Annotated in this window: 98 protein-coding genes, 2 tRNA genes, 1 other RNA gene and 4 pseudogenes (1 of these 105 only partly in view); 41 read left to right on the forward strand and 64 right to left on the reverse strand. The window is 61.6% G+C overall.

Annotation, left to right across the window (positions count from 1 at the left end):
- Nucleotides 1-52: 52 nt before the first annotated feature.
- The 15 genes from pnp to rlmE form a co-directional block, all read right to left on the reverse strand.
- Complete coding sequence (gene pnp, locus F474_RS16785) at nt 53-2161, reverse strand: polyribonucleotide nucleotidyltransferase (protein ID WP_097085728.1); 2109 nt, start codon at nt 2159-2161, stop codon at nt 53-55.
- A 238-nt stretch (nt 2162-2399) separates the two neighbouring features.
- Entirely contained in the window at nt 2400-2669 is a 270-nt protein-coding gene (gene rpsO / locus F474_RS16790; protein WP_097085727.1) for a 30S ribosomal protein S15, read from the reverse strand.
- A 111-nt stretch (nt 2670-2780) separates the two neighbouring features.
- Nucleotides 2781-3698: a tRNA pseudouridine(55) synthase TruB gene (gene truB, locus F474_RS16795; RefSeq protein WP_097085726.1), complete on the reverse strand. Its 918-nt coding sequence runs from the start codon at nt 3696-3698 to the stop codon at nt 2781-2783.
- Nucleotides 3699-3700: 2 nt separating this feature from the next.
- Nucleotides 3701-4087, reverse strand: coding sequence for a 30S ribosome-binding factor RbfA (gene rbfA, locus F474_RS16800; protein WP_097085725.1), 387 nt, complete (start codon nt 4085-4087; stop codon nt 3701-3703).
- 110 nt (nt 4088-4197) lie between these two features.
- Nucleotides 4198-6738: a translation initiation factor IF-2 gene (gene infB, locus F474_RS16805; RefSeq protein WP_097085724.1), complete on the reverse strand. Its 2541-nt coding sequence runs from the start codon at nt 6736-6738 to the stop codon at nt 4198-4200.
- Nucleotides 6739-6764: 26 nt separating this feature from the next.
- Entirely contained in the window at nt 6765-8246 is a 1482-nt protein-coding gene (nusA, locus tag F474_RS16810) for a transcription termination factor NusA (RefSeq protein ID WP_097085723.1), read from the reverse strand.
- 65 nt (nt 8247-8311) lie between these two features.
- Complete coding sequence (rimP, locus tag F474_RS16815; RefSeq protein ID WP_165830332.1) at nt 8312-8770, reverse strand: ribosome maturation factor RimP; 459 nt, start codon at nt 8768-8770, stop codon at nt 8312-8314.
- Nucleotides 8771-8900: 130 nt separating this feature from the next.
- A tRNA-Met gene (locus F474_RS16820) sits at nt 8901-8977 on the reverse strand.
- Between the two features lie 99 nt (nt 8978-9076).
- Nucleotides 9077-9162, reverse strand: a tRNA-Leu gene (locus F474_RS16825).
- Between the two features lie 22 nt (nt 9163-9184).
- On the reverse strand, nt 9185-9571 hold the full coding sequence (secG, locus tag F474_RS16830; protein WP_097085721.1) for a preprotein translocase subunit SecG: 387 nt from the start codon (nt 9569-9571) through the stop codon (nt 9185-9187).
- 4 nt (nt 9572-9575) lie between these two features.
- A complete protein-coding gene (tpiA, locus tag F474_RS16835) occupies nt 9576-10331 on the reverse strand; it encodes a triose-phosphate isomerase (protein ID WP_097085720.1) in 756 nt (251 codons plus the stop codon).
- Nucleotides 10332-10397: 66 nt separating this feature from the next.
- Nucleotides 10398-11735, reverse strand: coding sequence for a phosphoglucosamine mutase (gene glmM / locus F474_RS16840; protein WP_097085719.1), 1338 nt, complete (start codon nt 11733-11735; stop codon nt 10398-10400).
- Nucleotides 11736-11737: 2 nt separating this feature from the next.
- Nucleotides 11738-12604, reverse strand: a complete 867-nt coding sequence (folP, locus tag F474_RS16845) for a dihydropteroate synthase (protein ID WP_097085718.1) — start codon at nt 12602-12604, stop codon at nt 11738-11740.
- Nucleotides 12605-12612: 8 nt separating this feature from the next.
- Nucleotides 12613-14517 (reverse strand): ATP-dependent zinc metalloprotease FtsH, encoded by a 1905-nt coding sequence (gene ftsH, locus F474_RS16850; protein ID WP_097085717.1) that lies wholly within the window; start codon nt 14515-14517, stop codon nt 12613-12615.
- Between the two features lie 222 nt (nt 14518-14739).
- On the reverse strand, nt 14740-15360 hold the full coding sequence (gene rlmE / locus F474_RS16855; RefSeq protein ID WP_097085716.1) for a 23S rRNA (uridine(2552)-2'-O)-methyltransferase RlmE: 621 nt from the start codon (nt 15358-15360) through the stop codon (nt 14740-14742).
- A gap of 105 nt (nt 15361-15465) precedes the next feature.
- Here rlmE and F474_RS16860 point away from each other — a divergent pair, with 105 nt between their 5' ends.
- A complete protein-coding gene (locus F474_RS16860; protein ID WP_097085715.1) occupies nt 15466-15774 on the forward strand; it encodes a YhbY family RNA-binding protein in 309 nt (102 codons plus the stop codon).
- Nucleotides 15775-15787: 13 nt separating this feature from the next.
- Here the strand turns inward: F474_RS16860 and F474_RS16865 are convergent, their stop codons facing one another.
- From F474_RS16865 to grpE, 8 genes are all read right to left on the reverse strand, one after another.
- The gene (locus F474_RS16865) at nt 15788-16207 is read right to left on the reverse strand and encodes a hypothetical protein (protein ID WP_097085714.1); all 420 of its coding nucleotides are present in this window, start codon (nt 16205-16207) and stop codon (nt 15788-15790) included.
- Nucleotides 16185-16658, reverse strand: a complete 474-nt coding sequence (gene greA / locus F474_RS16870) for a transcription elongation factor GreA (RefSeq protein WP_097085713.1) — start codon at nt 16656-16658, stop codon at nt 16185-16187. Before greA ends, F474_RS16865 begins: the two co-directional genes overlap by 23 nt.
- Nucleotides 16655-19876 (reverse strand): carbamoyl-phosphate synthase large subunit, encoded by a 3222-nt coding sequence (carB, locus tag F474_RS16875; protein WP_097085712.1) that lies wholly within the window; start codon nt 19874-19876, stop codon nt 16655-16657. Before carB ends, greA begins: the two co-directional genes overlap by 4 nt.
- A 117-nt stretch (nt 19877-19993) precedes the next feature.
- Nucleotides 19994-21130 carry a glutamine-hydrolyzing carbamoyl-phosphate synthase small subunit gene (gene carA, locus F474_RS16880; RefSeq protein ID WP_097085711.1) on the reverse strand — a complete coding sequence of 379 codons (1137 nt, stop codon included), beginning with the start codon at nt 21128-21130 and terminating at the stop codon, nt 19994-19996.
- 184 nt (nt 21131-21314) lie between these two features.
- Nucleotides 21315-22118 (reverse strand): 4-hydroxy-tetrahydrodipicolinate reductase, encoded by an 804-nt coding sequence (gene dapB / locus F474_RS16885; protein ID WP_097085710.1) that lies wholly within the window; start codon nt 22116-22118, stop codon nt 21315-21317.
- Nucleotides 22119-22139: 21 nt separating this feature from the next.
- Complete coding sequence (gene dnaJ / locus F474_RS16890) at nt 22140-23273, reverse strand: molecular chaperone DnaJ (protein WP_097085709.1); 1134 nt, start codon at nt 23271-23273, stop codon at nt 22140-22142.
- Between the two features lie 234 nt (nt 23274-23507).
- Nucleotides 23508-25430, reverse strand: coding sequence for a molecular chaperone DnaK (dnaK, locus tag F474_RS16895; RefSeq protein WP_097085708.1), 1923 nt, complete (start codon nt 25428-25430; stop codon nt 23508-23510).
- 104 nt (nt 25431-25534) lie between these two features.
- Nucleotides 25535-26119 (reverse strand): nucleotide exchange factor GrpE, encoded by a 585-nt coding sequence (gene grpE / locus F474_RS16900; protein WP_256577779.1) that lies wholly within the window; start codon nt 26117-26119, stop codon nt 25535-25537.
- Nucleotides 26120-26332: 213 nt separating this feature from the next.
- Here grpE and recN point away from each other — a divergent pair, with 213 nt between their 5' ends.
- Nucleotides 26333-28003, forward strand: coding sequence for a DNA repair protein RecN (recN, locus tag F474_RS16905; RefSeq protein ID WP_097085706.1), 1671 nt, complete (start codon nt 26333-26335; stop codon nt 28001-28003).
- Nucleotides 28004-28067: 64 nt separating this feature from the next.
- On the opposite strand, the gene fur is transcribed toward recN, so the two are convergent.
- Nucleotides 28068-28475: a ferric iron uptake transcriptional regulator gene (gene fur / locus F474_RS16910; protein WP_097086152.1), complete on the reverse strand. Its 408-nt coding sequence runs from the start codon at nt 28473-28475 to the stop codon at nt 28068-28070.
- Nucleotides 28476-28573: 98 nt separating this feature from the next.
- On the opposite strand from fur, the gene F474_RS16915 reads away from it, so the two are divergent.
- Nucleotides 28574-29095: an outer membrane protein assembly factor BamE gene (locus F474_RS16915; protein ID WP_097085705.1), complete on the forward strand. Its 522-nt coding sequence runs from the start codon at nt 28574-28576 to the stop codon at nt 29093-29095.
- 58 nt (nt 29096-29153) lie between these two features.
- Here the strand turns inward: F474_RS16915 and F474_RS16920 are convergent, their stop codons facing one another.
- Together F474_RS16920 and F474_RS16925 are read right to left on the reverse strand one after the other, a co-directional pair.
- Nucleotides 29154-29468, reverse strand: coding sequence for an RnfH family protein (locus tag F474_RS16920; protein ID WP_097085704.1), 315 nt, complete (start codon nt 29466-29468; stop codon nt 29154-29156).
- Nucleotides 29461-29895, reverse strand: a complete 435-nt coding sequence (locus tag F474_RS16925) for a type II toxin-antitoxin system RatA family toxin (RefSeq protein ID WP_097085703.1) — start codon at nt 29893-29895, stop codon at nt 29461-29463. The genes F474_RS16920 and F474_RS16925 overlap by 8 nt, the downstream gene beginning before the upstream one ends.
- A gap of 153 nt (nt 29896-30048) precedes the next feature.
- Here F474_RS16925 and smpB point away from each other — a divergent pair, with 153 nt between their 5' ends.
- On the forward strand, nt 30049-30531 hold the full coding sequence (gene smpB, locus F474_RS16930) for an SsrA-binding protein SmpB (protein ID WP_097085702.1): 483 nt from the start codon (nt 30049-30051) through the stop codon (nt 30529-30531).
- 39 nt (nt 30532-30570) lie between these two features.
- On the opposite strand, the gene F474_RS16935 is transcribed toward smpB, so the two are convergent.
- Entirely contained in the window at nt 30571-31338 is a 768-nt protein-coding gene (locus F474_RS16935) for an FCD domain-containing protein (RefSeq protein ID WP_097085701.1), read from the reverse strand.
- Between the two features lie 228 nt (nt 31339-31566).
- Between F474_RS16935 and F474_RS16940 the strand changes: the two genes are divergently transcribed.
- The 21 genes from F474_RS16940 to F474_RS17040 all read left to right on the forward strand — a co-directional run bounded on the left by F474_RS16940 (nt 31567) and on the right by F474_RS17040 (nt 57362).
- A complete protein-coding gene (locus tag F474_RS16940) occupies nt 31567-33198 on the forward strand; it encodes a lactate permease LctP family transporter (RefSeq protein WP_097085700.1) in 1632 nt (543 codons plus the stop codon).
- Between the two features lie 79 nt (nt 33199-33277).
- Nucleotides 33278-34102 (forward strand): (Fe-S)-binding protein, encoded by an 825-nt coding sequence (locus tag F474_RS16945; RefSeq protein ID WP_097085699.1) that lies wholly within the window; start codon nt 33278-33280, stop codon nt 34100-34102.
- Nucleotides 34099-35556: a LutB/LldF family L-lactate oxidation iron-sulfur protein gene (locus F474_RS16950; protein ID WP_097085698.1), complete on the forward strand. Its 1458-nt coding sequence runs from the start codon at nt 34099-34101 to the stop codon at nt 35554-35556. The genes F474_RS16945 and F474_RS16950 overlap by 4 nt, the downstream gene beginning before the upstream one ends.
- Entirely contained in the window at nt 35553-36224 is a 672-nt protein-coding gene (locus tag F474_RS16955) for a lactate utilization protein (protein WP_097085697.1), read from the forward strand. Before F474_RS16950 ends, F474_RS16955 begins: the two co-directional genes overlap by 4 nt.
- Complete coding sequence (locus F474_RS16960) at nt 36221-39031, forward strand: FAD-binding and (Fe-S)-binding domain-containing protein (protein WP_097085696.1); 2811 nt, start codon at nt 36221-36223, stop codon at nt 39029-39031. Before F474_RS16955 ends, F474_RS16960 begins: the two co-directional genes overlap by 4 nt.
- A gap of 242 nt (nt 39032-39273) precedes the next feature.
- Entirely contained in the window at nt 39274-39561 is a 288-nt protein-coding gene (locus tag F474_RS16965; protein ID WP_097085695.1) for a hypothetical protein, read from the forward strand.
- Between the two features lie 91 nt (nt 39562-39652).
- Nucleotides 39653-40051: a transfer-messenger RNA gene (gene ssrA, locus F474_RS16970) on the forward strand.
- A gap of 185 nt (nt 40052-40236) precedes the next feature.
- Nucleotides 40237-41493, forward strand: coding sequence for an integrase domain-containing protein (locus F474_RS16975; RefSeq protein ID WP_097085694.1), 1257 nt, complete (start codon nt 40237-40239; stop codon nt 41491-41493).
- A 966-nt stretch (nt 41494-42459) separates the two neighbouring features.
- The gene (locus tag F474_RS16980; protein ID WP_097085693.1) at nt 42460-43857 is read left to right on the forward strand and encodes a YfjI family protein; all 1398 of its coding nucleotides are present in this window, start codon (nt 42460-42462) and stop codon (nt 43855-43857) included.
- Nucleotides 43841-44200 (forward strand): hypothetical protein, encoded by a 360-nt coding sequence (locus F474_RS16985; RefSeq protein ID WP_097085692.1) that lies wholly within the window; start codon nt 43841-43843, stop codon nt 44198-44200. The genes F474_RS16980 and F474_RS16985 overlap by 17 nt, the downstream gene beginning before the upstream one ends.
- Complete coding sequence (locus F474_RS16990; RefSeq protein ID WP_097085691.1) at nt 44178-45158, forward strand: integrase domain-containing protein; 981 nt, start codon at nt 44178-44180, stop codon at nt 45156-45158. Before F474_RS16985 ends, F474_RS16990 begins: the two co-directional genes overlap by 23 nt.
- On the forward strand, nt 45155-45436 hold the full coding sequence (locus F474_RS23005; protein ID WP_097085690.1) for a hypothetical protein: 282 nt from the start codon (nt 45155-45157) through the stop codon (nt 45434-45436). Before F474_RS16990 ends, F474_RS23005 begins: the two co-directional genes overlap by 4 nt.
- 433 nt (nt 45437-45869) lie before the next feature.
- A complete protein-coding gene (locus F474_RS17000; protein ID WP_097085689.1) occupies nt 45870-48401 on the forward strand; it encodes a sensor histidine kinase in 2532 nt (843 codons plus the stop codon).
- Complete coding sequence (locus tag F474_RS17005; RefSeq protein ID WP_097085688.1) at nt 48398-49030, forward strand: response regulator; 633 nt, start codon at nt 48398-48400, stop codon at nt 49028-49030. The genes F474_RS17000 and F474_RS17005 overlap by 4 nt, the downstream gene beginning before the upstream one ends.
- Nucleotides 49030-49614 carry an HNH endonuclease gene (locus F474_RS17010; protein WP_097085687.1) on the forward strand — a complete coding sequence of 195 codons (585 nt, stop codon included), beginning with the start codon at nt 49030-49032 and terminating at the stop codon, nt 49612-49614. The genes F474_RS17005 and F474_RS17010 overlap by 1 nt, the downstream gene beginning before the upstream one ends.
- Nucleotides 49607-51049: a class I SAM-dependent DNA methyltransferase gene (locus F474_RS17015; RefSeq protein ID WP_097085686.1), complete on the forward strand. Its 1443-nt coding sequence runs from the start codon at nt 49607-49609 to the stop codon at nt 51047-51049. Before F474_RS17010 ends, F474_RS17015 begins: the two co-directional genes overlap by 8 nt.
- Before the next feature lie 822 nt (nt 51050-51871).
- The gene (locus F474_RS17020; RefSeq protein WP_125483384.1) at nt 51872-52144 is read left to right on the forward strand and encodes a hypothetical protein; all 273 of its coding nucleotides are present in this window, start codon (nt 51872-51874) and stop codon (nt 52142-52144) included.
- Between the two features lie 284 nt (nt 52145-52428).
- A complete protein-coding gene (locus F474_RS17025) occupies nt 52429-52953 on the forward strand; it encodes a fimbrial protein (protein ID WP_165830333.1) in 525 nt (174 codons plus the stop codon).
- Nucleotides 52954-53013: 60 nt separating this feature from the next.
- Nucleotides 53014-53733, forward strand: a complete 720-nt coding sequence (locus tag F474_RS17030; protein WP_097085683.1) for a molecular chaperone — start codon at nt 53014-53016, stop codon at nt 53731-53733.
- Between the two features lie 73 nt (nt 53734-53806).
- On the forward strand, nt 53807-56347 hold the full coding sequence (locus tag F474_RS17035; RefSeq protein WP_097085682.1) for a fimbria/pilus outer membrane usher protein: 2541 nt from the start codon (nt 53807-53809) through the stop codon (nt 56345-56347).
- Between the two features lie 31 nt (nt 56348-56378).
- Complete coding sequence (locus tag F474_RS17040; protein ID WP_165830334.1) at nt 56379-57362, forward strand: fimbrial protein; 984 nt, start codon at nt 56379-56381, stop codon at nt 57360-57362.
- An 87-nt stretch (nt 57363-57449) separates the two neighbouring features.
- Here F474_RS17040 and F474_RS17045 read toward each other — a convergent pair whose 3' ends face one another.
- The 4 genes from F474_RS17045 to F474_RS17060 form a co-directional block, all read right to left on the reverse strand.
- Nucleotides 57450-58697 carry an HDOD domain-containing protein gene (locus F474_RS17045; RefSeq protein ID WP_097085680.1) on the reverse strand — a complete coding sequence of 416 codons (1248 nt, stop codon included), beginning with the start codon at nt 58695-58697 and terminating at the stop codon, nt 57450-57452.
- A gap of 139 nt (nt 58698-58836) precedes the next feature.
- Complete coding sequence (locus tag F474_RS17050; RefSeq protein ID WP_165830335.1) at nt 58837-59484, reverse strand: CPBP family intramembrane glutamic endopeptidase; 648 nt, start codon at nt 59482-59484, stop codon at nt 58837-58839.
- Nucleotides 59485-59848: 364 nt separating this feature from the next.
- Nucleotides 59849-61084 carry a DUF4303 domain-containing protein gene (locus F474_RS17055; protein WP_165830336.1) on the reverse strand — a complete coding sequence of 412 codons (1236 nt, stop codon included), beginning with the start codon at nt 61082-61084 and terminating at the stop codon, nt 59849-59851.
- Between the two features lie 25 nt (nt 61085-61109).
- Nucleotides 61110-61463 (reverse strand): hypothetical protein, encoded by a 354-nt coding sequence (locus F474_RS17060; protein WP_097085677.1) that lies wholly within the window; start codon nt 61461-61463, stop codon nt 61110-61112.
- A gap of 1298 nt (nt 61464-62761) precedes the next feature.
- On the opposite strand from F474_RS17060, the pseudogene F474_RS23325 reads away from it, so the two are divergent.
- Both F474_RS23325 and F474_RS23330 read left to right on the forward strand, forming a co-directional pair.
- Nucleotides 62762-63380 (forward strand): annotated as a pseudogene (locus tag F474_RS23325) (methyl-accepting chemotaxis protein); the annotation flags it as partial.
- Nucleotides 63381-63518: 138 nt separating this feature from the next.
- Nucleotides 63519-63710: a hypothetical protein gene (locus F474_RS23330; RefSeq protein WP_371919431.1), complete on the forward strand. Its 192-nt coding sequence runs from the start codon at nt 63519-63521 to the stop codon at nt 63708-63710.
- A 93-nt stretch (nt 63711-63803) separates the two neighbouring features.
- On the opposite strand, the gene F474_RS17070 is transcribed toward F474_RS23330, so the two are convergent.
- The 18 genes from F474_RS17070 to F474_RS17160 form a co-directional block, all read right to left on the reverse strand.
- The gene (locus F474_RS17070) at nt 63804-64070 is read right to left on the reverse strand and encodes a hypothetical protein (RefSeq protein ID WP_097085676.1); all 267 of its coding nucleotides are present in this window, start codon (nt 64068-64070) and stop codon (nt 63804-63806) included.
- Complete coding sequence (locus F474_RS17075) at nt 64067-64444, reverse strand: hypothetical protein (protein ID WP_097086149.1); 378 nt, start codon at nt 64442-64444, stop codon at nt 64067-64069. The genes F474_RS17070 and F474_RS17075 overlap by 4 nt, the downstream gene beginning before the upstream one ends.
- Before the next feature lie 20 nt (nt 64445-64464).
- A complete protein-coding gene (locus F474_RS17080) occupies nt 64465-64905 on the reverse strand; it encodes a lysozyme (RefSeq protein WP_097085675.1) in 441 nt (146 codons plus the stop codon).
- 98 nt (nt 64906-65003) lie between these two features.
- A complete protein-coding gene (locus tag F474_RS17085; protein WP_165830337.1) occupies nt 65004-65525 on the reverse strand; it encodes a DUF4376 domain-containing protein in 522 nt (173 codons plus the stop codon).
- Nucleotides 65526-65527: 2 nt separating this feature from the next.
- Complete coding sequence (locus F474_RS23335; protein ID WP_097085673.1) at nt 65528-66307, reverse strand: hypothetical protein; 780 nt, start codon at nt 66305-66307, stop codon at nt 65528-65530.
- 13 nt (nt 66308-66320) lie between these two features.
- Entirely contained in the window at nt 66321-66917 is a 597-nt protein-coding gene (locus tag F474_RS17095; RefSeq protein ID WP_097085672.1) for a YmfQ family protein, read from the reverse strand.
- On the reverse strand, nt 66908-67945 hold the full coding sequence (locus F474_RS17100; protein ID WP_097085671.1) for a baseplate J/gp47 family protein: 1038 nt from the start codon (nt 67943-67945) through the stop codon (nt 66908-66910). The genes F474_RS17095 and F474_RS17100 overlap by 10 nt, the downstream gene beginning before the upstream one ends.
- On the reverse strand, nt 67935-68336 hold the full coding sequence (locus tag F474_RS17105; protein WP_097085670.1) for a phage GP46 family protein: 402 nt from the start codon (nt 68334-68336) through the stop codon (nt 67935-67937). The genes F474_RS17100 and F474_RS17105 overlap by 11 nt, the downstream gene beginning before the upstream one ends.
- Entirely contained in the window at nt 68333-68848 is a 516-nt protein-coding gene (locus F474_RS17110; protein WP_097085669.1) for a phage baseplate assembly protein V, read from the reverse strand. Before F474_RS17110 ends, F474_RS17105 begins: the two co-directional genes overlap by 4 nt.
- Nucleotides 68848-69948 carry a phage baseplate assembly protein gene (locus F474_RS17115; protein WP_097085668.1) on the reverse strand — a complete coding sequence of 367 codons (1101 nt, stop codon included), beginning with the start codon at nt 69946-69948 and terminating at the stop codon, nt 68848-68850. The genes F474_RS17110 and F474_RS17115 overlap by 1 nt, the downstream gene beginning before the upstream one ends.
- Nucleotides 69949-69954: 6 nt before the next feature.
- The gene (locus tag F474_RS17120) at nt 69955-71193 is read right to left on the reverse strand and encodes a DNA circularization protein (protein ID WP_097085667.1); all 1239 of its coding nucleotides are present in this window, start codon (nt 71191-71193) and stop codon (nt 69955-69957) included.
- Nucleotides 71193-73031, reverse strand: coding sequence for a phage tail tape measure protein (locus tag F474_RS17125; RefSeq protein ID WP_097085666.1), 1839 nt, complete (start codon nt 73029-73031; stop codon nt 71193-71195). Before F474_RS17125 ends, F474_RS17120 begins: the two co-directional genes overlap by 1 nt.
- A 136-nt stretch (nt 73032-73167) precedes the next feature.
- The gene (locus F474_RS17135; RefSeq protein ID WP_097085664.1) at nt 73168-73464 is read right to left on the reverse strand and encodes a phage tail assembly protein; all 297 of its coding nucleotides are present in this window, start codon (nt 73462-73464) and stop codon (nt 73168-73170) included.
- Nucleotides 73461-73808: a phage tail tube protein gene (locus F474_RS17140; protein ID WP_097085663.1), complete on the reverse strand. Its 348-nt coding sequence runs from the start codon at nt 73806-73808 to the stop codon at nt 73461-73463. Before F474_RS17140 ends, F474_RS17135 begins: the two co-directional genes overlap by 4 nt.
- Before the next feature lie 61 nt (nt 73809-73869).
- The gene (locus F474_RS17145) at nt 73870-75369 is read right to left on the reverse strand and encodes a phage tail sheath subtilisin-like domain-containing protein (protein WP_097085662.1); all 1500 of its coding nucleotides are present in this window, start codon (nt 75367-75369) and stop codon (nt 73870-73872) included.
- Entirely contained in the window at nt 75366-75539 is a 174-nt protein-coding gene (locus tag F474_RS17150; protein ID WP_097085661.1) for a DUF2635 domain-containing protein, read from the reverse strand. The genes F474_RS17145 and F474_RS17150 overlap by 4 nt, the downstream gene beginning before the upstream one ends.
- Complete coding sequence (locus F474_RS17155) at nt 75536-76123, reverse strand: hypothetical protein (protein WP_097086147.1); 588 nt, start codon at nt 76121-76123, stop codon at nt 75536-75538. Before F474_RS17155 ends, F474_RS17150 begins: the two co-directional genes overlap by 4 nt.
- Before the next feature lie 146 nt (nt 76124-76269).
- Nucleotides 76270-76617 (reverse strand): chemotaxis protein, encoded by a 348-nt coding sequence (locus F474_RS17160; protein WP_097085660.1) that lies wholly within the window; start codon nt 76615-76617, stop codon nt 76270-76272.
- 415 nt (nt 76618-77032) lie between these two features.
- On the opposite strand from F474_RS17160, the gene F474_RS17165 reads away from it, so the two are divergent.
- Complete coding sequence (locus F474_RS17165) at nt 77033-80329, forward strand: PAS domain S-box protein (protein ID WP_097085659.1); 3297 nt, start codon at nt 77033-77035, stop codon at nt 80327-80329.
- A 230-nt stretch (nt 80330-80559) separates the two neighbouring features.
- On the opposite strand, the gene F474_RS17170 is transcribed toward F474_RS17165, so the two are convergent.
- On the reverse strand, nt 80560-80985 hold the full coding sequence (locus F474_RS17170; protein ID WP_097085658.1) for an antiterminator Q family protein: 426 nt from the start codon (nt 80983-80985) through the stop codon (nt 80560-80562).
- A gap of 181 nt (nt 80986-81166) precedes the next feature.
- On the opposite strand from F474_RS17170, the gene F474_RS17175 reads away from it, so the two are divergent.
- Nucleotides 81167-81982 (forward strand): XRE family transcriptional regulator, encoded by an 816-nt coding sequence (locus tag F474_RS17175; protein ID WP_097085657.1) that lies wholly within the window; start codon nt 81167-81169, stop codon nt 81980-81982.
- A gap of 261 nt (nt 81983-82243) precedes the next feature.
- On the opposite strand, the gene F474_RS17180 is transcribed toward F474_RS17175, so the two are convergent.
- From F474_RS17180 to F474_RS17190, 3 genes and pseudogenes are all read right to left on the reverse strand, one after another.
- Nucleotides 82244-82621 carry a nuclear transport factor 2 family protein gene (locus tag F474_RS17180; protein WP_097085656.1) on the reverse strand — a complete coding sequence of 126 codons (378 nt, stop codon included), beginning with the start codon at nt 82619-82621 and terminating at the stop codon, nt 82244-82246.
- 140 nt (nt 82622-82761) lie between these two features.
- Nucleotides 82762-83308, reverse strand: a pseudogene (locus F474_RS17185) (transposase); the annotation flags it as partial.
- 170 nt (nt 83309-83478) lie between these two features.
- Nucleotides 83479-85554 (reverse strand): M10 family metallopeptidase C-terminal domain-containing protein, encoded by a 2076-nt coding sequence (locus tag F474_RS17190; protein ID WP_097085655.1) that lies wholly within the window; start codon nt 85552-85554, stop codon nt 83479-83481.
- Between the two features lie 583 nt (nt 85555-86137).
- Here F474_RS17190 and F474_RS22555 point away from each other — a divergent pair.
- From F474_RS22555 to F474_RS17235, 9 genes are all read left to right on the forward strand, one after another.
- The gene (locus F474_RS22555) at nt 86138-87628 is read left to right on the forward strand and encodes a P-loop ATPase, Sll1717 family (RefSeq protein ID WP_125483385.1); all 1491 of its coding nucleotides are present in this window, start codon (nt 86138-86140) and stop codon (nt 87626-87628) included.
- Nucleotides 87629-88897: 1269 nt separating this feature from the next.
- Nucleotides 88898-89980 (forward strand): DUF1615 domain-containing protein, encoded by a 1083-nt coding sequence (locus F474_RS17200; RefSeq protein ID WP_097085653.1) that lies wholly within the window; start codon nt 88898-88900, stop codon nt 89978-89980.
- Between the two features lie 296 nt (nt 89981-90276).
- A complete protein-coding gene (locus F474_RS17205; protein WP_097085652.1) occupies nt 90277-90483 on the forward strand; it encodes a hypothetical protein in 207 nt (68 codons plus the stop codon).
- Between the two features lie 173 nt (nt 90484-90656).
- Nucleotides 90657-92126 (forward strand): M10 family metallopeptidase C-terminal domain-containing protein, encoded by a 1470-nt coding sequence (locus F474_RS17210; RefSeq protein WP_097085651.1) that lies wholly within the window; start codon nt 90657-90659, stop codon nt 92124-92126.
- Between the two features lie 242 nt (nt 92127-92368).
- Nucleotides 92369-95599 carry an ATP-binding protein gene (locus F474_RS17215; RefSeq protein WP_097085650.1) on the forward strand — a complete coding sequence of 1077 codons (3231 nt, stop codon included), beginning with the start codon at nt 92369-92371 and terminating at the stop codon, nt 95597-95599.
- Between the two features lie 78 nt (nt 95600-95677).
- A complete protein-coding gene (locus tag F474_RS17220) occupies nt 95678-98503 on the forward strand; it encodes an ATP-binding protein (protein ID WP_097085649.1) in 2826 nt (941 codons plus the stop codon).
- The gene (locus tag F474_RS17225) at nt 98500-99684 is read left to right on the forward strand and encodes an EAL domain-containing protein (protein ID WP_097085648.1); all 1185 of its coding nucleotides are present in this window, start codon (nt 98500-98502) and stop codon (nt 99682-99684) included. The genes F474_RS17220 and F474_RS17225 overlap by 4 nt, the downstream gene beginning before the upstream one ends.
- A gap of 105 nt (nt 99685-99789) precedes the next feature.
- A complete protein-coding gene (locus F474_RS17230; RefSeq protein WP_097085647.1) occupies nt 99790-102747 on the forward strand; it encodes an ATP-binding protein in 2958 nt (985 codons plus the stop codon).
- Nucleotides 102748-102772: 25 nt separating this feature from the next.
- Nucleotides 102773-103420, forward strand: coding sequence for a response regulator (locus tag F474_RS17235; RefSeq protein ID WP_097085646.1), 648 nt, complete (start codon nt 102773-102775; stop codon nt 103418-103420).
- Here F474_RS17235 and F474_RS17240 read toward each other — a convergent pair whose 3' ends face one another.
- Genes F474_RS17240 through F474_RS17265 form a run of 6 tightly spaced genes read right to left on the reverse strand, consistent with a single transcriptional unit; the run spans nt 103421 to nt 109241 of the window.
- Nucleotides 103421-103903 (reverse strand): fimbrial protein, encoded by a 483-nt coding sequence (locus tag F474_RS17240; protein WP_097085645.1) that lies wholly within the window; start codon nt 103901-103903, stop codon nt 103421-103423.
- On the reverse strand, nt 103900-104367 hold the full coding sequence (locus F474_RS17245) for a fimbrial protein (RefSeq protein ID WP_097085644.1): 468 nt from the start codon (nt 104365-104367) through the stop codon (nt 103900-103902). The genes F474_RS17240 and F474_RS17245 overlap by 4 nt, the downstream gene beginning before the upstream one ends.
- A 7-nt stretch (nt 104368-104374) precedes the next feature.
- Nucleotides 104375-105295: a fimbrial protein gene (locus F474_RS17250; protein ID WP_097085643.1), complete on the reverse strand. Its 921-nt coding sequence runs from the start codon at nt 105293-105295 to the stop codon at nt 104375-104377.
- 3 nt (nt 105296-105298) lie between these two features.
- Nucleotides 105299-107884, reverse strand: a complete 2586-nt coding sequence (locus F474_RS17255) for a fimbria/pilus outer membrane usher protein (RefSeq protein ID WP_097085642.1) — start codon at nt 107882-107884, stop codon at nt 105299-105301.
- A 30-nt stretch (nt 107885-107914) separates the two neighbouring features.
- The gene (locus F474_RS17260; RefSeq protein ID WP_097085641.1) at nt 107915-108613 is read right to left on the reverse strand and encodes a molecular chaperone; all 699 of its coding nucleotides are present in this window, start codon (nt 108611-108613) and stop codon (nt 107915-107917) included.
- 55 nt (nt 108614-108668) lie between these two features.
- On the reverse strand, nt 108669-109241 hold the full coding sequence (locus F474_RS17265; protein WP_097085640.1) for a fimbrial protein: 573 nt from the start codon (nt 109239-109241) through the stop codon (nt 108669-108671).
- Between the two features lie 219 nt (nt 109242-109460).
- Here F474_RS17265 and F474_RS17270 point away from each other — a divergent pair, with 219 nt between their 5' ends.
- On the forward strand, nt 109461-111080 hold the full coding sequence (locus tag F474_RS17270) for a methyl-accepting chemotaxis protein (RefSeq protein ID WP_097085639.1): 1620 nt from the start codon (nt 109461-109463) through the stop codon (nt 111078-111080).
- A gap of 6 nt (nt 111081-111086) precedes the next feature.
- On the opposite strand, the gene F474_RS17275 is transcribed toward F474_RS17270, so the two are convergent.
- On the reverse strand, nt 111087-111527 hold the full coding sequence (locus F474_RS17275; protein WP_097085638.1) for a TspO/MBR family protein: 441 nt from the start codon (nt 111525-111527) through the stop codon (nt 111087-111089).
- Nucleotides 111528-111663: 136 nt separating this feature from the next.
- Here F474_RS17275 and F474_RS23340 point away from each other — a divergent pair.
- Both F474_RS23340 and F474_RS23345 read left to right on the forward strand, forming a co-directional pair.
- Nucleotides 111664-112437 (forward strand): annotated as a pseudogene (locus F474_RS23340) (PAS domain-containing protein); the annotation flags it as partial.
- 111 nt (nt 112438-112548) lie between these two features.
- Nucleotides 112549-112986, forward strand: a pseudogene (locus tag F474_RS23345) (methyl-accepting chemotaxis protein); the annotation flags it as partial.
- 33 nt (nt 112987-113019) lie between these two features.
- Here F474_RS23345 and F474_RS17285 read toward each other — a convergent pair.
- The 4 genes in view from F474_RS17285 to F474_RS17300 are tightly spaced (at most 10 nt apart) and all read right to left on the reverse strand, a layout consistent with a single transcriptional unit that may run on beyond the window.
- Complete coding sequence (locus tag F474_RS17285) at nt 113020-113628, reverse strand: RraA family protein (RefSeq protein ID WP_097085636.1); 609 nt, start codon at nt 113626-113628, stop codon at nt 113020-113022.
- Nucleotides 113625-114401 (reverse strand): IucA/IucC family C-terminal-domain containing protein, encoded by a 777-nt coding sequence (locus F474_RS17290; protein ID WP_097085635.1) that lies wholly within the window; start codon nt 114399-114401, stop codon nt 113625-113627. Before F474_RS17290 ends, F474_RS17285 begins: the two co-directional genes overlap by 4 nt.
- Complete coding sequence (locus tag F474_RS17295) at nt 114398-115189, reverse strand: ABC transporter ATP-binding protein (RefSeq protein WP_097085634.1); 792 nt, start codon at nt 115187-115189, stop codon at nt 114398-114400. The genes F474_RS17290 and F474_RS17295 overlap by 4 nt, the downstream gene beginning before the upstream one ends.
- Nucleotides 115190-115199: 10 nt before the next feature.
- Nucleotides 115200-115343 carry the final stretch of an iron chelate uptake ABC transporter family permease subunit gene (locus F474_RS17300; RefSeq protein WP_097085633.1) on the reverse strand. The gene runs 888 nt beyond the window's last position, so only the last 144 of its 1032 coding nucleotides appear in the window; the start codon falls outside the window, past its right edge; the stop codon is at nt 115200-115202.

Genomic DNA, 115343 nt, shown 5'->3' on the forward strand with positions numbered 1-115343 from the left:
AGAAATTCGCGGGCACAAAAAAAGGCCCCGAAGGGCCTTTTTTTACTGGCGCTTAGACGCCGGAGGCTTTCGCAGCCGCCACGTCCTTGATGGACAGCTTGATACGGCCGCGGTTGTCCACGTCCAGTACCAGCACTTCCACTTCCTGACCTTCCTTGAGCACGTCGGTGACCTTCTCTACGCGCTCATTGCTGAGCATCGAGATGTGAACCAGCCCGTCTTTGCCCGGCAGGATATTCACGAACGCGCCGAAGTCGACGATGCGCTCTACCTTGCCGACGTAGATCTTGCCGATCTCGGCCTCGGCCGTGATACCCAGAACGCGCTGGCGAGCGGCTTCGGCTGCTTCTTTGGTTTCACCGAAGATCTTGATCGAGCCATCGTCTTCGATGTCGATCGAAGCCTTGGTTTCTTCGCAGATGGCACGGATGGTCGCGCCACCCTTGCCGATCACGTCGCGGATCTTGTCGGTGTCGATCTTCATCGAGAGCATGGTCGGTGCATTGGCCGACAGCTCGCTGCGCGACTGGGCGATCACCTGGTTCATCTGGCCCAGAATGTTCAGGCGTGCTTCCAGGGCCTGATTCAGGGCGATCTCCATGATCTCTTCGGTGATGCCGTTGATCTTGATGTCCATCTGCAGCGCGGTCACACCCTTGGCGGTACCGGCTACCTTGAAGTCCATGTCACCGAGGTGGTCTTCATCACCCAGGATGTCGGTCAGGACGGCAAACTTATCGCCTTCCTTGACCAGGCCCATGGCGATGCCGGCAACCGGTGCCTTCATCGGCACACCGGCATCCATCAGCGCGAGCGAAGCGCCGCAGACCGACGCCATGGAGCTGGAGCCGTTGGATTCGGTGATTTCCGATACCACGCGAATGGTGTACGGGAACTCGGTGTTGTCCGGGAGCATCGCCTGCACACCACGGCGTGCGAGGCGGCCGTGGCCGATTTCGCGGCGCCCGGCACTGCCCATGCGGCCGCACTCGCCCACCGAGAACGGCGGGAAGTTGTAGTGCAGCAGGAAAGCGTCTTTCTTCTCGCCTTCAAGCGTGTCGAGCAACTGCGCGTCACGGGCGGTGCCGAGGGTCGCAACTACCAGAGCCTGGGTTTCACCACGGGTGAACAGGGCAGAGCCGTGGGTCTTGTCGAGCACGCCGACCTGGATATTCAGCGGGCGAACGGTACGGGTGTCGCGGCCGTCGATGCGCGGAACGCCATTGACGATGTTTTCGCGAACGGTGCGGTACTCCAGCTCGCCGAAAATATCCTTGACCTCGCCGGCCGAAGGCGCGCCTTCTTGCTCTACGGCAAAGCGAGCAATGGCTTGGTCACGCAACTCGCCCAGGCGATTGTAGCGATCGGCCTTCTGGGTGATGGTGTAAGCCTGCGAAATCGCCTGGCCGAACTCACCGCGCACGGCGTCCATCAGCGGGGTGTTGGCGACGGGCGCCTGCCATGGCCAGGTGGGCTTGGCGGCTTCTGCAGCCAGCTCCTTGACGGCATTGATGACGACCTGGAATTCGTCGTGGGCGAACAGCACTGCGCCCAGCATCTGGTCTTCGGTGAGCTCTTGCGCTTCGGATTCAACCATCAGCACTGCGTCGGAGGTACCGGCTACGACCATGTCCAGGCGCGAGGCGGCCAGTTGCTCGTAGGTCGGGTTCAGCAGGTAGCCGGTGCCTTCGTGGTAAGCCACGCGCGCTGCACCGATCGGGCCGCTGAACGGGATGCCGGAGACGGCCAGGGCGGCGGAGGTACCGATCATCGCGGCGATATCCGGATCGGTCTTCTTGCTGGTGGACAGCACGGTGCAGACCACTTGGACTTCATTCAGGAAGCCCTCGGGGAACAGCGGGCGAATCGGCCGGTCGATCAGGCGCGAAGTCAGGGTTTCCTTCTCGGAAGGGCGGCCTTCACGCTTGAAAAAGCCGCCAGGGATCTTGCCGGCAGCGTAGGTTTTTTCCTGGTAGTGGACCGACAGCGGAAAAAAGCCCTTGCCTGGGTCGGCCTGTTTGGCGCCCACGACGGTGACCAGCACGGTCACGTCATTGTCGATGCTGACCAGCACTGCACCGCTGGCCTGACGAGCGATACGGCCAGTCTCGAGGGTGACGGTCGACTGACCGAACTGAAACTTCTTGATTACCGGGTTCACGGCTTCCTACCTTCCATTTTCGCTTGGGGGAACTGTTTGAAACTCGAATGAGGGGGCGAGCGCGGGTTTCGGCCCGTCGACCGTCCAGATACAACATGAGGCCGGAGCCCGCCGCCGTGCGGTAAACCGCAACGGCGAGCGTGCCGCCAGCCTCATTGAAGCGCATGATGCAGATACCGCGCGAAGCCGAGGCTTCGATGCGGTATCACACGACATGCTCACCACCGCCTGTTCGCTATTAGCGACGCAGGCCCAGGCGACCGATCAAGGTGCTGTAACGGGTGGTGTCCTTGCCTTTGAGGTAGTCCAGCAGCTTGCGACGCTGGTTTACCATGCGGATCAGGCCACGACGGGAGTGGTGGTCTTTACCGTTGGCCTTGAAGTGACCTTGCAGCTTGTTGATGTTTGCGGTCAGCAGAGCAACCTGCACTTCCGGCGAACCGGTGTCACCGGCGGCTTGCTGATATTCACCAACGATTTGAGCTTTTTCTTCAACGCTGAGGGCCATGAGGCATCTCCTTAAAACGGGTACGCTTTCGCACACCCAATAGGCCAGGGACTGCTCCCCGTATGGATAAATGAGGAATGACCGCGCCTACTGACAGCCACCCTCGTCCGGTCATTCCGACCGAATCAAACGACGCGGCGCAATACGCCCGTCTTCGCTCACTTCACCGATACCGATGAAGCGGCCTGTGTGATCTTCCACTCGCACCATGCCACTTTCCGGCGCTTGCGGCGCGCGCACCGGTTGGCCATGGAGCCAGTAGTATGCACTGTGCTCGGAGAAACTGACCAACGGCCAATCCTGCAAGCCGCTGTCGGCCGGCAGCAGGAAGCGATCGAGCGCTTCGTTGCCGCCTTCTGCGTGAGCCGCCTCGAGTGCTTCGAGCGTGACTGTGCGCGACAGGTCGAACGGGCCGGCTTGGGTACGGCGTAGCTGAGCCACGTACGCACCGCACCCCAGACGCTCTCCGAGGTCTTCGACCAGGGTGCGAATATAGGTGCCCTTGCTGCAACTGACGGCAAGCGTAGCGCAGGTTCCTTCCAGTGCCAGCATTTCAAGGCTGCCAATAGTAACAGAACGCGCTTCGCGCTCCACTACTTCGCCAGCCCTTGCGAGCTTGTACAAGGGCTGCCCGTCACGCTTGAGCGCTGAATACATCGGCGGTACTTGCTGGATCGGCCCGCGGAAGGCCGGCAAGGCAGCTTCGATATCGGCAGCAGTGACATTCACCTCCCGCCGCGTCAGCACCTCGCCCTCAGCATCGGCCGTAGTGGTGGTCATGCCCATCTGCATGACCGTTTCATAGGCCTTGTCCGAGTCGAGCAGGAACTGCGAGAACTTGGTCGCTTCACCGAAGCACAGCGGCAGAACGCCAGTGGCCAACGGGTCGAGGCTGCCGGTGTGGCCAGCCTTCTCCGCATTGAGCAACCAGCGCACTTTCTGCAGTGCAGCGTTGGAGGTGAAGCCTTGGGGTTTATCCAACAGGATGATGCCGCTGACGTTGCGGCGGATTCGCTTGACCTGGGCCACGCTTACTCCTTGTCGGCGTCGCGGTGCTGGCTGTCTTCGGCCACTGCGCGCTCGATGAGCGCCGACAGGTGCGCGCCTCGCGCAACGCTTTCGTCGTACAGAAAGTGCAGTTGCGGCACGCTGCGCAGTTTCATTTCCCGGCCCAGCTGAGTGCGCAGGAAGCCGGCGGCGGCCGTAAGCACCTTGATCGACTGCTTGACCTGTTCGCCACCGTCATCGCCCATCACGGTGATATAGACCTTGGCGTGGCCGAGGTCACGAGCGACGTCCACCGCCGTGATGGTGACCAGGCCAACACGCGGGTCCTTGACCTCGCGACGAATGAGCTGGGCCAGTTCACGCTGGATCTGGTCCCCGATGCGTTGGGTACGGCTGTATTCTTTTGCCATGGTGAAGCTACCTGTATCGCCCGCCATTGTGGGGCGGTTTGAAAGCGGCAAACGCCCGGCCTGGCGAAAAGCCGGGCCGGGCGTTGCGGATTGTGAACCGTGACGGTCGATCAGAGCGTACGGGCCACCTGGACCTTCTCGAACACTTCGATCTTGTCACCGACCTTGACGTCGTTATAGCTCTTCACGCCGATACCGCACTCCATGCCGTTACGCACTTCAGCCATATCGTCCTTGAAGCGACGCAACGACTCGAGCTCGCCTTCGAAGATCACCACGTCTTCGCGCAGTACGCGAATCGGACGGTTACGGTAGACCGTACCTTCGATGACCATGCAACCGGCGACCGCGCCGAATTTCGGCGAGCGGAACACGTCACGCACTTCGGCGATACCCAGGATGTTCTCGCGAACATCGCTGCCGAGCATGCCGGTCAGGGCTTTCTTGACGTCTTCGATGATGTCGTAGATCACGTTGTAGTAACGCAGATCCAGGCCTTCCTGCTCGACGATCTTGCGGGCGCCAGCATCGGCACGCACGTTGAAGCCGAACAGCACCGCGTTCGACGCCAGCGCCAGGTTGGCATCGCTCTCGGTGATACCACCGACACCGCCGCCGACCACACGCACCTGCACTTCGTCGTTGCCCAGGCCGCCCAAGGCGCCATGCAGGGCTTCGAGCGAACCACGAACATCGGTCTTGAGAACGATGTTGAGCGTCTTCTTCTCTTCCTGACCCATGGTCTCGAAGATGTTTTCGAGCTTGCCAGCTTGTGCCCGGGCCAGCTTGACCTCACGGAACTTGCCCTGACGGAACAGCGCAACTTCACGGGCCTTCTTCTCGTCGGCCACGACGCTCATTTCGTCACCGGCTTCTGGCGTGCCATCCAGGCCGAGGATCTCGACCGGAATCGACGGGCCGGCTTCCTTGACGGTCTTGCCATTCTCGTCGTACATGGCACGGATACGGCCGAAGTTGGAGCCGACCAGCACCATGTCGCCTTGGCGCAGGGTGCCGTCTTGAACCAGCACGGTGGCAACCGGGCCGCGGCCCTTGTCCAGGCGCGATTCGACGACCACGCCACGGCCAGGCGCTGCCGGGCTGGCTTGCAGTTCCAGAACCTCGGCCTGCAGCAGGACGGCTTCGAGCAGTTCGTCGACGCCGGTACCCATCTTGGCAGAGACCGGGACGAACATGGTGTTGCCACCCCACTCTTCCGGAATCACATCCAGCGCGGCCAGGCCGTTCTTGATGCGGTCAAGGTCAGCGCCCTGCTTGTCGATCTTGTTCACCGCCACAACCAGCGGAACACCGGCCGCCTTGGCGTGTTGAACGGCTTCCTCGGTCTGCGGCATCACGCCGTCGTCGGCGGCAACCACCAGAATCACGATATCGGTCGCCTTGGCACCCCGAGCACGCATCGCGGTGAACGCGGCGTGGCCCGGTGTATCGAGGAAGGTCACCATGCCACGGTCGGTTTCGACGTGATAGGCACCGATGTGCTGGGTGATCCCGCCCGCTTCGCCCGAGGCGACCTTGGCACGACGAATGTAGTCGAGTAGCGACGTCTTACCGTGGTCGACGTGGCCCATGACAGTCACGACCGGCGCACGAGACATGGTCTCGCCTTCGTACTTGAGCGATTCGGCCAGGGATTCTTCCAGGGCATTGTCGCTGACCAGCTTGACCTTGTGGCCCAGCTCTTCGGCGATCAGTTGCGCTGTTTCCTGGTCAAGCACCTGGTTGATGGTGACCGGAGTGCCCATCTTGAACATGAACTTGACGACTTCGGCGCCCTTGACGGACATCTGCTGGGCAAGCTCTGCCACAGTGATGGTCTCGCCAATGACCACGTCACGCACCAGCGGCCCGGTTGGGCTCTGGAAGCCATGCGCATTGCGCTTCTTGAGCTTGGACTTGCCACCACGGCGGCGATGCCCATCGCTCTCTTCCTCGGTGGTCCGCGGCGCGGCACGAACAGTCGGAGCCTTTTGCTTGTCGGCTGGGCGATGCGGTTGGCTGCGACCGCCACGGCGATCATCATCTGCAGTGCGAGCGCCCTTCTCAGGACGGTCTTCGCGCTTGCGGACCTGAACGGTGGTGACCGGTACGGCCGGGCGCTCCGGTGCTGCCGGCGCACGCGGCGCGGCAGCAGCGGGTTCGCTGGCGCGCGCCGGCGCAGCTTGTGCGGCAGCCGGAGCGGCTGGAGCAGAAGGCGCAGGGGCCGGTGCGTCAGCCTTGCGGCGTGCATCTTCCTCGACACGCTGCTGGCGAGCCTGCTCGTCAGCCGTCTGGCGGGCCGCACCTTCGGCAGCACGACGCTCTTCGAGCTCGCGGCGCTGTTCGGCCTCGATCTCTTCAGGGCTGCGCTTGACGAAGGTTTTCTTTTTGCGCACTTCTACGCTGATGGTCTTGCTGCCAGCCACCTTCAGGGTGCTGGTAGTTTTGCGTTGCAAAGTAATCTTGCGCGGCTCTTCCACCTTGGCCTTATGGCTGCTTTTCAGGTGGGCGAGCAACGCTTGTTTCTCGCTATCGGTAACAACTTGGCCAGCATCCGTGTGCGGCAGGCCTGCCTCACGCATTTGCTGCAACAGGCGCTCTACCGGTGCGGCAACCTCTTGGGCCAGTTCTTTAACCGTGACTTGCGTCATGCACTTCTCTCCTCAGGCCGCTGCACTTACTCGAACCAATGGGCTCGGGCGGCCATGATCAACTTGCCGGCACGCTCTTGGTCGATGCCGTCGATGTCGAGCAGGTCGTCAATCGACTGCTCGGCCAGGTCTTCGCGGTTTACGACGCCGCGTACCGCCAGTTCCATCGCCAGTTCCTTGTCCATGCCCTCAAGTGAGAGCAGGTCATCTGCAGGATGGGCGTCTGCCAGTTTTTCTTCGGAAGCGATGGCTGCGGTCAACAGGCGATCCTTGGCACGAGCACGAAGCTCGTTGACGATGTCCTCGTCGAACCCATCGATGTTGAGCATTTCTTCCAGAGGAACGTATGCGATCTCTTCCAGGCTAGTGAAGCCTTCGTCGACAAGCACCTGAGCCAGCTCTTCGTCCACTTCCAGCTCGTTGACGAAGTTGCGCAGGATGTCGCCGGTTTCAGCTTGCTGCTTGGCCTGGATGTCCGACTCGGTCATCACATTGAGCGTCCAGCCGGTCAGCTGGCTGGCCAGTCGAACGTTCTGCCCACCACGGCCGATGGCCTGGGCCAGGTTGTCGGCACCCACGGCAATGTCCATGGCGTGAGCGTCTTCATCCACGATAATCGCCGCGACTTCAGCCGGCGACATGGCGTTGATGACGAATTGAGCGGGGTTTTCATCCCACAGCACGATGTCTACCCGCTCGCCACCCAGTTCACCGGAGACGGCTTGAACGCGAGAGCCACGCATGCCGATGCATGCGCCCTGAGGGTCGATGCGCTTGTCCTTGGAGCGCACGGCGATCTTGGCACGAGAACCCGGATCACGGGAGGCCCCCATGACTTCGATCAGCCCTTCGGCAATTTCAGGTACTTCAATGCGGAACAGCTCGATCAGCATGCCCGGCGCAGTACGCGACAGGATCAGCTGAGGGCCGCGGTTCTCGCTACGGATTTCCTTGAGAAACGCACGCAGGCGAACGCCAACGCGGAAAGTCTCGCGGGAAATGATGTCTTCACGGGCCAGCAACGCTTCGGCGTTATTGCCAAGGTCGACGATGACGTTGTCACGGGTGACCTTTTTGACGGTACCGGAGATGATCTCGCCGACCCTCTCGCGGTAGGCGTCGACCACCTGAGCGCGCTCGGCTTCACGAACCTTCTGCACGATGACTTGCTTGGCGGTTTGCGCAGCGATGCGGCCGAACTCGATCGACTCGATCTTCTCCTCGATCACCTCGCCGGCCACAGCACCGGGCTTGCGAGCCTGGGCCTGGTCAACGGCCAACTGAATGGCGGGATCGTCGAAGTTTTCATCCTCGACCACAGCCCAGCGACGAAACGTCTCGTAGCTACCTGTATGGCGGTTGATTTCAACGCGCAGGTCGACTTCATCCTCGAACCGCTTTTTGGTAGCGGTTGCCAGCGCGACTTCCAGCGCTTCGAAGATGACTCCTGCCGGTACACCCTTTTCATTGGATACCGACTCTACAACCAGCAGTACTTCTTTACTCATCGTACGCCTCGCCTTTCGCAAGCCCTTTTGGATACGCGCCGAAGGGCGCGTAACCCGATACGTCTTTAGTCAAACCTGGGAATGATGTTGGCCTTGTCGATCGAGTCGATCGGCAACAGAAACTCATGGTTATCGACTTGGACCACGACATCCTGTTCCTCCACACCTCGGAGCAGGCCCTGGAAGTTGCGCCGCCCTTCGTACGGGGAGCGCAACCGGATCTTCACTTGCTCACCGGCGTGAGCGGCAAACTGTTCGAGTGTGAACAGTGGGCGGTCCATGCCGGGAGAGGAAACTTCGAGGGTGTATTCGACGCTGATAGGGTCTTCGACATCCAGAACGCCGCTGACCTGACGGCTGACGACTTCGCAGTCCTCGACGCCAATCCCGCCTTCTTTGTCGATGTAGACACGCAACAACGTGTGGCGGCCCTGAGAAATGTATTCCAATCCCCAGCATTGATAGCCAAGCGCTTCAACCACCGGGGCCAGCAAGGCCTGCAACTGTTCTAGCTTGCTCGACACCTGAACCCCCTCGTGCATGCTGTGCAAATAAAAAATGGGCCTAACGCCCATCCTGAGAACACCCTTGAACAAGCGGTGCCTGGAACTGAATCAGCTAACAAAAAGCCCCTGAACAGGGGCTCAACGAAACTGGTTGCGGGAGCTGGATTTGAACCAACGACCTTCGGGTTATGAGCCCGACGAGCTACCAGACTGCTCCATCCCGCGACAAAGCTGGGCCGAAAGTATACGACCGAACCCTAGCTGGGTCAATCGAACACTTCCAGCGACAGAAAAGCCCGCGTAAAGCGGGCTTTTCTGAATAAATGGTACCGAGAAGGGGACTCGAACCCCTACACCCTACGGGCACAACCACCTCAAGGTTGCGTGTCTACCAATTCCACCACCTCGGCAAAACTACTTCAAAAACCCTTGTCACTTCTGCTCTGGAGCCTTCGGCACATCAGCCGGAGCTGCACTGCCTTTTTGCTCTTCAAGCACTGGTACATCATCTGAAGCGGGCTTCTGCTTTGGCGCCTCAATTGCAGCAGGCTGTTGCGGCAACCCTACCTGAGTCAGCTCATGAGCTTTCTCTTTAGCAAAGTAACCTAACCCCAAGCTGGTCAAGAAGAAACCGGCGGCAAGTATAGCAGTAAACTTACTCAGAAAGGTAGCAGAACCTTGGCTTCCGAACACAGTATTTGAAGCACCTGCGCCGAAAGATGCACCCGCTTCCGCACCTTTGCCCTGCTGCAGCAGAACCAGGACAACAACCCCCAGCGCCGCCAGCAGATGAAACACAACTACGACTGTTTCCAGCATTTTGTCAGTTTCCCGCGGCGCGACAGATCGCACCGAATTCATCTGCATTCAGGGAAGCTCCACCAATGAGCCCCCCATCGATATCCGGCATGCGGAACAGCTCTGCCGCATTGACAGCTTTAACGCTACCGCCGTATAGAAGCCGCACCAACTGTGCAACTTCTGCATTCTTACCAGCCAGTTGAGCGCGGATGGCCGCATGGACCTCTTGCGCCTGCTCAGGGCTTGCCGTCAAACCGGTACCGATGGCCCAAACAGGCTCATAAGCAACCACAGCCTTGGCAAACACCTCGATACCCAGCGCCTCAATCACACTCGACAGCTGACGACCTACAACGCTCAACGTATCGCCAGCCTCACGCTCTTCGAGCGTCTCGCCTACACACAATACGGGCGTCAGGCCTGCAGCCTGGGCTGCTTCAAACTTAGCCACCAGCTCCTGGTCGGTCTCCCCAAACACCTGACGGCGCTCCGAGTGCCCCACCAAAACCAGCGAACAACCTGCATCCTTTAACTGTGCCGGGGACACTTCCCCGGTCAAGGCGCCCTCTTTCAGCTGCCGCGCGCTGTTTTGCGCGCCAACGGCGACAGAAGCACCCTGCAAAGCCTGGATGACCTGAGGGACATAAAGGCTAGGTGGAAACACCGCGACCTCTACATTACTCGGAAACTCAAGACTTTTCAACGACTTGGTAAGCTCAGCGACGCTGGCGCCAGTACCGTGCATTTTCCAGTTACCAGCTACCATCTTACGACGCATGCTGTACCTCGTCGGTCAAAGTGGGCGCAGATAGTACCCAACCCAAGATTAAGTGGCAAGTCAAAATCACGCGCAAACTTCCGCTACCAAACTAGCCAGGGATTCAGCGTGGCGGCGCACCTGGATTTCCTCGTCGCCCTCGACCATGACCCGCACCAGCGGCTCGGTGCCGGACTTGCGCAGCAGAACTCGGCCACGCCCATCCATCGCCTCGGTCACGCGCGCGCAGGCAGCTTTCACGTCAGGGTGCTCGACGGGGTCAACGCCGCCACCGAAGCGCACATTGATCAGTACCTGAGGGCATTTGCGAATCGCGCGGCGCGCCTGTGCAAGGGTTTCACCCCGTCGCTTGAGCGCGAGCAGCACCTGAAGCGAAGCGATGATTGCGTCGCCGGTGGTCGTATGCTGAGCGCAAACGATGTGGCCGGAGTTCTCGCCACCCAGCGGCCAATCGCGCTCGAGCATGTCAGCGATGACATAGCGATCACCGACCTTGGCACGGCTGAATGGAATTTCGAGCTCACCCAAGGCCAACTCAAGGCCAAGGTTGCTCATCAGCGTGCCGACCACCCCGCCGTGAAGCTTTCCGCGCTCCTTGAGATCGCGTGCGATGATGAACAGCAGCTCGTCGCCATCGACCACCGCACCAGAGCCATCAACCATCAACACGCGATCACCGTCACCATCGAAGGCGATGCCCAGGTCTGCATGGCCAACCAGCACGGCGGCCTGCAGCGCTTCCATGTGGGTAGAGCCGCAGTTTTCGTTGATGTTGAGGCCGTCTGGTGCTGCCGACAGCACGGTGACCTGCGCCCCGAGCTCCCGGAAGACATTCGGCGCAACTTTGTACGTAGCACCATGGGCGCAGTCGACCACGATACGCAGGCCCGCAAAGTCGGTGCTGGTGGGCACGCTGCTCTTGCAGAACTCGATGTAACGGCCAGCAGCGTCGTTGATCCGCGACACCTTGCCCAGCTTGGCCGATTCGACCACGGTCATGGGCTGGTCCATCAATTCTTCGATCATCAGCTCGATGTCGTCGGGCAACTTGGTGCCCTGCCCCGAAAAGAACTTGATCCCGTTGTCATCATGAGGGTTGTGCGAGGCGCTGATGACGATCCCCGCTTCAGCGTGAAAGGTGCGCGTCAGGTAGGCGATGCCTGGGGTGGGCATCGGCCCCAGCAACATCACATCGGCGCCAGCGGCCGAAAGGCCTGCTTCCAGCGCTGACTCGAACATGTATCCGGAGATACGGGTGTCCTTGCCGACCAGCACACGGCAGGCCCCCATCTTCTGGAAGGCCTTGCCTGCCGCCCAACCAAGCTTGAGCATGAAGTCTGGAGTAATGGGGTATTCGCCGACACGGCCGCGAATGCCATCGGTACCAAAATATTTTCTGCTCATATTCACTCCAGATTTTCTTGTTCAACCGACTCGACGGCTTCCAGCATGCGGATCACATCGACGGTTTCGGCCACATCGTGCACTCGCAGGATCCGCGCGCCCTTGACCTGCGCCAGCGCGGCGAGCGCCAGGCTGCCATATAAACGCTCGGCCACAGGGCGGTTCAGCGCAAGGCCCACCATGCTCTTGCGCGAAACGCCAACCAGCAATGGGCGCCCCAGCTCAAAAAGGTCGGCCATCTGGCGAAACAGGCGCAGGTTGTGCGCATGGGTCTTGGCGAAGCCGAAGCCGGGGTCGAGCACGATGTGCTCGTTGGCGATTCCGGCATTGTGACAGGCACGCATGCGCTCGGCGAGGAAATCACGCACTTCACCCACCAGGTTCTGGTAGCGGGGAGCATTCTGCATATCCCCCGGTTCCCCTCGCATGTGCATCAGGCACACCGCCACACCCGCCTGTGCAACGGCCTGCAGGGCACCTTCGCGGCGTAGGGCGCGCACGTCGTTGATCATGCCCGCGCCGGCTACTGCTGACTCTCGCATTACCGAGGGGGTGGAAGTATCGACCGATACCACTACATCAAGCTCAGCAACAATTTGCTGCACTATGGGAACGACCCTGTCGAGCTCTTCCTGCTCGGTGACCGGGGCTGCGCCGGGCCGAGTAGACTCGCCACCGACGTCGATGATCGTGGCGCCGGCCTCGACCATCGCCCGCGCGTGCGCAAGCGCCCCCTCACGGCCGCAGAAACGGCCGCCATCGGAAAAGGAGTCAGGCGTGACATTGAGGATACCCATGATATGGGTATGGCTTAAATCAAGAACCCGGTTGCCGCAAGGCAACCGGGTCGGGTGAAGCGTGAATGCCATGTGTAACCTTACACTTCTGCCGCTGGGCCGCCGATCGGGTTCTGAGGGCGCTCATCACGAGGTGATGGCGTGCCGGAGGAACCGGAATCTCCCCAATCGCGAGGCTCTCGAATGGTGCGGCCGGCCATGATGTCGTCGATTTGATCGGCATCGATCGTCTCGTACTTCATCAACGCCTCAGCCATTGCGTCCAGCTTGTCGCGGTTATCGGTAAGAATCTGCTTGGCCGTGCCATAGCACTGATCGATGATGCTGCGCACTTCGGCATCGATCAGCTTTGCCGTTTCACCAGACACGTTGGCATTCTGCCCGCCACCACCGCGCCCCAAGAACACTTCGCCTTCTTCCTCGGCATACAGCAATGGCCCAAGCTTCTCGGAAAGGCCCCACTTGGTCACCATGTTCCGGGCAATCTGGCTCGCACGCATGATGTCGTTCGACGCCCCGGTGGTCACACCATCAAAGCCCAGCGTCATCTCCTCGGCAATACGGCCGCCGTAGAGCGAGCAGATCTGGCTGATCAACGCACGCTTGGACAGGCTGTATCGATCTTCTTCGGGCAGGAACATCGTAACACCGAGCGCACGCCCCCTTGGAATGATCGAAACCTTGTAGACCGGGTCGTGCTCTGGCACGACCCTGCCGACGATGGCGTGGCCGGCTTCGTGGTAAGCGGTATTCTGCTTTTCTTTCTCGGACATCACCATGGTCTTGCGCTCGGCGCCCATCATGATCTTGTCCTTGGCCAGCTCGAACTCGCGCATTTCGACGATTCGCTTGCCAGCCCGCGCAGCAAACAGCGAGGCCTCGTTCACCAGGTTTGCCAGGTCAGCGCCCGAGAAACCGGGAGTACCGCGGGCGATGACGCCGGCGTTTACATCATCGTGCACCGGCACTTTGCGCATGTGCACCTTCAGGATCTGCTCGCGGCCGCGAATGTCCGGCAGGCCAACTACAACCTGGCGGTCGAAACGGCCGGGGCGCAGCAAGGCCGGGTCAAGAACGTCCGGGCGGTTGGTCGCTGCAATGACGATGATGCCATCGTTCATTTCAAAGCCGTCCATTTCCACCAGCAACTGGTTGAGGGTTTGCTCGCGCTCATCGTGCCCCCCGCCCATGCCGGCACCACGATGGCGACCGACCGCATCGATCTCGTCGATGAAGATGATGCAAGGTGCGTGCTTCTTGGCCTGCTCGAACATATCGCGCACGCGGCTGGCGCCGACACCCACGAACATTTCGACGAAATCGGAACCGGAAATCGTGAAGAACGGCACTTTCGCCTCGCCGGCGATGGCCTTGGCCAAGAGCGTCTTACCGGTACCGGGCGGGCCGACCATCAGCACGCCGCGTGGGATACGACCACCCAGGCGCTGGAATTTGCCAGGGTCGCGCAGGAATTCGACCAGCTCGCCAACTTCTTCCTTCGCCTCGTCGCAGCCCGCGACGTCAGCCAAGGTCGTTTTGACCTGGTCTTCAGACAACAGCCTGGCTTTGCTCTTGCCGAAACTCATCGGCCCGCCCTTGCCCCCGGCACCTCCCTGCATCTGCCGCATGAAGAACATGAACACGGCGATGATCACAAGGATTGGGAAGCTGGCCACCAGCAACTGGCTCCAGATACTCGGCTGCTCAGGCTGCTTGCCTTCGACCACGACTTTGTTGTCGATCAGATCGCCCATCAGGCCATTGTCAGGAACGACGGGGCGGATGGTTTTGAAGTTTTCGCCGTCGTTGCGCTTGCCGGTGATCGCATAGCCGTCGAAGACGACCCGCTCGATCTTCCCGTCTTTCACCTGCTGGATGAAGTCGGAATAATTGAGGGTTTGCGGCTCGTTCGGGCTCGAAAAGTTGTTCATCACCGTGACCAGGACGGCGGCGATGATCAACCACAGGATCAGATTCTTTGCCATATCGTTCAATTCACTACCCTCTGGACCGCGCTACCAGGACCTTGGGCTACGCGCTCCGCATGATAATCATCGGCCTAACTTACTACATATCCGTTACGAACATCAGACACGGTCTGTAACACGTTGTGAAACATAGACTGCCGAGATATTCGCTCTGCTCAATCGGCCGTACTATTTGAAAAAAGCTATCGACCCGGCTGCGCGCACGCAATCGGGCCGCTCTCAGCCCCTAAACCCCCGTGCCAGCAGGTATTGTTCCCGCGAGCGGTCACGCGAAGAGCTGGGTTTGCGCATCTGTACCTTCTCAAACATCTGCCGAACGGTCTTGAGGTAGCTATCGAAACCTTCGCCCTGGAAAATCTTGATGAGAAAATCACCGCCAGGGCGCAGTACACGCCCCGACAAATCCAGGGCCAACTCGCACAGGAACATGGCCTTGGGCATGTCCACTGCACTCAGCCCACTCATATTGGGGGCCATATCGGAAATCACAAGGTCCACCTGCGAATCGCCTACCGCTTCGAGGATACGTGCAAGCACGGCGTCGTCTGTGAAATCGCCCTTGATGAAGGTCACGTCGGCGATGGCGTCCATGTCGAGGATGTCAGAAGCGATCAGGCTGCCCTGCCCCCCGATCAGACGGCTGGTGACCTGGGACCAGCCGCCAGGCGCAGCACCCAGGTCGATCACGCTCATGCCGGGGCGGATGAGCTTGTCTTTTTCCTGGATTTCCAGAAGCTTGTAACTGGCGCGTGAACGATAGCCATCCTTCTGCGCCTGTTTGACGAATGGGTCGTTGAAGTGTTCTCTGAGCCAGTTGTGGCTGGATTTGGAGCGGGCCATTGGCACCTCGGTGTGGGCGGACCTAGCAAGTGACTGGGCGTAAACCCCTGCCCTCGGGTAAAATGGCCGCCGTTTTCATACAGATTCAAAAAGGGTCAAACGAATATGCCGCTCACCCCGGAGCAGAAAAAGCAATACAAGTCCATCGGCCATCACCTCAAACCGGTGTTGATCGTTGCCGAAAACGGCCTGACCGATGGCGTCATCGCCGAACTGGACCGCGCCCTGAGCGACCATGAACTGATCAAGGTCAAGTTCAACATCGTCGACCGCGAAGAGCGTGTGGCCAGCATCGCTGCGCTGTGCAAGGCCGGCCGCGCAGACCTCGTACAGTCTATCGGCAAAATGGCGCTGGTGTATCGCAAGAATGCCCAGCCCAATCGCAACCTTTCGAACATCCATCGCTTCCAGTAACGGCAGCGAAGGGTCAGGGCTCGCGGCGCGTTGGCGTGGGCCATAGCACCAGCAAAAGCCCAGCGGTGCCCAGCACTACAATGGGCACTGCGCCGAGCCTGGAGGGCGGCAGGCCAGCGCCTGCAAAGCCTATCCAGGCGAGCGCTGCGGCCAGGGCCAACCAAAGCAATTGCGCACGGCGGTCACGCAGCAGGGCTTTCGCTCCGCTGCGCCACCCCAGGATCACCAGCTGAACGCCGATACCCCACAGCGCAAAGGTAACGGCCCAGGTATTGGCAGCGTCAAGCACGTCACGCCGCAGCAACTCAGCCAGGCTCGAGCGCTCGAGTGCCGGGGCCATCAGCACCTGAACACCCCATAGGCCGCCGACCCAGAGCACCTGGGCCAGCTGCCAGAGGGATGCAGGCAGGTCAGAGGTGCGCGACTTCGACAATCTCGTACTCGACCACGCCGCTTGGGGTTTTCACGGTCACCACGTCGCCCTCTTCCTTGCCGATCAGGGCACGGGCAATGGGCGAACCGACCGAGAGCTTGCCAACTTTGATGTCGGCCTCATCCTCGCCCACGATCTGGTACTTCACACTCTCATCCGTTTCGACGTTGGCGATCTCGACAGTAACGCCGAAGATCACCTTGCCGGTCTTGGGCATGTTGGTGACGTCGATGACCACCGCGTTCTGCAGGCGCCCTTCGATGTCGCGAATACGCGCCTCGGCAAGGCCCTGCTCCTCACGCGCGGCGTGGTACTCGGCGTTTTCCTTGAGGTCACCCAGTTCGCGAGCCTCGCCGATCTTGGCACTGATCAGCGGGCGTTCTTCCTTGAGCTTCTTCAGTTCGTCTTCCAGGGCGCGAGCGCCCTGGACAGTCATGGGGTATTTATTCATGCGTTCAATCCTGCGTGAAGATCCTGCAAGCGGCGAACGGTCTTTTCTGCACCGAACTTGAGCGCTTCGCAGATGGCTTCGCCGGCCGCGATGGTGGTGGTGCAGTAGATCTTATGTTGCAACGCGTTACGGCGGATCGAGTAGGAGTCAGCGATCGACTGGCGGCCTTCAGTGGTGTTGATGATCAGGGTGACTTCGTCGTTCTTGATCATGTCGACCACGTGCGGGCGGCCCTCGGTCACCTTGTTCACACGGCGCACCTTCAGGCCCGCTGCCTCGATGACCTTGGCGGTGCCGGCGGTGGCCACGATTTCGAAACCGAGGCCGATCAGGTCGCCTGCCACCTTGGCTACCAGCGGCTTGTCGTCATCGCGCACGCTGATGAAGGCGGTACCGCCGGTTGGCAGCACTTCGCTCGCGCCCATCTGGGCTTTGGCGAATGCTTCACCGAAGCTGTCACCCACACCCATCACTTCGCCCGTGGACTTCATTTCTGGGCCGAGGATAGGGTCGACGCCAGGGAACTTGGCGAACGGGAATACCGCTTCCTTGACGCTGTAGAAGTTAGGGATGATTTCCTGGGTGAAGCCCAGCTCTTTGAGGCTCTTGCCGGCCATGACGCGGGCCGCGATCATCGCCAGCGAGGTGCCGATGCACTTGGACACGAACGGTACGGTCCGCGAAGCGCGTGGGTTGACTTCGATCACGTAGATCTTGTCGCCCTGCAGCGCCAGCTGCACGTTCATCAAGCCCACCACGCCCAGCTCCAGGGCCATCTTCTTGACCTGCTCGCGCACTTCGTCCTGCACGTTGGCCGGCAGCGAGTAAGGCGGCAGCGAGCATGCCGAGTCGCCGGAGTGAACACCGGCCTGCTCGATGTGCTGCATGATCGCGCCGATCACCACGTCGGTGCCGTCGCACACCGCGTCCACGTCCATCTCGATGGCGCAGTTGAGGAAGTGGTCCAGCAACACCGGGCTGTCGTTCGACACCTGGACCGCATCACGCAGGTAGCGGCGGATCTCCTCTTCGTTGTAGACGATCTCCATGGCGCGGCCGCCCAGCACGTAGGAAGGGCGCACCACCAGCGGGTAACCGATGCGGCCGGCTGCACGGATCGCTTCGTCTTCGCTGCGCACGGTGGCGTTCGGCGGCTGCAGCAGGTTCAGGCGCTCGACCATCTGCTGGAAGCGTTCGCGGTCTTCGGCGCGGTCGATCGAGTCAGGGCTGGTGCCGATGATCGGTACACCAGCCTCTTCCAGGGCGCGGGCCAGTTTCAGCGGGGTTTGCCCACCGTAATGGACGATCACGCCCTTGGGCTTCTCGACGCGTACCACTTCCAGCACGTCTTCGAGGGTCAGGGGCTCGAAGTACAGGCGGTCGGAGGTGTCGTAGTCGGTGGAAACGGTTTCGGGGTTGCAGTTGACCATGATGGTTTCATAGCCGTCGTCGCGCAGGGCGAGCGCGGCATGCACGCAGCAGTAATCAAACTCGATACCCTGGCCGATACGGTTCGGGCCACCGCCGAGAATCATGATCTTGTCGCGGCCGGTCGGGTTGGCCTCGCACTCTTCCTCGTAGGTGGAGTACAGGTAGGCGGTGTCGGTGGCGAATTCGGCCGCACAGGTGTCGACGCGCTTATACACCGGCAGCACTTCGAGCTTATGGCGGTGGCGGCGCAGGTTCTTCTCGGTCACACCCAGCAGCTTGGCCAGGCGCTGATCGCTGAAGCCCTTGCGCTTGAGGCGGAACATGGTGTCGCGGTCGATATCGGCAAGGCCCAGGGTCTTGACGGTCTCTTCCTCGGCGATGAGGTCTTCGATCTGCACCAGGAACCAGTGGTCGATCATGGTCAGGGCGAAGATTTCGTCGCGGGTCATGCCGGCACGGAATGCGTCGGCCACGTACCAGATGCGATCGGCGCCAGGCACGGTCAGCTCACGCTTGAGGATGCTGCGCGCTTCGCTGTCGGCCAGGTCGACCTTCGGGTCTAGCCCACACACACCGACTTCCAGGCCGCGCAGGGCTTTCTGCATGGACTCCTGGAACGTACGGCCGATAGCCATCACTTCACCGACCGACTTCATCTGGGTGGTCAGGCGAGCATCGGCGTTGGGGAACTTTTCGAACGCGAAGCGTGGCAGCTTGGTGACCACGTAGTCGATCGAAGGCTCGAACGACGCGGGGGTGCGGCCACCGGTGATGTCGTTCTGCAGCTCATCGAGGGTGTAACCCACGGCCAGCTTGGCTGCCACCTTGGCGATCGGGAAGCCAGTGGCCTTGGAGGCCAGCGCAGAGGAGCGCGACACGCGCGGGTTCATCTCGATCACGACCATCCGGCCGGTGTCGGGGCAAATGCCGAATTGAACGTTCGAGCCGCCGGTTTCGACACCGATCTCACGCAGCACCGCCAGCGAGGCGTTGCGCATGATCTGGTATTCCTTGTCGGTCAGGGTTTGCGCAGGGGCTACGGTGATCGAGTCGCCGGTGTGCACGCCCATCGGGTCGAAGTTTTCGATGGAGCAGACGATGATGCAGTTGTCCTTCTTGTCGCGGACCACCTCCATCTCGTATTCCTTCCAGCCGATCAGCGACTCGTCGATCAGCAGCTCTTTGGTTGGCGACAGGTCCAGGCCGCGAGCGCAGATTTCTTCGAACTCTTCACGGTTGTAGGCGATGCCGCCACCGGTGCCGCCCATGGTGAACGAAGGGCGAATGATGCACGGGAAGCCCAGGCGCTCAAGCACGGCGAAGGCTTCGTCCATGCTGTGGGCGATACCGGAGCGCGGGCATTCCAGGCCAATGGCCTTCATGGCCTTGTCGAAGCGCGAGCGGTCTTCGGCCTTGTCGATGGTGTCGGCATTGGCACCGATCATTTCCACGCCGAACTTCTCGAGCACGCCTTCGCGCTCCAGGTCCAGCGCGCAGTTCAGTGCAGTCTGGCCACCCATGGTCGGCAGCAGCGCGTCGGGGCGCTCCTTCTCGATGATCTTGGCGACGGTCGCCCACTTGATCGGCTCGATGTAAGTAGCGTCGGCCATGGCCGGGTCGGTCATGATCGTGGCCGGGTTGGAGTTGACCAGGATGACGCGGTAGCCCTCTTCGCGCAGGGCTTTGCAAGCCTGAGCGCCGGAGTAGTCGAATTCGCAGGCCTGGCCGATCACGATCGGGCCGGCGCCGAGAATCAGGATGCTTTTGATGTCTGTACGTTTTGGCATGGTTGTCACTCGAATCCGCGGGTCAGTCGGCAGGCCTGTGCAGCAAGCCGCCTGTAACAGTCTCTGGCGGCGCCCCGGCCCTCAGGGCTTGCGGGGCGCGCCACCTGGGGCTGGCGCTTAGCGGCGCTTGGCCATGGCATCGATAAAGCGATCGAACAGCGGCGCCACATCGGTGGGGCCTGGGCTCGCCTCGGGGTGCCCCTGGAAGCTGAACGCGCTCTTGTCGGTGCGCTCGATACCCTGCAGGGTGCCGTCGAACAGAGACTTGTGCGTGGCGCGCAGGTTGGCAGGCAGCGTTTTCTCGTCGACCGCAAAACCGTGGTTCTGGCTGGTGATCATGACCACGCCGCTGTCCAGATCCTGAACCGGGTGGTTGGCGCCGTGGTGGCCGGTGTCCATCTTCACGGTGCGGGCGCCAGAAGCCAGGGCCAGCAACTGGTGGCCCAGGCAAATGCCGAATACTGGCACGTCGGTTTCCAGCACCTGCTTGATCGCCTCGATGGCGTAATCGCAGGGCTCGGGGTCGCCAGGGCCGTTGGAGAGGAACACGCCATCGGGGTTCATGGCCAGGACCTCGGCCGCCGGGGTTTTGGCCGGCACTACGGTCAGGCGGCAGCCACGGGCCACCAGCATGCGCAGGATATTGACCTTCACGCCGTAGTCGTAGGCCACTACGTGGTAGGGCAGCTCGGCGTCGGTGCGCTCTGGGTGGCTGTCGCCGGCCAGTTGCCAGACGCTGGAGCGCCATTGGTAGGTGCTGGCGGTGGAAACTTCCTTGGCCAGGTCCATGCCCTTCAGGCCTGGGAACCCGCGCGCAGCCGCGATGGCCGCTTCGTCGGTGATGCCGTCGCCCGCAAGGATCGCACCGTTCTGCGCGCCCTTCTCACGCAGAATACGGGTCAGGCGGCGGGTATCGATGCCGGCGATGGCGACCACACCGTTGGCCTTGAGGTAGTCGGACAGCGACTGGGTGTTGCGCCAGTTGCTGGCCAGCAACGGCAGGTCGCGGATCACCAGGCCAGCCGACCAGACCTTGTTCGACTCGGCATCGAGCTCGGTGGTGCCGGTGTTGCCGATGTGCGGGTAGGTCAGGGTAACGATCTGCTGGGCGTATGAAGGATCTGTGAGGATTTCCTGATAACCGGTCATAGCGGTGTTGAACACCACCTCTCCGACGGTCTGGCCGTCGGCTCCGATCGCTTGGCCGCGAAAGATGCTGCCGTCGGCAAGGGCGAGTATGGCTGGCTTAGTCAAGAAGACCTCCGAAATTCAAGCCTGAAGGGGCGATCGCAGGTTGTAAAAAAGCGGAATGACGTATTCACGTCACCCCGCTTTTTTTAACGAATTCATCTGCGCGCTTTTAGTGGACACACTAAAGCGGGAAGCTTACAGAAAAATCGTTTTTTGGTCCACCGCTAAATGATCCGAAAATGGGTGTTCAGTGCAGCCCGAGCACGTCCTGCATGTCGTAGAGGCCCGGGGCACGCCCCTCCAGCCACATGGCCGCACGCACCGCCCCCTTGGCGAACGTCATGCGGCTGGAGGCCTTGTGAGTGATCTCCACGCGCTCGCCTTCGGTGGCGAACAGCACGGTATGGTCGCCCACCACGTCGCCGGCACGCACCGTGGCGAAACCGATGGTCTGGCGGTCGCGAGCGCCGGTCTGGCCTTCGCGGCCGTACACGGCCACTTCACGCAAGTCGCGGCCCAGCGCATTGGCAACCACCTCACCCATGCGCAGCGCGGTACCCGACGGCGCATCGACCTTGTGCCGGTGATGGGCTTCGATGATCTCGATGTCTGCCTCTTCGGCCATGACCCGGGCAGCGGTATCGAGCAGCTTCAGGCACAGATTCACCCCTACGCTGAAGTTGGCGGCGAAAACGATCGGAATGTCCTTGCCGGCCTCCGCCAGGCGGGCTTTTTCTTCTTCAGTGAAGCCGGTGGTGCCGATGACCATGGCCTTGCCGGCCTTGCGGCAGGCTGCCAGGTTCTTCAGGGTGACCGAGGGATGAACGAAATCGATCAACACGTCGAACTCATCCATTACCCGCGCGATGTCACCAGACAACGGCACGCCGATACGCCCCAGTGCCGCCAGCTCGCCGGCATCGGCACCCACCAGGGTGCTGTCTGGGCGGTGAACTGCTGCGGTAAGGCCGGCCCCGGCCTCCTTATGAACGGCTTCGATCAGGGCCTTGCCCATCCGACCGGCCGCGCCGGTTACTGCAATGCGTCGCATGCTTGCGTCCTTTGAAAAAGATTACAGGTCGCCGAAGAAGCGCTTTACGCCGTCGAACCAGCCGCTGGCCTTGGGCGAGTTGGAGCTGTTTCCCTCCAGGGTGGCGCGGAATTCCTCGAGCAGCTCGCGCTGGCGGCGGTCGAGGTTGACCGGCGTCTCGACGATCACGCTGCACATCAGGTCGCCCGGGCCACCGCCACGCACCGGGGCAACGCCCTTGCCGCGCAGGCGGAACTGCTTGCCGGTCTGGGTGCCCTCCGGGATCTTGAGCTTGACCCGGCCATCCAGCGTCGGGACTTCCAGCTCCCCGCCCAGCGCAGCATCGGTGAAGCTGATCGGCACTTCGCAGAACAGGTGCTTGCCGTCACGCTGGAAGATATCGTGCTCGCGCACGTTGATCACCACGTAGAGGTCACCGGTCGGGCCACCTTGCGCGCCAGCCTCACCCTCGCCCGCCAGGCGAATGCGGTCACCGGTGTCGACACCGGCAGGCACCTTGACGGAGAGCGTCTTGAACTCTTCGACCCGGCCTTCGCCGTGGCAGTGCTCGCAGGGGTCGGAGATGATCCGGCCCTGGCCATGGCACCGTGGGCAGGTTTGTTGAACCGAGAAGAACCCCTGCTGCATGCGCACCTGGCCGATGCCGCCGCACGTCGGGCAGGTGACCGGCGCGGAGCCTTTCTTGGCCCCGCTGCCATCGCAGGGTTTGCAGTTGACCAGCGTCGGCACGCGAATGCTGACAGTGGTACCGCGAACGGCTTCTTCGAGGTCCAGCTCCAGGGTGTAGCGCAGGTCGGAGCCGCGCTGGGCACCCCCACGACCACCGCCGCGGCCGCCACCGCCGAAGAAGTCACTGAAGACATCGCCGAAGATGTCGGAGAAGTTGGCGCCACCGAAGCCCTGGCCGCCGCCGCCCCCGCCCATGCCAGCCTCGAAGGCTGCATGGCCGTATTGGTCGAAGGCCGCGCGCTTGCTGGCATCGGAAAGCACTTCATAGGCCTCGTTGGCCTCTTTGAAGCGGTCTTCGGCTTCTTTGTCGCCCGGGTTGCGGTCGGGGTGGTACTTCATCGCCAAGCGGCGATAGGCTTTTTTCAGGTCACCTTCACTGGCGCCGCGCTCGACCCCCAGCACCTCGTAGTAATCACGCTTTGCCATAAGTTCTTTCACACTCTCGCTGACGTTCGGCGGCCATTGCCGCCTGGTGTGCCGCACACAGCACCCCGTGAGTAGAAAGCAGCCAGCAATGCTGGCTACATGCGCCCGCCCGGGAGGCCGGCGCGAAAAAATAAAATCGGATGCCCAGACATGCCAACGCGGGGGCAAGGCCCCCGCGCGGCGACATCCTACCAGTTGCCGCGCACGCGCGAGCGGCTGGCTGACAACAAGCGATTACTTGTTGTCTTTGACTTCCTCGAACTCGGCATCGACCACGTCGTCATGCTTCTTGCCTTGCTCGGCCTCACCTGGCTGGGCGCCGCCCTGAGGCTGCTCGCCCTGCTCGGCGTACATCTTCTGCGCAACCGGTGCGGTGACCTTGGAGAGCTCCTCGATCTTGGCTTCGATGGCAGCCTTGTCGTCGCCCTTGACGGCAACTTCCAGGGCCGACACGGCGGCTTCGATGGCGGTCTTCTCTTCGGCGGTCACTTTGTCGCCGGCCTCGCTGACCATCTTGCGAGTCGAGTGCACCAGCGCATCACCCTGGTTACGGGAGGCGGCCAGCTCTTCGAACTTGCGGTCTTCCTCGGCGTTGGCCTCGGCGTCACGCACCATGCGCTCGATTTCTTCGTCCGACAGGCCGGAGTTGGCCTTGATCACGATCGACTGTTGCTTGCCGGTGGCCTTGTCTTTGGCGCCTACGTGCAGAATGCCGTTGGCGTCGATGTCGAAGGTCACTTCGATCTGCGGCACGCCACGCGGTGCCGGTGGGATCTCGGCCAGGTCGAACTTGCCCAGCGATTTGTTCTGGCCAGCCTGCTTGCGCTCACCTTGCAACACGTGAATGGTCACGGCGCTCTGGTTGTCGTCAGCGGTCGAGAACACCTGCGACTTCTTGGTCGGGATGGTGGTGTTCTTCTCGATCAACGGGGTCATCACGCCGCCCATGGTTTCGATACCCAGGGTGAGCGGGCTGACGTCCAGCAGCAGCACGTCCTTCACGTCACCGGCCAGTACGGCGCCCTGGATGGCAGCACCCATAGCAACGGCTTCGTCAGGGTTGACGTCCTTGCGCGCTTCCTTGCCGAAGAAATCGCTGACGGCTTTCTGAACCATCGGCATGCGGGTCTGGCCGCCCACGAGGATGACGTCGTCGATCTTCGAAGCGTCGATACCGGCATCTTTGAGGGCCACACGGCAAGGCTCGATGGTGCGCTGAACCAGGTCTTCGACCAGCGACTCCAGCTTGGCACGGGAGATCTTGACGTTCAGGTGCTTCGGCCCGGTAGCGTCGGCAGTGACGTACGGCAGGTTCACGTCGGTCTGCTGGCTGGAGGACAGCTCGATCTTCGCCTTCTCAGCCGCTTCCTTCAGGCGCTGCATCGCCAGCGGGTCGCCCTTGAGGTTGATGCCGCTTTCTTTCTTGAATTCGTCGACGAGGTAGTCGATCAGGCGGATGTCGAAGTCTTCACCACCCAGGAAGGTGTCACCGTTGGTGGCCAGCACTTCGAACTGATGCTCGCCATCGACTTCGGCAATTTCGATCACCGACACGTCGAAGGTACCGCCGCCCAGGTCATAGACGATGATGGTGTGGTCGCCCTTGGCCTTGTCCATGCCGTAGGCCAACGCAGCGGCGGTCGGCTCGTTGATGATGCGCTTGACGTCCAGCCCCGCGATCTTGCCCGCGTCCTTGGTGGCCTGGCGCTGGCTGTCGTTGAAGTAGGCCGGCACGGTGATGACCGCTTCGGTCACGGCCTCGCCCAGGTAATCCTCGGCGGTTTTCTTCATTTTCTTCAGCACTTCGGCAGAGATCTGCGGCGGTGCCATTTGCTTGTCCTTCACCTCGACCCAGGCGTCACCGTTGTTGGCCTTGACGATCTTGTAGGGGACCAGCTCGATGTCTTTCTGAACCACGTTCTCTTCAAAGCGGCGGCCGATCAGGCGCTTGACTGCGTACAGCGTGTTTTGCGGGTTGGTAACCGCCTGGCGCTTGGCCGACTGGCCCACCAGGATTTCGCCATCGTTGGTGTAGGCGATGATCGAGGGGGTAGTACGCGCGCCTTCGGCGTTCTCGATCACTTTGGATTTGCCGTTTTCCAGCACGGAGACGCAGGAGTTGGTGGTCCCCAGGTCGATACCGATGATTTTGCCCATGTTGAAACTCTCCAGAAACTTCGAATCAGGTTGCCGCGCCAGTGGTGGCTGGCCGCGGTAGCAGGGATGCGCTTGCCGGTTAAATGGGGGCCGGCTTTAGTATTTCAAGCCTTTTCGTCGATGGACGGCGAAACAGGCGCGGCAGGCTTGCTGACCACCACCATAGCGGGGCGCAGCAAGCGGCCATTGAGCTGGTAGCCCTTCTGGAACACCTTGAGCACCGTATTGGGCTCGACCTCGGCGCTTTCCTGCATGGCCATTGCCTGGTGGAACTCGGCGTTGAAGGGTTCGCCGTGCGGGTCGACCGCTTCGAGGTTGTAACGCTTGAGGGTGTCTTCGAACATCTTCAACGTCAGCTGCATGCCTTCACGCATCGGGCGCAGGGCTTCATCATCGGCGTTGGAAAGCTCAAGGCCACGCTCGAGGCTGTCGATCACCGGCAGCAGGTCGGCGGAGAATTTCTCCAGCGCAAACTTGTGGGCTTTTTCGACATCCTGCTCAGCGCGGCGGCGCACATTCTGCAGGTCGGCGACGGCGCGCAGGGACTGATCCTTGGCCGCCGCCACTTCTTCTTCAAGGGCCGCCACGCGTGCGGCGAGGTCGTCACCCGCTGCGTCGGGAGCTTGGGTTGCGCCTGGGTTCTGATCGTCCAGCGTCTGTTCGTCAGCCATGAAAGTCTCCTTTGGTATCGGCTCGTGGAGCGATTGAGCTCGCACACTTGCCCGCCTATATGGGGCCGTGGGTTTGAGCTTCAAGGGCCAGAACCAACCCGAAAGCGATAAATTTCCGCTCGCGATAAGAAGTGCGCCGCTTCGTCCAAAACGAGCTAAAGAAGGCAATTGCTCCCGCCGGCTGGATCACTGTATAAATAACCACCCTTAGCGCAAACGCCGGAGCCAAGCATGCTGGTGCACCTGTCCGTCCACAACTATGCAATCGTCGAGCACCTCGATCTGGAGCTTGCACGTGGCATGAGCGTGATCACCGGGGAAACCGGCGCCGGCAAGTCGATCATGCTCGACGCCCTCGGGCTTACCTTGGGCGACCGGGCCGAGCCTGGGGTGGTGCGCCCCGGGGCCGACAAAGCCGATATCCTGGCCACCTTCGACATCAGCCAGATTGGCGAGGCGCGCGACTGGCTCGATGAGCGCGACCTGGAGCACGAAGGCCAGTGCATCATGCGCCGGGTGATCACCGCTGAAGGCCGGTCGCGCGCTTATATAAATGGCACGCCCTGCCCGCTGGGCGACCTCAAAGCGCTGGGCGAGCTGCTTATCGACATCCATGGCCAGCACGAGCACCAATCGCTGCTCAAGCCCGACACCCACCGCCGCCTGCTCGACGAGTACGCCGGCGCTGCCGACCTGGCCCGGCAGGTGCAGCTGGCTTCCCAGCGGTGGCGCCAGGCGCGGCAGAGCCTCGACCGCCTGAGCAACGCCAGCGACGAGCAGCGTGCCCGCCATCAGTTGCTTAGCTACCAGCTCGAGGAGCTCGAAAACCTCGCCTTGGGCGAAGGCGAAGTCGAGGCCTTGGAAGAAGAGCATCGCAACCTGGCCAACGCCGAGGGCCTGCTGGTCAGCAGCCGCCAGGTGCTTGAGCTGTGCAGCGAAAGCGACTCAGGCAACCTGCTCAGTGCGCTGCATGGCTGCCTGAACCGCCTGGGCAGCGTGAACAACCCGCCCAAGGCCCTGCAGGAAGCAGCCAACCTACTGGCCAGCGCCCAGATACAGGTCGAAGAGGCCGTAGGCGAACTCAACCGCTTCATCGACCATTTCGACGCTGACCCTGCTCGCCTGCAGTTCATCGAAGAGCGGCTAGACACCATCTATACCCTGGCGCGCAAACACCGGGTGCAGCCTGGCGAAGTGAATGCGCTGCACCAGCGGTTGCTCGACGAAGTCGAAAGCCTGGACGCGAGCGACGAGACCCTCGAGCGCCTCGGTGAAGAGCTGGCCGCCTACGCACGCCACTACCAGGAAAAAGCCCAGGAGCTCAGTGCGCTTCGCCAGCAAGCGGCAACCCACCTGGCTGAAGCCGTAGCCACCGAGATCCAACGCCTGGGCATGCCCGGTGGGCGTTTCGAAATCGCCCTGCGCCCTGGCAGCGCCGACGACCTGCACCCCCATGGCCTGGAACAGGTGGAGCTGCTGGTAAGCGCCAACCCCGGCCAACCCCTAAAGTCGATTGCCAAGGTGGCTTCCGGCGGCGAGCTGTCACGCATCAGCCTGGCCATTCAGGTGATCACCGCGCAAACCTCGCGCACCCCCACCCTGGTGTTCGACGAGGTCGACGTCGGCATCGGCGGCCCAACCGCCGAAATCGTTGGCCAACTGCTCCGGCGCCTGGGCGACCGCGGCCAGGTGCTGACGGTCACGCACCTGCCGCAGGTGGCGGCGCAAGGGCACCATCACCTGTTCGTGCACAAGGTACGCAGCGAGCACGACACGCACACCGCCGTGCGCGCGCTCACCAAGGCCGAGCGCATCGAAGAGGTGGCGCGCATGCTGGGCGGCATCGACCTGACCAAAGAGTCCCTGGCGCATGCCAAGAAGATGGTCACCGCCAGCCGCTGAGCGGGCATGAAAAAGGCGCCCTCGAAGGGGCGCCTTTTCAGCCTCGGGCACAAGGCGGTATTTCTTATTGCTTGCGCTTGCGTACGTACAGCACAAGGTTGTGGTCGATCAAATCGTAACCGTACTTGTCTGCAATATCGTGTTGCAGCTTCTCGATGTCATGGTCGACAAATTCGATGACTTCGTTGGTATCCATGTCGACCATGTGATCGTGGTGGCCGCTGTCGGCCAGCTCGAACACCGCGTGGCCGCCGTCGAAGTTGTGGCGCACCACCAGCCCAGCAGCCTCGAATTGGGTCAGCACGCGGTAAACGGTGGCCAGGCCAACGTCCTCGCCCGCTTCCATCAGCGCCTTGTACACGTCCTCGGCACTCATGTGCCGCTGCTCGGCGGAGTCCAGCATTTGCAGGATCTTGACCCGGGGAAGGGTCACTTTCAGGCCTGCTTTTCGTAGTTCGTTGTTTTCAACCATGGTGAGCTTTCTCGCCAATGCTGCTTTCGCAGCTTCATTCAATGCGGGTATGATCGGGGTTTCGTTGACCCAGCCAAGATAGTGGAAGTCGCCCACCGATGCAAAACACCAAGCACCTGCTCACCAGCCTCACCCTCGTGAGCCTGCTCGCACTCGCCGGTTGTTCTTTCCCCGGGGTTTACAAAATCGATATCCAGCAGGGCAATGTCGTCACGCAAGACATGATAGACCAGCTCAAGCCTGGCATGACGCGCCGGCAGGTACGTTTCATCATGGGCAACCCGCTGATCATCGACACCTTTCACCCCAACCGCTGGGATTACCTGTACAGCATGATGCCAGGCGGTGCCGCCCGCCAGCAGGAGCGCGTGAGCCTGTTCTTCAACGACAACGATCAGCTGGCGAGCCTGTCGGGTGACTTCATGCCCGGCGTGAGCCGTGACCAGGCCATCATGGGCAACGACAGCGGCAATTCGGTCACCGAGCCGCAGCAGCCACAGCAACCCAAAGAAGCGCCGCCCAAGCCAGGTTCGTTGCTCGAAGACATCCAGCACAGCGTCGACGAAGCCAAGCCGACTGCCGTGCCTTCGCCCGAGCCGCTCGACACCGACCCGCAATAAGGCCCCAGCGCCCAGTAAAAAGCCCGGCTCCAGTGCCGGGCTTTTTATTGCCTGCGGTTCAGCGTTTGCCGGCCTGAGCGGCGCTGGCCTTGGCGCGCGCTGCACGTTGGCGGCGCACTTCCATCGGGTCGGCAAGCAGGGGGCGGTAGATCTCTACCCGGTCACCAGGCTCGAGCACATGGCTGGCCGGGGCCTTGAGCAGCTTGCCGAAGATACCAATGGCGTCGGTGCTCAAGCCGGGAAAGCGCTGCAGGATACCGGAGCGCTCGACCGCCTCCAGCGCCGTGCACCCCTGGGGAACGGCCAAGCCAATCAACGCTTGCTCGGCCTCGCTGGCATGCACCACCTCGACTTGAATCAGCGGCTCAGCCATACAACTGCTTGGCCCGCTGGCAAAACGCATCGACCAGGGTGTTGGCAGCCTGGTTGAACAGCGGCCCAAGGGTGGCGCGCACGATCGGGCCGTCATAGTCGAAGGCAAGGTCGAGGCTGATCTTGCAGGCCTTTTCCCCCAGGGGCTTGAAGACCCACACCCCATGCAACTGGGTGAAGGGGCCTTCCTCGAGGTTCATCTCGATGCGCTGGCCAGGGTCAAGCGTATTGAGCGTCACCAGCTTCTGGCTCAAGCCGGCCTTGGCCACCTCCAGGCTGGCCCGCATGTGCGTGGCGCTGCTGTCGATCACCGTGGTTGCAGAGCACCAGGGCAGGAACTGCGGGTAGCTGGCCACATCGTTCACCAGGTCGTAAAGCGCCTGGGCGGGGTAAGGCAGCAGGGCTGAGCGTTGTATATGGGTCGTCATCTATCCGTCACGTCCGGGGCGCGAACACACTCTTGGGAGTGCGCGGCTGCGCCAGCAGTTCATCAGCGAAGTGTTGAGGGCATTGTCCGGGATTCAATCCTCGCGCTCAAGGCCATAGCCTGCCGCTGTGCTTACCCCTATAATGCGGGGCCTATGGCTAAACAAAAGAAACACCCTACCGGGACCATCGCGCTCAACAAGAAGGCGCGGCACGATTACTTCATCGAACACCGCTTCGAAGCTGGCCTGGCCCTTTCGGGTTGGGAGGTGAAGAGCCTGCGCGCCGGCAAGGCGCAACTGGTCGACAGTTATGTCCTGCTCAAGGACAACGAGGCCTGGCTGTTCGGCGCCCACATCACGCCGCTGACCACCGCCAGCACCCACGTGATCGCCGACCCGATCCGCACGCGCAAGCTGCTGCTCAACCGCCGCGAGCTTGACCGGCTGTTCGCCGACGTTCAGCAAAAGGGCTACACGTGTGTGGCCACGGCGCTGTACTGGAGCAAGCATCTGGTCAAGTGCGAGATCGCGCTGGCCAAGGGCAAGAAGGAGTTCGACAAGCGCGACACCGTGCGCGAGCGAGACTCCAACCGCGAGCTTCAGCGCGCCGTGCGCAACAAAGGGCGCGAGGAGTAACCCGTGCGTTCGCCCGGCCTATGCCGGGCGAGCCGCGTATCAGAGCCCCCGCCGCCGCTCGGCCCGCGCCACCCGCTCGGCTTCCTGCTGCGCTTCGAGCAGCACCTCCTGCACATACAAAATGTGCCGGCTCGAAACTTCGCGCGCCAGGTCCGCCTGCCCATTCATGATTGCCTCGTACAGCTCCCGATGCTGGCTGATCAACATGTCACGGGTTTCGCTGCGCTGGCGGTACATCCCGCCGATATTGGTGACCACATTACGCTTGAGCAGGTCGAACAGCCCACGAATGGTGTGTAACAGCACGGCGTTGTGGGTGGCCTCGGCGATGGCCAGGTGAAAGTTCGCGTCTGCGGCGCCCTCCTCCAAGCGGCTTACCTCGGCGTGCCGGCTGTAGCAATCGCTCAAGCGCTCGAAAGCGGCGGTCAGCCGCTCGCGATCACCCTCTGTAGCGCGCTGAGCGGCGTACCAGGCGCATGAGGCTTCGAGGGTGTGGCGAAATTCGATCAGGTCCTGCTGGGCATGGGCGCTGCTCTCCAACAGGGCCATCAACGGGTCGCTGAAGGTCGCGCCCAGGCTTTCGATCACAAAATGCCCACCGCCCTGGCGGCTGACGAGAATGCCCTTGGCCACCAGCTTCTGGATGGCCTCGCGCAGCGAGGGGCGCGACACGCCGAATTGCTCGGCCAGCGTGCGCTCAGCGGGCAGGCGCTCGCCGGCCTTGAGCGTGCCTTCCAACAACATGGCCTCCAGCCGCTCGACGATCCCGTCGGACAAACGCCGCTGGCGTACCTGATCAAAGCTCATTACCTGTTCTCCATCCCGCATCGGGCGGGCGCCACATTCTCGCCGATTCGAGCGCCCAGAGCATCAGCGACCTGAAGCGCTTCACTGTGAAGCCAATCGGAACCAGACCAAAGGGGTAATTGACACACCAACCCTGGGGCCACTACGCTAGCCACCGAACGTTACAAATTGGTCTTACCAATTTACCGTAACTCGCCGAGCCGACCAAAAACAATAAGGTTCATGACCATGCAGACCTGGCAACAACTCTACAGCCCCCTTGGCAGCCTGGGGCTTTCCGCCGTGGCCGCCGTACTCCCTATCGTGTTCTTTTTCGTCGCCCTTGCGCTGCTGCGGCTCAAAGGCCATATCGCCGGGTTCATCACCTTGATGCTGGCATTGGGCGTAGCGATCCTGGCGTTTGGCATGCCTGCCGACATGGCGCTGGCTGCGGCCGGCTATGGCTTCATGTATGGCCTGTGGCCGATCGCGTGGATCATTGTGGCCGCCGTGTTTCTTTACAAACTCACCGTTAAAAGCGGCCAGTTCGAGGTGATCCGCAGCTCGGTGTTGTCGATCACCGACGACCAGCGCCTGCAGGTGCTGCTGATCGGCTTCTGTTTCGGGGCGTTCCTGGAAGGTGCTGCGGGCTTCGGCGCCCCAGTTGCCATTACCGCGGCGCTGCTGGTGGGGCTTGGTTTCAACCCCCTGTATGCCGCTGGGCTGTGCCTGATTGCCAACACCGCCCCGGTGGCCTTCGGCGCCTTGGGCATCCCGATCATCGTGGCCGGGCAGGTCACCGGCATCGACGCCATGAAGATCGGCGCCATGACCGGCCGCCAGCTCCCATTGCTGTCGTTGTTCGTGCCGTTCTGGCTGGTGTTCATCATGGACGGCCTTCGCGGCGTAAGGGAAACCTGGCCCGCAGCGCTAGTCGCGGGCAGCAGCTTCGCGGTTACCCAGTACCTGACCTCAAACTTCATCGGCCCGGAGCTGCCGGACATCACATCGGCCTTGGCCAGCCTGATCGCCACCACCCTGTTCCTGAAAGCCTGGCGCCCGCGCAGCAGCCAAACCGCGAGCAAGGAAGACACCACGACGTTCAGCGCCGGTGCCGTCTTCAAGGCCTGGTCGCCGTTTCTGATCCTGACCGTGCTGGTGACGATCTGGACCCTCAAACCCTTCAAGGCGCTGTTCGCCGCTGGCGGCGCGCTCTACAGCACCGTCACCGCCATTGCCGTGCCGCACCTGGACCAACTGGTGATCAAGGGCGCGCCCATCGTGGCCACGCCGGCTCCATTGGCCGCGGTGTTCAAGTTCGACCCTATTTCGGCCACCGGCTCGGCGATTTTCCTCTCGGCGCTGGTCAGCATGCTGGTGCTGCGCATTACCCCGAAAATTGGCCTGACCACTTTCAAAGAGACCCTGGTAGAGCTGCGCTGGCCCATCCTGTCGATCGGCATGGTGCTGGCGTTCGCGTTCGTGACCAACTACTCGGGCATGTCTTCGACCCTGGCGCTGGTATTGGCCGGCACTGGCGCGGCCTTTCCGTTCTTCTCGCCGTTCCTGGGCTGGCTGGGCGTGTTCCTGACCGGCTCCGATACCTCTTCAAACGCGCTGTTCAGCTCGCTGCAGGCCACCACCGCACACCAGATCGGCGTGAACGACACACTGCTGGTAGCCGCCAACACCAGCGGTGGGGTAACCGGCAAGATGATCTCGCCACAGTCGATCGCCGTGGCCTGCGCGGCCACCGGGCTGGTGGGCAAAGAGGCCGACCTGTTCCGTTTCACGCTCAAGCACAGCCTGTTCTTCGCCACCCTCGTGGGCCTGATCACCCTTGCCCAGGCCTACTGGCTGCCCGGCATGCTCGTGCATTGATGCCACACTGTGAAAGCCGCCGCCCGAATGCACGGGCGGCGGCTGCACATAAAAACCGGCCTGATCCGGAGATAGCCTGATGACCGACCTGTTCTACGACGCCGCCCCCAACGCCACCCGCGTGGCCCCGCCCCTTGCACCGCCGCGCCAGTACCCGGCCAACAAGCCCGCCAAGGTCTACCTGTTCGGCACCTGCGTGGTCGACCTGTTCTTCCCCGACGCCGGCATGGACGCCATCCACTTGCTCGAACGCGAAGGCATCGCGGTGAGCTACCCCCAAGGGCAAACCTGCTGTGGCCAGCCGGCCTGGACCAGTGGCTACAGCGACCAGGCCCGGGAAGTGGCGCGGGCGCAACTTGCGCTGTTCGAGGAGGATTGGCCCGTGGTGGTGCCCTCCGGCTCCTGCGCAGGGATGTTCCGGGAGCATTACGTGGAGGTGTTCAAAGATGAGCCCGCAAATCGCGCCAAGGCGCAGGCGCTCGCCGAACGCACCTACGAGCTGGCCGAATTTCTGCTGCACGTGTGCAAGGTGAGCCTGCATGACCAGGGCGCGCCGGCGAAGGTCGCGCTGCACACCTCCTGCTCGGCCCGGCGCGAGATGAACACGCACCTGCATGGCCGTGCGCTGCTGGCGCAGCTGGCCAACGTGGAGCGCGTCGAGCATGAACATGAAAGCGAATGCTGCGGCTTTGGCGGCACCTTCAGCGTGCGGATGCCAGACATCTCCGGCGCCATGGTGCAAGACAAAACCCGGCAATTGATCGGCTCCGGCGCCGACCAGATCATCAGCGCCGATTGCGGCTGCCTGATGAACATCAACGGTTCGCTGGAGAAACAGCGCGCCGCCGTGCGCGGCCAGCACCTGGCGAGCTTTCTCTGGCAGCGCACCGGAGGTGCCCAATGAACGACGCCGCACGCATTCCCGCCCAGGACATTTCCGACGATTTCCGCACCCGCGCCCACCAGGCGCTGGGCGACAGCCAATTGCGCGGCAACTTCCGCAAGGCCATGGACGGCCTGATGCTCAAGCGCGCCAACGCCTTCGCCAACGCAGAGGAGCGCGAGCAACTGCGCGCCCAAGGCAACGCCATCCGCGCCCGCGCGCTCTCCAAGCTGCCTGAATTGCTCGAAAAGCTCGAAGCCAACCTTACCCGCCAAGGGGTGAAGGTGCACTGGGCCGAAACCATCGAGCAGGCCAATGCCATCGTGCTCGAGATCGCCCAGGCGCATCAGGCGCGCCAGGTGGTCAAGGGCAAGTCGATGGTCAGCGAAGAGATGGAGATGAACCACTTTCTCGGCGAGCGAGGCATCGAATGCCTGGAAGCCGACATGGGCGAGTTCATCGTGCAGCTCGATAACGAAAAGCCCTCCCATATCATCGTGCCGGCGATCCACAAGAACGCCCGGCAAGTGGCCAGGCTCTTCCAGCATCGGCTGGAGGTGGAGTACACCGAAGACGTCGACCAGTTGATCCAGATCGGCCGCCGGGTGCTGCGGCAGAAGTTCTTCGAGGCCGACATCGGCGTCTCGGGCGTTAACTTCGCCGTGGCCGAAACCGGCACCCTGCTGCTGGTGGAAAACGAGGGGAACGGGCGCATGGTGACCACCGTGCCGCCGGTGCACATTGCCGTTACCGGCATCGAGAAGGTGGTCGAGAACCTCGAAGACGTGGTGCCGCTACTGTCGCTGCTCACCCGCTCAGCACTGGGTATCCCGATCACCACCTATGTGAACATGATCTCTGGCCCGCGCCAGCCCGGCGAGCTGGACGGCCCACAGGAAGTGCACCTGGTGCTGCTGGACAACGGCCGCAGCCAGGCCTTCGCCGACGGCGAGCTGCGCCAGACCCTCAACTGCATCCGCTGCGGCGCCTGCATGAACCACTGCCCGGTGTACACCCGAGTCGGTGGCCACACCTATGGCGAGGTGTACCCTGGCCCCATCGGCAAGATCATCACCCCGCACCTGGTGGGCCTGAACAAAGTGCCCGACCACCCCAGCGCTTCGTCCCTGTGCGGGGCCTGCGGCGAGGTGTGCCCGGTGAAGATCCCGATCCCGGCGCTGCTGCGCCGGCTGCGCGAAGAAAACGTCAAGGCGCCGGACGCGCCGCACCCGGCCATGCGTGGCCAGGGCAGCAAGTACTCACGCAAGGAGCGGCTGATGTGGAACGCCTGGGCCCGGCTGAACCGCAGCCCGGGGCTGTACCGCGCCTTCTTGCGCCTGGCCACCCGGCTGCGTGGGCTTACCCCGGCCCAGCTCGGCCCTTGGACGCAACACCACAGCGCACCGCGCCCCGCCGCGCAGTCGCTGCACGAACGCGCGGCCGCCCATCTCGCCAAGCAGGAGCCCAAGCCATGAGTGCCCGCGACAACATCCTCGCGCGCCTGCGCAAGAGCCTGGAAGGCACCACGCCCATCACGCCCAACTTCGACCCCGCGCTGGTCACCGAACCCTGGCAGTACCCGCCGCACGAGCGCGTTTCCCGGCTCAAAACCCTGATGGAGGCGGTGCACACCCAAGTGCACCTGAGCCACACCGGGCAATGGCCGGCACTGCTGGTGGAGCTGCTGCAGGCACGCGGCATCGACCGCCTGTTGGTGTCGCCCCGCACCGCCCACGGCCAGCAGTTGGCCGAGCACGTGCATGCCCAGGGCCACAGCCTGCTGCTCAAGGGCTACGACCAACCAGTCGAAGCCTGGAAGCACACGCTGTTCAACGACACGCCCGCCAGCCTCACCGGCACCCTCGGGGCCATCGCCGCCACCGGCAGCCTGGTGCTGTGGCCCACCCCCGAAGAGCCACGGCTGATGAGCCTGGTGCCGCCCGTTCACATTGCCCTGCTCAAGGCCAGCGAAGTGCACGACAACTTCTACAGCGTGCAGCGCGACCACGGCTGGGCCCAAGGCATGCCGACCAACGCACTGTTGATCTCCGGCCCATCGAAAACCGCCGATATCGAACAGGTGCTGGCCTATGGCGCCCATGGTCCGAAAGACCTGATCGTGATCATCCTGGAGGACGCATGACCCTGCCCGCTGCCTTTCTGGCCGACGCAGCCCGCTTGATCCCCGCCGAGCGCCGCTTCAGCGACGCCATGTCGACCCTGGCTTTCGGCACCGACGCCAGCTTCTACCGTCTGGTCCCGCAGCTGGTGATCCGTGTGGAAAGCGAAGAAGAAGTGATCGCCCTGCTCAAGCTGGCCCAGCGCGAGCGCGTGCCGGTGACCTTCCGTGCCGCCGGCACGAGCCTCTCGGGCCAGGCCCTGAGCGACTCGGTGCTGCTGGTGCTGGGCGACCACTGGAACCAGCGCGAGATTCGTGACAACGGCGCGCAGGTGCGGCTGCAGCCCGGCGTGATCGGCGCCCAGGCCAACGCCTGGCTCGCACCTTATGGCCGCAAGATCGGCCCCGACCCAGCCTCGATCAACGCCTGCAAGATCGGCGGCATCGTCGCCAACAACGCCAGCGGCATGTGCTGCGGCACTGCGCAGAATACCTACCACACCCTGGCGGGCATGCGCCTGGTGTTGGCCGACGGCACCCTGCTCGACACTGAAAGCCGCGAAAGCCGCCAGGCCCTGCGCAGCAGCCACCGCCCCCTGCTCGAGCAACTGGCCGAGCTGGGCCGGCAAACCCGCGCCAACCAGGCCCTGGCGAGCAAGATCCGCCACAAGTACCGGCTGAAGAACACCTGCGGCCTGTCGCTCAACGCGCTGGTCGACTTCGAAGACCCCATCGACATCCTCAGCCACCTGATGGTCGGCTCCGAGGGCACCTTGGGATTCATCAGCGCGGTCACGTACCACACCGTGCCCGACCACCCGCACAAAGCCACCGCGCTGATCGTGTTCCCCGACGTGGTCACCTGCTGCCTGGCCGTCACTGCGCTCAAGCAGCAGCCAGTGAGCGCCGTGGAGCTGCTCGACCGCCGCAGCCTGCGCTCGGTGCAGGCCAAGCCGGGCATGCCTGCGTTCGTCCAGCAGCTGTCAGCCGGCGCCTGCGCCCTGTTGATCGAAGCACGGGCGGCCACTGAAGAGGCGCTTACACAAGACATCCAACAGGTCACGGCCTCGCTGGCGGGCTTTGCCGTCGAGCAACAGGTGCCGTTCACCCGCGACGCGCGCGAAAACGCCCGGCTCTGGGCCATCCGCAAAGACACCTTCCCCGCCGTGGGCGCGGTGCGCGAAACCGGCACCACGGTGATCATCGAAGACGTCACCTTCCCCGTGGAGCAGTTGGCCGAAGGCGTCAACCGCCTGATCGGCCTGTTCGAAAAGCACCGGTACGACGAAGCCATCCTGTTCGGCCATGCCCTGGAAGGCAACCTGCACTTCGTCTTCACTCAGGGCTTCAACAGCCCAGAGGAGATCGCCCGCTACCAAGGCTTCATGGACGACGTGGCCCAGCTGGTGGCTGTGGAGTTCGGCGGCTCGCTCAAGGCCGAACACGGCACTGGCCGCAACATGGCGCCTTTCGTGGAGCTGGAATGGGGCGAAGACGCCTACCAGCTGATGTGGCAGCTCAAGCGCCTGCTCGACCCCGCCGGCATCCTCAACCCCGACGTGGTGCTCAGCGAAGACCCGCAGATTCACCTCAAGCACCTCAAACCCCTGCCCGCCGCCGATGAGCTGGTAGACAAATGCATCGAGTGCGGCTTCTGCGAGCCGGTGTGCCCATCCAAAGGCCTGACCCTCAGCCCGCGCCAGCGCATCGTGATGTGGCGCGACATCCAGGCCCGCCAGCGGGCCGGTGAAAACACCACACAACTGGAGCAACGCTTCCAGTACCAAGGCCTGGACACCTGCGCCGCCACCGGCCTGTGCGCCCAGCGCTGCCCGGTGGGCATCAACACCGGCGACCTGGTCAAGAAGTTGCGGGCCCGCACCGCGCAGCATGGGCAGGCTGCCAGCTGGCTCGCTGAGCACTTCGCCGCCACCCTCAAGGGCGCCCGCCTCACCCTGCGCAGCGCCAACGGTGCGCGCAAGCTGCTGGGCGCCCCACGCCTGGCGCGCTGGTCGGCCACGCTCAGCAAAGCCAGCGGCCACCGCCTGCCGCAATGGTCACCCGCCCTGCCCCAGGCCGTGGCACCCATCCACTTCACCCCACCGGCCAGCGACCCTCGCCCACGCGTGGTGTACCTCAGCGCCTGCGTGACCCGGGTGATGGGCCCAAGCGCCGGCGACAGCGAGCAAACCGACCTGCCCAGCAAAACCCGGCAACTGCTGGAAAAAGCCGGCTACCAAGTGGTGTACCCCGAGCACCTCGAGCAATTGTGCTGCGGCCAGCCGTTTGCCTCCAAAGGCTACCCCGACCAGGCCGACGCCAAGCGCCAGCAACTGATCGATGCACTGCTGCGGGCCAGCCGTGGCGGCCTCGACCCGATCTACTGCGACACCAGCCCCTGTACCCTGCGCCTGGCCCAGGGCCTGGCCGGCACCCAGCTGGACCTCTACGACCCGGTGCGCTTCATCCGCACCCACCTGCTCGACAAGCTCGACTTCACCCCGCAAGCCGAGCCCATCGCCGTGCACGTGACCTGCAGCACCCAACACCTGGGCGAAAGCCAGGCGCTGATCGACCTGGCCCGGCTGTGCAGCCATCAGGTGGTGGTTCCGGAGGGCATTCATTGCTGCGGCTTTGCCGGCGACAAAGGCTTCACCACCCCCGAGCTCAACCAGCACGCGCTGCGTTCGCTCAAGGAAGCGGTGCAGTATTGCAGCGAAGGCATCTCCACCAGCCGCACCTGCGAAATTGGGCTCAGCCACCACAGCGGGGTCGACTATCACGGCCTGGTGTACCTCGTGGACCGCGTTACCACGCCCCGCGCCATTTGATACCCGCGCAAGGGCGGCGTGTGGTGGGATGGCGCCTGGCGTGGGAAACCGCCTTGCCTCGCCAGCGCCCTCTGTTCGCCAAGCACAATCCCCCCAACACCGACCTTTTTAGCGAAAAACGACATCACCCAAAGAAAAATAGAACCCCTCGCCCGCTCTGCCAGTCCATTTTTCACGCACCGGCGTTGCCGGGGCCCGATGCTCGGCTTGCCCCGAGCCTCATCAATCAAGGAGATTTGCCCATGAAGCGCACCGCACTCGCTGGCCTGTTCCTCTCCACCGCCCTGCTCGGCGCCGCCCCGGCTTTCGCCGCTGAAGACCTCTGCGCCTCCAACCTGCAGAAGATCGATAACGAGCTGGCCACCGTTGCCCCTTCGAACCCAGCCTTGGAAAAGGTTCTGAAACCCAGCATCGAAAAGGCAAAATCCGATCAAGCCGCCGGCAAAACCAAAGATTGCATCGCCGAAAGCCAGAAGGTGCTGACCCAGCTGGACAAAACCACCAAAAAAGGCAGCGGTGCCGGCAACTGACGCACCCCGCCAGGGCGCGCCCCTCATTACAGGGTCGACGCGCCCGGCGATTTGCCGTAGACTCAACGCTATCCGTCGCACCAGACGGGTCGGGGCCGATCAGGATTCGACGCCGGTAACGAAACTCTAGGTGCATGCCGAGTTGGTAACAGAACTCGTAAATCCACTGTTGCAACTTCTATAGTTGCCAATGACGAAACCTTCAACGACCAGGTAGCTCTGGCCGCTTAATCGCGGTTAAGAAACTGCTCGTTCTGGCTACTTCGGTACCAGCAGTCACTAGGGGATGCCTGTAAACCTGAACTGACTGTCATACAGAACAGGATCGCTGCGTAGTACGTCGTGGACGAAACAGCTAAAACTTACACGACTCGCCCAAAGCACCCTGCCCCTCGGGCGGCCGCGGGTTAACTCAGTAGAACGGGCTAAGCATGTAGTACCGACAGCGGAGTACTGGCGGACGGGGGTTCAAATCCCCCCGGCTCCACCACTTCAACATCTAAAGACGTCCACGGACGTCTTTTTTTGTGCCTGCAGGCCAGGAAATACGGGGCTTTCAGCGCTTCTGCGGTATCCAGAGATTTTTTGAGTTCCAGCGCTTTTGGTATCCCGGGTGGTATCCCAGGCTACCCGGTGCCATTTTCAGGATACCAAAATGCTGCTGGAGGTATCCCAATGCCTACTAACGCAAGCCGCCTCTCCGACCGCCAGCTCAAGGCGGTAAAGGCCACTGGTAAAGACTTCGTCCTCACCGACGGCGATGGCCTGCAGCTTCGAGTGCGCGCCAGCGGCTCGATGATCTGGAATTTCAATTATCGTGAGCCGCTAACACGCGACCGCCTCAATATGGCGCTCGGCCCCTACCCTGATCTCTCCCTGGCCAACGCCCGAAAGAAAGCAACGGAAGCCAGGGAAATGCTCGCACTGGGCATCGACCCCAAGGCCCAGCGCGATGAATTACGACAGGCCCGGCTGGCAGAAAATGAACACACCTTCGAAAAGGTCGCCACGGCCTGGTTCGAGCTCAAGAAGGACTCAGTCACACCGGCCTACGCAGAAGACATCTGTCGCTCGATGGTGCTGCACGTTTTACCCAGCATGAAAACCACGCCCCTCAAGGACGTAACCGCCCCCATGGTGATCAAGCTACTGCGACCACTAGAGGCAAAGGGCAGCCTTGAGACGGTGAAGCGGGTCAGCCAGCGGCTCAACGAGATCATGACCTACGGCGTGAACTCCGGGCTGATCTTTGCCAACCCGCTCACCGGTATCCGCTCGGTTTTCAAAAAGCCGAAAAAAGAAAATATGGCCGCGCTTCCGCCTGAGGAGCTTCCTCAGCTGATGATGGAAATCGCCAATGCCAGCATCAAGCGCATCACCCGCTGCTTGCTCGAATGGCAACTGCACACGATGACCCGCCCCGCTGAGGCGGCCACTACACGGTGGGTCGATATCGACTTTGATAAAGCGCTATGGGTGATCCCAGTAGAGCGCATGAAAAAGCGCCGCCCTCACGCGATCCCGCTCACCGACCAAGCGCTCGCGCTGCTGACCACGGTGAAGCCACTTAGCGGCAACCGCAAATATGTGTTTCCCTCTGACCGAAATCCCCGCACACATGCCAACAGCCAGACGGCGAACATGGCGTTGAAGCGCATGGGCTTTCAGGACCGGCTCGTCAGCCACGGGCTGCGCTCGATGGCCAGCACCATCCTCAACGAGCATGGCTGGGACCCCGAGCTGATCGAGGTCGCGTTGACGCATGTAGATAAAGATGAGGTGCGTAGCGCATACAACCGCGCGGACTACATCGAGCGCCGGCGCCCGATGATGGCCTGGTGGAGTGAGTACATTCAGAAAGCGGCGACCGGCAACCTCTCCGCTAGCGCAATCAATGTCGCCCGCGATCGCACCGTAGTGCCGATTCGATAGCGCGGCGACAACGGCGACACTGGCGACAGCGCGCATGCCCCGGGAAGGCGTTGCGTCAGATTCACTGGCGACCGTCGCCAACTTGTTTTGCTTCTAGCCTCTCCGGCTAAGCCCCTGGGCATGGGGAGGCTTCGCATCCCCATGCCCAGGGGCTAACACTATAAAAGCGACGAACGGCCTCGCCACCACTGAATGCCACCGATTTCCACCCAACGCCAGAACCCAAAACTGGCGCATTTCAAGGCGCCCTCCGCCGATTGACCCATACCCTATTGACCGCTAGAAGAAAGCTTCTAAGCGCTGCCGTTGGCAGCACCCCAGATGGCCAGAGCCTTCAAGGTCATGCCGCTAACGCGGTGGCTCAGCCCATAGTGCGACACGCGCCCGGAGGCTCGCACAGTCACTCGCTGAGTGATGGACGCTTACTAAACCCGTTGCTATTGCGGCAACCGACTAACCCTTATGCCCTGCAGCAACGAACTTGCTCGGCCCATTCGCTGCGCCAACCCTTCGCCCGTCTCTTTCTCCAGGAAAGAGACGGGCGCTTCCACCACTGCTGCAGCCCGCGCAAAACGGGACTTTGGGGCAATCAGCCTTATGACAATTGGCGTGACAAACGCCGAACTGAACCGCAACACCGATGCAGATGATGGTGCCGCAGACCACGGAATGGCCTGCACCTGGCTGACAGCCAGGCATACCCCTGTCATCGCATCACTGCCTCACCCGACTCAGGATCTCGCGGCGCTGGTCTCGTCAGCCAATGCAGCCTCCACCCGCCCACCGGTAACGGTGCTCAGGGGGCCAGATCATGAGATGCCCAAGCTCCCGGTCGTAAGGAGCCGCCAGTCCCGCGTTAGTGGACAAACCCCACAGGCCGCAGGGGCCTTGATCCCTGATAACACTCAACGTCCGAGGCGGGGCGAAGTGGGGAAGGAAAGATTGGTAAACGCATGGAGAACAGTTATGCAATTGCGCCAGGTTCAAGGGCCGCCACGTCCCTTAATGCAGCTGGACAGCAAGCCCTTGCCCTATCCCGTCGCCGCACTGGGCAATCTGCTGGGGCCCGCCGTTGAGCGCATGGCCGACGTTATCGGCGTGCCCGAGGCAATGGCAGCGCAAGCCGTTTTAGCAACAGCCGCTCTCGCAAGCCAAGCCCATGCCAATGTTCAGCTCGATGGCCGGACTTACCCGCTGTCGCTGTACTTTTTGACAGTGGCTTGCTCAGGGGATCGTAAAAGCGCTGTGGACCAAGTCGCGCTGCAGGCGGCGCGAGATTGGGAGAGGCTGCAGTGGGCCGCATACGGGCAAGACCTCAAAGCACACCGAGCGGCGATGAACGTGGCCACGGCATCCGTAGCGTCCAAGAAATCGAAACAGTTGGAGCTAGAGACCAAACCCGAGCCCGTGCAACCCAGACTGCTCAGCGCAGAGCCAACCATTGAAGGTCTCATCAAAGACCTGTCACTGGGCTTGCCCAGCATGGGGCTATTCAGTGACGAAGGCGGCCAATTTCTCGGCGGGAGCACCATGAACAAAGACAACATGCTCAAGGCGATCACGCACCTCTCAACATTGTGGGACGGTAGCCCGATTGACCGTTCCCGCGCTATGCCTGGGGAAAGCCTGCGTGCTTACGACCGCCGGCTCAGCATGCATTTGATGCTTCAACCGCTTCTGGCCAACCGCCTGCTTCAGGACTCTGTTGCCAAAGACCAGGGCATCCTCGGGCGTTGCCTCATTAGCTGGCCCGAGCGGTTGGTAGGGCAGCGACTATATAAAGCCGTTGACCTCAGCCGTGACCCCCAGGTGCAACTTTACAAGCAGCGCATCAGTGCACTCATGCAGAAACCGTGGGCTCGGCAGAAGGATGGGGGCCTCGCTCCAGCAATCATAGAGTTGACCCCTCAAGCCCGTGAGGCTTGGATAGCCATTCACGACACCATTGAGTGCCAGTCAGGTGAGTTTGGCGAGCTGGCTAACGTGCAGCCTGCCGCGAGTAAAGCGGCGGCGAATGTTCTGCGCATAGCGGGCGTTCTGGCCACCATTGAGGGTGCGAGTTGCATAACCGAGGCGCATATCCAGCGCGCTTCCACACTGATGGATTACTACCTGGCTGAAATACAGCGACTAACAGAACAGGAGCCCCTGAACAAAGTCCGTGCCGAGGCCGACGTTCTACTTCGCTGGCTTCAACAAAAAAACTGGCCCCCATTCACCCTCCGTGATCTGACCCGCAAAGGCCCCCGCTTTGCGCGAAAAAGCACTCGGAATACCTCCATGCTACTGGTGGAACTAATCGATCATCAGTGGCTGATAAGCGACGGGACCACGTACGAGGTGCGTCATGTTCCGCCTCAATGACGCCGTTCGGCGCTACCAGGCAGAGCGTCGTCCGACGGTAAAACTACGTTGTGTCGCCACGGCGGCCAGCACCATGTCGCCATACGCCAGGCCTGACCATTTGGGTTATGTCGCCGGTATCGCCACCGTCGCCGCCCAGGCATTCGAATCTGCGGATCCGGGCAAACTCATCGAACGGTTGAAGAACGAGGGAGCCATATTGCTGCAGCTGGACAACACCCTTCACTTCCGCCCAACGCACTGGGGGCAGCTACAGAGCATCAGCCAACACTGGAAATCGCTGCTTCGCTTCCTGCAGACAACCGATGAAGGTGATGACCATGGCCCTAGTCGGTCGGCGTGATGGTCGAAACTTTGGCTACGGCCGCCAGTTGAGCTATGCCGGCTGGCAGGCGCTGAACGACCTTTTTGCCGGCGGCCACTTTGCGACCGTCAAAGCGCACGGTGATCGTTGGCTGGCGTTCGTGAGGTGGTGCCGGTCGGAGGAGGGCCCTGGCTTCAACGATGCCCGCCAGATTGATCGGCAGACATTGCAAGGGTACGCCGGTCACCTGCGCCAGCAAATCCAGAATGGTGAGTTGTGCATCGCGACCGCGCAAAACCGCTTGAGCAGTGTTAACCGGACCCTCACTGCGCTACGCGGTGATCAGAATGTGAGAATCGAAAGCCCTAGTAAGGCTTTGGGGCAGCAACGGTCGAGCGTACGCAGGCATGCGCCGGATGGCCAAGACCATCAGCAGGTGCAGCGAGTAGTCGAGGCGCTTCATGAAAAGCAATGTGATCGGGTAGCTGCCATTGTGCTTTTAGCTCAAACGACTGGCATGCGCCTGCGTGAAGCGATTCTGGCTGACTTACCGCGACTGCAGCGTGAGGCCGAAAAGCTGGGCCGTATCAATATCCAAGAAGGTACGAAAGGTGGTCGTTCAGGGGCTTCAGCGCCGGACTGGGTCGCGGCAAATGAGGAAGTGAAAGCGGCCTTGCAGCTGGCTTGCCACGCATCGCCCACTGGCAGCCGCAACTTACTGGCTCGAGACGAAAGCTACGCTGCGTTCCTGGAACAGACCGTGCGCCCGACTCGCGAAACGTTGCAAGGGCAAGGGCTGAAGGGTTTTCATGAGCTGCGAGCAGCTTATGCGTGCGAACGTTACCTCCAACTCACGGGCCACCAACCGCCCATCAATGGCGGCCATTGCTATCGCATTGATCACCAGCTGGATCGCCAGGCTCGGCACCAGCTTAGTATTGAGCTTGGTCACAACAGGATCGATGTGATTTCGGCCTACATTGGAGGCCGATCGTGACTAGACCCTTCGATATGGTGCTGTTTCTGAGCGGAGTACTGATCGGCGCGAATGCCACGCAGCAACGCCACATACGTCAAGCGCGAGTAATGCAAGCGGCTATCCAACAGCGATGGCAACTCCACAGCCCCTGGAGCTGGCGGCTCAAACATGTACGCTGGTTTTTTACACATTATTTGAAGGACCATTCTGACAGCAGCAGCTATTACTATAGGCTCACGACGGAACTGATCTTTAAACGATTGGGAAGACCCCCTATTCGCCTCGAAAAAGGTTAACGCCCTCTGGATAGCGGATGCTCGCCCGCATCGCTTCGAGAATCGAGCCTGCCCCCGCCCCCTCGCAGGTTGATGGAGTCTGTCTGTCAATGATGAGGGGGGGTCTCCACCGCAGTGCAGATTTTTTGAGGTTCTCCACAGAAAGGATTACCGTCGTGAGTCGTACTGACCTGACCGTTCTACGCGGCTACGCTCGACCCAGCGACATAACGCTCCAACGATCTGATTGGCCACAAATTAGAAATTTTCGTGAAGCATAGAAGCCAGTTATGATGGCAGCCATGACTGGGAGCATCCTAGAATGCCCCCATGGTGAGCATTGCCGAGGGCCGAAAAGCCGTTCCCAGCGCGATAGAAACCCGAAATCATTTTTAAAAATCTCACATAGCTAAACTTTGCAACGCAGAAAATTGCTTTTTGGGGAGGAAATATTATGAAAAACGTACCATTTAATGTTTCTGCCAGGACAGCGAGATTAATTGGCAGGGAGAACGTATCCTCTGCCGAAGGCGCCATAATAGAATTGGTAAAGAATAGTTACGATGCTGATGCTAAATTTTGCATCGTTTTTTTTGACGACCGCTTAGTGGAGCTACCAGATACAATAAGCGCCGCAGAATATGAATGGTTTAGAAACAGCCTTGAAAAGCTAAACCTCTCGGAGATACTTCACTGTTATTCTCCTGACATGTTCAGTGAAATTTACACTTTTTCAAGAAAACTTTATGAGAAGTCTTTCAGCGCTCAGCAACGGACAGAGTTAGAGAAACGCTTATCAGCCAATGGAGTGGTTTACATACTCGATGATGGCGAGGGAATGTCGGAAGAAATTATTGAGCGTGCTTGGATGACGATTGGCACGGATAACAAGAATATTAAATTCCTCTCCGATACTGGGCGCGTTAAATCGGGGGCAAAAGGTATTGGCCGTTTCGCACTGGACCGACTTGGCGAACAATGCGAGCTACACACAAAAACTGAAAATTCCGATAAAACTCTTTTTTGGAAGGTTGATTGGAGCGACTTTGACCGCCAGGGGCTTACGATTGATGGTGTGAGTGCAAAGTTAGGTTTTACAGACAACACTCTTGCTGAAAATTTAAAATCAGCCATAGGCCGTAAGCTTTCCGAGCTACACTGTGTTGAAAAAGTTACCAAAGGTAGCCAAATTCGCATCTCAGGAACTAGAGACTACTGGAAAAAAGAAAACATTGATAAAATTTATTCTGAGCTAGCCTCATTGATTCCTCCAGCCGAGGCTGGAGGTTTCAACGTTTACGTATATAGTCGTAGGCATCCAGGTGAATTTGGTCAGATACTACCCAGTATTTGTGAGGATTACGATTATAAGCTATCTGCATCTATGGATGAAGCAGGCCTGGTAACTATAGAAACAACAAAAAAAGAGCTGGATGAAGAACGCCTAACCAACGAAATATTAAATAGACCACTATTTAAAAAAACAGCCTACACCCGAAGCAAACTGCTTGGTGAAACTTTCAAATATAGCAAAACCTTGTACCAACTCATCCCAGGCTTAAAAGAAAAAAACGATAAAGCTCACGAATCCATCGGCAAATTTAGCTTTAGCTTATATTTTCTAAAGCGGTTGAGTGATAGAAAAGATATCGATATGTATCTTCACCGGCACTATGACAGCGAAAGCAGGAAACGTTGGCTTGAGCATAATAATGGTGTTCGTATTTACAGAGATAACTTCCGCGTGCGCCCTTACGGCGAAATAGGTAAAGCGTCTTGGGACTGGTTGGGGCTTGGCCGCAGGCAGGCTGCTGACCCATCTGCTCTTCGAACAGGCCGCTGGAGAGTTCCACCTAATAACATGGCAGGAATTATTAACATATCGCGAGTCAACAACCTGGGACTAGAAGATAAGTCCAGCCGGGAAGGCCTTCAAGAAAACGATACTTTTAGCCTGTTCAAATCTGTAATAGAATCTATTGTAAAAGAATTTGAAAGCGATAGAAGCGCCCTTTACAGGGAGCTTTTTTTAATCCATCAAGAGAAAAAAAACATTCCCACTGACGATGAACTAAACCCCGCAGAAGAGGAGGATGCGGAAAAGATAGCTCAGAAAATTTTTGATAATCTAAAAAAAGAAAACGTCGAACACAAAGATGACTCAGAAAAACTTGCACTGGCCCTGCTAAAAGAAAAAGCTAGAACGCGAGAGATTGATGATCGACTAGAGGATATGAGGAAAGAAAACTCTCTACTCCGTGTGTTCGCATCTAGCGGAATAACAATTGCCTCCTTCACTCACGAGCTTGACAACCTAAACTCAAAGCTTGGCAGCAGGTTTGATCCTCTTGGAAAAATGATCCGTGATTATGCTGCAATGGATGATTCCGCAAGACAAAATATAGAGAATTTCAAAAGTCCTTTTATACGCATTGAAATGCTTCGCCGCGATGACGAAAGGGTCAAAAATTGGATAAAATACTCACTAAGAACCATTAGAAAAGACAAAAGGAAGCGTGTAAAAATAAACATAAAGACATATTTGGAAAATCTCCGCGACGAATGGGCTAGCACTCTTCTCGAAAGGCAAATTTCGATCAAGATTGAAGTAGATGACTCATCTACGGCTCTGAGAGCATACGAAATTGATCTGGACTGTATTTTTAACAATCTCATTATAAATTCTGCTGACGCTTTTAAACGTCCGGGCTTTGCAGGAGTTCGAAAAATAACAATCGGATCACATGCGTCAAATGGGAAGATAAAATTTAACTATAGAGATACTGGCCCAGGTCTATCCTCTGATATTCAAGAGCCGCAAAATATATTTCAACCCACATTCACTACCAAAAAAAATAGCCTTGGCGAAGAAATCGGAACTGGTTTAGGCATGTGGCTTGTTCAGAAAACTTTAGATGAATATCGCGGCGTAGCCCAACTTGAAAATGGAAGTGGCTTTGGCCTCACAATGGAGTTAGAAGGATGACCAAAGGAAGAGTTATTTATATCGATGAGGACCCGGATGAGATCATCTACTTCCAAGACTTTATGGACGGTCACTTTTCTTTAGATGTAGTAACAATAGTCAATGATTCTGACATCAATGAGATCGTTGATGAGATCATGAACTCCCCACCAGACGCAGTGGTTACCGATTTCATGCTCAATGAAAAGGCAACTGTAGGTTTTAATGGTCAAGCTCTCATCGAGTTGCTGCAGCAGCGCAACAAGCACATCCCATGTTTCCTGTTGACATCTCACGCGCCTGATGCGTTGGATGCAACGCATGATGCACGGCTCGTTCAAGCCAAAGCTGTGCTAATGGATAACGACCTAAAGTCTCTATTCAGAGCACAGATAGCCAAAGTTATCGAAGATCACAGATTAAAAATTAGCAGGTCAGAGGAAGAGTTTTACGAGCTAACACAACTGCCGCGTGCAGAGCTCACCGCGCAACAAAGGCAGCGGATTGTTGAGTTAGACAACTATCTCGAGGAGCACGGTCTATCATCAAACACACTCCCTAATGAGTTGAAGGATGATCGAAACCTCGATCTATTAACACAGCTTGTGAAGCAGGTAGACATCTTACTCAGCAAGAGGGAGAAGCCATAATGCTTCCCATCCAATTTTCTCGTCCGATAAGACGGACCAATATTGAGGTAAAATCACGCTATTCACTTTACAAAGTAGAGCTGCGGGTTGACTTCTTATCTAAATGCGGCTATTGCGACACTTTAGACTACTACTCTGGAGGCACTAGGGGTTTTCACATAGATCACTTTGCCCCCAAGTCAAAATTCTCTTCACTTGTTAACGATTATTCAAATTTAGTGTACTGCTGCCCTATTTGCAACATAGGGAAAAGTGACGATTGGCCAGGCACTAGCGCAGCAATATCCTTCATTGATGAAAAAGGGTATATTGATCCTTGCCACACCGACTATCACAATCATCTAGCTCGAAATTTAGACGGCTCCATAATACCGTTGACCCCACTAGGGAAGTACATTCACAAAAAGTTGAAGCTAAATTTACGCCGCAGACAAATTTGTTGGTTATTGGAGCGGATGGAGCAACAGCTCACACAGCTTGCTCAGATCGTAAAAGATTCCGACGAAAAAAATAACGAAACTAAAGCCTTATGCGATCTTACACTTAAGTATTTTGAATATGTAGGAATGCTCAAAAGTGAATAGTCATTTTTTAGAGGAGATTGAAAAGTCTCGCGTAGCTACGACGAATAGCATAGCAATTGAAAAAAAGAAGCTTTCTGAGCAGTATTTCACTCCCGCCAAAGTTTCGTTAGTAATGGCGAATATGTTTACAGCACGCACAGACATAGAACTGTCGGTATTAGATCCGTGCTGCGGAGTCGGAAATCTATCAGCTGCGGTACTAGATCGCGCCGAGCGGGAGAAAGAAAATATCTCTCTGACTCTAATAGAGAAAGACGCGTACCTCATTGACATAGCGAAAAACAACTTCAGAGAAATTCAGAATGTTTATTTTTGTGAGGGAGATTTCTTTGAGCACGCAGAAACTCTAAAAAAATTTGATCGGATAATTATAAATCCACCGTATTCTAAAATTTCATCTAAGTCTGATTTCGCAAAAAAATGTTTTAGAGCCCTTGGCTATAAAGAGGCCAACTTATACTCCGCATTTATTTCTTACGGCTTGAAGCTTCTTTCTACTGAGGGAGAGCTTGTCGCTATTATCCCCAGAAGCTTTTGTAATGGCCCTTCCTTTAGGGAATTTAGGAAAAGGATATTAGAAGATTTTCACGTCCAAGAAATTTATCTATTTGAGTCGAGAGCAGTTTTTTGTGACTCCAATGTCCTGCAAGAGCTTTTGATATTAAAGATAGTCCGTCAGGGAGATGGCCGCGTAAAAATTTCTCATGAAAAAAAGAGCGGAGAAGTTAACACAAGATATACGACCAACGATAAAGTTTTTTTTAGCGCCGATTTTCAGAAATTTATTCACATTCCGATGGCCGTAGGTGACGACGAACTATTGGAAAAGATGTCAAGGTTTAACCACACTATGCTGTCCATAGGTCTTCGCGCATCTACGGGAAAGGTTGTAGATTTTAGATGCGGTAACTGGCTGAGGACCACTAAAACTAAAGAAACATCTCATTTACTTTATCAGGATAACGTCAAGCCCAATCACTACATTACGTTCGACCGCACATCAAACGACAAGAGCGGATACATAGCTGTCTGCGATGATTCCTTGCCTGTACTGATTCCAAATCGAAATTACATACTGGTGAGAAGAATATCCTTTAAAGAGTCACAAACCAGGATAGTCGCCGGACCATTACTCAGCAACTCCTATACCGACTCATATATAGGAATAGAAAATCATTTAAATTACATTTGGGGGGAAAAAACCGAGCTTACACAAAACATATGTATCGCCCTGTTCGCCTATATATCAACCAGGACAATCGATCTATACATAAGGCGCTTTTCAGGACACACTCAAATTAATGCAACAGACCTAAACTCAATCCCAATTCCCGGAGTAGAAAAATTAGAAACATTTGGAAGACTGCATTCAAAATTTAAAATAGAAGAAATAGTGAAAAAGGCAGAGGATGCTTTTTTTCCTGATAAATTGTGACATTAAACTGCATGAAAATAAATCGCCTATAACAAAAATCACGCATATCAAATTGGACCAGATATCAAAAACCTGACTCCAGGTTTATATCATGTCCTTTGCACAATTACAAAATACTATTCTGGGGTGAGTAGAAAATTAGAGCGACTCTCCTCAAAGCTATTTTCTACTAGCATTCCACATAGTATCCTGAAATTTAATTTTGATGCTATTTATATAGGGATTTCAGTTATTTGGGATTCAGATTCAACTCACCCCGGCCCATCAAATCAAAAAACGCCTACAGAGGTCTTTCCTCGCTGCTGCCTACCCACCAACATCCGAAGCAACCACAGCACACCTTTGCAAACCCCATAGATGAAGCATCAGCGCACAAGCCAACCAATTACTCGGTTGGCACAATCCCCAGCCTTTAACCGCACCCAGCAGTGCCCCCCAACCCACAATAAATCACATGGCACCCACGCAATACCCTCTCTCCCTTCCCACGCCCCTGCACATCCTCAAAGTCCACCTCGGATAGACGCCGTCAACCACATGCATAAGCCGGGCTCAGCCAAGCTTGCCGCTCAACCTACACAAGGTCCCAAGGCGCGCCCCCTAAGACCAATCTCAAACCTCGCACAGCGCCCGCCAATAGCTTGTGCAGACCGTCAGCACCCTCCCCCATCTTCAAAAAACGATTCAGCCCTCAGTTTCTACCCAATCTCGCCGATACCCCCATTGCCACTTTGAATCGGAATATCGCTCATGAAAGGGTTTCTTCCTTTAGCGCTTCTGTGCGCCCTCACCTCCCCGTGCCACGCTGCTGAACAACCCGCCATGCATGGCACCCTCCACTTCACAGGGGCCGTGGTGGGCGGTAGCTGCACGCTCACCAGCTATACGCGGGGAGCAATGTACGAGCACTGCTCAGATGACGCCGTTCCCGAAACCCTGAGCGTTCAATCCCTCAACAGCAGCCAAGGTGCGCACGTGCGCGCCGTCTATGGCTCACAGGGCATGGCTAAGGGCGAATCGCAATACGTGCTGGTGAGCGCAACCGGCAGCGTCATCACCCAGGGCCTTTACGTCATCACCCAGTCGCTGCGATAAGCGGCTGAAGCACCGCGCTCTGTAACATGCCTAGCAGCAGGCTTGCCGCACCGGCGGCCCTATGCTGCGCAGGCTTAACGGCCTGTTTATCCTCTGGCTACCCCGCCACGCCATCTCCTTGCACCTGCACGTCCCCACTTTGCGGGGGTGCCGGCCCCCCCCTTGCCCCTCCCCGCGCGGCCTCTGCAAATAAGATTCGTCTTATTCGGGTTCTTCGTGGTGCTCAACATAATCCTGCTCGCTGTACGCCAAAACCCCTAGACCACAGCCTATACGAGCCTTTTATGAACAAACTCGCCTTATTTTTTGTAGCCGCGTCTTCTCTGGTGACGTGTGTGGGTGCTCACGCTGCCGATGGCACGGTGAACTTCAGCGGCCAGGTGATGGGGCAAACTTGCCGCATCGATGGCTCCACTGCCGCGAGCACTAAAACCGTCACCCTCGACAAAGTCTCAACGTCATCCTTGGCCGCAGTCGGGCAGGTGGCGGGCCGTACCAAGTTCACCTTTACGTTGGATCAATGCTCCAAAGACGCCAACGTCACGGCCCGGTTCGAGCCAGGCCCAACGGTGAACGCTTCGACGGGCAACCTGATCAACCAGACGCCTGGCGGTTCCAACGCGGAGATCCAGATCCTCAACTCCGACTATGGCGTAGTGAACGTATCCACCAACAGCGGCAACAAAACCGCCGCCATCGTCAGTGGCAACGCCACACTCACTTATTACGCGCAGTATGTGGCAGCGGCTGCGCCAGCCACTGCCGGTGTCGTTACCAGCAGCGTTCAATATTCGCTCGTCTACAACTGACACACCGAATAACCCACTTTGTATTAAGTGGGTTTTCCGAGGTTACCCATGTTCACAAAAATGCTTGCTCGTTGCGCTTTTGCCCTAGTGCTCAGTGCACCTTGGTTGTGCGGCAACGTATGGGCAAACGTAGTCGTCGTTGGTACGCGTGTCATTTACCCTGCCACGGAAAAAGAAATTGCAGTCCGCTTGGAGAACTCAGGCAATGAGGCCTCATTGGTTCAAATGTGGGCAGACAAAGGCAATGACCAACTCAAGGCTGACAACGCTGACGCGCCTTTTCTGATTGTGCCGCCCATTACTCGTATCGAACCCGGTAAAGGTCAATCGATGCGGTTGATCTTTACGCAAGTGCCGGTCCCTGGCGATCGCGAGTCGGTGTACTGGCTGAATGTTCTGGATGTTCCGCCATTGGCCAAAGACCGCGAAAACTACATGCAGGTCGCCTTTCGTACGCGATTGAAGATTTTCCTGCGCCCGGCCGGCCTGGCCGGCGAGCCGGAAGACGCGCCCCGTGCAGTGACCTGGGCGCTGGTCAAAGGCCAGGCAGGCATGGCACTGCGTGCCACCAACCCTTCGGCGTACTACGTGTCGTTCAACGATGTAGCCGCCGTTACGCCCACAGCCACCTTCAAGGGCCCGGCAGGCATGATCCCGCCCAAGGGAACGGCAGAGTTCGCAATCGAGGGGCTCCCCGCGCAGCTGCCGGCAGGCTCGTCCGTTCGCTTGAGCTGGGTCAATGATTTCGGCGCCGTCTACCCGGTGACCCGCCCCTTGTAATCCGTTTCGGCCAACGGGCGTTGTGCCCGGCTGCGCTGGCCGTATTCAGCTGCTTTCGAAGGGGTTGCCTTCCATGTTTATTTCAACCGGTACTTCGGTACGGGGCCGGTGGCTTTCGCCTGTGTTATTGCTGGTTGTGATCGGTACGGCCTTCGCCGAAGAAAACGCAGACCTGGACTTCAACCCTACCTTTTTCAATGATTCACGCGGCAGAGCAGTGGATGTATCGGCGTTCCGCAAAGGTAACCCGGTGATCCCCGGCGTCTACAAGGTGGATGTCTACCTCAATGACCAGTGGCTCGGCCAAGAGCCCCTGGTTGCCAAACCATCGCGCACTGGCGGGGGCATCTACTGCTTCAGCACTGAACAATTGAGCCGCTGGGGCGTTGACTGGAAGGCCATGGCTGCACAGGCCCCAGCCGGCGTAGGCCAGCTCGATACTCAATGTGTCGACTTCGCACAGTGGCCCGATGCCGCACGCCTGCAAGTCGAGATCAGCGATCTGCGGGCCGACCTGACGATTGCCCAAGCTTACTTGTTGCGCCGCTCCCGGGGTGAAGTCGACCCCTCCAGGTGGGATTCTGGCATCACCGCAGGGTTCGTGAATTACCGCGCCAGCATGAATCAAAGCCAAGGTGAGGGCATGACCCAGAGCCAGAGTTACCTCGGCCTGGCCACCGGCCTGAACCTCGGAGAGTGGCGCCTTCGCCACAACGGTGGCTACCGCGCGCAATCCAGGCGCGGGGTGGCCATGGCAGGTGACTATCAGACAATCAACAGCTATGCCGAGCACGACATCACTGCCTGGCGCTCGCAACTGAGCCTGGGCCAGTACTACACACCAGGCGAGCTGTTCGATAGCGTTCCTTTCATCGGAGCCCAACTAAGCAGCGACGACCGGATGCTACCCGACTCGCAGCGCGGGTTCGCTCCGCAAGTGCGCGGCGTCGCCGACGGCAACGCCACTGTGACGATTCGCCAGGGCAACAATGTGCTCTACGAAAAGACCGTTCCGCCTGGCCCGTTCATTATCGATGACCTCTACCCCACCAGCTACGCCGGCGACCTGCAGGTATCGATCACGCAAGCCAATGGCAACGTCAGGCGTTTCGTTGTGCCCTTCGCCTCGGTTACGCAACTGATTCGCCCGGGCACCTCACGCTTCAGCCTGGCGGCAGGCCGGCACCGCAACGATGACTTGAGCCAAGGCCCGGCATTTGCACAAGGTACGTACCAGCGCGGCCTGAGCAATGTCGTAACAGCCTATTCCGGTTCGCAGTTGGCCGACGGCTACGCGTCGCTGCTATTGGGCAGTGCAGTCAGCACCCCTATCGGCGCGCTGGGGTTGGACCTGACCCAAAGCAGAACCACCGGCCTTGCGCAGCGCAAGGCCGACAACGGCAACGGCCAAAGCTATCGGCTCTCCTACAGCGAGCTTGTGAACTACTCCAAAACCCACTTCACGTTGGCCGCGTATCGTTTTTCGAGCGAAAACTACCTGACCTTCAACGACTACGCGCAACTCAGGTCGCAGGCCGACGGGGTGGCGCCAGGGCGCCCGCGCAGTCGTTTTCAGATGAACATCGATCAACCGCTGGCCGAAGGGTGGGGCAGCGTCTATCTGTCGGGTGCCTCGCAGAATTACTGGGCAGGCAAACGTGGCAGCGACATGACCTATCAAGCGGGCTACTCCAACCACTACCGCTGGGGTGGCGTGAGCCTGAACGTCAGCCGTAGCCAGGCCCTCAACGGCAACTACCAGAACCAGTACATGGTCAGCGTCAGCCTGCCGCTGGGCGGCCCACGGGGTAGCGGTTATCTAAACCTTTCAAGCAGCGTTCGTGACAGCCGAACGTTGAGTTCCCAGGTGAGCTATAGCGCCCAGGCCGGCAGCAGAAACGAGCTCAACTACAACGTTTCGGCCAGTAACGACAGGCAAGAGGGTGTGGCCTCCCGGAGCGCAGCGGTGTTGGGCCAGTACCGAGCATCGAAGGTGAACCTGGAAGCCGGCCTTAGCTCTTCATCCGGTTATCGCCAAACCAACCTGGGGGCTAGCGGCAGCCTGGTGGTCCACTCCGGCGGTGTCACCTTTTCCCAATCCCAAGGGGACACATTTGCGCTCCTCAGCGCCCCCGGTGCCCAAGGCGCGGAAGTCGACAACGGGCTAGGTGTCAATCTTGATCGGAAGGGTTACGCCGTGGTCGCGGGCCTGGTGCCCTACCGCGAAAACAGGGTGTCTCTGGCCCCCCGAGGCATTGCCAATGACGTCGAGCTGGAGGTCTCCAGCAACGTCACCAGCCCGCGCAGTGGTTCGATCGTAAGGCTGGACTTCGCCACTCGGAAAGGTACGCCGATTCTGTTGACACTGACGCGCAGTGACGGAGCCATGATGCCCGTAGGCGCCCCCGTGCTGGACGTGCACGGCGCCCAGCTGACCCAGCTGGGCCAGGGCAACCGCCTGTTCCTGCGCACCGAAAAGGCGACGCAGACACTGCAGGTCGTCACCGGCGACAAGCCCGGGCAGCGTTGCATCGCCGAAGTTGATATCCCTCAGCCCGCTGGCCAACAGGCGACCGGCTATATCCAGCTGAGTACGACATGCCATGCGCCATAAGTTGATAGACGAAAGGAAGAAGACCTCTTTTATGTTCAAGCCTTCTCGGCAATACGCCTTTTCAGGTGCCTTGTCAGCGGCAGCCTCGCTACTGGCCAGCCCCTGCGCACAGGCCGCCTGCAGCTATATGTACGGCACATCGCAAACCACCTATGAGCTGAACCTTCCCAGCACCCTCAATGTGGGGCTGGCCGTTCCGGTCGGTGGAACGGTCTATGAGGTCACCCGCAGCCTCCCCATCCTCAATGGCGCCGCCCGTTGGGGCCGCTGCGCGATAGGGGACGCTATGGGCATCACCAACAATGTGGGTGCGCCGGGCTCAGGCAACCGATACCCGATTGGCAACACCGGCCTTGCCTGGACGTGGGAATACACCGGCACCACCGGCGTGGGCAGCTACAACTATAACCCGTTCGGCCCGTATCCTTATTTCACGATTCCCAGCAGAGCGACCGAGTACCATTTCGAGCAGCCCAGCGTCTTTCGCATCATCAAGATTTCCAATAATGTCAGCGGTACCATTCCGTCCGGCATCATCGGCACACTGACCGCAGGCGGGTTGACCCCTATCGTCTGGCGCAACGGGTCGGGCTCGATCAACATCGTTCAACCCACCTGCCGCACCCCTTCCAAACTGGTGCAATTGGGCGAGCACTCTATCGGGGAGTTCAAAGGGGTCGGCAGCGGGACCAAGGCCCAGCGGTTCACCATCGACCTGAACAATTGCCCCGCCGGGATGGCAGGCATCAGCTACCGCCTCGACCCGGTAGGCACTGTTCTGAGTGCAGCCAATGGCGTGATGGCGCTCAACGCGGGTGGTGCAAGCGGGGTGGGCCTTCAGATCCTTCGCGATAATGGAACAGTACTGCCCCTGTCATCGTCGATCAGCTATCTGCGCAACCCGGCGAGCGGCAACTACAGCATTGCGTTGCAGGCGCGGTACTACCAGACGAGCAAGAACATCACACCGGGCGCGGCCAATGCGAGCGTGCAGTTCACGATCACCTATAACTGACATCGACCGCGCACGGGCGGCCCTGTAACGCAGTGATGAGCATGCCGCTGCTGATGCAGGACCGTATCGACGCTGGGCATCGCCCTCTCAACCAGCGTCACGCCCGGTTGTAGCCTCTGTTTGCGAGAGGGCCGGCGCCCTCAGCAGGTCGAGTTCCGGCACATCCAATTTGAGCAGGCGCGCCGCCAGGCTGCTGGCAATTTCCGCGTTATCTTGATTCGGTAAAGCACGAGCCAGCTGACCTGCCAGGTTCATCACCAGCATGTATTGCGAGTAAACGCCGCCGCTCAACTGGTAGATCGCGGCGATCAACTCGCGCAGCTGCAGCGGCAAGCGCCAGCGGGCGCGCAAAGCCGAGCCGAACGGCGCGCCATGCTCATCGAGCGACGACTGCACCCGATCTTCGTCGAGTTCGCCGCCGGCCATGCGCCATTCCTGCAAGCAGCGAAGCAACGCAAGATCGCCCAGCCGGTGCAGCAGGCCCGCACAGTAGCAGCGCTGCTGATCCAGTTTCAGCAAGCACGCAAGGGCCTTGGCGAACTCGGCAACCCGCAACGAAAGGCCCAGAAAATGCTCGGCGGGCCGCACCAGTAAGGGGTCGCTCAGGCGCGCACTGCGGTTGAGTGCCAGGCCCAGCAGCAAATTCATGCTCTGGATACCGCCCAGCCTGTGCAACGCTTGCGACAAGCTTTGCACCGGTACGTCACGGTGCATCGCCGCGCTATTGGCGGCGGCGATCAGCACGCCGGTCATCTGGGGGTCTTTGCCCAATCGCTCTTCCAACGCACGCAAACCCATCGTTTCGGCGTTCGTCGCCAGTTGGAGCCCCTCTTGCACATCGGCGAACATCGCTCCCCCGCCAGCGTTGGTGCGGCGCTGCTGAAGAAAGGCCTCCAGGCTGAGGCGCGGCTGCACCGCCGGTAGGGGGCCGCTGGCCTGTTCAGCCCTGCCGAGAAGAAGCTGCTCGAGCCGCCTGCGCAAGCCATCCAGGTGCAGGGGTTTGCTCAGATAGGCCGTGGGGCTGTGGGGCAGCGCTTCGCGCACGCTGGCCAAGTCACTGCGCTCACTCATGAGAATGAACGGCAAGCCCGGCCCGCCAGGCGTGGCGCGCACGCTACGCAGCAAATCGAGGCCGTCGATACCGGGCAACTCCCGGCCCGCCAGGATCAAGTCTGCCTTGGTCGCAAGCGCATCCAGCGCCTGAGGGCCGTCCTTGCAGACCTCCAGGCGCGCATCCCGGCGAACGCTCAGGATCATTTCGCGCAGCATGGCGCGCACCCAAGGGTCTCTTTCGGCAATTACGATTCGAGGCGGAAGGGAAGCGGTAGCGTTCACGAGCAATTCTCGGTTAGGCGGTTATGCCATGCAGCACTTTCAAGGCATGTTCGAAGCCGATCATGGGCGGACTCGCTCCTTGCGGCGCGACGAAAGCCAATGGGCAGCCGTATCAGCGTCAATGGGCAGCATTGCCCGGCTACAGCACAGCCTCGGCCAGCAAACCCAGGCCCGTTGCGTAGGCATTGAGCAGTATCGGAGCCAATAACCCCCCGCTAGCCACCCTCGCGGTACCCAGCACTAGGCCAAGCGCGGCCATGAACAACATGTGGGCCCCCGCTGTGTCACCGCCAAAGGAATACGCAAACAATGCTGTACTCAGCACGATTGCCAGCAAACGCCCCTTGGGGTGAGCCAGATCGAACATTTCCATCACGAAATGCCGGTAGAGCAGTTCTTCGGCGATCGCCGGCAGTGCCAGCAGCATCAAAACGAACAGTACCCCGCCGCGCTCTGGCCAGGCGGGGCCGGCCGGTGCCGGCCCTGCCTGGCCGGTATCCCACCCAATGGCGCCAGCTTGCACCAGCGTCACCAGTACCCACCCCAGAACCAGGACGGCCCCCAGCCGGCGCCCTAGAAAAACGCTGACCGTTTGCCCCGGTGTCAGCTGGGTCAGCGCGAGCAGGCCGAGCATCGCAGCAGCCAGACCAAAACCTGCCAATAGGATCAGAAAACCGTCGGGGTCGGTCTGCGGCAACGCGGTAACCGCCAACTGCGCGGTGTAGAACATCGAAAGGGCGAGGACCCCTCCAGCCCAGCGCCTGGCTGGCCAAACTATGGTCTGCACGTGCGTATCTCCTTTGCGTAGCGCGCAGCCCTGTAGACCACCTTGGGCGAATGCAAAACTGGGCAAGGCGCGCCAAGCGGCTGCGGAACAAGCTGGGTTCCAGCTCAATGACGCCATGCAGCCTAAGCAAGAACCGTTGAGGCTCGTATAAGACGGTTCTTAAAAATCACCCGTGGCCTCGGCGCCGCCGCTGGCAGGCGGGGGCATCTGGTACGGCGCCTTGTGGGGTGTTTTGCAAATTGCGAGTGGCTCATTGCTCAGGCAGAGCGCCGCCACGCTTATCGCTGCCGTTAGTCATCAACATATCCGTTTGCCTACCCCTTGCCCCAAGGGGGGAACGGTGTCTTGCCTTTCAAGGGGGTCGCTAACCCTCCAGCCCCCGACCAGCCTCCTCCCGCACCTGCTCATCGACATCCCCCATCGCCACTCCCAACCCTTCAACCGCTCGATGCGCCTCGTCGCCCTCCAAACTCCGATTGCTCAACCCCTTCACCGCATGCCGCCGAATAGCAACATGGGGTGAAGCCAAACCTCGCAACGCCTCACTCACATTGGCGGCGGTGGGTTCGATTTGCCCGTAGGCTTGCCCAAGGCTTTCTTCCACTGCCGTTTGAAGCTCTGGCCGTTGATCAAGCAAGCGCTCGACCGGGGCGTAGTTCAGCACCGGCGGCTGCACGCCTTGCCAGCGGAAGCTGCCGAAGTTGGCGCATACCCCAGCCACCGCCATGTCGGGGGCCTGCTGCATCAGCCAGTCGAAGTCCTCCAGGTAACCCAGGGCGGTGGCGCTCCAGTCGCGGGTCGGCGGGTCGTTGGCCTCAATCGCCTGCCGGCGCAGGGCCTGGATAACAGGCGCATCCGCGATGCCGGCCAAGCCGAGAATGCGTGCAGCGGTGGAAGGCGCTTCCTGGGTGTTGAGCTGCTCGATAAGCGCTGCCTGTGCCGGGCGGCCGTGGGCAACCAACCAGCGCTCTGCGTCTTCCCCGCAGATGCCATCCCAGCTGCCCAGGCGGCTGACATAGAACGCGACCTGCTCCTCGACCGGCAACGCCGCCACGTCGCGCAGGGTGTTTTCGATGGCCAGCTCAACAGGGAAGTTAACCTCGAACTGCTGGCGGGTCATGCTGCGCTTGGCCAGGGCGATATCGCCGTCGAAGTCATGAAAAAACACCACAAAGCCCGGCGCCACGCCAGGGTGCTGGCTGAAGTGGCGGCCCAGGGCCCTGGCGGCGCGGCTAACGGTTACCAGAAAGCGCCGCTCTGCCGCGTGCCATTGGCGCGGGCCGAGCCGGTTGGCGTAGGTTTGCAGCTGCTCATCAAGCCGCGTGAACGGCTCACCCTCACAGATTTCCCAATCCCAGTGCCAGTCCACCGGGTTCCACTTCACCGAGCTGAAGCTTTCCTCGCCCCCGTCAGGGGCGGCTTCGGCAAGCGCTTGCAGGCTGTTTGCGGCAAGGCTGGGCAGCGACAGCACCGCTTCTTCTTCGCGGTAGCTGGCATGGAACGCTGCGGCGTACAACGGGCTGCCCCCTTCATCGAGCAGCGTTTGCAACGCCTGCCTGGCGGCGTCGAACAACGCCTGCTCCAGAGCTCTCCAGTTCATCATTCAGCTCCTTGCTGAGCGGGGTTCACCCGGCCCGGCCGAGCATCTCCTCGAGGGCGCTCTCCAGGCGGGCCAATTCAATGTGTTTGCCGCCGTCATATTCAGCGGTGCGCTGTGCACATTCAATAGCCACCTTGAGCCCGCGCGGGGCTTGATGGCCGGGGTATTTGCGCAGCTCAAGTTCAACGCGGGTCGGGCTTAGCCAGGTGCTGAGGTCTGCTGACCACTGTGGGTTCTGGAAGCCGAACACCACCTGCGCAGCCTGGGTATCGATGATGCGCGGCGGGTACACCCAGTGCGAGGGGCCGGCTTCCCACGGGGCGGCCTCGACTTGGTAACGGCCGCCTGGAGATAAAGACAGTATTTCAATGTTGCTCATGCGCGCCCGGCCTCTCTAAATCAATATTAATAGAGCAATGATGGCATGCCGACATCTATGTTTTTCAAAGGTTCACAAGTTACAGAAATAAATAAAATCATACTTTTAATAAAGTTCTAAATTCTGCCGCCGAGGATCTATGAACGTTTAAACGATAAACGGGGTTAGCCGAATGAGCCATACAGAGCCAGGCGCCTGAGAATAGGGAGCGTTCTCAACGATACACCACCTAACCGAACAATTCCGGCCTTGAGACTTCCATGAACATACTTGCTCCTGCCGTCCACCTCGCTAACCGATTGCGCTTTCCTACTAAGTTCGGCCTGCTTGCCGCTATCGTTCTGATCCCGCTGGTGCTGCTGGGCACCCGTTCGATCCATCAGATCAACGCAAGCCTGGAGGTCATTCGCGCGGAGCAGTCGGGCCAGCGCTACCTGATGGATGTAACGCCCATCCTGCGCTTGTCGATGTTGCAACGCGCACTCACCAACCGCCTGCTCAGCGGTGATAAAACAGCCCAAGCCGAATTCTCAGCCAACCAGGCGAAGCTGGAAGACGCGTTTTCGAAACTGGCCGCCACCGACCGGCTGATGAGCGCACAGCTGGAAACCGGTGATCGTGTGCAGCGCCTGCACGCGGGTGCACAAGGGTTGGTCGAGCGAGCGAAAGCGGATGCAGACCCTAGCCAGATGTTCGATGCCTGGAACGATCAACTGATGGAGACGTTGAACTTCGTCTATTACATCTCGGCTACCTCCGGCATGGTGCTGGATGAAGATTACGCATCGCTGTTCATGATCGACCAGAGCACCTTGAGGCTGCCCCGGCAGATCAACGTCGTCGGGCAATTGCGTGGCCTGGTCAGCGGGATGCAGGACGGCCAGACGATAAGTGCCAGTGCCGGCGGCGTGATCCGGTCGCTGCTCAAAAATGAAACGCTCATCCATAAAGAACTTCAGCAAAGCCTGACGCTATTGGGCCGCAAAGACCCTGACCTGGCCGGGCGTATCCAGGCACCGGTCACTCGAGCTTTCGAAGGGCTGGGCACCTTCCGCACCGACCTGGAAGCAATGCTTGGCACCCCAGGTGCCAGCCTTGGCGGCATGCAAAATCTGCGGGCCAAGGGCAACGCGGTCGTGGAATCCCTGTACCAGGCGCAAGATACGCTGCAAGACGAACTGCTCAATACACTCGAGCGCCGCGTGCAGGCCAAAACCTCCGAATCGCGCGCGATTGTGGCCATGCTTGTCGTGCTTACCCTGCTACTGGTGTACCTGTTCAGTGCCATCTACAGCGCCATGCGCCGCACGATCAACGATGTGCTGGCCGCCACCCGGCTGATCGGCCAAGGCGACCTGAGCGTGCGCATTCAGGTGCGCGGCAAAGATGAAATGGCCGACGTGAGCTCGGGGCTTAACCACATGGTGCAGGCCTTCAGCTCATCGCTCAGCCAGGTCGAGCGCAGCTCGCAGTCGGTCTCCGACGCGGCCGATCGTATTGGGGTGTCGATTGACCGGGCCAAGCGCTCCATGAGTGCACAGCAAAGCGAAACCGAGCAGGTCGCCACGGCCATCAACGAGATGACCGCGAGCGTTGCCGATGTAGCGCAGAACACCGAGGGTGCGGCCCACGCTGCCGGGCACGCCAGCCAATCGTCCAACGCCGGCCTGGCGAAAATGCAGGAAACCCGCGTGACTATCGAAGCGCTGGCCGATGAAGTGGAGCGCAGTGCAGAAAAGGTGTCGGCACTTGCCCAACACAGCCAGCAGATTGGCGGGGTGATCGAGGTGATCCGCAACATTGCCGACCAAACGAACCTGCTGGCATTGAATGCCGCCATCGAGGCCGCCCGCGCGGGCGAGCAAGGCCGGGGTTTCGCGGTGGTCGCAGACGAGGTTCGAACCTTGGCCTCGCGCACGCAGAATTCAACCGAAGAGATCCGCCGGATCATCCAGGAGCTGCAGCAGGCTGCGTGCGCACGCCTGCATGGAGTCTGCCGACCAGGCCTCGACCAGCCTGGATGCAATCAACGAAGGCGTTGAGCAGATCGTGGGAATGAACACCCAGATAGCCAGCGCAGCGGTTCAACAGCATGCCGTTTCAGAAGACATCAACCGCAACGTGACGGGGATACGCAACAGCAGTATTGCGCTGATGGAGGGTATAGAAGACAACGCCGTGACGGCACAAGAGCTTTCGTTGCTGGCGGGGGAAATGCGCACGGTGGTTTCGCGCTTCAAGCTGTAAGGCGATGCCAGGGAGGGGCCAACGCGATGGCCCCTCCCTGCTTTTTGGCGGGTCGCGGGTTTGCAGCCCTTGGCGGCAGGGGCGCAACAGGGTTCACTGGCATGCCGCCAAAGCCGCCTGCAACTCACCCTCATACCCTAGCCGCTGCCTGCGCTCGGCCAGCAGCGCCCGCACTTTCACCTCTAGGCTATCGCCCTTGCGCAACCCCTCTGCCGCCCAAGGGGGTGCTGCCACCGCAGGCGCCCGGCACGGCACCGGTACGGGCACGTGCACCTGCACCACGCGCGGCTCGGGTGCGGCAGTGGGCTGAGCCGCGCAACCGGCCAGCATCAGCGCCGATGCGGCTATCAAGCGTCTCATAGGCCCAGCTCCTGATCGATAAGGCTGCCCGCAGCCGCAGCCGGGTCGCCGCCAGTGCGCTCCTGTTGCAGGCGGTTGGCGGCCTGATACTGAGCCCCGGCGGCTCCATGCGCCTGTGAAGCCGCAGCCGTGGCCTTCATGGCCCGCTGTCGTTCGGCGAGCGCCAAGCGCTGGAGAGCCAGGTTCTGCTCGCCCACCTGCCCCTCGAGCGCGCCACGAGTGGTGTTGCAGCCTGCCAGCGCTTCACCCGCGTGGGCAGCAGCACCCAAGGCGCCTGCCAGCAGCGGCTGATAATGCCGGGCCGTGAGCCAATACCCTAGCGCAGTGCCAGCCCCCAGGCCGGTGGCAAGCACCAGCACGGCAAAGGCGGGCAACCACCTCCCCTGCCCGGCCATCATGCCCGGGCCTCGAACATCGCCCGCTCGGCCGCGCGGCGCGTTACCAGGCCAGGCAGCACCTTGCCGCCCGCCCGCACCCAACGGCCGAACTGCTCGGCAGCCCCGGCGGGGTCCCCGGCGTTAAGCTTGCGCAGCAGCGTGGAGCGCGCAAAGTTGGCCTCGCCCACGTTGTAGGCAAAGCAAACCAGTGCATCGAACTGGCCTTGAGCCAACGGCACCCGGGCCAAGCGGCCGACGGCCGCTTCGACACGGCCCAGGTCGGCCTCCAGCCGTTGCAGGGCTTGGGCAACGGTAATGCTCATGCCTTCAGTCACACCCTCGGTAGAGCCGTAGCCGATGGCCCATGGCTCGGCCCCGGTGCCAGGGTCAGGGTAGGCCCGCAGGTGCAGGCCCTCGGAGGACTTGATCAGATCAAGCCCTCGGGGGGAGGTTTTCATAGTTTTCTCCGGGTAAAAATAAACCCGCGCGAGGCGGGTCTGAGATCGGGGCAGCTGAGGGGCTGTGCAGGCTAGGTCGAACCTACCTCCTGCCCCCATCAAGGCCATCCTACTTTCAATGTATCTGCGTCTATCGCCCCTCGTTCTGCCATCTGTAGCAATGCAGCTTCACGGTCGAAACAAGCCTGCACGTGGTTTCGTACCCCCATGAAAATTGCAGTCAGCTTTTCAGCGTTGAGTTCAACGAAACCCGACGATGTCTTCCAGTTGCAGATGTAATTTCGATCTTGCATGCCCGCCAAAGCAGCAGCGGTGATCAATGCCTGGCTTTCTCGCTGAGTATCAATATTCAGGCCCATTACTTCTATGCCGCTGGTTTCACGCAGGTAGCGTTCCTGAGCGATCAGCGCAGGCCAATCGACCTCCAACGCTGGAGGCTCGCTCAACACGGGAAACCCGGTGCTGTCAGCAATGATGACTTTCCCTTCCGCTTCCCCAGCCAGTAGATCCTGACGCTGCTGCCCGTCTACTTTCACGGCATCTTCCGGAAGGTCTTTAATATCGATAAGACGCGTGTCCAAGAAACCGGAAAAACGGGCACTGTAGTAGTAGTTACTCACGATTATCTTCCTATGGCCAACCATACAAGTTCACCCGCAGAGCTGGTGTAATTGTTCTGCAGGGAAATCTGAGATTTGTTTAAAATAATGGCACCTGGCGCGTAGGCGCTGGTAGTCGCCATGCTATCGAAGTTCATGCTTGTGATAACAACATAACCTTCGGTAGGAAAGGTTACGGGCAACGTTACCGTCTTGGTCGGCCCCGCCACCCCCGCGCCTGTAGAGGCTTTGCCCAGCCCGGTCACCGCCCCCCATTGAATGACGACCCCCGACATCCAAGTTGGAAGTGCAATGTAGCCGCTCTTGGCTATCGACGCCGAAAACCCGTATCTCAACTTCTTAGGGGTCACGATGGTTGTGTCGTCCTGCCCTTCGGTCACTTGCGCCTGAGATGAAATTTTCGCCAAACCCAGAGCAGACTCCGTCGCTTGTTTCAGAAAGCCGCCGAACCACAGTTTGATCTTTTTAACGGTCACGAACTTGCTGTCGTCCACGCCTTCATCGAAGTCGGCGCTTGTGGCAATGCTGGCGATCCCAGCTTTCTCTTCGGTGGCCGCTGGCGCCGCTTTTGAAGCGATACTTGCTATCGCCGTTAGAAGTTGGGAGGTCTCGCTCTCCGACGGTGCCAGCCCTGCCGCGGCTATCACTGCCAGAATCTCATCGGTAACCGAATTCCCCCACTCCGCCGGAATCAACGACCCCACCACCCCCGCGGCCGAATCCTCATCCACAAACTTCCCATTGACCAACCCTACGTTGGCCACACTCTTTGGATAATCCATCTACTTTCCCTCTTCAGTCATAACGAATGTGCACCACGGTATGCGCCGGTGCGTAGCGGCGGATCAGGCACTCCAGGGCGCTGCCGGGGTTGGTGCCGAAGCGCTCGCCCCAGTAGCTCACGCCGAAACGCCGGCCGATGCGCTGGCGCCCGCCGGTGTTAAATACCCACAGAAATTGCACCTGCCAGGTGCCGAAATGCGCCTTGCCGAACCGTGCCCGGCCAAAGCGTGGGGCGCGGTGCTGGGTGACGCGGGCGTCGGGGTAGCCCTGGCCCTTGGCGATGTTCACGAAATACGCAGGCGTTTGCGCACCCACGGCGGTCAGCCGTTGCTGCACGGCCAGCTGGCGGTCGCCGAAGCTCGGTGAGGGGCCCAGGCATGCATCGGGCAGCTGCATCACCGCTTCCCAGTCCGGCACCAGTTCGGTGACGGTGCTGGGGGCCATTTCGGCGTTGAGGGCCACGATGCGGGCGTCGACCCGGGCGAGCTCCTCGGCCAGCCCGGCCAGCACCACGCCGAGCGCCGGCACGCGTTCCAGGTCCCAGGCCGGGCCCGGGGGCAGCAGGGCTTTGAGCTGCTGGCGATAGTCGGCGGGGGTTCTCACTGCCATGTGATCACCCCCAGCGTAAGCAACTCGTTGGCGTGGGCCGGCACATCGGCTACGGGGCTGGCCACCACGTTGTCGGTTTCGCCCCGGGCGCTGCTGACCGCTTCGCGGATGTGGCTGAGCAACAGCGCCTCGCCCAGGCCCGCCTCGCGGGCATGCAGGTCGGCAAGCTCCGCAGTGACCGCCGCGCGCACGGCCGGGGTGTCGGGCGTGAGCGTGATGCGGTAGTTCACCGGTTTGAGCACGGGGGCCAGGGCATAGACTTCGGCGGTCACCGGCGCCTTGCTTTCCAGATACGCCTGCACCGTGGCCACTTCGTTGGCGTCCGGCACGATGATGCTGTCGCCGTCCCGCACGAAGAACACACCCACGGTGCCTGGCCCCAGGTAGTTGCGCACCGTCCAGGCGCGGGTTACGCCGGCGCATTCCAGCGCCCAGGTCTCGTAGTCGTCAGCGTCGCCGCCGTGGGGGATCACTTGGTAACTGCGGATCACCCGGGTGCGCAGCGACGCCACGCTTTCCTGGTCGGTGCCGCCGGTGAGGCCGGGCGCAAGCACCGTGAACTGGTCATCCACGCCCACCGTCGGCTGCACCAGCGTCAGCACCTGGCCGGCGGCGGCATTGCCCAACGCCCCGCCGTCGACCGCTTCGAGCGCGGCCGTGTTCAGGCCCTGCTGGGTGGTCACCGCCGCGGTCACGCGGTACTGGCGGCCATCGCTGGCCTGCAACACGCGCTCGGCATCGAGCACCGCCCCGGCAGCGGCGGTGAAACTGGCCCGCCCGCTGGCGGCCTTGGCCGCGATGCGTGCGGTGGCCAGGCGCAACCGGGCCTGGCGCTCGAGGGTCGCCTCGTCGGCGGTGTCGGGCAGAATCTGCCGGGCCACCCAATCGATATAGCCATACAGCCCATAAGTGGCGCCGCTCAGGGCGCGCGCCAACACCTGGGCATCGGCGTGGCGCAGTGCGTCGCTGGCCAGGTCCGCCACGGTGCGGTTGATCAGCACCGGTAAGGTCGGGGTATCAAACGGCATAAAGCACCTGCCAAGTCGAATGTGGGGAAATGTCCAGGCGCTGGCCATCCGGCAAGGTCAGCACAACGCCCAGGTTGAGGCGGTCATTGCCGGCGCGGTCGGCCAGCACCTGCATGCCCTGCGCATGGCCGTCATCCACCAGCCACTGCAAGGCTTCGCGGGCATAGGCCACGGCGGCGTCAAAGGTTTCTGCGGTGAGCTTGCGCCGGCGCAGCAGCCACAGCCGTGAGCCGACGCGGTCGCCGGCCACCTGAGCAAAGCTGTCGCCCCACCAGCCGTAGCGCTCGGCATCGTCCACCGGGTCGGAGGCACTGGCCCGCCGCCAGGTGAACAAGCTGATCTCCACGGCGCGCCGCAGGCTGGCCGGGTCGTCTATCACCAGAAGCGTCATGCGCCACCTCCGGCGACCGGTGGGCCGCTTTGCTCACCGCCCTGCTGCACGCCGCTGTGCAAGTGCGCGATCTGGCTCACCCCGCCGGCCACTTGGTCACCCTGGCTGACGATGCTGCCGGTCTGGGTGAGGCGGGGGGTGTCGATGTGCACGCCGGCGCTGGCGCGAATGTTGAGGGTGGCGGTCTGGATATCGATGATGCGGCCACGCTTGAAGTGGACCGCATCGCCCTCGTCGGTGTAGATCGCCACCTCCCCGGCCTGCAGGCCTTGAAGGCGATAACGGCGGTCGGCAACCACCACGACCACCCCGTGGGAGCGGTCGCCGCCCATGAAGGCGGCCAGGCCCTCGGCGCCGGGCTGGGGGCAGCTGGTGAAGCCATAGGGCTCAAGGTGCTCCATGCCGTCTTTCACCTCACCGGCGGTGAGGCGCATCTGCAGCGTTTGCAGCTTGCCGGTGGGCTTGGCCAGGGCCACAACGCCACGGGCGAACAGGTTCATCAATCGGTTCATCAAGAGGCTCCGTCGGTGGGCAACAAATGGCCGAACGCATCCTTGCCCGGCGCCTTGGGCGCAGGCTTGGGAGCATCGGGCTCGTGGAGATAGGCTTGCGGCGGGCCGACCCGCAGCGTGCAGGTGGTGCCGCTCTCAGTGAGGTGGTAGGTGACCTCGGCGATGATCATGTCGCGGTCGAACCCCAGCAGCGGGTCGAGCACTCGCACCTGTGTGTTGGGCAGCCATAACGCACCGTTGGCCTGGCGCCAGCCCTGCACCTGGTAGGTGGTTTCCAGGGCCTTGCCCAAGGCGGTGCTGCGCTCCCAGCTGGCGCGGCCGGCGGCCATCGTGTCGCTGAGCTGGCCGCTCACTTGCGTGACCTTGACCCGCCTGCGCGTGACCCGAGGGTCGCTGGCGCTGGCATTGACTTCATTGCTGGCCACGCCGAACGCCTGATCGGTGCCCGCCCGCTGGCCGATCACCCGGTATTCGGAAAACACCTTGGCAAAATCCATCGCCGCCTGTGCGCCGAGCACATTGCGGCCCACCTCCAGGCTGTCGCTGGCGCGCCCGCCGCTGCCTGCCTTGGCCAACACCAGCTGGCCTTCGGCGTTGTCGGTGCTGAACACCTGGTAAAGCGTCAGCAGCCGGTCGATGGAGTGGAAAGCCGTTTCGCCGGGCTCAATGGTGTGGTCGGCCAGGCTCGCGGTGGCCTCGACCTCGCTTTTGACCGCCACCCCATACTCACCGGCGATGGCCGCCACGATGGCCTGCGCACTCTGCCCCTTCCATTGGCCGGGCCGGTTGATGGCGGCGCAGTCGCACAGGTCGCCGGTGAGCGACCGGCCACTGATGGTGGCGGTGATGGTGTCGTGGTTGTATTGGATGGGCGCGGCATCCACCCAACCGGTGATCACCAGCTCGCCACCAATGCGCAGCTCGCAACGGGCACCGGGCTGCACCGGCCTTGCCAACTGCTGCCCGGGCCATTTCCAGGCGATGCCGATGGTGAACTTGCGCGCCTGGCACTCCAGGCTTGCGGTGATTTCGACCGAGGTCCAGCCGGCATAATCCAGGCCGTCGACGGTCAAGGTCACGGCCGTCGACGGGTCGGACATCTTGAGTTACTCCAGTGCGAGTTGCAGGGGCACCGCCGGCACGAAGCCGGGGTGAATGATCGGGTTGCGCTGCACGATTTCCCCCTCGCGGGTGGCATCGCCGAAGCGCCGGTAGGCCAGCACCAGTGCTGGCAAGGTTTCAGGCGGTGTGAGGGTCACCAGTTGCACACCCGAGGCAGCCACGGCAGTGAGGTGGCGAACCATCTGCTGGCGCGCCGCGTTGATCTGCGGGTAGTCGCTGGCGCCTGCCTTCAGTGCGGCTTGCCAGAACACCGCGTCCAGCGCGTCACGGGCCGCGATCACGTCATCGGCCACCGGCACCTCGGCCCGGGCAACCGGCTGGGCCACCTGCTGCTCAAGTGAGGGTGCGCTAGCGAAAGCGGCCGGGGTGGCCAGCACCGGCATTTGCGCGGCAGTGGCCACCGCCCGCGCCAGCAGCGCGGCCTGTAGCAGGTTGGCCACCGCCTGGGCGGCGGCTGCGGTGTCGGCGCCGCTGGCAGTGCTCACCCCATCGATGCCGGCGGCGTCTTCGGCTTGGCTGGCCAGCGCCGCCACCGCCCCGCTGTAGCGCTCGAAGCGGGGCTGGCTGGCCTCGCTCAGCATGCCGTCGAGCAGGCTGGCCAGCGCCTCGGGGGCATTGATCACCATCTGCGCAATGGCGCGCAGCGAGCCGAAGATCTCGCCCACCGGCGCGAATTGCTGGTTGAGGGTAACGAACACACCGGCCAGGGCGTTTTCCAGGCCCAGCAGGCTGACCCTTGCGCTGTCCAGCGCCGCCATCGCGGCGGTGTAACGGGCCAGCGCCCCGCTCCAGAAGCTGGTGGCCGCCACGCGGGTGAGCCGGGCGGTGTTCACGACGGCGCTGGGGTCAAGCCGAGGCGTGGCCGGGTAGAACTCCAGCTCGAAGCTGACCATGCCCCCTTCGGCGCGGCTGTGCTTCATGCTGCCCACGCCGACCGTCACCGCCATCTGGCCCAGCCACGGGTGCACCAGGGTGCCCTCGCCTTCGGCCTCCAGCGCATCGAGCAACGCGTCGCGCTGGGTGAAGCAATCCGCGCCGATGACGTAGGCAGTGACTTTATGCACCCGCGCGACCTTGCCCATGGGCTCGGCGAAGGCGTCGTCACGCTTGGGGTATTGATGCAGCTGCACCTTGCGCCCCACGGGCACGGAGGTGTTTTCGATCAGAAACGGCACCGCGCGAAAAGACGCCGGCAACAGCCGTTCACGCCAGGTATCGGCCATTATTGTTGCCCTCCAGACAAGGTGCGACGGCCCACATCGGTGGTCACCTGCAAGCCGGGCTGGTCAGTGATGGCCGCCATCGGGCGGACGCCTTGGGTGTTGCCTTCCAGGCGGATCACCAGCTCGCCGTTGAGCCGGGCGTTGCCGCCGCCCACGGTCAGCAGGTCCGCTGTTGGCGGAATGAGAAAACGCTGGTTCATCTGCGCCTGGCGCCCAGCGGCCAACTGCGGCGCGCCCGCCATCACGAACGCGCCATCGCCGGCCCCCACCCCCACGCGCGGCCCCTGCGGCAACGGGGCGGGTTCATCCGAGCCGATCCCTAAAAGCCTGAGCAGCGGGCGTACCTTTTCCACCAGGCCTCTGAAGTAACCCAGAATCGGCTCCCAGTGGTTGACGATCATGCCCAAGGGGCTGAAGTCGAACATCAGCTTGATAAACCCCCAGGCAATGTTGGCGCCTTGTTTGATCCCGGCCCACACCCACTGAAAGAACGCCACGATCGAATCCCAGTTCGCCACGATCAAAGCGGCGGCCGCCGCAATGCCCAACGCCGCGAGCATCACCGGGTTCAGGCCGAGCACCACACCTAGCAGCCGGGCCGCCCCGGCGGCGCCCGAGAGCGCAGCCTGGAAGGTGTGAAAAACCACCGCACCCGCCGCCACACCTTGCACCAGCGCCGGGTGGCTGCCGATGAAGTCGGCCACGCCGCTGATCAAAGGCACCAGCGCGGCCACTACGGTGGTCACCGCTGGCAGCAAAGCCTCACCGAACTGCACGCTCACAGCGCCGAGGGCGTTGCGCATCATCATCAATTGGCTATCGGCGGTGCCTGCGCGGGCGAGAAAATCCTGCTGCATCGCCCCGGCGTATTGCGAGGCATTGCCGGTGCGCGCCAGGTTGCTTTCAAGCAGGCCCAGGTTGGTCAGCAGTGGCGTGACTGCCGCTGCCGAATCGGCGCCGAACAGCTTCGCCAGCAATGCCGGTTGCTGATCGGGGCTTTCGGCGGCCACCCGCTTGAGCACCTCCATCATGGTCCCCTGGGCATCCTGCTGCATGCCGGCGGCCACCTCTTTCGAATCCAGCCGCAACGCCTTGAGCGCCTCGGCCTGGGCATCGGTTGCAGCGCTGCCTTGGGTCAGCGCCTGCATGAACTGCTGGATACCGGCACCGGCCTGCTCCTGCCCGGCACCCAGCCCCACCAGGGTCGCGCCCAGGGCAGCGACCTGCCCTGCCACTTGGCCGGCCGCCCCTCCCAACGGCCCGACGCGGTTGACGATTTCAAGGATCTGCTGGCCGCTGGCACGGCCATGGTGGCCCAGGTCGCTGACCTGGTCAGCCAGCGCCAGCGCCTGGGCTTGGGTCATCTTGAACGCGGAGCGCCAGGTCGCCATCATCGCGCCGCTTTGCGCAGCGCTCTGGTCGAACGCCACCCCCATCTTCGCCGCGTCTTCGGCAAAGCCCAGCAGCTCGGTGCGAGCGATGCCCGACTGGGCACCGGCCGCTACGAGCTGAGTGAGCTCGTTGGCCGCCGTGGGCAAGCGGGCCGACAGCCTGAGAATGTCGTCGCCCATGGCCTTGAACTGCTCGGGCGTGTCGAAGTGCACCGCCTTGTGCACCGCGACCATGGATGTTTCGAACGCGCTCGCGGCCTGAACCGCGCTCACGAACGGCTTGGCCAACTCGCCGCCGCTCAGCGCGGCCTTCAAGCCCAGGCCGCCGAGGCCTGTGGCGTCGAGGTTTTTACGAAAGGCGGCGACCTTGGCGCTCAGCGCCCCCAGCAGGGGCGAGAGCTGGTCGACACCGGTGATCAGTGTTTTCAGCGTTAACGTATCGGCCATCACCCTGCCCCTGCCTGCTGCGTTAGGTGGATGCGCTGGGCATGTGCCAGCGCTTCGAGGAGTGCATCGAGCGGCCTGGCCAACATCTGGTCGGGGTCAACCTTCCAGAAGTAGGCCAGGTCATAAGCCAGCGTGATCAGGCCGCCGAGGTTTTCGACGCCGGCACCATGAAAAAACCCGCTACCTGCCACGCCAGCGTGTTGAGGTCGGCCAGGTCCAACTGGTCGACCGACGAGGGCGGGATCTGGGCACAGGCCGAGATGTATTTGGCGGCCACGTCCAGGTCCAGGCTCACGGCCTGGTCGGCGTCGATCTTGTACGGCAGCGCCTTGATCGCCCGCGCTTCCTTGGCGGTGGGCCGGCGCAGGGTAAGCTCGGTGAGGGTTTCACCGTGGGCCTGGATCGGTGTGTTCAGTGCGATGGCGTCGGTCACGACCACACCCCCTTGATGCCGTCGAACTGCAGCTCGAGGGTGCCGTCTTCACCTTTGCTGGTGGGTTGCGACACCAGGTACGCGCCCGACAGGGTGTACACCTTGCCGTTCTGAAGCTCTGCGGTGAGGGTCATGTTGATGCCCTCGGTCAGCGCCTTGAGCGGGAAATTCGGCGTATGCACCGCCGTGAGTTTGACGAAGGGCGCCTTGTCTTCCTCCTTGAAGTAACCGGGCACAACGGTCTCCCGGGTCTTGTCCATCAGCGGCGCTTCCACGCCCCCTTTGAGAATCAACTGCGTGCCGTCGATTTTGACGTAGCAGGTACCAGCAACTTTCTGCCCCATGGTTGGGCCTCCAGACATGAAAAAGCCCGCTCAAGGCGGGCTGGGGTTGAACGGGTTAGGGTCAGGCCGCGTCGGCGCTGTATTGCAGGCGGAACTGGTTGAGCAGTGCGAACACGCGCAAGCCGTTCACGTAATCGGGCGGGTACAGCACGTTCACTCGGCCGGGGTTGTTGCCGTCACGCTCTACCACCAGGTAACGGGCGAAGGCGTCGGCGTTTTCGACATGGCCGTCACGCTCCAGGCTTGCGTACTCGCTGATCAGCTCGCCGCGAATCACGTTCGGGGTAACGATCGGCTGGCCATCGCCGAACTGCGTGCCATCGTTTGCCAGCTTGTGGCGCCCGTATTTGCTGGTGATGATGCCCTTGAGCCGGCGCACGATGTACGCGCTCTGGTGCAGGGTTTCGCTGTCCAGGTACGAGTCGTCGGGCTGGCCGCCGCTGTTTTTCTGGTAGGTGGTGATGGCGCGCTGGATGCGCACGTAGCCGCCTTCGTAGTTGAGCGTGGCGATGCCGTATTGCAGCAGCGACATCTGCTCGGTAAGCGTGAAACGGCTGCCCTCCGGCGCCGGGTCGATGCCCACCAGCGCGCCGGTCTGGGTCGGCCGGCTGGCGTCGGCGGAGATGAACACCGCTTGCCGCGCGGCCGCCGCTGCCGCCACGCGCCAGAACGGCTGCGGCACACCGGCAGGGAAACCGAACAGCGTCGCGTGCTGGTCGTTGCGCGCCGAGCCGGCCGCCACCAAGGTGCCGAGCGTGCCGCGCAGCGCGCCGAACACATGGCCGTAAAGCTGCTTGCCCCACGACCAGCGCCCGCTGAGGTCGCTCATTGCGACTTTCCAGGCATCCAGGGTGGTGGTGTCGGCCCACGGCACGCAGATGAACTCGAACGGCGCATCGCCCAGGGCCGCCAGCGCGGCGGTGGCGTCTGGCGTGCCGGCGCCCCCGGCCATCGCAGTGATCGCCACGGTCAGCCCGGCTGGGGTGGCTTCACCGTTGCTGCGGCCCAGGCGGTTGAGGATCAGGGTGATGTCATTGCCTGAATCGCCCGTCCATTTGGCGGTCAGGGTGACCACCCCGGCCGCCGCCGCTGCGGTGACCGGCAGGTCGACACTGGCGTTCACCTTGGCGGCCAGCGCCGCCGCGGCTGCCGCTGCCGCGCTACCCGACGGGATAGCCGCCTGCACGCGCACGCCGCCCACATAAAGGTTGGCCAGGCCCGCTTCGGTCGCGGTGCCGGTGAAGGTCACCTTGCCCGCCGCTACGGCGCCGGTGCTGTTTTTCAGCGGCAGGCACCACACCTCGCCAACCGGGTCGTTCTGCCGCCAGGTTTCGTACATGGCCGCCAGCATCGAGCCGGGGCCGCCGATCGCCTTGGCCTGAGCAAGGCTGGAGACCAGCACCAGGCCGCCGATTTCAGCCGCCGCCGCGGCATCGTTGACTTGGCCGACGATCAGCCGGCGCAGGGTGCTGCTGGCGCTGTTGGCCATGGAGTTGTCCATCTCGGCATAAAACAGCGGCACCCGCACGTCTTGCGGGATTTGTTGGAAGCCTACGCTCATGGGTTTGCAGCCTCTTTAGGGGTGGAAGTGGGGGTTACATCGCCATCGGCCAGGCGGCGGCGCCAGTAGGCGTCGTCGGGCACGTCGCGGCCCTGGGCCGGCAGCAGCAGCCCGGTTTCCGGGTCTGGCACTGCGCGGCCCTTGGCCGGTTTCACAGTCATGCGGTTCATGTGAGGTCCTCTTTCAGGTGGATTTCAATGCGCCCATCGGGGCCTGGGTGTTTCAGGTTTCGGTCGGCCGGGTCGATGCAGTCCACATCGATGTCCAGCCCTTCCAGCGCGGGCAGCCCGTCGAGCACCTGCTCATGCCAGGTTTCGGCAGGCTGGCTGGCAACGTTGCGGCCCAGTTGGAATGCGGTTTGGAAGCTGAAGCGGTAGGCCACCTGCGACGAATCGATACGCAGCAGTGCCGCGCTCTTGAAGGTGGCCGGGGCGTATTCATCGCCCGGCTGCCAGCCCACCAGCGCCCGCCACAGCGCCAGGCGAATCGCCTCCAGCGCGTCGGCGGCCTGGGCGCCGCTGTGGTCAGGGTTATCCAGCAGCACCACCACGTCGAAGCTGTCGGTGATGGCCTGGCGCACGCCGTTGGCCAGGTCGTTGTCGCCAGCCGTGCTGCCAGTGGCGATCACCAGCGCGGCCGGGCGGCTCGGTTGCTGGCTGGCGAAGGCTGCGTCGAAGTCGATGCCGCCGCTCACGCGTTCGCCGAACACGGGGCAGCGCTGTTGCAGTTGCAACACCACGGGTGTGATTTTCATGAGTTCCTCGAAGGTCATCGGTGGGCAGGTGCTGCGCCGTGGTTGCCACGTTGCGCGATTGCACCTCGCCGGTGCGCCCCGGGTGGGCGCCGTAGGTTCAGGGCACGGTCGGCCCCTCTGGTTTGCCGCTGCGTGCCGCCGTGGCCTCAGGCGCTGGCCGCCAGGCCGCGCAAGCGCGCCACCTCGCCGTTGAGCAACGCCACCTGGCCGGTCAGCGCTTCGAGCTTGCCCTCCAGCCGGCCCACCGCAGTGGCCAGCTCGTTGCGCTCCCGGGCGAATTGGTCCGCCCGGGCCTCCGCCGCCTGGCGGGCCGCACGTTCGGAGTCGAGCAAATCATTGAGGCGGCGGACGGTGCCGATGTCAGCATTGTCCATCGCGCGGTCAGCGGCATCTTTTGAGAGAAAGCGCCGCAACCACAGCAAGCCACCCAAAATCACAGTGACGCCACCGCCCGCCCAGGTGAGCGTGCCCGCGCCGAGGTCAGTAGGGTCCATGTGGGTTCCAGGTATCTAGCGATAGGGTTTTGGTAAGGGGTAGAAAACAAAAACCCCAGCGCGATGGCTGGGGTTGGAAAGTGTGTTGCAAACAGAACATGCTGCTATGAAAACAGGCGGTTATCCGCGCGGAAAGCTTTTTTTCAAATCAATTTCAACTTGGCGTCGAATGGCCAGTGAACCCACATGGGCACTGATGCCGAGCCGCCCGCCGTTGCGCTTCATTCAAAACACGCTGCCATGAAACCATCTGTTTATCCGCGCGCAAAGGCTTTTTTCAGAGTACAGTCCACACATGGCAACCTGCCACCTTTTGCTCAAGCCACCTAATCTCGCCAGCCGTCGCAACCGACGGCTGCCGCCAGTGTCACAGCCTCACCACACCTGATAACCCTCATTCGTGCCTCCTTAGTTGATGACTACCCCACCGAAGCCTGAGCACGTTGCGGCCGACGACCTGAAAACCCAGGTCAAAGCACTGCAAGCGCGCATAAAACAGCTTGAGCATGCAGCCACGGAGGCAGAGCAGCGCCATTGCATGATCATCAACAACGCGCTCGACTGCGCGGTGATCACGCTTGACGTGCAGGGCCTGGTCACTCAATGGAGTGCCGGGGCAGCCGATATCTTCGGCTGGGCTGCCCACCAGATGCTTGGCCAGCCCATCGCGCGCGTCTTCACTGAAGCCGACCGGCAAGCGGGCATCGCCCAACAGGAGATGGCCGGCGCGTTGGAACGTGGGCACGCCACGAGTAAGCACTGGCTTGTGCGCAGTGACGGCTCGTTGTTCCTGGCCTGCGGCGAAATAACCCCGCTCAAGGCGCCCGACGGCACCCTCCAGGGTTACCTCAAGGTGCTGCGCGACAGTACCCAGCGCCACCTCGATGACCAAAAGCAGGCCGCCGATGCGGAGTTCATGGAAAGCGTACTGAGCGCCTCCGGTGACTGCATCAAGGTACTCGACCTCGAAGGCCGCCTGGCCTTCATGAGCGCCGGTGGCCTGAAGGTCATGGAGGTCAGCGACTTCAACGAAATCCGAGGCTGCCCCTGGCCTGACTTCTGGGAAGGCCAGGGGCACATCGACGCCAAGCACGCGCTGCAGGCGGCACGGGAGGGCAAGACCGGGCGCTTTCAGGGCGAGGCGCCCACGCTTGCCGGTAACCTTCGTTGGTGGGACGTTCAGGTAACCCCCATCAAAGGCGCCGATGGCAAACCCGAGCGGATTCTGTCGGTATCCCGTGATATCTCCGCGATCAAAACCACGGAAAAGGTGCTGGAGCTCAGCGAGCACCACTACCGCTCGCTGTATAACGCCCTGGACCACGGCTTCTGCATCGTCGAGGTGGAGTGCGACGAAGCCCGCTACCCCTATGACTACCGCTTCCTGGAGGTGAATTCGGCCTTCGAACGCCACACCGGGCTCACCGATGCCGTGGGCCAGTGGATGCGCAGGCTCGCCCCCGACCATGATCAGTATTTCTTCGACCGCTACGCCGAGGTCGCCCGAAGCGGCCAGCCCGCGAAGTTCGAGCACGCTGCCAAGACCCTGGGTAACCGGCATCTGGAAGTTTACGCCTACCGCATCGGTGAACCCGAACAGCGCCAAGTGGCCATTCTGTTCTCTGACATCAGTGCGCGAAAAAGCGAAGAGCAAAGGCGCCAGGCCCTGATCGAACTCAACGACGCTTTCAGGCTGATCGAAGACCCCGCCACGCTGGCCTACACGGCATCGACCCTGCTGGGGCGAACGCTCAAGGCCGATCGCGCCGGCTACGCCACGGTGCATGCCGACGGCGCGCTGTTCACGGTCGAGCCGCACTGGTACCTGCCTGCCCTTCCAAACGGCGTGGGCACCCATCGCGCCAATGATTTCGGCAGCACCATCTCGACCCTGGGCATGGGCGAGCCGATCATCATCGACGATGTGACCAAAGACCCCAGAACCCAGGCTCACGCCGAGTGCTTCCTGGCGTTCGGCAGCTGCGCGCTGGTGCACGTGCCGATCATCGAAGCCAAACGCGTGGCTGGCTTCTTTTTCGTGAACCACTCATCGCCCAAGCAGTGGTCCCATGCAGAAATCGCCTTCATCCAGAGTGTGGCCACCAACACCCGCTTCGCGGTGCAGCGCTATAAGGCCGAGCAGGAGCTGAACACACTGGCCCAGTCGCTCGAGCGCCAGGTGCAAGCACGCACACTGGACCGCAACCGGCTGTGGCAGCTTTCCACCGACCTGATGCTGGTCGCCAGTTTCGAAGGCGCCATCACCGCGCTCAACCCCGCCTGGGCCGAAACCCTAGGGTGGAGCGAACAAGACCTGATCGGCACCAGCCTGTTTGCGCTGATCCACCCCGACGACCTGCAGCACACCGCGGAGGGTGTTCAAGCCGTCGCAGTGCAGAAGCAGTCGCTGAACCGCTTCGAAAACCGCTACCGAACCAAAAGCGGTGCGTACCGATGGATGTCGTGGACCGCAGACCCTTCCGAGAACTCCATCATCGCGGTAGGGCGCGACGTGACCGCCGAAAAAGAGCAGCTCGCTGCCCTGGCCAAGGCCGAGGATGCCTTACGGCAAAGCCAGAAAATGGAGGCCGTCGGCCAACTCACCGGCGGCCTGGCCCATGATTTCAATAACCTGCTGACAGGCATCAGCGGCTCACTGGAGCTGCTGCAACGGCGCTTGGCTGACGGGCGCTTCACCGACGTCGACCGCTACGTCAACACAGCGCAAAGCGCAGCGCGCCGGGCAGCGGCCTTGACCCACCGGCTGCTGGCGTTCTCCCGCCAACAAACGCTGGACCCAAAGCCCACCGATGCCGCCCGGCTGATCACGGGCATGGAAGAGCTGATCCAGCGCACCGTTGGCCCGCAGGTGGCGCTGCACCTGGACCTGATGCCCGACCTATGGCCCGCTCTGGTAGACGCTTCGCAACTCGAAAACTCGTTGCTCAACCTGTGCATCAACGCCCGTGATGCCATGCCCACCGGCGGGAAGATCGTGATCGAGGCGTCGAACAAAACCATCGACAGCCGCATGGCCGTGAACTTCGACCTGCCGGCGGGTGAATACCTGCGCCTGTGCGTTACCGACACCGGGATAGGCATGCCGCCGAAGATCATCGCCCGCATCTTCGACCCCTTCTTCACCACCAAACCGATCGGCAAAGGCACCGGCCTTGGGCTGTCGATGATCTACGGCTTCGCCAAACAATCCGGCGGCCAGGTCAGGGTGCACTCCACGGTGGATGTGGGCACGGCGATGTACATCTACCTGCCCCGCTACCTGGGGCCGGCGCAGCAAGCCTGTGAAACGGCGTGCGAGCCGCGCGCCGAAATGGCAACGGCGGGCGACACCGTACTGATAGTCGACGACGAACCGACCATCCGCATGATGGTTGCCGAGCTGCTGGGCGAGCTGGGTTATGTGGCGCTGGAAGCCGCCGACGGGCCGGCCGCGTTGGCCATCCTGGACTCCAACACCCGCATCGACCTGCTCATCACAGACGTCGGCCTGCCCGGCGGCATCAACGGCCGCCAGCTCGCCGACCGGGCACGCCGGGTGCGCCAAGGGCTCAAAGTGCTGTTCATCACAGGCTATGCGGAACAGGCGGTGATCGGCGATGTGCAGCTCGAAGAGGGCATGCAGGTGCTGACCAAACCCTTCGCGATGGAAACCATGGCCGAGCGAATCAAGCTGCTGCTGGCCAGTGCGTAACCGGGCGCAAGCCACAGCGGCCCCGTTGCCCGCGGCGTTGTGCCTCTTAAACGAAAAACCCCGGCATCACTGCCGGGGCTTCCAAACACGCTCATTCAAACAACCGAACCAGGCTTTCATAAAACCACCCTCTTATCCGCGCGGAACGCTTTTTTTCACGCGGCCCATTCACCTTTAAAAAGCCCGCCCAGCCCGGCAACGTGCCCCCGCCCAAACACCTTCCCCACCCCTTACGAACACACCCTCCTCCCCAGCCGCACTGCGTCCTCTTCACGGCCCCGGAGCCCCTCCAGCGCCGCATCCACCCACGCCGCCCCCGCCCGCACCAGCTCACGCACCTTCGCCTCACTGACACCGGCCAGGCGCGCGATCCGCAGTGCCGGGTACTTCGCCCCGAAATACAGCCAGATGAAATCCCCCATCTGCGCATCGCGCTTGGTTAACCGCGCCACCGCCCCGTCGATGGCCAGCGCCTGGTCATCGGTCAGCGAATAGCGCCGCCCGCCCCCCTCGCACGGGGTGTTGTCGCGGATCAGCGCATACAGCGAGGAGGTGTACCGCGGCACCCCTACCCCATCCATTCGCCACCAGCCCCACTGCTCGAGTAGCCACTCGGTATCGCCCATTGCCTTGCCGGCATACGTCCGTTTCTTCATGGTTCACTCCCCCTGTTCTCCAAGCCACCGGTGATGCCAGCAGCCTTGCTGTGTGTATGGATGCACGCCCTGGCACGACTTCCCAGCACCGCATCTGAAATCAAGGTTAAACACATTATGTGTTTATTTCAAACACAAAAAGTGAAACACTGTCATTTCAATCCGTGTTTGAATCCCGCGCATGAACGAATCATTAGGGCAACGCATCAAGCGCTTCCGCGCCGCCGCCGGCCTCTCACAGGCCCAGCTGGCCGAGGCCTGCGGCTGGAAATCACAGTCGCGCGTAGGCAACTACGAAAAAGACACCCGTGAGCCATCCCTGGCCGACATCACGGCCATGGCCGCCGCCTTGCGCGTCGATCCCTCGGCCCTGTTGCTGAACGCCACCGCGCCCGCCGCACCGGCCAAGGCCACGCCCACTGTCTCCACCTCCGACCAGGTCAAGCACATGCTCACCAAGGTCAAAGGCCTCAGCCCCGAAGCCCGCCAACGCATCGAAGCCGCAGCCCTTGAACCCAGCGACCTGCCGCTCACCCCGGCCACCCGCAACGTTACCGCCCTGCGCGGCAAGCCCGACGAAATCGTGATCCCCCAGTACGACGTGCGCGCCGCCATGGGCCACGGCCAAGTGCCGTCGGATTACAACCAGGCCATCCGCAACATCATCGTGAGCGCCGACCTGCTACAGGAAAAAGGCGTCACCTACACCCAACCCACCTCGCTCGCCATCGTGACCGGCTGGGGCCAGAGCATGGAAGGCACCATCAACGACAAAGACCCGGTGATCGTCGACCGGGGGGTGACCGAGTATGTGGGTGAGGGGGTGTACCTGGTGACCTGGTTGGGGGAGCTGTTCATCAAGCGGCTGCAGCGCATGGATGAGGAGCATATGTGGCTGATCTCAGACAACAAGAAGCATAAGGATCAGACGGCACGGATCGATGACCTGACGATTCATGCGAAGGTGTTGTTGGTTTGGAATGCGAAGAGGTTGTGAGGGGCGGGGGCGGTGCGCGTTTTGTGAGTGCTGGCTTCTCGCGTTGCCAAGCCAGGGCTGGGGCGGGACCAAGTCGGGGCTAAACCCATTGCATATAGAAGGCTCGTGTTAAACGCGCTCGGCGGTCCCCGACGCACTGTGCCACAGGTCAAGTGTCGCTAGAAAATGATTTCAGCGACACGTTATCCACATATGTCGCCACCGGCGACATGAGAAAAGAACATGTCGCACAAACTCGAAAACCACGACACTTGGGTGTGGTTATGTGCAGGCGGTTTCCTGAAGATGGCGCCAGACCGCCTTTCCGTTCACAAGGCTGAATAGTGCCGTTGAAAAACGGGAGCGCGAAGGGTTCCCGGCAGTGGTGTGCGTTTCGCGATAACTCACAACCGCCCCTGTCTTCCACTCAGCCAAGATATCGACGTTAGAAACCTCAATCTGCAGCCCTGGCTGCTTGGCGGCCTGGCTGTGAAACAGAGCTGAGACTTGATCTAACGAAATCGCAGCGCCGGCGGTCGTCACCATGGTGAAAGACGGATCAAAATGCTCCATCAGTGCGGCGCTGGATCCTTCACCACGTGCGAACAGGGCTTCGATCAAGATGTGGAGATCGATAACTTCGGCGAGGTACTGACTCACGTATTCTCCTAATTAGGCTTGGTCTCAGGCAGACCGATGCCCAACACCCTACGCGAACAGCTGCCTCGAAGGAACGCATAGGTCTTGGGGTTTCACTGTAAGCGTACGGGGCATACGCCTTGGGCAGTTCAGCCCGGCATTCACTGATGTGGCCTTAGCTGCCTGAACCCACTGGCTTTCTGCGTCGGCAACCGCTTCAGCACATCCGTGAGATACGCGTATGGATCATGCCCGTTCATGCGTGCTGTCTGGATCAGGCTCATGATCGCCGCAGCGCGCTTACCGCTGCGCAGTGATCCAGCGAAGAGCCAGTTCGACCTACCGAGCGCCCACGGCCTGATCTGGTTCTCCACGGCGTTGTTGGCGATAGGCACGGTACCGTCATCCAGCGTTTCAGGCTGTAATCCAGTGCCTTGGCCGTGGCCGATCCCTCGGGCACAAGCGCGCGTTGAGCGATCATCCATTCATGCAACTTTTTAGCGATGGGCATCGCTATTCGGCCAACTGGCGTTTGTTCGCCGCATGTAGGTCGCAAAACTTGCGCCGGGCGTGAGCCATACAACCAATGTCGGTTATGCCCTGCTCGAGGCCGGCTTTATAGCCTGCACAGTCATCGCACACCAGCTTGCCGTTCCAAGTCCCAGAAAGTAGCCGGTGGCGACCCAACGCGGCCCTTGGAAGAGGGTAGCAATCGGCTAAAGGCGGTCATTGAGTATCAAAAAAAAGCTGGGGTAATTCAGCCCGGGGTTATTCCTAAGAAAGGAATACCAGATTTTGAAAATAGCTGCGGCCAGAGAACCCAAAAGCCCGCATAAGCGGGCCTGTAGGTCTCAGTACCTACTGCTGCTGTGTCTTGGTTATGCCGAAACGTTATGCTCCGCTATGCTTTCAACCCCAAGCGTCACGATCTGCGCTACCTCGGCAGGTGTATCGCTGTTGGCCACAGCGGCGGTAGGTGCGGTGGGAGCAAAGATAAAATTCCCGCTCCAAAGATCGTACTCATGGTCTCCGTTGATCGAAACTTCGAACCGATGGCCATCCTGGTCCGCTTCAAGGGATTTGATATAGGTGCGATCCAGCGTTCCGTTGTAGCTGACCTGAAGGGTGCCGTTTTTCCCATCACCCACGCCGGTGAACCCCAGAGCGGACACGTCCAGCTTGTCCTTGTACACCTCAAAGCCTGTGATCACGTCAGCGAAGCTGGCCGTCGCGCTACGGTAACTATCGGCAATCTCCGTAAACCGAAAGATATCCCGCCCTGCGCCGCCATCGAGGGTGTCGCGGCCAGCGCCGCCGATCAGTACGTCATCATCGCCGCCGCCCTGGAGGCGGTCATTGCCCGCCAGGCCCTGCAACACATCCTGCACCAGGCTACCGATGAGGGTGTCATTGCCGCTGGTGCCTGTCTGCATCACTGGCGCGAATACGACGTTAGTGGCCGTCAAGGAAGCGGCTACATTGCCGTCGATGGCCAATTCAAAGCGATGGCCATTGCCATCGGCGTCGTAGCTTTTAAGGTAGGTCACGCGGTGGTCTGCGCTTAACTGCACGGCCAGGGTGCCGTTGTGGCCATTGCCCAAGCCGGTAAAACCAAGCCCGATCAGGTCGATGCGGTCTTCGCTAGGGTTGAAGTCCGTTATTCGGTCGCTAAAGCCAGTGCTGGCGGTGCGATAACTGTCGTCGATGGCCTCGAAACGGAACACATCCGCACCCGCACCGCCGGTGAGGGTGTCCTGGCCGCCCTTGCCCAGCAGCACATCGTCACCGCCCAGGCCACGCAATACATCAGCGGTATCAAGGCCGTCGAGAACGTCTGCATTGGGTGAGCCATCCAGATGATGCTTGCCGTCCTGGCTACCGAAGGCCGTGTCCAGGGTGCCATTGGGGTTGAGTCGGATCACGCCGTAACCGTCTACTCCATCCCCTGTGGAGGTCACGATATCGCTGTCTCCGGCAATCAGGATTTTGCCATCGGCCTGCACAGTGACTGAGCGCGCCGAGTCATAGCTGGCGCCTGTGCCCAGTGAAACTACGCCACCTTGGCCGAAGCTGGTGTCGTAACTGCCATTGGCATTGAGGCGTACCAGTTGGAAGTCGGTATCACCGTCGTTGCTACCTGCCAGCAGGATCTTGCCGTCCGCCTGTACCGTGATGTCGCCGCGATAACTCGACAACACGTTGTCTGGGAATATCACCTGCCCCTGGTTGGCAAAGCGGGTATCCAGCGAGCCGTCCGCGTTCATACGCACCAGATTGTACGAGTCGCTCCCAGTCAGGACGCTGGCCAAAAGAAATTGCCCGTTGGCCAGCTCAACCACATGACGGTCGCCGTAGATCGATAGGCCGGCGTCGAGCCGCGCGATACCCTCAGTCCCAAAAGACGTATCAAGGGTGCCGTTGGCTTTGAATTTAGCCAGTGTAACGCCACCCTCTTCTCCTGGGGCGCTATACAACAAGCTGCCGTCGGCGTTCACCCGTAAGTCGCCCTCGTCGTTGCTGATACCAGCGGGGATACTCGCCTTGGCGTTGGCATTAAAGGCTGTGTCCGCGGTGCCGTCGGGGCTCAAACGCATGAGCTCAATGCTCCACTCGCCATCGATATAGGCTGGCTTTTGCACCACAATCCCACCGTTTGGCTGGACCGCCAAGCTCCAGCCCTCATCGATGGACGCCTGGGCGCTGACGACCGCGCGACCGTTTACGCCAAAGCTGGTATCTAGGGTGCCATCGGCATTGAGACGAACCACCGAGTAGTCGTAATAGGTTTCAATAATCCCGCCATAAAAGCTGAAACCCGCGACCAAAATCTTGCCATCGGCCTGCACGGCAATGCTCTGGTTGATTTCATTGAACCCTGCAACATCGACGATGACGCTGCCTGGGGCGTAGCGCGTGCTGTAGCTGGCGGTTTCAACCGGGGTATAAGGGGTCATGGGTCATTCCTTGAGAGCCAGAAAAAGGTGCCAATATGCGCTGGCCTTTTTACTTTAGTGGTTTTCGGCATAGGCACCATAATCAGTCCCACCTATGGGTGGCTGGCTGGGATTGGTCCTCCAAATGACCTCTCCTTTACTGTTAGAGAGACGACAAAGGTTGTTCGGGGGAGAAGGCAGCAGGTAGCGACAGGCTGCAATCTCACCCGTCCACCAGCGGCTGCAGACGACCCAAAGCGGACGTTGGGGAAAGGCGAGAATCGGCCGGGAGTGCTCATCGAGCGCCAAAAACGTAAGGCCATCGACTTTTACGTGCAATAACTATGCTCAAGGAAGGTGTGAGCTGTTTAGCATAACGGTATCGCAGGTGCCATATATTGGCTACTATCCATCGCACGGCGTTTTAGTGTCATGGGTGCTCCTCATGGAATGAAAATAGGCGTTGGTGCTATAGACTGCTAGCAATGAGGGTTTCGTGTTGAAATGAGTCTTCATCGCCATTCTTTGCCTCAGCAATGCTGTTGAATTAATGGCTTGCAAAGCATTTGGAAAATACTCAAACTCTTGAAATAAGGATATATTTATGGTTGAGTCTCAGGAAAAATCAGATCTCTCTTTGGATCTTGATTTCTATGATGAAAACCTTTTTGGCAATGAGGCAGGTGAAGATGAAGATCCAGAGGTGCTGTCTTCATACTTCATAACGAAAGAAAAATTCAATAAATTTCTTTCTCTTAATCGCAGTTTTGGAATAGTGCGAGCAAGAAAAGGAATGGGAAAGTCTTCACTCCTATCCAAACTTGCATTTGACGTATCCAAGAAAGATCAAAATGCGATTGTGATTTCAGTTACTGGAGCCGACTTGCTAAGCTTTGGTAATTTTGAAAGTCGAGATCATCTTAAGCTACAGAATGAATGGAAAAAGTCATTGTCAGCTAGGATCAATTATGAGCTTGGAAGTAAAATAGGTTTTGCCTGGACTGATGATCAAATGGCGCTAGTCGAGGCGTCAGAATTGGTGGGTTATAAAGGCAAAAATATTATCAGCTCTTTGTTGGGTAGAATTAAAAGCAAGAACATACCTATCGAGATTCTCACGCCTTCGGCTAAAGATCCTAGCATGTTGCTTGAGCGTTATATGATAGAAAAAAAAGACGCTGATATCTGGTTGTTTATCGATGACATTGATTCAACCTTCTCGGCTGATGAAATTCAGAAAGCAAGAGTGTCTAGTTTTTTTTCCGCCTGCAGAGCGCTGGCTAGAGACATCAAAGGTCTGAACATACGAGCAAGCGTTAGAACAGATGTCTGGACAACCATTAGATATAATGAAGATCTTGATAAGTGCGAGCAGTACGCAATTGATATCAATTGGAGTAGGACGGAACTTGAAAAAATCATCTCCAATAAGATACTTTCATATTTGAATAGATATCACTCAAACAACATAACAAAATATTGGAGTGTTGAGCGAGCAGTTGATAGGGAGAGATTAATATCTCTTGTCTTTATGAAAAGGCTTCGTTGGTCTGGGGGCAAAGTGTCCCCTTTTACACCTATCCGTATTTTAGGTGCAAAACGCCCAAGGTGGATGAGTCAATTGTGTCGGCTTTCCGCTGAAGCGGCGTCTGATCGTGAGATGAAACGTGCGGGAATTCAAGACGTCAATCATATTCTGAGTGACTTCGGTCGACTTAGAGTAAACGATATATATAAAGAGCACTCTCACCAATTTGGAGAGCTGCAAAAGCTGGTTGAAACATTTTCTAAGGGGCAGAAAAGATATACTACCGAGCAGCTTCTCCATAAAATTAAATCTGGCTTTGTAGAACGTGTTGGGGTTGATGGTATCGGCAAAATTGATAGTGAGAATTACATCAGGCCACTGCAAATTGCACAGCTTTTGTATAGGATTGGGTTTGTCCTTCTTAGAGAAACACCTAATCCCGGTAGCCCTCCTAGCTTCGTCGATTTTGATGAACGCCCCGAACTGCTAACTGATCCGTCCTTGGATTATAAAGATTGTATTTGGGAGGTTCATCCATCATATCGAGGTATTCTCGGTATCAATTAGCACTAGGTAAATTATGCAGCCGAACGCAAAGCGGCGGCTGTATTAAGATTCTAATCAATCTGACATGTGGTATGGATGACGACGAGGCCTATTGCTTTCCAGAGTTGGGGGAATTACTCCGGACACCACTCATTCGCCATCACCGTATCCCCAGTCCGCTATCGGCCAGAGGCGGTCATTGCACCACAATCGTATCGTCCACTTCTTTTCTAAGGCTCCTGAGAAACTATGAATCGAGCTAAGTCATCAATCTGGGCCGTTGCTCCAGCCCTAGGGATCCCTGAATCACCAGCTCTTTTGGTTGAGTCGGGCAACCTTTGGCTCGCTTACTTCGAGCCTGGGAACGAAAGCCTCGCGGTTGTACGATTTACCGGGCTCATTGATCACCGTCTTGTACCTATAGGGGACGAGGCATTAGGACGCCATCCCTATGTTCTCTCGGGCCTTCAGCCTTACTCGTTCAACGAAATTATTGGCTCAGAAGAAACCATTAGCCGCTCCTATTCAGGTGCTAGGCATTGGGTCGTTACGTTTAAAGACGAGACTCTTGATGTGATTGCGCGCACTGGTGAGGCCATGACCTCGGGGTTAACCCTGACATCGCCACTTGAGGCCTTGCTCTCGTTTCAACTCCGATGAGTTACACAAGTTTATCTAAACGATTGACGTCCGCTTTGGGTCGAAAGCTGTCCCTTAGGGCAGGCAGTGGGGTGCCAGGACGGAACGTAACGGAAGCGTATTATGAAAAGCAGCGAAAAGCCGCAACACTGCACGATCTGCGGACACCTACTCGACAACCCGGAAGATCCCTATCAGACAGTACCGATGGGATTTGCTGGGGATGGACAGGCGCTATGGAGGCGGGAATGGAGTGCGCAGAGTCGCTCGCCTAAGTGCGCAAAGAATACGAGGCTGGGCTTCGACCTGGCTGGATCGACCCATTCAAGCTTTGATTCGGACGCTGCATTGCGACCGCTTTGGGACGGGTGCGGCCCTTCGCGACAGGCACCAACCAGCCATAAGCGGCCAATCTCACTGGACTGAGCTGATATCCCCGAGGCCCGAAAGCATCTATAAAACCCAGCGCGACCCAACTACCTTGACCAAGCCCTTCAAAAACCCCATAAATCCCCCACCCTCCGAACGCACCCCACTCCTCCCCTCCGCCCCGGCGACAAAACCCCCATCAATCCCCCTTGGAACCTCCGCCCCCCATCAGCACCTATATTCAACGCCTCCAACCCGCTCAAGCAGAATTTGGCCTCCCTCATGCACAGAAACCTAGCCCTCCTTTTCTTCGCATTCTCTCTGCTGACGGCATGCACCCACACACCTCAAACCCCGGCCCCCACCCCAGCCGAAACCCGTGCCCGCCTCTCCCGCCTGCTACCTCCCAACATCACCGACCGCACCGGCTGGGCCGCCGACATCCAAACCGCCTTCGAGGCCCAATCCCTCGACCCAACGCCAGACAACCTCTGCTCCGTCATCGCCGTCATCGAGCAAGAGTCCAACTTCCAGGCCGACCCTCAAGTGCCGGGCCTGGGCCGCATCGCCCGCGAAGAAATCGACCGCCGCGCTGCAAAGGCCCACGTCCCTGGCTTCCTGGTCGACGCTGCCCTCAACCTGCGCTCCTCCACCGGCGCCACCTACGCCCAACGCATCGCTAAGGTGCGCACCGAGCGCGAACTGAGCGAGGTGTTCGACGACTTCATCGCCATGGCGCCGCTGGGCCAGCAACTCTTTGGCCGCTTCAACCCCGTTCACACCGGCGGCCCGATGCAGGTGGCGGTGGCCTTCGCCGAGCAGAACGCCAGCGGTTACCCGTACTCCGGCGCCGGCACCATCCGCCAGGCCGTTTTCACCCGCCAAGGCGGGGTGTATTTCGGCACCGCGCATTTGCTGGGCTACCCGGTGGACTACCCCAAGCCGCTCTACCGCTTCGCAGACTACAACGCCGGCCATTACGCCAGCCGCAACGCGGCCTTCCAGGCAGCGCTGAACCGCCTGGTCAAGGCACGCCTGGCCTTGGACGGCGACTTGATCAACTACAGCTCCACCGACCCAGGGCAAACGGAGCTGGCGGTGCGCTCGCTGGGCAGCCGGCTGGACATGAGCAATTCGGCCATTTACAGCGAGCTGCGCCAGAGCAATGAAAAGGATTTTGATAAAACACGCGTGTACAAGCGTGTATTCGAACTGGCCGATCAGGTAGTGGGCCAGCCCGTGCCGCGCGCGATTTTGCCGGGCATCACGCTGGAAAGCCCCAAGATCACTCGCCACCTGACCACAGCCTGGTTTGCCCAGCGGGTGGATGAGCGCCGCGCACGGTGCGTGGCGCGCGGGGGCTGACCAAGCCCCCCCGATCCGGCAGGTTGACCCGTTACCCTACCACCACTATCCTCCCGCCCGTCGCGCCTCATGCGCGATCGGGTTTGACGGCCTGTCTCATGTGTACCTGCACTGTCTCCGGACAAGGCTCGGGTGTTTTTGCACCTGCGCTGCGCTCTATGGCGGCTGTGCTTGGGGCACCTTCGGGTGCGCCGGGTTCACACGTGACCGGTCCGTCAACCCAAGTACAGTTGCCACCCTTCGTTTGACGGCGAGCGATGGCAATTTCCTCAAACCACGTGTGGAACCTGCCAACCATGACCGACCCAACCCCTCACCCCCCATGCGCCCAACTCCAACGCGCCAGCCACCTCCTCGACTGTGCCGCCACCCTGGCCGCCGAAGCCACTGACGCGAGCCTGCCGTTGAGCCGTGCGCTGATTACCGCCATCGGCATCCTGGCCAGCACCAGCCAGGCCCTGGTCGACGGCGCAATCCACCAGCTCAAACCCCCAGCGCACTGAGCGCTCAGGCTGCTACCGCTCAGCCGGTGGCAGCCCAAAACGCATCGCCTGCACTGAACTTAATGCCTTTTTCGAGGGCAAATGCTGCTTGAGCAGCAGCGTGCGAAACCCCCGGCCACTCGCATGCACGGCAGTCGCTCCTGGCCCCTTTATTGAGCTTAGAGCGCAACGCCATGCCCAACGCGAACAACGACGACATCCAGCAGATCAACCGCCCGGTCTACACCACTTTCATCGGAACGAACGGCGATGACGCCATCACCGGTACCGACAAGCGCGACGTGCTTATAGGCGGTGCCGGAGACGACACCCTCACCGGGGTGGCAGGCTCCGACACCTTCATCGGCGGCGCGGGCGCGGACACGCTGATTTCGCACCCTCATCAGTTTTCGGCATCGCTCAACCAGTTCGTTTACACCGCCGTTTCGGATAGCTACTACAACGCTTCAGGCTCGCATTCGGACTTGATCGTCGACTTTGACGATGAGCGCGACGTGCTCGACCTCACCGCCCTGGGCCTGGAACGCGTAGGCGATGGCCGCAACGGTGACCTGGCGGTGCGTTACGACGAAGGAGAAGACATCACCTATGTGTATTCGCTCGACAAAGACGCCAACGGCAACGCCTTCGAGGTGCGCCTGGCCGGTGACCACTCCGGGCTGAACACGGCCAACTTCGCGCTTACCTACACCATCGAGCCGGGCGGGCGCTTCCCCTACTTCCAGAGTGAAAAGGAATGGCATGTCACCGGCACCGACGGTGATGACGTGGTCTCTACGCCCAAGTACGTCAACACCTTCGACGGCGGTGCGGGGGCCGATACCGTTTACACCAGCCAGTCTCGCACCACGGTGCAGTTCGACCAGATCACCGACAGCTTCGTCAATGACGCGGCCGGCACGGCGAGCTTCGACAATGTGTACCTCTTCAAGGTGGGCAGCGACCTGCTGGATGTCTCGGGCCTGGGTTTCACCGGCCTGGGTGATGGCTACAACGGCACCCTGAACTACAGCTTCGACGCGGCGATCGACCGGGTGGTGGTGCAGTCGTTCGAAACCGATGCGCAGGGCAACCGGTTCATGCTGCACCTGACGACCAGTGACAGGAACGGCGTTAACGGCCTGCTGGATGTGGACCGCTTCATCTTCGCGGGTAATGAAACCGTGGACCGCACCACCGCGACCCTCACGGGTAACCGCTATCACGATCACTTCATCGCCGGCGACGAAGGCGGCGTGTTCATCGGTAACGGCTGGGGCGACTACCTGAAGGGCGGCGCGGGGGCAGATACCTTCCGCTACCTGGATAAAAGCGACAGCTTGCGGGGTAACAGTGACCTGATCGTCAACTTCGATACCCAACAGGACAAGATCGATGTGTCAGCGCTGGGGTATACGGGGCTGGGCGATGGCACCGATGGCACGTTGAAGCTGGTGTATGACAAGGGCAACGACCGCACCTACCTGAAAGACTTCGATGCCGATGCGCAAGGTGATCGCTTCGAGATCGGGTTGGAGGGCAATTTTGCCAAGACCTTCAGCGCAGACAATCTCGTGGTTGCCAGCGCCCCGGCGGTAGCAGAGGCGCACCAGGCCGTGGAGGTGGTGGGTGTGGCGGCGGACCATGTGAATGGCGCGGCCTGAGGTTAAAGGGTAGATCGGCGCGTCGCGCGGCAAGCCGCCCTCCCACTGGATACGCTGCTGCCCCCAAAAAAAGTGGGAGGCCGGCGCGAATGCCGGCGAGCAATTTTGGGGGTGCTCCGGGTATCCGAAGTGCAGGACGGTGCAGCGCCTTTGAGAGGGGGCAGCCACTCATCCCCACGCCCATTTGCTGATAGGCTCTGCGTCCTGGATCCAAGCCCCCCCCCCTTTCGCCAAGGACCGAGATGAACCCGCCAAGCATCGTGCGTTACTGGCACGCGGTCGAACTGCTGCAGCCTCAGGCCGTTCCCAAGCTCAAGAAACGAGACTCCGAGCACCAGCCCTTCTATCAGGACATCCCCAGCACCGCGCCGATGCTGCCGTGGGTGGCCACCAACACGCTGGCGCGGCAGAAGCTTCCCAAAGACCGGGCCTGGAGCCACACGCTCTATGCGCACCTGTACAACAGCGCCGAGGTGGCGCATCAGCTGGAGGCGCTGTACGGCGCCACCGAGGGCTACAAAGAGCCGCAGGATCGCGAGGTGGGGCTGTATGCGCTGAAGTTCAGCGCCGAGGGTGTGATGATCGCCGACAGCCTGGTGCTGTCGAGTGAAGCCTGGTTTCTCGGCCGCGCCCTCAATGGGCTCGGCTGGGCCCAGGGGTTCGACGAAGCCCAGCACTATGCACGCGGCCAGGCCAATGAGCTGCTCGGCGGTGTCGTCATACCGGATGCCCTTGCGGACATGACCGCCTGGGTGCGGGCGTTTCTCGGCCTGGATGAGTTTTTCGGCAGCGCACCGCGCAAGCACCGCTTTCGCTCGGCGCCCATCAACCCCGAGAAGCCGCAGCAAGAAGACGACCCGCTCAACAGTTTCCTGCTGGCCGACCTCGAGGGCGTTGCCTGCGCCCTGGAGCGCGGCGAGGTGAGCGAGCCGCTCAAGCGCTACCTGCGCCAGCACGATGAAAGCCAACGCCTGCACCTGGACCATAGGGACGCTTCGGTTCCCCTGCTCGAGTGCCTGGCCCCGGCCCGCTACGCGCCAGGCTGCTGGCCCACCGGGCGGCACCTGGGCCTGGTGCATTCGCAGCAGTTGGCGGTCAACAGCATTCTGGAAACACTCGGCCGTGAAGACGGCGTGCTGGGGGTGAACGGGCCACCCGGGACTGGCAAGACCACGCTGCTGCGCGACCTGATCGCCGCCGTGGTCACCCAGCGGGCCGACGTGCTCGCCGGCTTCGCCAGAGCGTCCGACGCCTTTATCAAGGATGGGCGCGAGCCTGCCAACGACGGTGGCCGCGAGCGGTTCGCCTATACATTGGTGCCCGAGCTGTTCGGCTTCGAGATGGTGGTGGCCTCCTCCAACAACGGCGCGGTAGAAAACGTCACCCTCGAGCTGCCCCAACGCGACAGCATCGACCCGGCCTGGTTGCCGGAGGCTGAGTATTTCAGTGAGCTGGGCGAGTTGATCAGCGGTGGCCCGGCCTGGGGGATGATCTCTGCCGCCTTGGGCAGCAAGGCCAACCGCAACCGGTTCGTCGAGCGCTTCTTCTGGGGCAAGCGGCCACCGAAGCCTGAAAAACAACCGGCCCAGCCCCACCCCGCGCAGGCTGAAGACGATGACCTCGACACCGCCGAGCCGGGCCCGGAAGACGCCCCCGACACCGAAGCGCCGGCCCCAGGGCCCAAAGGTTTTCGCGGCTGGCTGAAGGCGCACGTCGAGGCCAACAGAGCCCTGAGCTCGAATGAGAAGGCCAGCCTCTGGCGTGCAGCCGTGGCCCGGTACAACGACGCCAAGCGTGAAGAGGCTCGGTTGCGCAGCGGGTTCACGGCCGTGATCGAGCAGGTCGAAGCCGTGCAGCGGGCCAAGGCCGGCGTGGCGCAAGCCGAGCAGGCACGGCAGCAGCACCTGGCCCAGCGGCGGGCACTGGAGGCCGAGCAAGCCCGTGCAGAAACCACCACCCTCGCCCCGGCCCGCGAGGCACTGCAGCAGCAACTGCTGGCCCTGCAAGCTCACTTGGCGAAAAAGCCCGGGTTCATGGCCAACCTGCTGAGCTTCTGGGGCACCCAACGGGCGTGGGCGGGGCAGCAGCGTTTGCTCGCCAGCAGCCACGCCCTGGCCGAGAGCGCCCACGGCGCCGCCCAGCGGCAGATGCAACGTATCGCCACGCAACTGGATGAGGCCCAGCGGCAGTTGGCCGCGGACGAACAGCACATCGACAAGGCCGTTCACCACGCCCAGTCGCAGATCGACGCGACCCGCACACTGGCCGAGGCCGGCGACGCCAGGCACCTGCTTGCCTGGCTGAACCAGGGCGCCATCGGCCGCGGCAGCGACATCGAACTGCGCGAGCCTTGGGTGGTGCCAGGCTGGCGGCAGGCGCGGGCGAAGGTGTTCATCGAAGCGCTGGCTTTGCACCGCACCTTGTTTGAGCTGGAGGCCACCCGCCTGGGCTCGAACCTGGATTTCATCACCAGCCATCTGACCGGCGGCCGTTATCAGGGCGTTTCGAAAAACCTGATGCGTTCGGCCTGGGCGTCGCTGTTCATGGCCGTGCCGGTGCTCAGCAGCACCTTCGCCTCCTTTGCGCGCTCTTTCGGCAGCTTCGGCTGCGGGGAGATTGGCTGGCTGTTGGTGGACGAAGCCGGCCAGGCCACGCCCCAGGCCGCCGTGGGCGCCTTGTGGCGTGCACGGCGGGCCGTGCTGGTGGGCGACCCGCTGCAGCTCAAGCCCATCGTTACGGTTTCCGATGCCGTGCTCGAACACATGCGTACCTGCTATGGCGTAGGCCCTCACTGGTTGCCCAACCGCCAATCCGCGCAAACCCTGGCCGACCAGGCCACCCCCTGGGGCCGCTTGGCCGGCCCTGTGGGCCAGAAGAGCTGGGTGGGCCTGCCCCTGGTGGTGCATCGGCGTTGCGACAGGCCCATGTTCGACCTCGCCAACCGCATCGCCTACGACGGCGCCATGGTGTACGGCACCCTCGCCCCCTCGCCGGAGAAGGAAACACCGGCCAGCCTGCCCACCGGCTGGCTACCGGTTGCTGGCCGCGCCTCAGGCAACTGGGTGCCTGCTGAAGGCCAAGCCCTGCAGTGGCTGCTTGCGCGGCTGGAGCGCGACGGCGTCGCACGGGAAGATATCGCGGTGATCACCCCATTCCAGGATGTGCGCAACCAGCTCAAGGAGTGCGTCCCCGCCAAGAGCCGATACGGGACCATCCACACCATGCAAGGCAAGGAAGCTGCTGTGATCATTCTGGTGCTGGGCGGCAACAGCGAAACCCGCGGTGCGCGTGATTGGGCAGTGTCGGAGCCCAACCTGCTGAACGTGGCCGCCACCCGGGCGCGGCGGCGGCTGTACGTGATCGGCGACCAGGCAGACTGGCAGGGGCGGCCGTTGTTTTGCGATGTGGTGGACGTGTTGCCGCCCCTGCCCTCACCGGTAGAACGGCCGCAAGGCAGCAGCCGAACCCTGTGAGGGGCGGGGGGCGCTGGCTCGGCGGCCTTTGAGATTCGTCTTATTCAAGCAGGGCCGGGCGCTGCCTACCCTGAGCGGATGAACCTCACACACTTTGTCCCCCCCGCTCACCCCTACTCCTCAACGCCCAAGGCCGCCCGCCAACTGCTGCGGCTGTTCGGGCTTGCGCTGGTCGTGGGCGTGTACCTGGGCGCCTACAGCTACCTGCATTCGGCGTTCGAAGAAGAAGTTTCGGCGCGGCGCGGCTTCATGAACGAGGCGGCGTCTGACGCCCAGAGCTTTTTCGTCAGCCGCCAGACGCTGCTGCAAAGCCTGGGCGTTTCGGCGGTCAGGCACCTCACGCCACCGGTGGGCAACCTGAACAATGTTCCGGCTGAAGAAGTGCACATCACCCTCGGCGAGCCAGGCAACCTGTGGAGCCTGTGGCTCACCCGGCGCATGCTCGGCCACCTCAAGGCCAACCGGATCAACCTGATCTACGTGCCGCAGCGCCCGGGCAGTGCGGTGCAGCGCCTGTACAGCGCCTGGCCGACCGCAGCGGTGCCCGGGGAGGTCTTGCAACGGCTGCTGGCCGTCGATACCGGCGCCGTGCCGGCCACCGACGAGCTGTGGCTCACCGAGCAAAACCGGCTCGACTCGCCCCTGTACCTGTTCACCCGCCTCGATGATCGCAGCCCGGCCTCTGGCTGGCTGGGCTTCGAAGTCGACGGGCCTGACCTGATCCAGGCACTGCGCCACGAACAGGCAGGCGACTTTCTGCTGCTCGACGGCGACGGCACCTTGATTTTCAGCAGCAGCCTGCAACCCCCGCAGGCCGTCCTGGCGCTGCGCCACGCCCGCGCCGGCGCGACCTTCGGCTGGGAGGGCGGCGGCTGGCTGCCCGACCGGCTGGCCATTCGCAAGCAGCTGGCCTATTCACACTGGCAGATCGTCTATCGCCTTGACCTGCACGCCCTGTTGCCAGCCCTGGCGTTGCCCCTGTTACTGGCAGTGCTGCTGTGCCTGGCCGCCACTGGGCTGATGGTCTGGTGGATCGGGCGTATCGACCAGCGCCTGATCGTGCCGGCGGCGGCACGTATCGAGGCCTTGGTGGAGAGTGAGGCGTTCAGCAGCACGGTGATCCGCATCGCGCCGGTGGCCCTCTGCGTGCTGCGGCGCAGCGACGGCGCGGTGGTGCTGGAGAACCCGCTGGCGCAGCAATGGCTGGGCGACGGCCGCGAGCGCCAACGACTGAGCCATCGTTGGATCACCCGCGCCTTCGACGCAGCCGAGGCCAGCTGCCGCGATGAGCTGCAGTTGGCCGATGGCCGCCACCTGTTCCTGAGCTATGCGCCCACTCGCTACCAGCGCGAAGACGTGCTGATCTGCGCCTTCAGTGACATCAGCGAACGCAAGCAGGCCGAGCTGGCTCTGCAACAGGCTCGTGCGCTGGCCGACGCGGCCAATGAGGCCAAAACGCTGTTTCTGGCCACCATGAGCCATGAAATCCGCACCCCGCTCTACGGGGTGCTGGGCACCCTTGAGCTGCTGGGCCGCACCCGCCTGGACAGCCAGCAGCGGGGCTACCTCAAGGCGATCGAAGGCTCTTCGGCCACCTTGCTGCAACTGATTTGCGACGTGCTGGACGTTTCCAAGATCGAGGCAGGCCAATTGGCGCTGGAGTTGAGCACCTTCTGTGTGACCACGCTGACCCAGGAGGTGGTTCAGAGCTACGCGGGGGCAGCGCAAAGCAAAGGCCTGCAGCTGTTCGCCAGCATCGACCCCGGCGTGCCTGAGCAGGTGCATGGCGACCTGACGCGCATCCGCCAGATTCTCAACAACCTGCTCAGCAACGCGCTGAAGTTCACCGACAGCGGCCGCATCGTGGTGCGCTTGCACACCGACAGCCGCGAGGGTGAGCGTGCACTGCTGCAATGGCAGGTGGTCGACACCGGCAAGGGGATCTGCGCCAGCGACCAGCGCCACCTGTTCGAGCCGTTCTTTCAGAGCAGCCCGAATGCCAACGTGGTGGCGGGCACAGGCCTGGGGCTTTCGATCTGCAAGCGCCTGGTGCACTTGATGAACGGCAACCTGCGGGTGTTCAGCGAGCCGGGCCTGGGCAGCAGCTTTACCTTCGCCCTGCCCCTGGAACAGGTGCCCTCGGCCCAGGCCCAGAGCGAGGCGCAGATGCAGCCGCTACTGGGTGAGCGTGTGTATGTGGTGTCGCCGGTTCAAGAGCTGGCCGAGTGCTGCGCCGGCTGGCTACGCCGCTGGGGCGCACGGGCGCAGGTGGCGCTGCCCGAATTGGGGCAGGTGGCCAGCGACGCGGTGCTGGTCGAGCTCAGCCCGGGGCCTGCGGCGGCCATGCGCTGGCATGCCTGGCCCGGGCGGCACGTGAGGGTTGCAGCCGGTGAGCACGGCATGGTGCGCGAATCCGGCGCCTGCTGGCGGGTGGGCCTGAACGATTTGCTGGCGCTGAACCAGGCGGTGAGCCAGGCTCAGGGGCTTGAGCTTCAGCCCTGCGTAGAGCGCGGCCACCCATTGGCCGAGACCCAGCTCAACCTCCGGTTGCTGGTGGCCGAAGACAACCTGATCAACCAGTTGATCCTGCGCGACCAGCTTGAGGAGCTGGGGTGCAGCGTGATGTTGGCGCGCGATGGCTTCGAGGCGCTCTCGATGTGGAGCGATGCCGACTTCGACATCATCCTCACCGACGTCAACATGCCGCGCATGAACGGCTACCAACTCACCGAACAACTGCGCCGCCTGGGGTGCTCGCTACCGATCATCGGCGCCACGGCCAACGCCATGCTCGAAGAAGCCGAGCGTTGCCTGAGCATGGGCATGGACCACTTCCTGGTCAAGCCATTTACCTTGCACGCCCTCTACCAATGCCTGCAGCCCTACCAGAGGACCTTGCCGTGAGCGTGTACCGAGTGCTCATCGTCGAAGACCACCCGTTCCAGCACCAGTACCTCAACGCTGTGTTCCAGGCGGCAGGCGGCTTTGCCGTCGACCTGGTATGGGACGCCGAAAGCGCCCTGCAGCATCTGGCACGGCAACGCTACGACCTGCTGCTCAGCGACCTGATGATGCCGCGCATGGACGGCGTGCAGTTGATCCAGCAGCTGGCGCGCCTGCGCACACCGCCGGCGTTGGCGCTGATGACGGCCGCCTCCCGGCGCATGCTGGTCGGCTCTGGGCAGGTCGCCAAGAACCTGGGGCTGCGCGTTGCAGGCTTGATCTCCAAACCGGTCAGCGTGCCGCAGGTGCAGGCGCTGCGTAACAGCCTCGACCAAATGGCGGGCCAGCCAGGGGCCGCGCACAGCCCGCCCAAAGGCTGCCGCTCGCAGGCCACCTTGGCCCAGGCCCTGCAACACGGCGAGATCCAGGCCTGGTTTCAACCCAAGAAATCGCTGTGCGACGGCCGCATCGTCGGTGCCGAAGCCCTGGCGCGTTGGCTGCACCCGGCCGAGGGCCTGCTGTTGCCCGGTGCGTTCCTGGGCGACATCGAGCGCCACGCGCTGGAAACCCCGTTGCTGGCGGCCATGCTCCAACAGACCCTCGCCGCCCAGGCCCAGTGGGCCCAGCTGGGGTATCGGCTGCCGGTATCGATCAACCTGCCCACTCACCTGCTCGATCAGAACGACCTGGTCGATAACCTGTTGGCGCAGGTCAAGGCCGCCAGGGCCGAGCCGCGGCAGATCACCTTCGAGCTGACCGAAAGCTCCACCACGCAGCTGTCGAGCAACTACTACGCCGGCGCCTGCCGCCTGCGCCTGATGGGCTTCGGCCTGGCGCAAGACGACTTCGGCAAGGGCTACAGCTCGTATTTCAACCTGGTGTCTACCCCGTTCACGGAGCTTAAGATCGACCGCTCGCTGGTGCACGGCTGCGCAGCCAACGAAGGCCTGGCGCTGGCCTTGCTCAGCATCACCGAGATCGGCCGCAAGCTGGGGCTGGTGACCATCGCCGAGGGCGCCGAAACCCAGGATGAGCTGGCAGTGCTCAGGCGCATCGGCTGCGATCAGGTGCAGGGTTTCATCATCTCCCAGGCAGTTGCAGGTAGCGAATTGGCCACGCTTCTGATAGAAGATGGCCCATAGCCATCATTCACGCGCCCCGGCCGATCAGCTTCGTGCTGTACCAGGCCGGGCCGCCCGTGCGCCTCCGCCTCTGGCTGGGCGCCTTTACGTCGAGCGATACCGAAAATGAAACATGCCAGCCTGCGCCTGGACAAACTGGCAAAAAGCTCACAGCGGCTGAACAAGGCCCTGCTGCTGCTCACTGGCCTGCTGCTGTTGTTATCCAGCACCTGTTACTGGGCAGTGTCGCGGCTGCTCGAATCCGAACAGCAGCGCGCGGAGTTCCACTTCGCCCGGGTCATGGAGATCGTGCAGGAGCATGAAACCTTCCTGCGCCATCTCGCCGCCAGCTACCGCGAACAAGGCACTACACCGCAGCCGCCTGTGCCATCGCTTTCAGTGGTCGAGACTCGCCAGGGTGGCGGCCAAACGGTGCTCACCGCCAAAGGTTTTGCATTGTCGCTGCCGTTCAACCTTTCACACGGCGCCGGGTTTAGCGCCAACGACGAGCGCCGGGCTCTGGGGCTCGGTGTGCAGATGACCGATGTCTACAGCGGCTTCTGGGCCAGCTCTTTCTACGCGTCGCCGCAGTTGTTCTTGCTGGCGCCCCAGGGCGATGCGAGCCTGGCGATCCCGGCCGCCGGCGACCCCCGCCAGCATTTGCGCCTGGCACCCAACCAGTACGACACCGTGGTCAGCCGCCTCAGCCAATCGGCGGCCAACCTGGCTCCGTTGTCCGACCGACAGGTACAGTGGGCTCGCGCGCCGCTGCGCCTTTACCCCGATAAACGCAGCATCGTCGCGATGATCGGCCTCAACGCTGCCGATGCCCTGCTGCCCGCCGGCCACAGCGACGGCTTGCTGGCCTTGGCGGCCGTGGTCGACACCGCCCAGGTGGACGAATTCGAGCGGGTATTGCAGCTGTCGGTGTACAACCAGTTCACCCTGATCACCCCCCAGGGTGCGGCGGTGGTGGGCGACCTGGATGACAACCACGCCGTGCCGCAGGGGCTGAGCTTTTGCCGCCACGGGCTGAACTTCAAGCTGGTGTCCGCAGGCCCGCAGCCTTGGACAGGGCTGTACGCCATCAGCTACCACGACTTCCTGCGCTACGCCAAATGGCCACTGCTGGGCCTGGCGCTGACCTTCATCGCCGCTGTGCTGGCCGGTGTGTGGATCAACCACTGGTACAAGACGCAGATCGTACGCCCGGCGCGCCGGGCGCAGGATCGCCTGTTCGAAAGCGAGGCGTTCAACCGCCTGATGCTGCACCACGCCCCAGTAGGCCTGTGCGTGGTGCGCCGCAGCGATCGGCAGCTGCTGCTGGAAAACCAACGCGCCGAACACTTGGGCAGCACCCCGGCGCTGCTGGAGATGCTGCAGGCCCACCAGGGCGAGCAACTGCCTGGCGAGCTGTGCCTGCCGGTCGAGGGGCGTTATCTGCAGGTGGGCGTGGTGGCAGCCCGTTATGAAGGCCAGGACGTTTTCCTCTGCGGCTGCAACGACATCACCCGGCATGTGGGCGAAGCCAGGCTGCTGGCGCAGGCCAACCGCCAGGCCACGGCGGCGAACGAGGCCAAGACCGTGTTCCTGGCCACCATGAGCCATGAAATTCGCACCCCGCTGTACGGCGTGCTGGGCAACCTGGAGTTGCTGGCGCTGACCGACATGAGCGAGCGCCAGCGGCAATACCTGGAGATCATCCAAGGCTCTTCCACCATCCTGTTCCAGCTCATCAGCAACGTGCTGGACGTGTCGAAGATCGAGTCGGGCCAGATGGCCGTGGAGGCTGCCGCCTTCGACCCACATCAGCTGGTCGAGGAAGCCGTGCTGGCGTTCACCGCCACCGCACAGAACAAGGGCCTGGCCATCGAGCTGGAGATCGACCCGCAACTGCCGGCGCGGCTGGAGGGGGATGCCGGTCGCATCCGGCAGATCCTGCATAACCTGCTGGGCAACGCGATCAAGTTCACCGAATCGGGCTGGGTGCGGCTGCGCCTGACCGTTCAGCAAGCCACCGCCGGCAGCGTCGCCTTGCAGTGGCAGGTCACCGACACCGGTGTCGGCATTCCCGAAAAGGCCTTGGACGAGTTGTTCAAGCCGTTCTACCAGGTGGCCGCCGGCCAGGATGGTAACGGCGCGGGGTTGGGCCTTTCGATCTGCCGGCGCCTGAGCGAGCTGATGGGCGGCAGCATGCGCGTGGTCAGCGAGCCGGGGCTGGGCAGCAGCTTTTCACTGCTGATCACCCTGCCGGTCGTGGAGCTGCCACCGGCTGAGCTGGCACCGCCGCCCCCGCTCCCGGGCCTGGGCGCGCCCTGCCTTAACGTGCGGGTGCTGGTGGCCGAGGACAACCTGGTCAGCCAGGCGGTGCTGCGCGAGCAGCTCGAAGCCCTCGGTGCGCACCCCACCGTTGCTCGCGACGGCCAGCAAGCCTTGCAGATCTGGAATTCGCAAGCCTTCGACCTGGTCATCACCGACATCAACATGCCACGCATGAACGGCTATGAGCTGGCGCGTGCACTGCGTGATCAAGGCGTGCAGGTGCCGATCATCGGCGTTACCGCCAATGCCCTGCGTGAAGAAGGCCAGCGTTGCCTGGCCGTGGGCATGAACGCCTGGGTGGTCAAGCCGTTGAGCCTGGGGATGCTTCGGCAGGCGCTGATTGCGCACTGCCGCCGTGCCAATGGCCTGGCAGCCAGCCCGCCACCAGCAGCCCCCGCCCAGGCCCAGGCCCCCACGCTTGAAACGGCAGCTGCCACGGCGCCGGAGGAAGGCTTCGAAGGCTGGATCCCGCTGTCGCCGGCCATGCGCCAGCTGATGGGCGAAACGCTGCTGGCCGATATCGAACAAATCGACCAAGGGCTGGCAGCCCAGGATGCCAACCTGCTGCGCCAACGTTTACACAGCCTCAGCGGGGCGCTGGCCAGTGTTCGCGCCCAGGGGCTGTTCGGCGCCTGCCAACAGTTTGAAAACGCCCTCCACGACGGCCCGCTGACCCCTGCGCTGGCCGCCGAGATCCGCGCCCTCGCCTCGCGCCTGGCCACTGTGGCTCACACCCTGCTCGCCCCAGCGCAGGGAGAATGAATGTTCATCAACAGAGAATCCCGACATGCCTGAACTGAACGTGGTGATTGCCGACGACCACCCTATTGTGCTGCTTGGGGTGCGTGAGCTGGTTCAGCGTGACGAGCGTTACCGAATCGTCGGCGAAGCCATGAACTCGACGGGGCTGGTGCAGCAGATGCACACCCACCGGCCCGAGGTGCTGATCACCGACTTCAACATGCCAGGCGATGAGACCTACGGTGATGGCCTGAAACTGATCGACTACCTGTTGCGCCACTTCCCTGGCACCCATGTGCTGGTGCTCACCATGGTTTCGAACACCCTGATCCTTACCCGCTTGCAAGAGCTGGGGGTGGCGGGGGTGATCCAGAAGAGCCACCTGCACAGCGAGATCGACAACGCCCTGAATGCCCTGAGCGCCCAGCGCATCTACAAGAGCCTGATGGCCAGCCCGCAATCGGTGATGCCCAGCACGCAGCAGGTTCAGGAGCGTTTCCAGAACCTCTCGCCGCGCGAGATCGAGGTGCTGCGCCTGTTCGTAACGGGCTTGAGCGTCAGCGACATTGCCCGGCAACTGTCGCGCAGCGTCAAGACCGTCAGTGCGCAGAAGGTCGCCGCCATGCGCAAGCTGGAAGTGGACAGCGACCAGGCCTTGCTGACCTACTGCATCGAGGCCCGCCAGTTTCAGTGATCAGAGGTAGAGCACCTGCATCAGCAGGGTGGCCGAGAACGCGCCGGGCTCCGGCAGCGCCCCTACCACTACGGGCTTGACCCGCACGCTCAGCGTCACGGGGCCATCGCCGGCCTGAAACAGGCGGGGCTGGTTCAACACCCAGGAAACCAGCCCCTCTTCGCCCAGCACGCGCAGGCCCAGCCCGGCCCGGTCTGTGAGCAGGGTCTGGCTGTCGGCGCTGCCCAGGCCAGCGGCCAGCGACACGCTTAGCTGGCTGCCAGGGCGGCAATCGAACCCTAATGTCACCTCGGTAACCGGCACGTTGCCCTGGCTGAGGCGGTTCAGGTTGACCTCGCCCAGCTTGATTTCCTGGGTGCTTGGGAACTTCGGGCTGCAAGGCGGCACGACCAGGCGCCCCTGCACCTGCAACTGGGCGGTGTCGGGCGCCTCGGCCAAGGCCGGCGTGGCCAGTGCGCAAAGGGCCAGTGCAAGCGCTTTCATAGGTAGTTGATCGTCATGACCAACCCCGAGCTGAATCCGCCGGGGGTGAGGTCGCCACGCTTGACCAGCTTTGCCTTGAGGCTGATGTCCACGGCGCCACTGAGGTTGCTGTAGCCCTTGGCGGTGCCCTGCAGGTTGGCCGCGCTGTTGTCGGCCCACAGCAACGAAACGCCCAGGTTGCTCACGGTGGTCTTGGCCACGGTACTGGTGAAGGTGCCACTGTTGGCGCTGAAGCTCACGTTCATCGACGAGCCTGCCGGGCAGTTCATCCGCACAGGCACATCGACAGTACCCCGGGTATCGACCTGATCGGTGCGCACGTCGCCGAAATTGGCCGTCAGCGTGGTGCCAGTGCTGAGCACGCACGGCGGGCGGGTCAAGTTACCGCGCACGGTGATGTTCACTGTATCGGCAGCCTGGGCAGCAGCACTGCCCAGCAGCAGCACGAGCAAAAACGTTTTCATCCTGACCTCACAGATAGTTGATGACGAGCGTGTAGCCGCTTTGAAAAGCCCCCGAAGGGGTTTGCCCGCCAGCCAGCTGCGGCTTGAACGCCAGGGCCACCGAGTTGATGCCGGTGCCCAGCAGCAATCGGCGGGCAGTGCTGAAGTTGATCGGGGCGTTGGTGTCGCCCCACAGCGCCTGCATGTTCAGCCCATCCAGGGTGGTCTTGGCGACGCCGCCGCTGGTGTTGACCGTTTGCTGAGTCGGGATCAGGTACACGTCGGCCATTTTCTGCGTAGGGCAATTGACCGAAACGGCGACTCGCTGCACCTGGTTGCTCAAGGTTGCGCTGCTGATGGTGCCGAAATTCAGGTTGAGCGAGCTGGGGCTCAGCAATGTGCAGGCGGTCGATGCCACGGTGTAGCGAAAGGTGAAGGTGTGCAGCCATTCTGCGTAGTCCGGGTAGCGCACCGCCGTGATGCCCAGCCGTACCGTGGCCGTGCGCGTGCCGGGCGAATACGGCGCCGTGCCGACCAGGTAATAGGTGTAGTCGACCCTGCCGTTGACTGGGATGAACGGGCACGGCCCAGCCTTGCCGCCGCCCAGGCACGCCGCGCCGGCAGTGCCCAGGCCGAATTTCGACATGTAGGTATTGCTGTAGGTGTCCAGTACGCGAATTTCCGCCGGCGCTGTGCCGGAGGTCGGCTGGATCGACAGGTTCGCCGCTGCACCGAACGGAAACACCCGTATCGCCGTGCAGTTTCCGCTGAAAGGGATGCGGAACGCAGCACCGGGCTCGAAGGTGTAGTTGTAATCGGGCACGGAGGTGCCACAGACCATGCTGCCGCTGATGAACGCGTAGGCCGGCTTCGAATAACCGGCCAGGGCCCAGCACAGCGAAAGGCAGAGCAGGCCTGGGATCGTCAGCGGCCAACGGAAAATGTTCATGGTTCAAGAATCCTCATGGCCTGCACCCGTTTCCGGGCGTTGGCATTGAATGTCCATTCGGGTGATGCCGGCGGCGGCTCGGTTGGAGGCGTCGTCCAGAATGAGTTCGCGGCTGCACCAGCGTTGGTCGCCCAGGTCGATGCTAAGGCGCGCCCGCGCAGGCACGGCGCTCAGGTAAACACGGCCGTTGTCGGCCACCAGCGTGCTGCCCAACGCTCGCCCATCGGCTGCGAACAGCCGGGCGTTGGCGGCAAACGGCGCCGGCTCGCCGTGCTGGTCGATGACCCGAAACAGCACGCGGCGGCCTTGCCGAGTCTCGAAATCGGCGACCACGAAAGCGCCACGGTTAGGTGTGACTTCCTGCACCAGTTGCTCGATGTCCAGATCGGGGCCGATGGTTTGCGTATCGAGCGAGATGCGGTTCTTGCGGTAAGGCAAGGCCGACGGCACGACCGCGTAGCCCTGCCGGTCGGTGCGCACACCGCGTTTGTTGGCGATGGCCACGCCGGCGGCGCCGGGTGCAGCAACGATCACGTTGGTCTCGCCCAAGGGTTGGGCCAGGATCAGGTGGTTGCCGTAGCCCACCACCGCGCCTTCGATGCCGAGGTCGAGCTGGCGGCCGCCACCGGCTTGGCTGTAACCGCCACGCACGATGGCGCTGGAGGCTTCGTACTGGGCCGCCAGGTTAATGCCGTTGCTGCGCTGGCCGGCGCTGGCCTGCCGGGAAACTCCGGCGCTGTAGGACAGCGCGTCGTTCTTGAGGGCATTGCCGCTAAGGGTCGCCAATTGCGAGGCCGCCCCCCGGCTGTCGAAGCGAGTGCTGGCAGCCAGGCGTTGCCTGCCCTCCCGCCCCAGTGGCAGGCTGACGCTCAGGGTCAGCATTCGGTCAGCCTGTTGCCCTTGGTTCATCCCCAGGGCCAGTGAATAGGCGACCTGGCCGCTGCTGACGTTGTAGCCCAGTTGCAGCGAGGTTTGCGTGGCGCTGCTGTCCCAATAGGCCGACTTGGACAGGTTCGCATAGAGCCCGCCGTAGCTGCCCAGCGGCTGAGACAGGTTGACGCTGAAATTGCTCTTCAGGTGGCCGGCGCGGTAAGCCGAGCCCGACGGCTCGCTGCCTGCAATGTTCGCCCTGGCGGCCAGTGCTTCGCTGAAGCTGTAGTAGCCGCCGGTGGAGTACCGGTAGCCCACCAGGCTGAAGTGGGTGTCGGTCACCGACAGCGACTTGGAGTAGCGAAAACGCATAGACTGCCCGCTGCCGGTGGTGTTGCCCGGCCCGACGCCTGCGCTGCGCGCGTGGGTGATGTCGACCGACACCGCCCCCAGCCCGGCGAAATCATGGGCCACGCCGAGCAGGCCAGCGCTGTAAGCGTCGCTGACAAGGCTTCCGCCCAGCAACGTGGTGCCATGGCTCAGGCCCCGGCGCACGGTGGCTTGGGTGAATACCGGGGCTTGCGCATTGGCGGCGATTGAAGCAGAGCGGTAGCGCCCGGCATACAGCGCATAGCTCAGCTGGCCTTCGCGCAGCATGTAGGGCACTGAAGAAAACGACTGCGTATAGACCTGCACCTGGCCGTCAGGCCCCTCGACCGTGACTTCGATGTCGCCGTTGCTGGCAGTGGAATACAGGTCGGTGATCGCGAACGGGCCCGAAGGCACCCACTGCTCCTTGATGACGTAGCCACGTTGCCGCAGCACCACCCGCGAGCGCCCATTGGCGATGCCGCGCACCACCGGCGCAAACTGCCGGGCGTCGTCGGGGAGCATGTCCAGGTCCGAGGCCACACTCAGGCCTCGGTAGGGCACCGCATCGAAAAGGTCACCCTCGGTGGTCGCATCCCCAAGCGTGGCGATCGCCATCAGGTCGCCCATGTCTCGTTGTGCGTAGCTTTCCAGCGACTCCCAGCGCCCGGCCGTGCCAGTGCCATTGCGCCAGGTCGAGAAATTGCGCAAGCGCCAGGCACCTGCGTTGACGCCGCTGCGCAAGCTGGCGAATTGATCCTGGCGGCGGTTGTCATTGCCGTCCACGGTGCTGGCGCTCAGTGAATACTGGGTGAACGCCACCGCCTCGCCGGCGCTCCATTGCTGGCGGCGCAGGGCGAACGGAACCTGGCCCAGGTAAGCTTGGGGAATGTCGATGGCCAGTGCCTGGCGGTTGAAATCATAGTCGTAGGTCACCCCCGCCAGCCCTTGGTCCAACGCCAGGCAATTGGGGTTGGCATCGTGGCGCTCGTTGAGGGCACGCTCGGCAACGCCTTGGGCCAGGAACCACTGGCGGTCCAGGCAGGGGAACAGCCCGGAAGCAGACTGGCCCGCTTGCTCGGTGCGGATGAACCGGACATCGCGCTGCTCGGCAGCCTTCTGGTTCACGGTGATGTCGACCCGATACACCCCGGGCAACTGCCCGTCGCTGAATGTGCCCAGGTGCTGCATGGCCTGCTCGGGTGCACGCCCCCCGCCAATCTCCAGAAAGCTGGGGTCGAACTGCATGCCTGCCTGCGCCGTGGCCAGTTGCAAGGCCAGGGCCGCAGCCAGCGGGCGGCCGAGCGACACCGCGGCGCAGCGGCGCCCGGCAAGGGAGGGAGTGACCATGGGTGATCCTGGGTGAGCGAAGCGGACGTATCAGGGCAGGCGGATGACCGGTGCGGTCACGTTGGTGCCGTAGTCGTCGATGTAGGCCAGGGTGATCTGGTCGCCTGGCTTGGTGTTGGCGGGCAAGCTGCGTTGCTCACCAGGTTTGAGTACCTCGATCTGTTGCTTCAGCGCCTGGCCGTTGACCTTTAGTTCGCTCACCACCACATGGAAGGCCGAGGGGTTGTCGACGTAAAGCCGGCCGCCCTCTGCACGCCAGCGCAGCCCCGCCACCGCTGCCTTGGGCGAGCCCTTGAGCCCTGCCGGGCGGTAGAACAGTTTGATGGTGGTTTTCAGCGCGATCTGCAGCACGTTCTTGTCACGCTGCGCATCGCTGATCGCCGGAATGGCCTTGACGTTCATCAGGAACAGGCTTTCACGATCACGCGGCACATCCGCCGCACCGGCGAAAATCACCCGCAGGATGTTTTCTTTGTTTGGGTCCAGGCGAAACAGTGGCGGGGTAACGATGAAATCATCCACCGCCGCTTCACTGCCGCTGGCATAACTGCTGACCCACGACTGCACCAGGTAGGGTGCGTCGTCGGCACGGTTGCTGACCGTCAGGTTGGCCTCGTTCTGGGCGCCGTCGTAAATGAGCCGGGTGGCGCCCACGGTGACCGAGGCATTGCTCGCCGAGGTGTAGCACAGCGCTAGCCAGGCGAGGGAGAGAAGCAATGTATTGCGCATGGGAAGAAGCCTTCGAGGGCCGCAGCCGGGCATCACGCCCGGCTGCGGCGGTGAATCATTTGTAGGTGACGTCGAACGTGGCCAGTGCGTTGACCTGGCCGGTGCCGATACCCGGGGTAGTCACCGCGTCATCGCCTTGGCCCACGGTCACGTCCAGCGCCGTGCGCACGTAGGAGGCGACGAAGTCGAAGGTGTTGGTCTGGCTGCGCAGCGCGTAGTCGGCGGTGGGCGTGTTCAGCGCCACCTTGGTCCCGGTGCGCGCATCGTCGATCTGGATGGCAATGCCCTTGACCTGGTTCTCGCCGGTCAAGCCCAGCAGCGTGCTATCGGTGGCAGCGGGTTGCCCGCTGAAGGTGATTGCAGCGTTGCGGCGGGTTTCCAGGCTGCAGTTGTCCAGGCTCAGCGAAAAGGAACGCGGCTTGGCCTTGGCACCAACGACGTTGCCGAAGTCAGCGATGCGCACAGGGTCCAGCGAGACCGACTTGTTGACGTCATTGGTGCTGATGGTGCAGGCGTTATCGGTGACCGAGCCTGTGAAGACGATCTGGCCGCCGTCGGCGAAGGCGGTACCAGCCAGCAGGCAGCCCATACCGCAGGCCAGGGTGAGTTTGCTCAGGGAGTGGAACATTGCAGTGCCCTTTTTGATGGTGGGTATCGGTAGGCCCCCTTGCGGGGAGGCCAGGGCATGTTGCACTGCAGCCTGAAAGCATCGAATCAGACGAATCTTATTTGAACCCTTGAACTGTTTGCGCTCAGGGCGTTGAGGGGCGCCGGCCTTTCAAGTCGGGCAAGCTTTCGCCGATAACAGGGTTACTCCTATCTTTGGCCGTTCGGCTGGAGGCTGCCCATGCTGCGCTCGATTGCCATAACCCCCCGAACCCTTGCCGCATTCTCCTTGCTGATCACACTGCTCATTGGCTTGGGCGCTTTCAGCCTGTGGCAAAGCTCGGCGCTCTATAACTCGGTCGAGACGCTGGAGGGCAAGTCGCTCAACCGCCAGGCGCTCGCGGCAGACCTGAACCTGCACCTGGCGCGGATGCGCATCACCATGTTCCAGCTCTACACCTTCGACCGGCCAAGCGAGTTTGCCGACAACCAGAAGAAGTGGGACACGATCACCACGCACATCCGCGACACGCTCAAGGCGTATGCCCCCTACGTGGCCGATGAGCCCGGCAAGCAGTCCCTCGCCGCGCTCACGTCCCTGTACGAAGAGTATGTGAGCAAGGCGCGGCCGATCATCGACCTGCTCGCCCAAGGCAAACGCCCTGAGGCGCTGGAGGCGATGCGCGGGTTGAACACCTACGCAACGCCGATGATGGCGCAGATGGAAAAGCTGGCAAACCTGGGCGTGGCCGAGGCGCAGGCCGAGCAGGCTGAGGCCCAGGGCACTTACCACGCATCGGTGGCCTGGACGCTCGGGATGACGCTGGCCGGTGTGCTGGTGGGGCTGTTGCTGACCTGGCGCTTCAGCCGCAGCGTGATCCTGCCGGTCAAGGCCGCCTTGGGCGCCGCGCAGCGCATTGCCGACAACGACCTCAGCCACGCCGTGGCGGCGGACGGGCACGACGAACCCGGGCAGTTGCTAGGTGCCCTGGGCCAGATGCAGGCGAACCTGCGGGTAGCGCTGGGTGAAATCTCCGGAGCTGCCGCGCAGTTGGCCGCCGCCACCGAGCAGGTGACCACCTCCATGGGCCAGAGCAGCGAAGCGCTACGCCAGCAGAACGATCAGCTCGACCAGGCCGCCACGGCGGTTACCGAAATGAGCGCGGCAGTGGACGATGTGGCGCATAACGCAGCGGCAACGCTAGAGCAGTCGCGGCATTCCACCCAAGCCGCCGGCGAAGGCCAGGGGCGCCTGGGCGAGGTGGTGGCGTCGATCCAGGTATTGGTAGGCAACGTGCAGAATGCCTCGGCGCAGGCCACAGCGCTGTCGACGCAAACCGGCAGCATCAGCAAAATGCTTGAAGTGATCCGTTCGGTTTCCGAGCAAACCAACCTGCTCGCCCTCAACGCCGCCATCGAGGCCGCCCGCGCTGGCGAGGCCGGGCGCGGCTTTGCGGTGGTGGCCGATGAAGTGCGCGGGCTGGCCAAGCGCACGGCCGAATCCACCAGCGAGATCGAAGGGATGATCACCGCGGTGCAGCGTGGCACTCAGGAAACGGTGAACGCCCTGCACAGCAGCGTGAGCCAGGCCGGCGGCACCCTTGCCCAGGCCACCGATGCCGGCGGTGCGCTGGAGCGTATCTACACCGCCGCGATGGGCATCAACGAGCGCAACACCTTGATCGCCGCGGCAGCGGAGCAGCAGGCCCACGTAGCCCACGAGGTGGACAGCAACCTGGTGCGCATCCGCGACCTGGCAGCGCAAACCTCCGACGCCGCCGCGCAGACCGCGCAGGCAAGCCAGGCGTTGTCGCAACTGGCTGCGGGGCTTGAGCGGATGCTGGGCCGTTTCAAGCTATGAAGTGGCTCAGGGGTTGTCGCGCCACAGCCGGAAGTTCAGCGCAGCGGCCAGGCTCAGCCACACCAGGTACGGCACCAGCATCCAGCCTGCCAGCGCGTCGAGGCTGAACGCCGCCACCAGCAACGCGGCGGTCACCAGCCATAGCAGCGCCAGCACCACCAACGCGACGAACAGCTTGTGGGCGCCGAAGAACACTGGCGTCCATAAGGTGTTCAAGGCGATCTGCGCAGCCCACAGCGCCAGTGCGAACTGGCTGCCCGGCAAGGTACTCAGCCGATAGCCGGCGCCGGCCAGCAGCAGGTAGATCAATGACCAGGCCACTGGGAAGGCCCAATCCGGGGGCGTGAAGCCGGGTTTTTTCAATGCGGCGTACCACTCACCGGGTTTGAACAGCACGCCGGTAGTGCCTGCGGCGCCGCAGGCGATCAAGAAAACCAAAAAAGCCATGGGTGCTCTCCTTCCCTTATGCGGCAGCTTGCCGCTTATAGCCATGTGCCACTCGTCGGCCTATTTATTTTGCGCGCTAAATAATTTGAAGCATTGGCCGATGCCCTGAAACAACCTCCCTGCCCGGTCAAAAACCATGTTCCAGACGCGCCGTTTGAAAGCTGAGCTCGCCGCCCTCCGAGAAGAAGTGGCTGTCTTCAAACAGATCCGCGACCGCCTGGATGCGGCTGCGATTCACATGCGCCTGGATGGCAATGGTTGCTTCGTCAGTGTGAACAGCAACTTCGAAACCACCCTCAATTATCGCAATGCCGAACTGGTAGGCCAGCCGCTGGAGGCCTTTGTTCCCAAGAGTGTGGTCCATACCGACTTCCATGGGCGCATCCGTACGGCCATTCAACGCCGGGAGTACTTCGGCGGCGCCATGCGCCTGATGCGCAAGGACGGCGGCGAGGCCTGGCTACGGGTCATGCTGGTGCCGGTGCAAAGCGCAAGTGGCGAGTTTCTCAACTTCACCGTCTACGCCAACGACCTGACCCGCACCATTGAGGCATCGCGCCATGCCGACGACTTCATCAAGGCGTTGATGCGCTCCACCGCCGTGATCGAGTTCGACCTCCAAGGCCACGTGCTCACCGCCAACGACCCCTTCCTGCATGCGATGGGCTACCGCCTTGAGCAGATTCGCGGGCGCCATCACCGCCAGTTCTGCACCCAGGAAATGGCCGGCTCGCCCGAGTACGAGCAGCTCTGGGAACGCCTGCGCCGGGGCGAGTATGTGGCTGACCGCTTCAAACGTGTCGACAGCCACGGCCGCGAGGTATGGCTGGAGGCTTCATACAACCCGATCTCCGACGCCACCGGCAGGTTTTACAAAGTGGTGAAGATCGCCACGGTGATCACCGAGCAGGTGCTGCGCGAGACGGCGATTGCCGACGCCGCGACCATGGCCTATCGCACCTCGGTGCAGACCGACAACAGCGCACAGGAAGGCGCGCAGGTGGTCAAGGAGGCGGTGTCGGTGATGGCTGACCTGGCCGTGCACATGCAAGACGCCGCCGAGGGCATCGAGGCGCTGGACCAGCAGAGCCAGGTGATCTCCACCATCATCAAAACCATCAGCTCGATTGCCGAGCAAACCAACCTGCTGGCGCTCAACGCTGCGATCGAGGCCGCGCGGGCCGGGGAACAGGGGCGTGGTTTCGCAGTGGTGGCCGATGAAGTCCGCCAGCTGGCGTCGCGCACCAGCCAGGCGACAGTGGAAATCGGCAATGTGGTGCAGCAGAACCAGGCCCTGGCCTCCCGTGCGGTGTCGACCATCGGTACCGGCAAGGCGCAGGCGGAGTCGGGGCTGACCTTGGCCAACAGGGCCGGCACGGTGATCAGCGAAATTCAGAACGGCGCCAAGCGGGTGGTGAGCGCGGTGGAGATCTTTACCAACCAGGTGCAGGCGGAGTAGCAGCGCGCCTGGGTGGGAGGGCGCAGCGCGCGCCTACCGCCCCGCCTGCCAGCGCTGGAACAACCCGTCGCGCCGCTCGGCATCCTGGCGCTGTTTCTGCTCGAATGCGCCGAGCATTTCCCAGGCCCTTTCCTGCGAAAGCACCTGCACGCCATCGTCGTCGCCCACGATCAGGTCCCCGGGCCGTACCCATACGCCCGCCAGCTGCACGGGCTGGCCCACGCTGCCGTGCTCGCCAATAGAGCGCGTGGTATAGGCGCTGGCGCCCGTGCAGAACACCGGCAGCGGCAGTTGCCGCAGCGCACGCGTGTCCGTCACCGGCCCGTCGATCACCACCCCAGCCACGCCCTTGACCAGTGCGGCCAGGCTGCGCAGCTCGCCCCAGCAGGCGCAATGCGGCTCGCCATCGCACGCCACCACCAGCACCGCCCCCGGCGGGCAGGCGATCAGCGCATCCCGCAGGATGGCGCCATCCGGCGCCTGCACCTGCACGCAGAAGGCGTGGCCCACCAGGTTCACGTTGGGCGCCAGCGGCATCAGCCCGGGCAGGTGGCCGTCACGGCCGAAGTGGCCGATGGTGGAGCTGCTGATGGGGCGATAGGCCTCGACCAGGCAAGGCGCGGCAGAAGAGGAGCTGTTCATTGTGAAGGCCTCGGGCAGATCAGGGGGCAGGTGGAGCAGTATTCGACAGGGTCGCTGGCCCGGTAGTAGAAGCAGCAGGTGCGCCGCACCCGCACGCTGCGGTCGCTGCCGGGTATGGGCGTGGGCGGCCGGTCGAAGTGTGCCAAGGGGTTGTAGGCCAGGCCGAATACCTCGTTCGAGGCGTCGGCCAGCAGCCAGTGCAGGTCGGCCCGGGCACGCTCGCGCACCTCGGGGCTCTCGTGCTTGGCCAGGCGCCGTTCGTAGAGGGAATACACGCGCACGGCGGTGTTCTCCCAGAGGATGCGCCGAGGCACGCCGCTGACCTGATAGAACACCTCCCACAACGGTTGCAGCAGCCCGGCGAACAGCGTGGTCGCCAGGCCCCGGCGCCAGGCCTCACGTTGGCCAGGCTCGGGTGTGCTGGTGCCCAGGTCGCGCAGCGGCAGCGAGGATATCCACACCTTGCCGTCATGGCGCGCATCGACCAAGGCGTTGTCCAAGGTGAGCGCCAGCCCCCTGTCGTAGGCAGACATCGCGTACAGGCACGCGCCGGTCATCAGGAACGACAGGCGCTTGCCCAGCAGCGAGGCCGTGATGCGCCGGGTCGGCGAGCCGATCACCGGGCTCAGCGCGTCCAGGCGCTCGGCGCACAGCGCCTCGTCCAGCCACTGCGCCGCCGGCAGGCTGTGCGCCACCTCAGCGGCGCTGCACAGCCGCAGCGGGCCGGCCAGGGCTTCCCATTGGCTGGGGCTCAACTTATGCGCCCCGCTCATGGTGCGATGTCACGGCCGAAAGGGATGCACAGCGGGGTGCCGAAGAACGGGTCAGGAATGATCCGGCACTCCAGCCCGAATACCTGCCTGACCAGCGCCTCGTCGAGGATCTGCCCCGGGCGACCCTGGGCGCACACGCGCCGGCCGTGCACGGCCACCATGTGGTCGGCGTAGCGGCTGGCCAGGTTCAAGTCATGCAGCACCATCACCACGGTCTTGCCCTCGCGGCGGTTGAGCTCACGCAGCAGGTCGAGCACCTCGATCTGGTGTGCAAGGTCAAGAAAGGTGGTGGGCTCGTCGAGCAGCAGCAACTCGGTGTCCTGGGCCAGCGCCATGGCGATCCAGGCGCGCTGGCGCTGGCCGCCGGAGAGCTCGTCCACCGGCCGCCCCGCCAGCGCCTCCAGATCAGTGCGCTGCAGGGCGCGGGCCACGGCGGCTTCGTCATCGGCCGACCATTGATGCATCCAGCTCTGGTAAGGGTACCGGCCCAAGCTCACCAGCTGGCGCACGCTGATGCCCTCGGGCGCTACCGGCATCTGCGGAAGGATCGCCAGCTCCCGCGCCACCTGGGCGGTGGGCTTGCGCTGGATGTCCTGGCCGTTGAGCAACACACTGCCGGCGCTGGGCTTGAGCAGCCGCGCAAAGCTCTTGAGCAGGGTGCTCTTGCCGCAACCGTTGCTGCCGATCAACACGCTCACCTGCCCGCGCGGCAGGGCCAGGTCGAGCCCTTCGATGATGGAACGGCCGGCATAGCCCAGGTGCAGGCCTTGGCTGGCAAGGGAATTCATTTCAACCACCTCAGTGTCGCTGCTTGATCAGCAGGTAAAGAAAGTACGGGGCGCCGAAGGCTGCCACGAAAATGCCCGCCGGCAAGTCCAGCGGCGGCAGCAGGGTCCGCCCGGCCAGGTCGCCGAGCATCACCAGGTTGGCGCCCACCAGTGC

This window comes from Pseudomonas sp. URIL14HWK12:I12, from assembly GCF_003097135.1.
GTDB lineage: Bacteria > Pseudomonadota > Gammaproteobacteria > Pseudomonadales > Pseudomonadaceae > Aquipseudomonas.

Bases quoted from the DNA above. Each gene is read 5' to 3' on its own strand.
- rpsO (WP_097085727.1), bottom strand. From the start codon at position 2,669: ATGGCCCTCAGCGTTGAAGAAAAAGCTCAAATCGTTGGTGAATATCAG.
- rbfA (WP_097085725.1), bottom strand. From the start codon at position 4,087: ATGGCAAAAGAATACAGCCGTACCCAACGCATCGGGGACCAGATCCAG.
- infB (WP_097085724.1), bottom strand. From the start codon at position 6,738: ATGACGCAAGTCACGGTTAAAGAACTGGCCCAAGAGGTTGCCGCACCG.
- nusA (WP_097085723.1), bottom strand. From the start codon at position 8,246: ATGAGTAAAGAAGTACTGCTGGTTGTAGAGTCGGTATCCAATGAAAAG.
- secG (WP_097085721.1), bottom strand. From the start codon at position 9,571: ATGCTGGAAACAGTCGTAGTTGTGTTTCATCTGCTGGCGGCGCTGGGG.
- tpiA (WP_097085720.1), bottom strand. From the start codon at position 10,331: ATGCGTCGTAAGATGGTAGCTGGTAACTGGAAAATGCACGGTACTGGC.
- glmM (WP_097085719.1), bottom strand. From the start codon at position 11,735: ATGAGCAGAAAATATTTTGGTACCGATGGCATTCGCGGCCGTGTCGGC.
- folP (WP_097085718.1), bottom strand. From the start codon at position 12,604: ATGGCATTCACGCTTCACCCGACCCGGTTGCCTTGCGGCAACCGGGTT.
- ftsH (WP_097085717.1), bottom strand. From the start codon at position 14,517: ATGGCAAAGAATCTGATCCTGTGGTTGATCATCGCCGCCGTCCTGGTC.
- rlmE (WP_097085716.1), bottom strand. From the start codon at position 15,360: ATGGCCCGCTCCAAATCCAGCCACAACTGGCTCAGAGAACACTTCAAC.
- F474_RS16860 (WP_097085715.1), top strand. From the start codon at position 15,466: ATGCCGCTCACCCCGGAGCAGAAAAAGCAATACAAGTCCATCGGCCAT.
- greA (WP_097085713.1), bottom strand. From the start codon at position 16,658: ATGAATAAATACCCCATGACTGTCCAGGGCGCTCGCGCCCTGGAAGAC.
- carB (WP_097085712.1), bottom strand. From the start codon at position 19,876: ATGCCAAAACGTACAGACATCAAAAGCATCCTGATTCTCGGCGCCGGC.
- dapB (WP_097085710.1), bottom strand. From the start codon at position 22,118: ATGCGACGCATTGCAGTAACCGGCGCGGCCGGTCGGATGGGCAAGGCC.
- dnaJ (WP_097085709.1), bottom strand. From the start codon at position 23,273: ATGGCAAAGCGTGATTACTACGAGGTGCTGGGGGTCGAGCGCGGCGCC.
- dnaK (WP_097085708.1), bottom strand. From the start codon at position 25,430: ATGGGCAAAATCATCGGTATCGACCTGGGGACCACCAACTCCTGCGTC.
- recN (WP_097085706.1), top strand. From the start codon at position 26,333: ATGCTGGTGCACCTGTCCGTCCACAACTATGCAATCGTCGAGCACCTC.
- fur (WP_097086152.1), bottom strand. From the start codon at position 28,475: ATGGTTGAAAACAACGAACTACGAAAAGCAGGCCTGAAAGTGACCCTT.
- F474_RS16915 (WP_097085705.1), top strand. From the start codon at position 28,574: ATGCAAAACACCAAGCACCTGCTCACCAGCCTCACCCTCGTGAGCCTG.
- F474_RS16920 (WP_097085704.1), bottom strand. From the start codon at position 29,468: ATGGCTGAGCCGCTGATTCAAGTCGAGGTGGTGCATGCCAGCGAGGCC.
- F474_RS16925 (WP_097085703.1), bottom strand. From the start codon at position 29,895: ATGACGACCCATATACAACGCTCAGCCCTGCTGCCTTACCCCGCCCAG.
- smpB (WP_097085702.1), top strand. From the start codon at position 30,049: ATGGCTAAACAAAAGAAACACCCTACCGGGACCATCGCGCTCAACAAG.
- F474_RS16935 (WP_097085701.1), bottom strand. From the start codon at position 31,338: ATGAGCTTTGATCAGGTACGCCAGCGGCGTTTGTCCGACGGGATCGTC.
- F474_RS16940 (WP_097085700.1), top strand. From the start codon at position 31,567: ATGCAGACCTGGCAACAACTCTACAGCCCCCTTGGCAGCCTGGGGCTT.
- F474_RS16945 (WP_097085699.1), top strand. From the start codon at position 33,278: ATGACCGACCTGTTCTACGACGCCGCCCCCAACGCCACCCGCGTGGCC.
- F474_RS16950 (WP_097085698.1), top strand. From the start codon at position 34,099: ATGAACGACGCCGCACGCATTCCCGCCCAGGACATTTCCGACGATTTC.
- F474_RS16955 (WP_097085697.1), top strand. From the start codon at position 35,553: ATGAGTGCCCGCGACAACATCCTCGCGCGCCTGCGCAAGAGCCTGGAA.
- F474_RS16960 (WP_097085696.1), top strand. From the start codon at position 36,221: ATGACCCTGCCCGCTGCCTTTCTGGCCGACGCAGCCCGCTTGATCCCC.
- F474_RS16965 (WP_097085695.1), top strand. From the start codon at position 39,274: ATGAAGCGCACCGCACTCGCTGGCCTGTTCCTCTCCACCGCCCTGCTC.
- F474_RS16975 (WP_097085694.1), top strand. From the start codon at position 40,237: ATGCCTACTAACGCAAGCCGCCTCTCCGACCGCCAGCTCAAGGCGGTA.
- F474_RS16980 (WP_097085693.1), top strand. From the start codon at position 42,460: ATGCAATTGCGCCAGGTTCAAGGGCCGCCACGTCCCTTAATGCAGCTG.
- F474_RS16985 (WP_097085692.1), top strand. From the start codon at position 43,841: ATGTTCCGCCTCAATGACGCCGTTCGGCGCTACCAGGCAGAGCGTCGT.
- F474_RS16990 (WP_097085691.1), top strand. From the start codon at position 44,178: ATGGCCCTAGTCGGTCGGCGTGATGGTCGAAACTTTGGCTACGGCCGC.
- F474_RS17000 (WP_097085689.1), top strand. From the start codon at position 45,870: ATGAAAAACGTACCATTTAATGTTTCTGCCAGGACAGCGAGATTAATT.
- F474_RS17005 (WP_097085688.1), top strand. From the start codon at position 48,398: ATGACCAAAGGAAGAGTTATTTATATCGATGAGGACCCGGATGAGATC.
- F474_RS17010 (WP_097085687.1), top strand. From the start codon at position 49,030: ATGCTTCCCATCCAATTTTCTCGTCCGATAAGACGGACCAATATTGAG.
- F474_RS17020 (WP_125483384.1), top strand. From the start codon at position 51,872: ATGCATGGCACCCTCCACTTCACAGGGGCCGTGGTGGGCGGTAGCTGC.
- F474_RS17025 (WP_165830333.1), top strand. From the start codon at position 52,429: ATGAACAAACTCGCCTTATTTTTTGTAGCCGCGTCTTCTCTGGTGACG.
- F474_RS17030 (WP_097085683.1), top strand. From the start codon at position 53,014: ATGCTTGCTCGTTGCGCTTTTGCCCTAGTGCTCAGTGCACCTTGGTTG.
- F474_RS17035 (WP_097085682.1), top strand. From the start codon at position 53,807: ATGTTTATTTCAACCGGTACTTCGGTACGGGGCCGGTGGCTTTCGCCT.
- F474_RS17040 (WP_165830334.1), top strand. From the start codon at position 56,379: ATGTTCAAGCCTTCTCGGCAATACGCCTTTTCAGGTGCCTTGTCAGCG.
- F474_RS17055 (WP_165830336.1), bottom strand. From the start codon at position 61,084: ATGAACTGGAGAGCTCTGGAGCAGGCGTTGTTCGACGCCGCCAGGCAG.
- F474_RS17060 (WP_097085677.1), bottom strand. From the start codon at position 61,463: ATGAGCAACATTGAAATACTGTCTTTATCTCCAGGCGGCCGTTACCAA.
- F474_RS23330 (WP_371919431.1), top strand. From the start codon at position 63,519: ATGAACACCCAGATAGCCAGCGCAGCGGTTCAACAGCATGCCGTTTCA.
- F474_RS17070 (WP_097085676.1), bottom strand. From the start codon at position 64,070: ATGAGACGCTTGATAGCCGCATCGGCGCTGATGCTGGCCGGTTGCGCG.
- F474_RS17080 (WP_097085675.1), bottom strand. From the start codon at position 64,905: ATGAAAACCTCCCCCCGAGGGCTTGATCTGATCAAGTCCTCCGAGGGC.
- F474_RS23335 (WP_097085673.1), bottom strand. From the start codon at position 66,307: ATGGATTATCCAAAGAGTGTGGCCAACGTAGGGTTGGTCAATGGGAAG.
- F474_RS17095 (WP_097085672.1), bottom strand. From the start codon at position 66,917: ATGGCAGTGAGAACCCCCGCCGACTATCGCCAGCAGCTCAAAGCCCTG.
- F474_RS17100 (WP_097085671.1), bottom strand. From the start codon at position 67,945: ATGCCGTTTGATACCCCGACCTTACCGGTGCTGATCAACCGCACCGTG.
- F474_RS17105 (WP_097085670.1), bottom strand. From the start codon at position 68,336: ATGACGCTTCTGGTGATAGACGACCCGGCCAGCCTGCGGCGCGCCGTG.
- F474_RS17110 (WP_097085669.1), bottom strand. From the start codon at position 68,848: ATGAACCGATTGATGAACCTGTTCGCCCGTGGCGTTGTGGCCCTGGCC.
- F474_RS17115 (WP_097085668.1), bottom strand. From the start codon at position 69,948: ATGTCCGACCCGTCGACGGCCGTGACCTTGACCGTCGACGGCCTGGAT.
- F474_RS17120 (WP_097085667.1), bottom strand. From the start codon at position 71,193: ATGGCCGATACCTGGCGTGAACGGCTGTTGCCGGCGTCTTTTCGCGCG.
- F474_RS17125 (WP_097085666.1), bottom strand. From the start codon at position 73,031: ATGGCCGATACGTTAACGCTGAAAACACTGATCACCGGTGTCGACCAG.
- F474_RS17140 (WP_097085663.1), bottom strand. From the start codon at position 73,808: ATGGGGCAGAAAGTTGCTGGTACCTGCTACGTCAAAATCGACGGCACG.
- F474_RS17145 (WP_097085662.1), bottom strand. From the start codon at position 75,369: ATGAGCGTAGGCTTCCAACAAATCCCGCAAGACGTGCGGGTGCCGCTG.
- F474_RS17150 (WP_097085661.1), bottom strand. From the start codon at position 75,539: ATGAACCGCATGACTGTGAAACCGGCCAAGGGCCGCGCAGTGCCAGAC.
- F474_RS17155 (WP_097086147.1), bottom strand. From the start codon at position 76,123: ATGAAAATCACACCCGTGGTGTTGCAACTGCAACAGCGCTGCCCCGTG.
- F474_RS17160 (WP_097085660.1), bottom strand. From the start codon at position 76,617: ATGGACCCTACTGACCTCGGCGCGGGCACGCTCACCTGGGCGGGCGGT.
- F474_RS17165 (WP_097085659.1), top strand. From the start codon at position 77,033: ATGACTACCCCACCGAAGCCTGAGCACGTTGCGGCCGACGACCTGAAA.
- F474_RS17170 (WP_097085658.1), bottom strand. From the start codon at position 80,985: ATGAAGAAACGGACGTATGCCGGCAAGGCAATGGGCGATACCGAGTGG.
- F474_RS17175 (WP_097085657.1), top strand. From the start codon at position 81,167: ATGAACGAATCATTAGGGCAACGCATCAAGCGCTTCCGCGCCGCCGCC.
- F474_RS17190 (WP_097085655.1), bottom strand. From the start codon at position 85,554: ATGACCCCTTATACCCCGGTTGAAACCGCCAGCTACAGCACGCGCTAC.
- F474_RS22555 (WP_125483385.1), top strand. From the start codon at position 86,138: ATGGTTGAGTCTCAGGAAAAATCAGATCTCTCTTTGGATCTTGATTTC.
- F474_RS17200 (WP_097085653.1), top strand. From the start codon at position 88,898: ATGCACAGAAACCTAGCCCTCCTTTTCTTCGCATTCTCTCTGCTGACG.
- F474_RS17205 (WP_097085652.1), top strand. From the start codon at position 90,277: ATGACCGACCCAACCCCTCACCCCCCATGCGCCCAACTCCAACGCGCC.
- F474_RS17210 (WP_097085651.1), top strand. From the start codon at position 90,657: ATGCCCAACGCGAACAACGACGACATCCAGCAGATCAACCGCCCGGTC.
- F474_RS17215 (WP_097085650.1), top strand. From the start codon at position 92,369: ATGAACCCGCCAAGCATCGTGCGTTACTGGCACGCGGTCGAACTGCTG.
- F474_RS17220 (WP_097085649.1), top strand. From the start codon at position 95,678: ATGAACCTCACACACTTTGTCCCCCCCGCTCACCCCTACTCCTCAACG.
- F474_RS17230 (WP_097085647.1), top strand. From the start codon at position 99,790: ATGAAACATGCCAGCCTGCGCCTGGACAAACTGGCAAAAAGCTCACAG.
- F474_RS17235 (WP_097085646.1), top strand. From the start codon at position 102,773: ATGCCTGAACTGAACGTGGTGATTGCCGACGACCACCCTATTGTGCTG.
- F474_RS17240 (WP_097085645.1), bottom strand. From the start codon at position 103,903: ATGAAAGCGCTTGCACTGGCCCTTTGCGCACTGGCCACGCCGGCCTTG.
- F474_RS17245 (WP_097085644.1), bottom strand. From the start codon at position 104,367: ATGAAAACGTTTTTGCTCGTGCTGCTGCTGGGCAGTGCTGCTGCCCAG.
- F474_RS17250 (WP_097085643.1), bottom strand. From the start codon at position 105,295: ATGAACATTTTCCGTTGGCCGCTGACGATCCCAGGCCTGCTCTGCCTT.
- F474_RS17255 (WP_097085642.1), bottom strand. From the start codon at position 107,884: ATGGTCACTCCCTCCCTTGCCGGGCGCCGCTGCGCCGCGGTGTCGCTC.
- F474_RS17260 (WP_097085641.1), bottom strand. From the start codon at position 108,613: ATGCGCAATACATTGCTTCTCTCCCTCGCCTGGCTAGCGCTGTGCTAC.
- F474_RS17265 (WP_097085640.1), bottom strand. From the start codon at position 109,241: ATGTTCCACTCCCTGAGCAAACTCACCCTGGCCTGCGGTATGGGCTGC.
- F474_RS17270 (WP_097085639.1), top strand. From the start codon at position 109,461: ATGCTGCGCTCGATTGCCATAACCCCCCGAACCCTTGCCGCATTCTCC.
- F474_RS17275 (WP_097085638.1), bottom strand. From the start codon at position 111,527: ATGGCTTTTTTGGTTTTCTTGATCGCCTGCGGCGCCGCAGGCACTACC.
- F474_RS17285 (WP_097085636.1), bottom strand. From the start codon at position 113,628: ATGAACAGCTCCTCTTCTGCCGCGCCTTGCCTGGTCGAGGCCTATCGC.
- F474_RS17290 (WP_097085635.1), bottom strand. From the start codon at position 114,401: ATGAGCGGGGCGCATAAGTTGAGCCCCAGCCAATGGGAAGCCCTGGCC.
- F474_RS17295 (WP_097085634.1), bottom strand. From the start codon at position 115,189: ATGAATTCCCTTGCCAGCCAAGGCCTGCACCTGGGCTATGCCGGCCGT.